Source organism: Delftia sp. DT-2, from assembly GCF_028401915.1.
Classification (GTDB): Bacteria; Pseudomonadota; Gammaproteobacteria; order Burkholderiales; family Burkholderiaceae_C; genus Comamonas; species Comamonas tsuruhatensis.
On record NZ_JAQOTI010000007.1, the window covers coordinates 283,517 to 398,455 of the forward strand.

The following is a 114,939-nucleotide window of genomic DNA, read 5'->3' on the forward strand; positions in this document are numbered from 1 at the left end:
TAGGCCACAGAGCACAGCAGCGAGTTGATGCGCTTGAGGTCGCTGATGAGGTCGATGTGCAGCGAGCTGGTCTCTATGCTGGAGACGGTGTTGTCGGACAGGCGGGCCAGGTGGGTGGCCGAGTAGGCCAGTTCCAGATCGCGAAAGCGCGCCTTTTCCTCCAGCAGCTTCTGGGCCTCGCGCACATTGCCATTGAGAAAGACGCTCATGGCCAGGCGCAGGTTGTCCAGCAGGTGGTGCAGCAGCTCGCGGATCTCCTGCGTGCCGGCCTCGGAAAACTGGCGGCCCTTCTTGATCTTCTTGTCCTCGATGTCCAGCAGCACGCGCTCGATGATGTCCCCGATCTGCTCCATGTTGATGGTGAAGCTGATGATTTCGGTCCAGCGCTGGCCCTCGCGTTCGTCGAGTTCGGCGCGCGAGATCTTGGTCATGTAGTACTTGATGGCCGAGTACAGGTCGTCCACCGTGCCTTCGAGTTCGCGCAGCTCCTGGGACAGCTTGAGGTCGTCGGTCTCCAGCACGCGCTGCATGCCGATCAGCATGGACTCGACCATGTCGGCCTGGTGCAGGGCCTCGCGCGCGGCGCAGGAAATGGCCAGCGACGGCGTGCTCAGCGCCGAGGGGTCCAGGTGGCGGGGCCGCAGCAGGCTGGTGGAACTGGCCTCGGGCTTGGGCAGCAGGGCCGTCACCCAGCGCGCCACGGTCTGCGTCAGGCCGATGAAGCACAGGCTGTTGAAGATGTTGAAGGCCAGGTGGAACAGCACGATGTTCTGGCCCTTGCCGTCGATCAGCGGCATCACATAGGTGGCCCACAGCCCCAGGAAGGGCGCCACGATGGCCACGCCCATGATCTTGAACAGCATGTTGCCGATGGTGACCTGGCGCACTTCCACGCTGGACTTGGCCGTGGTCAGCACGGCCACCAGGCCGCTGCCGATGTTGGCGCCCAGCGTCAGGCCCAGCGCCACTTCCATGGGAATCGCGCCCGAGCTGGCCATGGCCGCGATCAGCAGCACGATGGCCAGGCTGGAATAGGCCATCACGGCCAGCAGCGCACCCAGCAGCAGCTCCATGAAGATGTCGCTGGTGACAGAGGCCAGCAGGGTGCGCACGGCGGGGGCTTCCAGCAGCGGCTCGGTGGCATCGACCACCAGGCGCAGGGCCAGCAGCATCACGCCCAGGCCGATGAGCACGCGGCCTATGCGCCCGGCCGTGGTGTCCTGGCGCGTGATGAACAGCACCACGCCGACAAAGATGAACAGCGGCGACAGCCAGGACAGGTCGGTGGAGAACAGCACGGCCATCAGCGCCGTGCCCACGTCGGCGCCGCGCATCACGGCCAGCGCGGCCGGCAGCGAGATCAGGCCCTGGCCCACGAAGGCCGAGGTCATCAGCGAGGTCGCCGTGCTCGACTGCACCAGCGCAGTCACGCCCAGGCCGGACAGCGCGGCCGAGAAGCGGTTGCTCATGCTGTGGGCGAGCAGGTTGCGCAGGTTGGCGCCGAACACCCGCAGCACGCCGGTGCGGACCATGTGCGTGCCCCAGACCAGCAGGGCGATGGCGGCCAGTAGATTGAGTAAGTGCTTCATGTGCTGTGAGCGGAGAAGCGGACCAATATAACCCCGGTCCCGGCTTGCGCGCAGGAGAGTCGGCCGCATGAGCGCACAGTTTGGTGCGAAATAAGGAAAATTGTAGAAATAAAACGAATCGAAAAGAATTTCGGTTGACCCAAAACGCACTCAGGAAAACCCGAGGAAAACCCGCCGGCATGCAGCCGGTGGCCCCCTCAATGAAAAAGCCCCTCGCAAGAGGGGCTGGCGGCGGCGGCTCCGGTTGCGGCAGGGATCAGGCGCCCTTGGCCCGCCGTGCGCGCAGCACCTCGTCCAGGATCAGCAGGGCCGCGCCCACGCTGATGGCGATGTCGGCCGCATTGAAGGCCGGAAAGTGCGAACGGCCCCAGTAGAAGTCCAGGAAGTCCACCACGTAGCCGTGCTGCAGGCGGTCCACCACGTTGCCGATGGCACCGCCCAGGATGCTGGCCAGCGAGAAGCAAAACAGCTTCTGCCCCGGATGCTTGCGCAACTGCCAGACGATGAGCAGCGTGGCCGCCGCGCCGATGCCCACGAACAGCCAGCGCTGCCAGCCACCGGCTCCAGCCAGGAACGAGAAGGCCGCCCCCGTGTTGTGGGCCCGCACGATGTTGAAAAAGCCCGTGATCGGCGTCCAGTCGCCCAGCTGGTAGGCATCAAGGATCCACTGCTTGGTGAGCTGGTCGATGGCGATGATCGCCAGCGACCAGGCCAGCCAGGGCCAGATGCGGCGGCTGCGGGATTCGGGGACTGCGGCAAAGCTAGGGGTCATGGCAGCGCCTCGGTGGGATTACGCCTTGCGGCGCTCTTCGCCGGCACCGTGCAGGTTGCTGTCGCAACGGCCGCACAGGCTGGGGTGCTCGGGATTGATGCCCACGTCGGCACGGTAGTGCCAGCAGCGGTCGCACTTGGCATGGCTGCTGGGTGTGACGGCGGCCTGCAGCGTCTCGCCCGCCAGGGCCTCGGCGGCCGAGGTGATGAAGACGAACTTCAGGTCGTCGCCAAGGCTTTGCAGCAGGGCCAGGTCTTCGGGCTGCGCCGAGACACGGACTTCGGCCTGCAGCGAGGAGCCGACCCGGCCTTCGGTGCGCACGGCCTCGATGTCCTTGTTCACCACGTCGCGGATCTCGCGCAGGCGGGCCCACTTGGCCAGCAGGGCCTCGTCGCCGGCCGGCAGGTCGGTGTAGGTCTCCAGGAAGATGGACTCGCTGTCGCCGAAGACCTTCCAGGCCTCTTCGGCCGTGAAGGACAGGAAGGGCGCCATCCAGCGCAGCATGGCGTGCGTGATCTGGTGCAGCGCGGTCTGGGCGCTGCGGCGGGCCAGGCTCTTGGGCGCGCTGGTGTACAGGCGGTCCTTGAGCACGTCCAGGTAGAAGCCGCCCAGGTCTTCCGAGCAGAACAGCTGCAGCTTGGCCACCACGGGGTGGAATTCGTAGACCTTGTAGTGGGCCAGCAGCTCGGCCTGGAACTGGGCCGCGCGGGCCAGGGCCCAGCGGTCGATTTCCAGCAGATCTTCGGTGGCAACCGAGTCTTTCGCCGCGTCGAAGTCGCTGACGTTGGCCAGCAGGAAGCGCAGCGTGTTGCGGATGCGGCGGTAGGCGTCCACCACGCGGGCCAGGATCTTGTCGTCGATGCCCAGGTCGCCCGAGTAGTCGGTCGAGGCCACCCACAGGCGGATGATCTCGGCGCCCATCTTGTTGCTCACGTCCTGCGGGGCGACGGTGTTGCCCAGCGACTTGGACATCTTCTTGCCCTGGCCGTCCACGGTGAAGCCGTGGGTCAGCAGGCCGCGGTAGGGCGCGCGCCCGAAGATGGCCGAGGCCAGCAGCAGCGAAGAATGGAACCAGCCGCGGTGCTGGTCATGGCCTTCCAGGTAAAGGTCGGCCTCGGGGCCCTGGTCGTGGTGCATGTCGGCGTGCGTGCCGCGCATCACATGCCAGAAGGTGGAGCCGGAGTCGAACCAGACTTCGAGGATGTCGGTGCTCTTGGTGTAGTGCACGGCTTCCTCTGCGCCCAGGATGTCCTCGGCCGTCACGCGGCTCCAGGCCTCGATGCCGCCTTGCTCGACCATGGCGGCGGCCTGGTCGATGATCTCCATGGTGCGCGGATGCAGTTCGCCGCTGTCCTTGTGCAGGAAGAAGGGCAGGGGCACGCCCCAGCTGCGCTGGCGCGAGATGCACCAGTCGGGCCGGCCGGCGATCATGTCGCGCAGGCGGGTCTTGCCGTTCTCCGGGTAGAACTGGGTGTGCTCGATGGCTTCCAGCGCGATCTGGCGCAGCGTCTGCGCGGGCTTGTCACCGGGCTTGGTGAACACGCCCTCGCCCTCATCCATGCGGATGAACCACTGGGCGGCGGCGCGGTAGATCACCGGTGTCTTGTGGCGCCAGCAGTGCGGGTAGCTGTGGGTGATGGTCGTGGTATCCAGCAGGCGGTCGCCCAGCTTGAGCGCGTCGATGATGACGGGGACGGCCTTCCAGATGTGCTGGCCGCCGAACAGCGGCAGCTCGGGTGCGTAGACGCCGTTGCCCTGCACGGGGCTCAGGATGTCATCGCGCGTCATGCCGTTGTTCATGCAGCTGTTGAAGTCGTCCACGCCGTAGGCGGGGGCCGAGTGCACGATGCCGGTGCCGTCATCGGCCGTGGCGTAGTCGGCCAGGAACACGGGCGAGACGCGGTCAAAGCCCTTGTCCACGTGGGCCAGCGGGTGCTTGAACTGCAGGTGGTCCAGCTTCCTTCCCACGGCGGTGGCAAGGACCTGGCCTTCGAGCTTCCAGCGTGCCAGGCATTTGTCGACCAGGGCGGAGGCCACGATCAGCAGGCCGCGCTCGGTATCCACCAGGCTGTATTCCAGCTCGGGGTTGACGTTGAGCGCCTGGTTGGCAGGGATGGTCCAGGCCGTCGTCGTCCAGATGACGATGAAGGCGGGCTTGGCCAGCGAGGTCAGCCCGAAGGCGGCCGCCAGCCTGTCGGGCTCGGCCGTGGGGAACATCACGTCCAGCGTCTGGCTTTGCTTGTCGGCGTACTCGATCTCGAACTCGGCCAGCGAGGAGCCGCAGTCAAAGCACCAGTACACCGGCTTGAGGCCGCGGTAGACGAAGCCGCGCTCCATGACGCGCTTCAAGGCGCGCAGCTCGGCGGCCTCGTTGGCGTAGTTCATGGTCTTGTAGGGATGGTCCCAGTCGCCGAGCACGCCCAGGCGCTTGAAGTCCACCATCTGCTGGGCGATCTGCTCGGTGGCGAATGCACGGCTCTTGGCCTGCATCTCGTCGCGCGGCAGATTGCGGCCATGCAGCTTTTCGATGGCGTTCTCGATGGGCAGGCCGTGGCAGTCCCAGCCCGGCACGTACATGGCGTCGAAGCCCTCGAGCTGGCGGCTCTTGACGATCATGTCCTTGAGCGCCTTGTTCACCGCATGGCCGATGTGGATCTTGCCGTTGGCGTAGGGCGGGCCGTCGTGCAGGATGAACTTGGACGCACCGTGGCGCGCATCGCGCAGCTTCTTGTAGATGCCCTTGTCCTCCCATTCCTGGACCCAGCCCGGCTCGCGCTTGGGCAGATCGCCGCGCATGGGGAAGGGCGTGTCGGGCATGTTCAGCGTGGCGCGATAGCCCGCATTGGCGTTGGGAGAGACTTTCGAATCAGACATGGAGAACCTTGAAAGCAGGCCAGAGCCCGGACCGTCTGGTCCAGGCACGGGAAAAAGGGGAGGAAGCCTGGTGCGCACCCGCGCCCGGGCAGGTGACGGAGATCGTCAAATTCGGTCGCGCGTGGTCTGGCGACGGGTCTCGGTGTAGATGGGTGTGTGGATGGTGGCGAAGAACGCGCGCGCGTCATCGCAGTCCTTGGCGATGCCGGCGGTGAGGGCGTCGAGACTGTCGTACTTCAGCTCGTCGTGCAGTTTGTGCAGAAGTTCCACACGGATGATTTTACCGTAGGCCTCTTCGCCACCCGGCGCGCCGGGCCAATCGAGGCAGTGGGTTTCCAGCAGGACGCGCCCGCCGTTGACATCCGTCGGGTCCAGGGAAGGGCGCACACCGAGGTTGGCCACGCCGCGCAGAGGACGCTCATGCAGTCCGTGGACCAGTACCGCGAAGATGCCGCTGGCCGCGGGCTTCCAATGGTTGAAGCGCAGGTTCAGCGTTCGAAAGCCGTCGCCCGCGCCCTGGCGGCTTTCGGCCAGGCTGCGGCCCAGCTTGCGCCCGTGGACCACATGGCCGGAGATGGTGTAGGGATGACCCAGCAGCCGCGCCGCATCCTGCATGCGCCCCTCGGCCAGGGCGCAGCGCACATGGGTGCTGGACACGCGCAGGCCATGCACTTCGTAGCTGTTCATGCGGGCCACGTCAAAGCCCTGGCGCTGGCCTGCCGCGTCCAGCATGGCGTAGTCGCCCGCGCGCTGGGCGCCGAAGCGGAAATCGTCGCCGACCAGCACGTATTTCGCGCCCAGGCCGGCCACCAGCACCTCATCGATGAAGGCCTGGGGCGCCTGGCTGGCCAGCGCCCGGTTGAAGGGCAGCACCACGGTCTGGTCCACGCCGCAGCGCTGCAGCTCCGACAGCTTGTCGCGCAGCGTGCCTATGCGCGCCGGCGCGATCTCGGGCCGGCCCAGGGCCTGGGCGAAGTAGTCGCGCGGATGGGGCTCGAAGGTCAGCACGCAGGTGGGCACGCCACGCTGGGCAGCTTCAGCCGACAGCAGGGCCAGCATGGCCTGGTGACCCCGGTGAACACCATCGAAATTGCCGATGGTGACGGCGCAGGCCGGTTCTCGCCCTGGATGGTTGAAGCCTCGAAAAATCTTCATGGGACGCTTTGTTTTCAATAGCGGCTGGCACGCGCGCAGCCAGCGCAGGCTGTCAATCCGACACGGAAACAGAGTATATTGCCTCGATAAGGCCTGCCTTGCAGGCCCTGTGCACTGGCTGCATTCCCGTTCACCTTGGTGTCAGAGGAGGCGTGTCGTGAAGGTCTTGAAGCTGTCGGCCCAAGGGCTGCCCCAATCCTGGATTACGCTGGAGCAGGCGGCGCTGCATTACGCGGCGGACGATGTGCGCTGGGAGTCCGGCGGGGAAGTCGCCTGTTTCCGCGGTGGCCACAATGCCGTCACGGGCTGCCAGTCGGTCATCCACATCAACAGCATCATCGGCACGCGCGGTGCGCCCTCCATCAATCCGCACAGCCTGCAGCCGGGCCTGACCAACGGCAAGCTGTTCGCACGCGACCGCTGCATCTGTGCCTACTGCGGCCGGGTCTTCCACGAAAACGACCTCACGCGCGAACACATCGTGCCCATCTCCGCAGGTGGCGGCCATCACTGGATGAATCTGGTGACTGCCTGCCGTTCCTGCAACCACCGCAAGGGCGCCCGCACGCCTGAACAGGCGCGCATGCCCCTGCTCTACACGCCCTATGTACCCAGCCTTTGGGAAGACTTCATCCTGCGCAACCGGCGGATTCTGGCGGACCAGATGGAGTTTCTGCTGCTGCACGTGCCCAGAAGCTCGCGCTGGGCGCGCGATAGCCTTGTCGGGGACGGTGGTGCGCCCACGCACGAGGTGGCGTGGGCTTGATGAGAACTGTCAGGCAGCGGTCTTGGTTGCGGTCACGACGAAGCCCTGAACCGGTTGCCCGCCTTCCTGCCGCAGCACCAGTTCCTCGGTCGATACGCTGAAGCCCGCTTGCTTGCACAGTGCTTCGATATGGCTGCGCTTGTGGGCGTAGCGTTGGCTGTTTTGCAGCACCAGGTCGGGGCCGTCTTCTGGCGCAGTTTCGCAGGAGAAGATGAATTCGCCACCCGTCTTCAGAATGCGCGCCGCATTGGGGATGACCGTAGCTGCATCGCCAACGTAGATCAGTACATCGAGGCAGGTGATCACGTCATACTCGCTGTCCGGAGTGTCGCGCAGGGCATCCAGCAGGCTCACGTTGTGGAAACGGTCATAGATGCCATGCCGTGCCGCCTGTTCGATCATTTTCACGGAACTGTCCACGCCGATCAGGAAGCCCTGCATGGAGCCCAGACAGACACCCAGCAGGCCTGTGCCACAGCCCAGGTCCAGCAGGTTAAAGTCCTTTTCTGGATTGCGCGCGACCAACTGTTCTGCGACGCGTTTGGGCAGCTGGTAGCCGAGGCCACGCACCATGTGCATATCGTATTGCTCGGCCATTCCGTCGAACAAGGGCCTGTGCATCTCAACAGGCTGGTGGGCCGGGGTGTCGCCCCGGGCCAGGGCTGCGTAGTAGATCAGCGTGGCATCCTCGGGGGATCGTTCCTGCAGCATGCGGATGTCAGGCAGTGCCGCAGCAGGCTCGCCGCGTGCGATGCAGGCCTTGATTCGGCCAATGCGCAGTGACGGCTGCTCGGGCTGCTCCTGTACCAGGGCGTCCCAGATCTGCCCTGCCTCGGCGTGTTGCTGCAGGCTGCTCAGATCGTTGGCCAGATACTGGCGCAGCATGGTGTCGCCGGGAAATAGCTCCAAGCCTCTGCGCAGGTGCTCCACGGCCATTGCGGTATGACCGGCGCGGTGGGCGATGTCCACCACGCCTGCCAGTACCTGCGGATTTCCAGGCTCGATGCGCGCCACTTTCTCAGCCAGTTCCAGAGCAGAATCGAATTGGCTGCGACGAGCCCGATAGAGCGCGGTTTCCAGCAGGCCTGGTCCCCACATGGGCGCCAGTTCGAGGCAGCGTTCGAATGTCTCTTCGGCTTTGGCGTGATTGCCGGCTTTCTCCGCCATCAGCGCCGCCAACATGAAGACGCGTGCGTCGTTCGGCATCTGGCGCTGGGCCTTGTTCAGGGTCTGTGCGGCTTTCTTCAGATTGCCTTGCTCAATCTGTTGGCGGGCCGCTTCCAGATGCTTGCGATTGATGTCGACGGGGGTAGAGATAACGCTCATGGACAGAAAAATAGGTGTGCGCGGGCGCATGGGCCGGAGGTGGCTTGGAGCACGCGTTCCAAACAGGGATTGCGCCAGTGGCTAACTTTTCATTATCGTGGATTCTCCAGGGCGCCTTGTTTCAAGCTGCTGTCTGCAAGGTTTTGAACTGCGCAGCGGCAGCGGGATGCGGCGGCAGCGTGAGCGTGAAGCTCGTGCCGCCCTCCGGTGAAGGTGCCGCCTGTATGTCGCCGCCATGCAGTCGCGCAATGCGCCGGGCGACCCACAGGCCCAGGCCGAAGCCGCGGGCCTGGTCGGAGCGGTGGCCGCGCTCGAAGCGCTCGAATATGCGCAGCGCCAGCTCGGGCGCCAGGCCTGGGCCCTGATCGCTGACGGTGAGTTCCAGCTGACCACGGTCGTCGGTGCGCGCACGCACGGTGATTTCTCCGGCCTTGGCGTACTTCACGGCGTTGTCCACGAGGTTGGACAGTGCGATGCGGATGAGCGTGGAGTCGCACTCCCAGATGGCGGGCGCCTGCGCGCTGTCCAGGCGCAGACGGTGGCGGCGAGACCAGTGCACGAGCTGCGCGGCATCATCGACCAGCTCCATGACGGGAGCGCGGTGCAACTGCAGCCTGAAGGCGGGAGCGTCCAGGCGGTCGCTGATCAGGCAGTTGTCCACCAGGGCCGTGAGGCGTCTGCAGGCGCGCCGGATCTGGGCGGCGCGTTCGAGCTGGGAGTCGATGTCGGGGGAGGGAAAGGAAAGTTGCTCGGTGGCGGCACTGTCCACCACGGCCAGCGGCGTGCGGAACTCATGGTTGACCATGTTGAAGAACTGCCGCTGCTCCAGTCGCAGCGTGCGTTCGCTGTGCAGCGCCGCTTGCAGCGCGTTCTGCGCCCGCAGCAGCTCGGCCGTGCGCAGCCGCACGCGCTCTTCCAGCGCATGCTCGGATTTGGCCAGGGATTCGAGCAGTTGTGCCTGGCGTGCCATGGAGTCCCGGAATTTCTGGATCAGGCTGGCGCCGACGGCCACGGTGATCACGATGTTGACCAGCAAGGTGTTGAGCTGCCAGAAAACGCTGGTCTCTATGGTGGGCAGGCTGGCAAGGCCCACATAGGCTGCCGTCACATACAGTCCCATGAGCCCGTACATGGTGCTGGGAACGACCATCAGCACATGGACCAGGCTGGCACGATCGCGCAGCAGATTGCTCCATGCGACCACCGCAAACAGCGCGCTGATGGCCCAGGGCGCGCCGACCCCTATCCAGGCCCAGTCCTGGTAGCGGCCGAGCGGTATGCTTGGCAGGCACAGCAACGGGATGATTCCCAGGGCGACCAGGGCCCGGTCCATGCGCCGCCAGCGTGTGTCGCGGGTCAGCAGCTCGCGCATCTGCCAGGCCAGGGCGGCGGGAAGCATCAGGGTGCCAAGGCTGACGCACAGATGGCCCCAGTGCGCCAGATGGTCGGGCAGCCAGATCTGCAGGTAGCCCCGGTCGCTGGCGCCGTGTATCAGTACGGCGATGGCTGCCACGGCCATGGCGGCAAGTTTGCGCAACCGCAAGGCCAGGGCTGCCCCGATGATCAGCAGGGCCAGCATGAGGTTGATGCCCTGGTGGATGCCCGATGCCCATTCCACGGCCGAGAACTGCGTCATCAGACCGCTGCTGCGCCAGATCGTGGCGTCCAGCTGCATGGGGCTTGAGGTCTGCACGCGCAGGATGAAGGGCTGGTCCGTGTGCAGCGGAAACACGAGCTGGCGCACATGGACCCGTGGTTCGCCGGTTGCCGTATCGCCGCTGCTGCGCATGCGCCAGGCGCCGTCCATGTACTGGTACAGCGCGACCTGGTCCAGGTAGCTGGGCAGGATCTCCAGCCACAGAGGGTCATGCTCGGGGTCGATCTTCCCGGCCGCGATATAGGGAGCCTGCACCTTGAGCCAATACACATCGCGCGTGTAGCCCTTGTTCAGCGGTGTGTCGAGCGCGGTGAAGTCCGTATCGGGCAGGGCTGCCACCTGGTCGATGGTGAGGCTGCCCTGCGCATCGACAAGCGCCAGCATGGGCAGGTCCGTGCCCAGCTGCAGGCGCTTGGCTGGAAGGGACTGCCAGGCCGGACTGAGGATGAAGCAGACCACCAGCACCAGCGAAAATACCAGCCAGCCCGGCAGCGCCAGACGGTTCATGACACGCAGCAGGCTCAGGATACGCATGGCGAGGCGGGCTGTGTTGCAGCTGTGGCAAGGCCGCTGTCTTCGGGAATGCTGCAGGGCAGCGTCAGCATGAAGCAGGTGCCTCCGCCCGCAGCTGGCGTGACCTGCACATCGCCGCCATGCATCTGGGCCACGCGCCGGGCCACCCACAGGCCCAGGCCGAAGCCTCGGGTCTGGTCCGAGCGCTCTCCGCGCTCGTGCAGCTCGAAGATGCGCTGCGCCAACTCGGGCGCCAGGCCAGGGCCCTCGTCGCTGACGGTGAGCTCCAGCCGGCCCTGCCCGTCCAGGCGGGCACACACGGCGATTTCGCCGGCCTGGGCGTATTTCACGGCGTTGTCCACGAGGTTGGACAGGGCGATGCGCACCAGCGTGGGATCGCACTGCCAGGAGGCGGGGATGCCGGCAGTCTCCAGCCTCAGATGATGGCGGCGCGACCAGTGCACGAGCTGTACGGCATCGTCGATCAGGTCCGTCACCGGAACCCGGTCGAGCTGCAGCCGGAACGCAGGCGCGTCCAGGCGGTCGCTGACCAGGCAGTTGTCCACCAGGGCCGTGAGGCGCCTGCAGGCACGCCGGATCTGGGCGGCCCGCTCCAGTTGGGAGTCGATGTCGGTGGACGGAAAGGTCAACTGCTCCGTGGCCGCGCTGTCCACCACGGCCAGCGGCGTGCGGAATTCATGGTTGACCATGTTGAAGAACTGGCGCTGCTCCAGCCGCAGGGTGCGCTCGCCATGCAATGCGGCCTGCAGCGCGTTCTGTGCATGCAGCAGCTCGGCCGTGCGTGTGCGTACCCGGCCTTCGAGCGCGTGCTCGGAACGGGCCAGCGACTCCACCAGTTGCGCCTGCCTGTCCATGGAGTTCTGGAATTTCTCGACCAGGCTGGCGCCCACGGCAATGATGATGAGGATGTACAGCAGCAGCGATTCCAGTTGCCAGTACATGCCGGCTTCGATGTCGGAGGACACCAGCCCCGTGAACGCTGCAGCCACGTGGATGCCCATGACCGCATGCAGCGTGTAGGGAATCAGCACCAGCAGGTTGACGATGCTGGGGCCCTGGCGGAGCAGGTTCTTCCAGGCCACCAGAGCGCTCAGCATGCTGGCCATCCAGGGGACGCTGACTCCTAGCCAGGCCCATTGCGTGTAGTGCCCCATGGGAATGCTGAGCAAGGCCAGCAGCGGCGCCAAGGTCAGCAGCACCAGCATGCGGTCGATGCGACGCCAGATCGTGCCGCGCGTCAAGGTCTCGCGTGCCTGCCAGGCAAAGGCGGCAGGCAGCAGGAAGACGCCCACGCTCACCCAGATATCCGCATGCGGCGCCCAGGGCTCGGGCAGCCACAGCTGGGCATAGCCGCGCACATTGGCGTTGTGGGTCAGAACCACGAACGCCAGCAGCGTCATGGCCATCAGGCTGCGCATGCGAAGGGCCAGGGCTGCGCCGGCGATCAGCAAGGTCAGCACCAGGTTCACGCCCTGGTGCACCCCCGAGGCCCACTCCACGCTGGACAGCCAGGCCATCAGCCCCGTGCTGCGCCAGACCGTGGCGTACAGCTGCATGGCGCTGCTGGTCTCGATGCGCAGCACAAAGGGCTGGCCGGCGCGCAGTGGAAACACCAGCTGGCGCACATGGATGCGCTGGGCCATGGGCACCGTGTCACCGCTTTCGCGTGCCTGCCACAGGCCATTCGCCTGCTGGTAGAGCGTGACCCTGTCCAGATAGGTGGGCGTGATCTCCAGCCACAGCGGATCATTGCCGGCCAGCGCACTGGCGGGTGCGAGGGCAGGCATGGCAACCCTCACCCAGTAAGGCTGGCGGGTATAGCCCTCGTTCAGAGGCGTGCGCCGGGTTTCGAAGGCATCATCGGGCAGGGCCGCGACCTGTTCAATGGTCATGCTGCGGCCCGCATCGGCAAGCACCTGCATCGGCAGGTCCTTGCCCAGACGCAGTCCCTTGTCAGGGGGAGACATGGTTGCCGGGCTCAGCACGAAAAATGCGAGCAGCCCGAGCGATACCGTGATCCATGCAATAAAAGTAAATTTTTGTGTGTTTCTCTGAACTGTGAGCATTCGAGAGTGTTCGTGCATGGCGGCGGACGTTCACCCCAATGAAAATCCGCGCACCAATAGGCAAACATCATGCAGCAGACACTAGAGCCATCGATCGAGTTCACCGTCGCCGTCGTAGAGGACGACGAGGATATTCGTATCAATGTGTGTCGATTTTTAACAAAGTCTGGCCTGCATGCCTGGGGCACGGATTCTGCAGAAGACTTCTACATAAAGCTACTGCGCGAAAAGGCAGATCTGGTCGTCGTCGACCTGGGTCTGCCCGGCGAGGACGGGTTGAGCCTGGTCAAGCGCCTGGCCGAGCAGGAGATCCCCGTGGTGGTGCTCACGGCACGCGGCGATCTGGACAGCCGCATTGCCGGCCTCAATGCCGGCGCGCTGCAGTACTTCGTCAAGCCCACCGACATGAACGAGCTGGTGGCCGGCATCCGCTCCCAGCTTCGCCGCAACACCGGTCAGCCGGGCAGGGCGTCCGCCCCATTCCTGACCTGGCGCCTTGACCCCCTGTCGGCCTGCATGGTCGCACCCAACCACCAGATCATTGCCCTGACCAGCCGCGAGCTGGAATTGCTCGGCTGCCTGATGGCAACCCCCGGGACCATGGTGTCCAAGCAGACCCTGATCGAGGCCATGGGCTATGCCGATGTGGATGACGGTTTTCATCGCATTGAATCGCAGCTGACGCGGCTTCGCCGCAAGACCCTGGATATCTCCGGGCTGGCCCTGCCGGTGAGGGCCGTGTTCGGTCGAGGGCTGGTGTTCGTGCCTTAGGCGCCTTTTTCTTCTCCATTTCAGCTTTTTGAACCGCTGCCGTCCGGGCATGCGGAAGGGATTCGTTCGCCCATTTTTTTGCTGCAAAAGCGCGTGCGCGTGATTGGGCGGCTTGGTGCTGGCGGTGTGCGCAGGCGGGCGGCGTGGGCCGTCGGAGTTTTCAACCGTGATCAAACACACATGAAGAGAGGAATGGTATGGCGAGACAGAGTTTGCATATCCGGCCCACAGGGCCGCGCATGAAGGCCTGGAGGCAGGCCAGAAGTCTGGTTGCAGCCGGCACCCTGGCAATGGTGAGTGCAGTTGCGCAGGCGGCATTTCTGAATGGGGACTTCGAGGCAGGGGACCTGACTGGCTGGACCCCCCAGGCCTGGACCAACAATGGCACCCAGGCCAATCCGAAGCGCTTGAGCGAGTTGCGCCTGCAGCCACCTGGCACCAAGTCCCATCTGGTCGAAATCGCCAGCGGCTCGGAAGGCGCTGCAGACGAAGTCCTGTTCCGGGGTGACGCCGGCCAGTCCGCCCTCAAACTGACTTTGGCAGGCTCCCACTCTGCCCGCATCAACCTCAAGGCGAACAGCGCCACCCCAGCCAGCAACGTGATACCTCGGTCCAGCAAGGTCACGGGGGGACTCGCCGGCTGGACCCAGCAGGTCAATACGGCAAGTTCCATCACCCAGGAAGTGACGCTGACTGCAGATGACATCGACCAGGACGGCAAGATCCACATCCGATTTGTCGCGGCGCCCGTGCTTGAGTACGCCAGCAATCACGGAGGCGAGGATCGCCCCTACTTTGCCATCTCGCTGGTCAAGACCTATGACGCCCAGACCTCCACGGATCTGACGGGCTCACCCCAGGAGTTGTTCTTCAAATACCACTACGGCGGCGAGCCGGGAGCACCCTGGAAGGCCTTTACCGACAAGGGCGGTGCCATCCAGAACTATACCGACCCCCAGGCCTACGATGTCGCTCCTGGCAATGCCTACCTGCGGGTAGGCGACAAGGTCAGGCTGCAGGCCGTGGCCTCGGCCTGCAGTGCCGGTGGCCACGCAGGCCATCTGTACGTTGACAACTTCGGCACGACCCTGCCCAAGACCCTGTGGATCAGCGCGTCCGGGCCTGTCAGCGCGCCCAAGGCGGACGGCACGGAGATCACCTACACCTATACCTATACGAACAACGGCAGCACCCCGGTGAACAACGTGAAGGTCACGCCCGCCATGCCCGTGGGCACGGATGCGGGCATCAGTCCGACCACGTTCGTGTCGCTGGCCGGCGACGGCGGCGCTTGCACGGCCCCGGCCGTGGGCAGTTCAGATCCTGCACAGTGCGACTTTGGGACCCTGGCTCCCGGGCAGTCGGGCACGTTCACGATGACCGTGAAGGTTCCTGCGGGCACGCCGTCAGACCAGATCAACAACGGCAACTACACCATCGGAGGCGACCTGACCTCGACCCTGCTCGGTGCCATGGTGCAGACCCAATTGCTGGCTCCCGCGGCGAGCAGCGACATGGTGCCTGATGTCTCCGGACTCCCGCCCACCGCCGTGGTCGGCGTCCCCTACACCGGCAGCTTCTCCTGCAAGAACGATGGTGCAGCCAGCGCAGGCCAGGCCATCTGCGATGCCTCCGGTCTGCCCCCTGGCGTGACGGCAGGCCAATGCACGATAGACGGCGCGGCCTGGATGCAGCCCGCCGTGGTGCCTGCGGGCAAGACGGTGGTCTGCCAGGTCTCCGGCACACCGACGGGTCCAGGCGGCAGCTCGACGGTCACGGTGACCACGGGCGGCGACAACGATCTGACCCCGGGCAACAACACGGCCACGTCGAACATCGCGGTCACCACAACGCCGGACATGCAGATCAATCTGAGCGGACTGCCCTCCACCTCGCCGCTGAACATTCCTTATAGCGGCAGCTTCACCTGCAGCAACCAGGGCCTGGCCAACGCCGTGAGCGGCACCTCCTGCGCCGTCACCGGCCTGCCGGCTGGCGTGACGCAAGGCGCATGCTCCATCAGCCCCGGCAATGCCGCGTGGGTGGCGGGCAATGCGGTGCCGGTGGGAGCCACGGTCACCTGCCAGGTGAGCGGTACGCCCACAGCCGCAGGTTCGTCCACGGTCACGGGCACCACGGGCGCAACGGATGATTCGAATGCGGCAAACAACACCGCGACCATGAATGTGTCCACCGTTGCAGTGCCCGACATGGGCGTCGATCTGAGCGGCCTGCCGACCGCGTTCACTGCCGGCACGCCCTACAGCGGCAGTTTTGTCTGCAAGAACCAGGGCTCGGCCGATGCATCGGCAGGGACCTCGTGCGCAGTCACGGGACTGCCGCCTGGCGTCAGCCAGGGCGCTTGCCGCATCAGCCCCTCCAATGCAGCCTGGTCCGCAGGGGATGCCGTGCCTGCGGGCGCCAGCGTGACCTGCACGGTCAGCGGAACGCCCAGCTCCGTGGGGGCGGTGGCACTGACGGGCAGCACCGGTGCGACCGGAGATGCCAACCCGGCCAACAACACGGCTTCCCGCGCGGTGGCCGTGGCCGTATCGCCCGCCTCCATCCCCACCCTCTCCGAATGGGGCCTGATCCTGATGTCCGGCTTGATGGGCATCATGGGCTGGGGCATGGTGCGCCGCCGCCGCTTCAACGCGCTGTGACCGGCAACCGGTCGTGACGCAGGGCGCCCTTCGGGGCGCCTTTTTTTTGGTTCGGAGCATGGCCGCAGCCCATTGACATGCTCAATATGTGATCGAATAAGGGTTTATACCTATCATTCGCCCCATGATCGTCCGTGATCGCCCCGCCGGCCTCAGGCTGTTTCTGATTTTGCGGGGCTCGGTGCTCCAGCGCATCCAGGTCACGCTGCTCGTGAACATCGTGTTTGCCGCCATCATCACCCTGGTGCACGGCAATCTCTTCGACGTGAAGATCACGGTGACGCCCATCCCCTTCACGCTGATCGGCCTGCCGCTGGCCATCTTCCTGGGCTTTCGCAACAACACCGCCTACGACCGCTACTGGGAAGGGCGCAAGCTCTGGGGAGAGATGGTGATCTGCGCGCGCACGCTGGCGCGCCAGTGCCAGAGCCTGATTGCGCTGGACACGGTGCCCGATCCCCGGCGCCGCGACAGCGACGTGCGCGTGCGCATGGTGCACCGGGCTGTTGCCTTCGCGCATTCGCTGCGGTCCCAGCTGCGGGGCCTGCACGACGATGCCGAAGCCGGCCGCTGGCTCGTGGACAGGGAATGGCGCCAAATCCAGGCCCTGCCGCTGGAGCAGCGCTGCGACGCACTGATGATGTCCATGGGGCATGACCTGGCGCAGTGTGTGCGCCGTGGCGAGATGGAACCCTGCCTGGCCGCGTCCATGGACAAGACCTTCACACGCATGACGGCCGCTGCCGCCTCGTGCGAGCGCATACGCAACACGCCCATGCCGTTCTCGTATGCGCTGCTGCTGCACCGCACGGCCTATATGTACTGCTTTCTGCTGCCGTTCGGCCTGGTGGACACGACCGGGTTCATGACGCCTTTCGTCGTGGCCATCGTGGCCTACACCTTCTATGGGCTCGACGCCCTTGGCGATGAACTCGAAGAGCCCTTTGGCCTGGAGAGCAACGACCTGCCGCTGGACACCATCTGCCGCTCCATCGAGATCAGCCTGGGCCGCACGCTGGGCGAGACGGATCTGCCCGCGCCGCTCAGGCCCGAGGGCTACAGGCTGACCTGAGGCGGCGGGCAAGCATGGGAAAAAGCAAAGGCCCATGAAAAGCCCATGAAAAAGCCCCGCAGTTTCCTGCGGGGCCTGGTGGTCTGAAGCGGGACCCGAGGCTCAGGCAAACACGCCGGCCGTGTCCTGCATCTTCCCGGACACGATGCCCAGATGGTGCAGCGTGTCCCCGCCCGTCATCTCCATCTGCGTCAGGCGCTTGAAGTAGTGGCTGCCTGCGTACTCGTCGGTCACGCCGATGCCGCCGTGCAGCTGCACCGACTGCTGGCCCACATAGCGCAGCGACTGGCCCAGCTGGACCTTGGCGCGCGCGATGGCCACGTGGCGCTCCGCCTCGGGCGTGTTCATCTTGAGGCTGGCGTAGTAGCTCATGGAGCGGGCCAGCTCCAGCTGCATCTTCATGTCCGCCACGCGGTGGCGCAGGGCCTGGAAGCTGGCGATCACCGTGTTGAACTGCTTGCGCTGGTTCATGTACTCGGTGGTGAGCTTCAGTGTCTGCTCCATGGCGCCCACGCCTTCGGCGCACAGGGCGGCGTTGGCCACGTCCTGGGCCAGTGTCAGGGCGGCCAGGCCATCGGTCGTCACCAGCGTGGCGGGGGCCGCCTGGCAGCGCAGCTCGGCGGCGCGGCTGCCATCCTGGGTCCGGTAGCCCTGGGTGCTGACGCCGCTGGCGCCGCGCTCCACCAGGAAGAGGGCGATCTTGCCGTCCAGCTGGGCCGGCACCAGGAAGGCATCGGCCGCGTCGCCTGCGGGCACCACGCTCTTGGTGGCATCCACCGTGTAGCCGCTGCCGCTCTTGCCGGCCGTGGCCGCGCAGACGTCGAGCCGGTAACGGGCCTGGCGCTCCTGGTGTGCCAGCACGACCAGGGCCTCGCCGCTGGCCACGCGCGGCAGCCACTGGCCGGCCACGGTGGCGTCGGCATGCTGGCCGAGCACGCTGGATGCCACGAAGGCCTGTGCCAACGGCTCCATCACCAGGCCGCGGCCCAGCTCTTCCATCACCACCATCACGTCGGTGGCGCTCTGGCCCAGGCCGCCGTGCTCCTCGGGCACGGTCAGTGCCGTCAGGCCCAGTTCGGCCAGCTCGCCCCAGGCCTCGCGCGAGAAGCCGCCCGCCTCGACGATGGAGCGGCGGCGCTCGAAGGTGTAGCCCTTGTCCACCCAGCGGCGCACCGCGTCGCGCAGTTGCTGCTGGTCATCCGAAAAATCAAAGTCCATTTTCTGTCTCCCGAAGCTGATCGAAGCGCGTCCGGCGCACTTCTGGGGTCAGCGAAACTCCAGCCAAAATCAGCCCAGCACCGTCTGAGCGACGATGTTTCTCTGGACCTCGTTGGAGCCGCCGTAGATCGTCGTCTTGCGCATGTTGAAATAGGTCGACGCCAGCGGCGCGTTGTCCGCCACGCCGCCGGGGAAGTCGCCCTGCCAGCCGGCTTCCATGGCTTCTTCGATGAAGGGCAGGCTGAAGGGGCCTGCGGCCAGCATCATCAGCTCGGAGTAGCGCTGCTGGATTTCACTGCCCTTGATCTTGAGCAGGCCGGCGATGTCCAGCGGGTTCTTGCCCGATTTCTCGGCCGACAGCACGCGCAGCACCAGCATCTCCAGCGCCACCACGTCGACTTCGAGCTTGGCGATCTCGTCGCGGAAACGCTGGTCCTCATAGACGCCTTCGGCCTTGGCGATGCGCTTGAGGCGTTCCAGCTCGCGCTTGGCGCGGTTCACGTCGGCGATGTTGGTACGCTCGTGGCTGAGCAGGTGCTTGGCGTAGGTCCAGCCCTTGTTCTCCTCGCCGATCAGGTTCTCGGCCGGCACTTCCACATTGTCGAAGAAGACCTCGTTGACCTCGCACTCGCCGTCCAGCAGCTTGATCGGGCGCACGGTCACGCCAGGGCTCTTCATGTCCACCAGCAGGAAGCTGATGCCGGTCTGGGGCTTGCCCTCGTTGCTGGTGCGCACCAGGCAGAAGATCCATTCGCCGTACTGGCCCAGCGTGGTCCAGGTCTTCTGGCCGTTGACGATGTACTTGTCGCCCACGCGCTCGGCGCGGGTCTTGACGCTGGCCAGGTCCGAGCCCGAGCCCGGCTCCGAGTAGCCCTGGCTCCACCACACTTCGCCGCTGGCAATGCCGGGCAGAAAGCGCTGCTGCTGCTCGGGCGTGCCGTAGGCCATGATCACGGGCGCCACCATCACGGGGCCGAAGGGAATGATGCGCGGCGCGCAGGCCAGGGCACATTCCTCCTCGAACAGGTGCTTTTGCACGGCGTTCCAGCCGGGTCCGCCGAACTGCTTGGGCCAGCCGTAGCCCAGCCAGCCTTTCTTGCCAAGAATCTTGGCCCAGTTCTGCAGGTCGTCGCGCGTCAGGCGCAGCGAATGGCGCACCTTGTGCGCGATGTCCTGGGGCAGGTTGGCCCGCACCCAGGCGCGGACTTCCTCGCGAAAGGACTGTTCTTCAGGGGTAAATGCCAGGTCCATGGACTGTGTCTCCTTCAATCCCGGCTTTTGTAGCACGCGCGTTCTTTTTTGAACTGTCCAGGGCGTGACAACCTATGGCAATCCCTGATGGCTTCACGGCCGCCGGATATCAGGCAGGCTGATCGGGTTCTTCCAGACCCAGCTGGGCGTAGACATGTGCCAGACGTGCCTGCAGCTGGCGTACCTGGGCTTCCAGATCGACCACGCGCTGGGCCAGGGCATCGCCGCGTGCGCCTGCTGCCGCAGGGGCCGAGGCGATCGCGTTCACGTCCACGGGGCCGCACAGCAGATGGGCCCAGCGTTGTTCGCGTGCGCCGGGCGCGCGGGGCAGCAGGACGACCAGCGGGCCGCCTTTTTCCTCGCTGCGCTCGCGCAGCTCTTCCAGGAAGGCTTCGACCGAGGAGATGTCGGCAAAGCGGTGCCAGCGCTCGGAGTTGATGCGCAGCTCGCCAGCCGTCTGCGGGCCGCGCAGCATCAGCAGGGACAGCAGCACGGCGCTCTGGTCGGGCACACCCACGCCGCGCGGGAAGTTGTGTTCCCAGCGCGTGGCGCGTGCGCTGCTGATCTGCACGGACATGGTGCGCAGGCGCAGGCTGTCCAGCGCTTCCTGGGCTTCGCCCTCGCTGACTTCCATCACCGGATCGCGGCTGCTTTTCTGGTTGCAGCCCGTCACCAGTGCGTTGAGCGTGAGCGGGTAGCTGTCGGGCACGGTACGCGCCTTCTCCATCAGGGTGGCCAGCACGCGGGCTTCGACGGCGGTCAAGGGGGTGGAGCGGGGATCGAATGGCATGGGTCTGAGGGCAAGAGGTGACAAGGCCCGGCAGGGCCATGGGCCTTGCCGGGGCTGGCGCAGGCCGCGCGGCCCGCGGTGCGACAATCGCCGCCCATGAAAAATATCGTGATCCTGATCTCGGGCGGCGGCTCGAACATGGCTGCCATTGTGCGTGCTTCGCAGCAACAGGACTGGGCGCGGCGTTATGGCGCCCGCGTGGCCGCCGTGGTCAGCAACAAGGCCGAGGCTTCGGGCCTGGTTTTCGCGCGCGAGCAGGGCATTGCCACCGAGGTGCTGGACCACCGCCCGTTCCCCAGTCGCGAGGCCTTCGACGCCGAGCTGGCCCAGGTGATCGACCGGCACGCGCCCGCGCTGGTCGTGCTTGCCGGCTTCATGCGCATCCTCACGCCGGGCTTCGTTGCGCATTACGAAGGTCGCATGATCAACATCCACCCCTCGCTGCTGCCCGCCTTCACGGGCCTGCACACGCACCAGCGGGCCATCGATGCAGGCTGCCGCTTCGCCGGCTGCACCGTGCACCGCGTGACGGCCGAGCTGGATGTGGGCCCCATCCTGGAGCAGGCCGTGGTGCCCGTGCTGCCCGGCGACACGGCCCAGGCACTGGCCGCGCGCGTGCTGGTGCAGGAGCACATCATCTACCCGCGCGCCGTGGCGCAGTTGATGCGGGGCTAGGGTCTGCTCACAGGCCTTCGCTCTGAAAGGCCTGCTGCTCCACTTCGGGGCAGCGTGCAAAGCGGGGCTGCTCCACGCCGTTGATGACCACGGTTTCGTTGAACATGGCGGCCGGCCGCACCCACAGGCCGCGCTCGCCGTAGAGCGCGCGGTACAGGGTCATGGACTCGCGCGTTTCGCTGTGGCGCACGGTGGCAAGCACCTCGTAGGGAGCGCCCTTGTAGTGGCGGTACAGGCCCGGGGGCGTGGCAATCAGAGGGGGCAGGTCGTCATCGGTCATGGGGCGCCATGGTAGCCGTGCCAGCCCGGCGTTGCTCCGGGTTCCGACCTGCGCCCCTCTCGGATTTGCAAGGCAGTGGGACAATCGCGGCCATGCATCCCAAACAGCTTCTCGACGCCTGCGCCGAACTGGTCAAGCGCACCCTGACTTTCGAACACCCGGCCGACGCCGTGGTGTCACGCTTTTTCCGTGAAAACCGCAACCTGGGCCCGCGCGAGCGCGCTGCGCTGGCCGAGACCGCCTACACCGTGCTGCGCAAGAAGCTGCTTTTTGAGAGCCTGGCGCGTTCTGGCAGCGGCTCGCGTGAGCGCAGGCTGGCCATTTTGGGCTTTGCCCACAGCCAGGAGGCACTGGCCCGCGTGGCTGGCAAGACCGAGCAAGGTGTCAAGGACGCACGCAGCTTCGTGCGCGCCGCGCTGTCGCCGCAGGAGCTGCAATGGCTGGACGCCTGCGAGGCCGTGCGTCCCGACGAACTGATGGAGCCGCACCGCCACAACCTTCCCGAATGGCTGGTCGCGCCGCTACAGCAGCAACTGGGCGATGACTTCTGGGCCTTTGCCCAGAGCATGGAACAGGCCGCGCCGCTGGATCTGCGCGTCAATGCGCTGAACGCCAAGCGTGCCGATGTGCAAAAGGAACTGGCCGATGCCGGCATCGCCGCCGAAGCCACGCCTTACTCGCCCTGGGGCCTGCGTGTGCAGGGCAAGCCGGCGCTGGCCCGGATGGACGCTTTCACGCGCGGTGCCATCGAGGTGCAGGACGAAGGCTCGCAACTGCTGGCGCTGATGCTCGATGCCAAGCGCGGCGAAATGGTGGTCGATTTTTGTGCAGGCGCAGGCGGCAAGACCCTGGCCATTGGTGCTTCGATGCGCAGCACGGGGCGTCTGTACGCCTTCGATGTCTCGGGCCACCGGCTCGAGGCCCTGAAGCCGCGCCTGGCGCGCTCGGGCCTGTCGAACGTGCACCCCGCGGCCATCGCCCACGAGCGCGACGACCGCGTCAAGCGCCTGGCCGGAAAGATCGACCGCGTGCTGGTCGATGCGCCCTGCTCGGGCCTGGGCACGCTGCGCCGCAACCCCGACCTCAAGTGGCGCCAGTCGGCCAAGGCCATTGAGGAGCTCACGCAAAAGCAGGCGGCCATCCTGGCCAGTGCTGCGCGGCTGGTCAAGCCGGGCGGGCGCCTGGTCTATGCCACCTGTTCGGTCCTGCCCCAGGAAAACGAAGCCATCGCCGACGCCTTTGCATCGGAGCACTCTGACTTCGTGGCCATGGATGCCGGAGAACTTCTGGCCCAGCTCAAGGTGGAGCGGGGCGATGTGCTGTGCAGCGGCGGCGAGACCGGCACGCAGTACCTGCGCCTGTGGCCCCAGCGCCATGAGACGGACGGGTTTTTCGCCGCCGTTTGGACCCGGAAGCCGTAACTTGCAGACGCAATAAGCTGTAAATCGCGGGAGATTGCCGAACGCCTTCACGGGGGGCTCGCCTAAAATTGAGGCATCGGTGCCACTGGGCGCCGGCTTTGGCAAAGGCTTGGGTCATGTCTGTGGATTTCGCGTCGGTTTGGAATATTGCCCTGGACTGGATGGCCCATGGCCTGTGGCAGCTGTCGTGGTGGCAGCTGCTGCTGTATGCCCTGGTCACCACCCACGTCACGATTGCGGGCGTCACCATCTTCCTTCACCGCTGCCAGGCCCATCGTTCGCTGGACCTGGGGCCGGTGCCCTCGCATTTCTTCCGGTTCTGGTTGTGGTTGGGCACGGGCATGGTCACCAAGGAGTGGGTGGCCATCCACCGCAAGCACCACGCCAAGTGCGAAACCGAGGACGATCCCCACAGCCCGCAAACGCGCGGGCTGGATACCGTGATGCGCCAGGGCGCGGAGCTGTACCGCGAAGAGGCCAAGAACGCCGAGACGCTCAGGAAGTTCGGCCACGGCACGCCCGACGACTGGATCGAGCGCCATCTCTACAGCCGGCATTCGATCTGGGGTCCTTCTCTGATGCTGGTCATCAACGTGCTGCTGTTCGGCGCCATCGGACTGACCATCTGGGCCGTGCAGATGGCCTGGATTCCGTTCTGGGCTGCCGGCGTGGTCAACGGCCTGGGCCATTTCTGGGGCTATCGCAACTTCGAGGCCCAGGACGCCAGCACCAACCTCGTGCCCTGGGGCCTGGTCATCGGCGGTGAGGAACTGCATAACAACCACCACACCTATCCGACCTCGGCCAAGTTCTCGGTCAAGCGCTATGAGTTCGATGTGGGCTGGGCCTACATCCGGGCGATGCAGGCGGTCGGCTGGGCCAAGGTCAAGAAAACGCCGCCCAGGCTGGTCATGGGCGCCATCAAGCCTGTGGCCGACGAAAAGACGCTGGAGGCCGTGATCGCCAACCGCTACGAGGTCATGGCTCGCTATGCGCGCGGCGTGCGTGCCGCCGTGCAGTTCGAACTCGATGCGCTCAAGCAGCGCAAGGCGCAGCAGGCCGACCTGTCCTTGCTCAGGACGGCGCGCCGCTGGCTGCACCGCGATGCCGACAAGGTGCCCGCCCAGGCGCAGGACCAGCTGGCCCAGGCGCGCGCCGCCCATCCCGTGCTGGACCAGATGCTGGTCATGCGCGAGGAGCTGCGCCAGCTGTGGCTCAACACCTCGCTGTCGCGCGAGCAGCTGACGGCCCATCTGCAGGCCTGGTGCCATCGCGCCGAGGCCAGCGGCATTGCCGCGCTCAAGGAGTTCTCGGTCAAGCTGCGCGCTGCCCACGCCTGAAGCTGCGAAGCCAGCCGGCAAGCGTCCATTCCCGGGGCCGCATCTTCTCTTCGGAGGCGATGCGGCTTTTTGCTGCGGGGTTCGGCTGCAGTTCCAGACCTGCCGTGGCCTGGGACACGGAGCGGACTCTTATCCGCAGGTCCGCGCCTGCGCGCCAGCCCTGGCCCGGCTGCAGCCTGAGGGTCAGCCCCGGCGCTGCATCGGCCCAGGCCTGCTGCGGGACGCTGATTTCCAGGCTGCCCTGGCGGCAGAACAGCTCGCAGCCCTCCTGCATGGACAGATACAGGTCGTTTCCGGGGGCGAGATGGCGCAGTTCGAAAGAGCGGGTGTGGGCATTGTGCATGGGTCGGTGTCCTGTAGTTCCAGGCCCCAAGCGTAGGCATTCGGCCCTCTTTGGCACAGGCACAGCCTATGGTTTGTTGCGCCGCAGCAGTGCAGGCAGTCCATGTTCTGTTCTGCTGCATGACCTGATGATCTGTATCTGTTGCGTAACAGCGCTTTGAGACAAGATCTCGGTCAAGCACTTCCATCCCCAGCCGTTTTCCATCCTGCCCATGACCGCCGCAAGCGCCGCCCCCACCCTGTACCGCCGCCTGGCGGCCGACTACAGCCTGGCCATGGAGATGGGCACGCTCAAGGCGGGCGAGCGCATGCCTTCCGTGCGCGAACTGATGCGCCGCCACGAGGTCAGCCTGTCCACGGCGCTGCAGACGCTGCGGCATCTGGAGGATCTGGGCCAGCTCGAGGCCCGCCCGCGCGTGGGCTACTTCGTTCGCGATGCCCGGCCTGCAGGGCTGGCGCCTGCCAGCGAACCGGATCTGAGCCAGCCCGTGCAGCCGTTGCCACAACAGCACTTTGCGGGCATCAATGAGCACATCTCGCTCATGCTGGAGCGCGGCCGCCAGGCCGATGTGCAGGTGGACCTGGGCGGTGCCACGCCGCCGCCGGAACTGTTCGATCGCGGCTACCTGAACCAGGCGGCTGCCCGGCTGCTGCGCGAGCAGCCCGACCTGTTGGTGCTGGGGCGTTCCATGATGGGCAGCCACCCTGATTTCCAGCGGGCCATGGCGCGGCGCGCGCTGGCGGCGGGCATCCATGTCGCACCGGCCGATGTGCTGGCGACCACGGGCAATTCCGAGGCCGTGAGCCTGGCGCTGGCCGCCGTGGCCTCGCCCGGCGACGTGGTGGCCGTGGAGTCGCCGACCTATTACGGCCTGCTGCAGGTGGTGGAGTCGCTGCAGATGCAGGCGCTGGAGATTCCCTGCAGCCCGCGCACCGGCCTGTCCCTCGAGGCACTGGAGCTGGCCCTGCAGACCCAGCCCCGGCTGAAGGCCGTGGTGGTCGTGCCCGAGCTGCAGATGCCGCTGGGCACGCGCATTCCCGATGAACACAAGGCCAGACTGGTCGAGCTGTGCGCCGCCCACGGCGTGGCGCTGATCGAGGACGACTCCTACGGCCTGTTCGTGGAAAGCAGCCAGCCCGTGCGCCCCATCAAGGCCTGGGACCGCCTGCCGGGACATGTGATCTATTGCGAGGCCTTCAACAAGAGCATGGCGCCAGGCCTGCGCCAGGGCTGGATGAACGCCGGCCAGTGGCATGGCCGTGTGCAGATGCTCAAGTTCGCGCGCAGCCGGGGGACCCAGACCCTGGCCCAGTTGCTGGCGGCCGCCTGCGTGGGCTCGCCCGCGCATCTGCGCAATCTGCAGCGCCTGAAGCAGCAGCTGCGGCGCCAGCGCGAGGGCATGGCGCAGCTGGTGGCGCGCTTTTTCCCGTTGGGAACGCGGCTGAGCCTGCCGCCCGGCGGGCTCAGCCTGTGGCTGGAGCTTCCGGCTGGCGTGTCCACGTCCGCGCTGTTCACGCAGGCGCTGGCGCGCGGCATACGCACGGCGCCGGGCAGCATGTTCTCCAACTCGGGCCGCTACGAGCACTGCATGCGCCTGGGCTGCACCCTGCCCGTGGATGGCGTGGTCGAGCAGGCCTGCCGCGATCTCGGCGCCATGGCCTGCGCGCAGCTGGGCCAGCCCGCGCGCCACGGGTGAGGGACGCAAAAAAACCGCCGGGCTTGCGCCGGGCGGTTTCTTTGTCGGTACCAGGGACAGGCTGAATTACTTCAGCTTGATTTCCTTGTACGTGACGTGCTTGCGAGCCTTGGGATCAAACTTCATGATCGCCATCTTCTCGGGCATTGTCTTCTTGTTCTTGGTCGTGGTGTAGAAGTGGCCGGTTCCTGCAGTGGATTCCAGCTTGATCTTTTCGCGTCCGCCTTTAGCAGCCATGGTGTTTCTCCTTGAGGGATTTAGGCTTGGCCACGGGCACGCAGGTCTGCGAGCACGGAGTCGATACCGTTCTTGTCGATCAGGCGCAGAGCAGCGCTGGAAACGCGCAGGCGCACCCAACGGTTTTCGCTCTCAACCCAGAAACGGCGGTATTGCAGGTTGGGCAGGAAACGACGCTTGGTCTTGTTGTTGGCGTGGGAAACGTTGTTTCCCACCATGGGCTTCTTGCCCGTTACTTCACATACGCGTGCCATGAGGACACTCCGATAGTTGTACAGCCGCCGACGCTGATGCCCTGCATTTGCTGCAGGGCCTGCCGGCAACCTCACCTCGCCATAAAGGGTGGCGGTAACCCCATCGCTGAAAGTGTTCTGGCCATGCAAGCAAGGCGCGCTTCAAATTCAGCAAAGCCACGGATTATAGCGTCTTCATGAGAAAAGCCCCTGGGCCAGCCAATCACGGCGGCAGCCAGGGGCTTTTGCCGCCCTGCACGAGGGCAGGGCGGGCGGGATGGCCTCCCGCTTATTCCTGCTCGAGGAAGCGCTGGGCGTCCAGCGCGGCCATGCAGCCCGTGCCGGCGCTGGTGATGGCCTGGCGGTAGACATGGTCCTGCACGTCGCCGGCCGCGAACACGCCGGGCACGCTGGTCTGGGTGGCGAAGCCCTTGAGGCCGCCCTGGGTGATGATGTAGCCGGTCTCGTCCATCTCCAGGTGGCCCTTGAAGATCTCGGTGTTGGGCGCGTGGCCGATGGCGATGAAGCAGCCCTGCAGCTGGATGTCCTCGGCATGGCCATCCTGGGTGCTCTTGATGCGGATGCCGGTCACGCCGGACTGGTCGCCCAGCACCTCGTCGAGCACGAAGTGGGTCTTGAGTTCGATCTTGCCGGCACGGACCTTGTCCATGAGCTTGTCCACGAGGATGGGCTCGGCCTTGAACTTGTCGCGGCGGTGCACCAGGGTGACCTTGCTGGCGATGTTGGACAGGTACAGGGCTTCCTCGACGGCGGTGTTGCCGCCGCCGACCACGCACACGGGCTGCTCGCGGTAGAAGAAACCGTCGCAGGTGGCGCAGCCCGAGACGCCGCGGCCCATGAAGGCCTCTTCGGAGGGCAGGCCCAGGTACTTGGCCGAGGCGCCCGTGGCAATGATCAGGCTGTCGCAGGTGTAGGTGCCCGAGTCGCCGGTCAGCGTGAACGGACGCTTGGAGAAATCGACGCTGTGGATGTGGTCGAACACCACCTGGGTCTTGAAGCGCTCTGCGTGCTCCAGGAAGCGCTGCATCAGTTCGGGGCCCTGTACGCCGTTCACGTCCGCAGGCCAGTTGTCCACTTCCGTCGTCGTCATCAGCTGGCCACCTTGGGCCATGCCGGTCACCAGCAGCGGGTTGAGGTTGGCGCGCGCGGCGTAGATGGCGGCCGTGTAGCCGGCAGGGCCGGAGCCGAGGATCAGGACTTTGGCGTGTTGCGTAGAAGACATGGATGCAGTTCTTGAAAAAGGCGCACGCCGGCAGTCGGCGTGCAGAAAAAAGATACATCGGGCACAGCCATGGAGTATCGCTCCGCAGCCGGGTTCCCGTTGCCATGCGGATCAATGGCCCGGATTGTCAAAAATGATCGACATGGCGCCGTCATGCAGCGGCGTCATGTTCTGTTGCAAGTGCTTGCATTACGCTAGCAGGCCGTCCTGGCTGTTTTTGCGGCCAGCCCGAGGGGGCTGGGGTAAGCTCCCGCCTGCGTATGACCTACTCATTGAACGCTCTGAACGCTTCCACATCCGCCAAGGGCAAATCCAAGTCTGCGGCGCGCCCCGGCATGGTGGCGCGCTTCGGTCATGAAATGCTGCTGTTGGCGGGGCTGCTGGCCCTGGTGTTCTGGCTTGCCTCCATGCTCAGCTACTCGCCCCAGGATCCAGCGTGGTCCACCTCCGGGGCGGGACACGCGCGCCTGGTCGCCAACTGGATGGGCCGCGTCGGAGCCTGGCTGGCCGACGCCTGCTATTTCGGCTTCGGCATGTCGGTCTGGTGGCTGGTGCTGGCCTCGGTGCAGACCTGGATGTCTTCCTTCGCCCGCTGGCTGCGGGGCGGCGTGCCCCGCGATGGCGTGCAACTGCCGCCGCTGTGGCGCCGGCGCCTGCGTTTCTGGGGTGGCCTGCTGCTGCTGCTGGGCGCAAGCTGCGCGCTGGAATGGACGCGGCTGTACCGCTTCGAGAGCGTGCTGCCAGGCCCTGCCGGCGGCGTCTTTGGCTACATGCTGGGCTACCACAGCCTGCAATGGCTGGGCTTCATGGGTTCGGGCCTGATCGGCATCTGCGTGGCCGTGATCGGCCTGGCCATGGTGTTCCGCTTTTCCTGGGGGCATCTGGCCGAATCCATGGGCGCACGCCTGGATGGATGGGTGCATTTCCTCTTCGCGCGCCGCGAGAAGGCCCGGGACGAGGCCGCAGGCCGCCGTGCCGCGCGCGAGCGCGAAGAGGTGTTGCAGGAAGAGCGCACGGAAAGCGCCGTGCAGCACCCGCAGCCCGTGCAGATCATCGAGCCCGTGCTGCAGGAGGCGGCGGCCCCCAGCGTGCGCGTGGTCAAGGAGCGCCAGAAGCCGCTGTTCTCCGAATTGCCCGACAGCAAGCTGCCCCAGGTGGACCTGCTCGATGCGGCGCAGCAGCGCCAGGAAAGCGTCTCGCCCGAGACGCTGGAGATGACCAGCCGGCTGATCGAAAAGCGCCTCAAGGACTTTGGCGTGGAAGTGCATGTGGTGGCCGCCATGCCCGGCCCCGTGATCACGCGCTACGAGATCGAACCGGCCACGGGTGTCAAGGGCTCGCAGATCGTGAACCTGGCCAAGGATCTGGCGCGCTCGCTGTCCCTGGTGTCCATCCGCGTGATCGAGACGATCCCCGGCAAGAACTTCATGGCACTGGAGCTGCCCAATGCCAAGCGCCAGTCCATCCGCCTGTCCGAGGTGCTGGGCTCGCAGGTCTACCACGATGCCAAGAGCATGCTGACCATGGGCCTGGGCAAGGACATCGTGGGCAACCCGGTGGTGGCCGATCTGGCCAAGATGCCGCACGTGCTGGTCGCCGGCACCACGGGTTCGGGCAAGTCGGTGGGGATCAACGCCATGATCCTGTCGCTGCTGTACAAGGCCGAGGCCCGCGATGTGCGCCTGCTGATGATCGACCCCAAGATGCTGGAAATGTCGGTCTACGAAGGCATTCCTCACCTGCTGTGCCCCGTGGTCACCGACATGAAGCAGGCCGCCAATGGCCTGAACTGGTGCGTGGCCGAGATGGAGCGCCGCTACAAGCTCATGAGCAAGCTGGGCGTGCGCAATCTGGCGGGCTACAACACCAAGATCGACGAGGCCAAGGCGCGCGAGGAATCTATTCCCAACCCCTTCAGCCTCACGCCCGAGGAGCCCGAGCCGCTGCAGCGCCTGCCGCACATCGTCATCGTCATCGACGAGCTGGCCGACCTGATGATGGTGGTCGGCAAGAAGATCGAGGAGCTGATCGCGCGCCTGGCCCAGAAGGCCCGCGCGGCCGGCATCCACCTGATCCTGGCCACCCAGCGCCCCAGCGTGGACGTGATCACCGGCCTGATCAAGGCCAACATTCCCACGCGCATCGCCTTCCAGGTCAGCAGCAAGATCGACAGCCGCACCGTGCTCGACCAGATGGGTGCCGAGTCCCTGCTGGGCATGGGCGACATGCTCTACATGGCCAGCGGCACGGGCCTGCCCGTGCGCGTGCACGGCGCCTTTGTGTCCGACGAGGAAGTGCACCGCGTCGTGGGCTACCTCAAGGAGCAGGGCGAGGCCGACTATATCGAGGGTGTGCTCGAAGGCGGCACGGCCGAGGGCGACAGCGAGTTCGGCGCGGAGTCCGGCGACGGTGGCAACGGCGAGAAGGATCCCATGTACGACCAGGCCGTGGAAGTGGTGCTCAAGGACCGCAAGGCCAGCATCTCGTATGTGCAGCGCAAGCTCAGGATTGGTTACAACCGCTCGGCCCGCCTGCTGGAAGATATGGAAAAGGCGGGCCTGGTCAGCGGTCTCACGGCCAGCGGGCAGCGCGAAGTGCTGGTGCCGGCGCGCGCCGGGGAATGAGCCCGCATTTCGCAATCATGGAGAAAGAATGAAACGTCTGTTGACTGCAGTTGTGATCGCGGCAAGCGCGACGGCCTCGTGGGCCGATGGCCTCAAGAGCCTGGAAGCCTTCATGAAGAATTCCCAGGCCGGCCGCGCCGAATTCACCCAGGCCGTCACGGCCCCGTCCAAGGATGGCCAGCCGCCGCGCACCAAGAACTCCAGCGGCCAATTCGAATTCCAGCGTCCCGGCAAGTTCAGGTTCGTCTACACCAAGCCGTTCGAGCAGACCATCGTGGCCGACGGCAAGACGCTGTGGCTCTATGACGCCGACCTCAACCAGGTCACGCAGCGCGCGCAGGCCCAGGCCCTGGGCAGCACGCCTGCCGCCATCCTGGCGTCGGCCAGCGATCTCAAGGCGTTGAGCGCCGATTTCGATCTGCAGTCCGCGCCCGAGCAGGATGGCCTGCAATGGGTCCAGGCCAGCCCCAAGGACAGGAACGGCCAGCTCAAGAGCGTGCGCGTGGGCTTTGCAGCCGATGGGCAGCTTTCGGCGCTGGACATCCTCGACAGCTTTGGCCAGCGTTCGCTGATCCGCTTCAGCAAGCTGCAGACCCAGGCATCCCTGCCGGCCTCGACCTTCGAGTTCAAGGTGCCTGCGGGCGCCGACGTGCTCAAGCAGTAATCCACCGCTGCACAGGGCGGCCCTTCAAGAACCTCACACGCTGCGGTGCGCAGTTTGTGAGGTTTTGTAATGGTTTTGCCTAATATCGTCGAGACAATGGCGGCCTGCGGCCAGCGACTGTTTCTACGTCCCTTCGAGGACATGCTGGCCGGCTCTCGCATGTCTTTATGAACCTCAGTCGCAAGTTGCCGCTCGCCATTGCCATGGCGCTGCTATTCACCCTGGCCGCCGGATTCTTCGGCCTCTGGTCGGCCCATCAATCCCTTGGCGTCTTTCACGGCGACGTACAGCGCCACATGGCCGCAGAGCGCCTTGCCGCAGAAGTGGAAGGCCACTTCAAGACCCAGGTCCAGGAATGGAAGAACGTGCTGCTGCGCGGCTCGGACAACGCGCTGCGCGAGCGGCACTGGAAGGGCTTTCTGTCCGATGAGCGCGCCGTGCAGGACAAGACCACCGCCTTGCTGGCCCTGGTGGAAGACACCGCCCTGCGCGAGATGGCCCAGCGCTTTGTGGCACAGCACCGCAAGATGGCCGAGGGCTATCGCGTGGGCCTGGACAAGTTCGAGGCCACGGGCTTCGACCCCTCCGTGGGCGACATGGCCGTGCGCGGCGTGGACCGCGAGCCGGCCGAGCTGCTGTCCCGGCTCAAGGCCGGCATCGCTGCCCAGAGCAAGTCCGTGGCCGATGATGCCTACAGCAGCGGCAGGCGCGCCACGGAATTGAGCCTGGCGCTGATGCTGGTGGCGGCCGTGGCCGGCGTGGCCATTGGCTGGCTCATCACCCGCGCCGTGGTGGCACCGCTGCGCAGCGCGGTCCGGCTGGCCGAGAACGTGGCCCGTGGCCATCTGACCAATGCCATAGCGAGCGGCGGCCGCGACGAGCTGGGCCAGCTGCTGCGGGCGCTGGGCGCCATGCAGGAACAGCTGCGCAGCATCGTCGTGGAAGTGCGCGGCAATGCGGAGCAGGTGGCATCCGCCAGCTCGCAGATCGCAGCGGGCAACAGCGACCTGGCCCAGCGCACCGAGCAGCAGGCGTCGGCCCTGCAGATGACGGCATCGTCCATGGACCAGCTCGACTCCACCGTGCGCGGCAATGCCGATCACGCAGAGAAGGCCAACCTGCTGGCTTCGTCCGCCAGCGACATTGCCACGCGCGGCGGCGATGCCATCTCGGCCGTCGTGGGCACCATGCGCAGCATCCAGGATGCGTCCGAACGCGTGGTCAGCATCATCGAGGTGATCGACGGCATTGCCTTCCAGACCAACATTCTTGCGCTCAACGCGGCCGTGGAGGCCGCACGGGCCGGCGAGCAGGGCCGGGGCTTTGCGGTGGTGGCCGCCGAGGTGCGCACGCTGGCCCAGCGCAGCTCGGGTGCGGCGCGGGAGATCCGCGACCTGATCCAGGCCAACGCCCAGCGCGTGGCCCTGGGCGCCCAGGAGGTGGACAGTGCGGGCGCGACCATGGCCTCGGTGCAGGAGGCGATTGCCAAGGTCTCGCGCATGATCGGCGCCATCAGCCATTCCAGCGGCGAACAGAGCGCGGGCGTGAGCCATGTCAACAGCGCCATCGTCCGCATCGAGGAAGGCACCCAGCAGAACGCCGCGCTGGTGGAGCAGACCAGTTCGGCCGCCGAGAGCCTGCGCAAGCAGGCCCATCAGCTGGTCGAACTCATGTCAAGGTTCAGGACGGCTTGAACGCGGCGGCGGGCGCAGGGCGCAGCCGGTCGTGGAGGGCGGCCAGCACCAGGGTCGCGGCCACGGGCAGGGCCCAGCCCATGCCGTTGCCCGGCAGGCTGTTCAGGAACGCGGGCAGCCAGTCCTGCCAGCCGGCAGCCCTGGCTGCATCGATGAGACCAAACAACAGGGCCACGGCCAGCACCGGTGCGAACACCCGCTGCGCATTGCGCCACAGGCCAGACAGCAGGCTCAGCACCACCAGGGCGATGGCCAGCGGGTAGATGCCCACGAGCACGGGTCCGGATACGGCGATCAATTGGGCCAGGCCCTGGTTGGACACCAGAATGCAGGCCAGGCCGATGGCCACCACCACTGCACGGTAGGGCAGGCGCAGCATTTGGCTGAAGTAGGCGCCGCAGGCACTGACCAGGCCCACGGCCGTGGTCAGGCAGGCCAGGGAGATCACCACGGCCAGCAGCAGGCTGCCGATGGGGCCGAAGGTGTGATCCACATAGCGCGTGAGGATGAGCACGCCGGTCTGTGCCTGCGGGGCGATGGACTGGCTGGTGGCGCCCAGATGGATCAGCGACAGATACACCATGCCCAGCCCGACGGCGGCGATCACGCCCGCGACGATGGCGTAGCGCGTCTGCAGGCCGGTATCGGAGATGCCGCGGTCACGGATGGCGTTGACGATGACGATGCCGAAGGCCAGCGCCCCCAGCGCGTCCATGGTCTGGTAGCCCTCCAGGAAACCTTCAGTCAGCGGCGACACCAGGTAGTCGCCACTGGCCCTGGTGGCCTCCCCGGCCGGCAGCAGCACGGCGGCGGCGCCCAGCACCACCAGCGCCAGGATCAACACGGGCGTGATCAGCTTGCCGATGTTGTCGATCAGCTTGCCCGGGAACAGGGACAGGCCCATGACCAGGGCGAAGTACACGGCAGAGTAGATGAACAGGGCTGTGCTGCTGTGGCCCATGAAGGGCGCAAAGCCCATCTCGAACGACACCGTCGCCGTGCGCGGCGTGGCGAACAGCGGCCCCAGGATGAGATAGATCAGCAGGCCCAGCACCATTCCGGCCTTGCGGCCCACGGGCGAGGTCAGTGCGTCCATGCCGCCGCCCACGCGCGCCAGTGCGACCACCGTGAGCAGGGGCAGGCCCACGCCCGTCAGCAGGAAGCCGGTGGCCGCGGCAGCCGCGTGCTCGCCGGCGCCCTGGCCGACCATGGGCGGAAAGATGATGTTGCCCGCGCCGAGGAACAGCGCAAAGGTCATGAAGCCTAGGGCGATCAGGTCCCTGGTCTTGAGTGTTTGCATGGATGCAGAAATGAAAAGGCCCCGCATTGCCGCATGGCAGGCGGTTCCGTAAACGGAGGGAGGCGCGGGGTTGGAAGGCTGCGATGACGCAGGCCCGAAGGTCGCGTGCGGATCGCGCGGCCGGCTCCGCAAAGGGCAGCATTTTAGGGCTGCGGCCCGAAGCAGGTGTGAAATGTCAGTGATTGCTCTTGATGGGGTGCATGCAAACAATCCATGTCGTTTCAGTGACATGCCTGGAGGCGATGGCCATATTCCCGTCTGAAGATCAGGAGTTTCAGTCCACGGCCGACATCAGGCATCAAGGCCTGGCGCACCTGCGCCAGCCATGGCGTGGACAATGGCGCCATGGTTCTGCAACTGCATCTGTTCCCTTTGGCGAAGAATCCGCAACACGGGCTGCCGCACCTCGCGTGCGGGGAGCGGCCTTCGAGAGAGCTGCCCCATGGCTGATCTGTTCACCCAGGAGCCCTCCGCACCACTGGCCGAAGCCCTGCGGCCCAAGACCCTGGACGAGGTCGTGGGCCAGTCCCACCTGCTGGGCGAAGGCAAGCCGCTGCGCCTGGCCTTCCAGTCGGGCAAGCCGCATTCCATGATCTTCTGGGGGCCACCCGGCGTGGGCAAGACCACGCTGGCCCGGCTCACGGCCACGGCCTTCAAGTGCGAGTTCATTGCGCTGTCTGCGGTGTTCTCCGGGGTCAAGGACATCCGTGCGGCCATGGAGCAGGCGCAGCAGAACCTGGCCATGGGCCGGCACACCATCCTCTTCGTGGACGAGATCCACCGCTTCAACAAATCCCAGCAGGATGCGCTGCTGCCCTATGCGGAAAGCGGCCTGGTGACCTTCATCGGCGCCACCACGGAGAATCCGTCCTTCGAGGTGAACTCGGCCCTGCTGTCGCGCGCACAGGTCTATGTGCTGCAGTCCCTGACCGACGAAGAGCTCAGGCAGCTGCTGCAGCGTGCGCAGGAAAAGGCCCTGGGCGGCCTGCAGTTCGACGACCTGGCGCGGGACACCATCATCGGCTATGCCGATGGCGACGCCCGGCGGTTCCTGAACCTGCTGGAGCAATGCCAGACGGCGGCGGGCGCTGCAGGCGTCACCCGGATCGATGCCGAATTCGTGCAGAACGCGCTGACCCTGAATGCCAGGCGCTTCGACAAGGGGGGCGACAACTTCTACGACCAGATCTCGGCCCTGCACAAGTCCGTGCGCGGCTCCCATCCGGATGCAGCGCTCTACTGGCTCACCCGCATGCTCGACGGCGGCGCCGATGCGCGCTACCTGTCGCGGCGCATCGTGCGCATGGCCTGGGAAGACATAGGCCTGGCCGATCCGCGCGCCATGCAGATCGCCAACGATGCGGCCCTGACCTACGAGCGCCTGGGCAGCCCTGAAGGCGAGCTGGCCCTGGGCCAGGCCGTCATCTATCTGGCCATGGCTCCCAAGAGCAACGCCGGCTACAACGCCTACAACAAGGCCCGGGCCTTCGTGAAGCAGGACAGGAGCCGCGAGGTGCCCGTGCACCTGCGCAACGCGCCCACCAAGCTCATGAAGGAGCTGGGCTACGGCCATAAATACCGCTACGCGCACGACGAGCCCAACGCCTACGCGGCCGGCGAGACCTATCTGCCCGAGGGCATTGCGGAGCCGGGCTGGTACCAGCCCGTGCCACGGGGCCTGGAGATCAAGATCGGCGAGAAGCTGGCCGTGCTGCGCAAGTGGGATGAAGAGGCTGGCGGCGGCGGCGCATAGCCGAATCCCGTGAGAGCAGGCCGGGGCTGGAGCCAGGGCTAGGCGCCCGGGCCGGGCTCCACCGTCACATCCCGCGCGTGCAAGGGAGCGTGGCAGTGCGAGCAGACGATCAGGGGATCGAACGTGTGGCCGCACACCGAATGCCGGTGCAGCAGGGGCCGGCCTTCCTCGCCGGACATGTGCACATCGCCCCAGTGCACGATGGCCATGACCACGGGATGCAGGTCCAGTCCCTTGGACGTGAGGCGGTACTCGTGCCGCACCGGCGCCTCCTGGTAGGCCACCTTCTTGAGCACGCCGGCCTCGACCAGCCTGGCCAGCCTGTCCGACAGCATGGGGCGTGAAATGCCCAGGCGCCCCAGGAATTCATCGAAGCGGCGCACTCCCAGAAAGCAGTCGCGCAGCACCAGCAGCGTCCAGCGGTCACCGATGACCGAGACCGTGCGTGCGATGGAGCAGCGCTCCTCTTCCAGTTCGTTCCATTTCATTGGGCAGTTCCCCGCTTGACGGGTTCAGATTTTAAACCTACTGTGCATAAAGTTCAAAAAATGAACTTACTTCTTCATCCACGGAGATTCCATGACCGACAAGAAAGCCATCCTCGTCATCGGTGCCGGTGACGCCACGGGCGGGGCGATTGCCCGGCGCTTTGCGCGCGAAGGCTATATCGCCTGCGTCACCCGCCGCGATGCCGACAAACTCCAGCCGCTGGTCGAGCAGATCCGCGCCGCAGGGGGTGAAGCCCATGGTTTTGGCAGCGACGCGCGCAAGGAAGAGGAAATGGTGGCCCTGGTGCAGAAGATCGAGGCCGAGATCGCACCCATCGAGGTCGCCGTCTTCAACATCGGCGCCAATGTGCGCTTCGGCATCACCGAAACCACGGCGCGCGTCTACTTCAAGGTCTGGGAGATGGCCTGCTTCGCCGGCTTTCTGATGGGGCGGGAGGCGGCCAGGGTGATGCTGCCGCGCGGCCGGGGCACCATCATCTTCACGGGCGCCACGGCCAGCTTGCGCGGGCGCGAGGGCTTTGCCGCGTTTGCCGGTGCCAAGCACGGCCTGCGCGCCCTGGCGCAGAGCATGGCGCGCGAACTCTGGCCCAAGGGCATCCATGTGGCCCATCCCGTGATCGACGGCGCCATAGACACCGAATTCATCCGCAGCAATTTCCCCGAGCGCTATGCCCTCAAGGAGCAGGGCGGCATCCTCAATCCCGAGCACATTGCCGACCTCTACTGGCAACTGCACCAGCAGCCGCGCGACGCCTGGACGCACGAGACCGAGATCCGTCCCTGGATGGAGCCGTGGTGAGCCGCCTTGCCTTATCGCATCGTCACTTCCTCCCACTCCCGCAGGCCACGCCATGAACACCAAGGTGCAATTTCTCTTCGACTTCGGCAGCCCCAACGCCTATCTCTGCCACCAGGTCATTCCCCGGATCGAGGCGCGCAGCGGCATCCGCTTCGAATATGTGCCTGTCCTGCTGGGAGGCCTGTTCAAGCTGGCCAACAACCGCTCCCCGGCCGAGGCCAATGCCGACATTCCCAACAAGCGCGCCTATGAGGCGCTGGAGCTGCAGCGCTTCGTGCACAGGCACAGCCTCACGCGCTTCCGGATGAATCCTCACTTTCCCGTGAACACCCTGCAGATCATGCGTGGGGCCGTGGCCGCCCAGGACATGGGCTGCTTCGAGCGCTATGTCGATGCGGTGTTCTCCAGCATGTGGGAGAAGGGCTGCAAGATGGACGATGCCCAGGTGATCGGCACCGAGCTGTCCGGGGCGGGTCTGGACGCCCCAGCCCTGATTGCCGCAAGCCAGACGCCAGAAGTCAAGGCCCGGCTGCTGGCAAATACCGAGCAGGCCTTCCACCGTGGCGCTTTCGGAGCGCCCACCTTTTTTGTTGGCGACGAGATCTATTTCGGCAAGGACCGCCTGCGCGATGTGGAGGAAGAAGCGCTGCGGGCCTGAAGCCAGCCTCAGGCCGACCGTCCGTCGTAGCGCGTGATGCGCAAGGCTTCGGCATCCACGCCTTCCAGGCAGCGCACGTTGACGGCCGCCATGTGCCGGCCCTTGGGATCGGTGGCTTCGCCGAAAGGGTGGATGCCGCAGGTCGGGCAGAAGCGGTGCTGGATCAGATGCCGGTGGAAGGTGTAGGAGCGCATCTGCTCCTCGGGCGTGCTCAGCTGCAGCTGTTCGCGGGGCACGAACCACATGAGGGCGCCCTTGCGCGCGCAGATGGAGCAGTTGCAGGCCATGACCTGGGTGAGTTCGCCTTCCACATCGAAAGCGATGCCGCCGCAGTGGCAGCTGCCGTGGTATTTCATCGGGGTTCTCCGTGGCCACCGCTTGCTGGCGGCACTGTCGTTGATGGTAGGAGTTCATGCTGGCTGCGGCAAATTGCTGCAGTGCTACATAAGAGCGCGTGGCTTGTAAAGCCTCGGGAAACCCCGCTGCAACAAGGCGTTGCAGGCCACCGGGGGGTGCCTAGAATCGCCCATCCCCTGCGGCTTCCTGATCACAAGCCGGGATGCGGCAGGAGAGCTTCCACCACCATGGCATTGCTGGCTCCGTTCGTTTGGATGCGAGGCACGCTGAATGTCTCCATCCTGAGCAAAAGGGGAGAGCGCATATGGACATACTGCTTCAGCAGGTCATCAACGGATTGGTCCTGGGCAGCATGTATGCCCTGATCGCCCTGGGCTACACCATGGTGTACGGCATCATCCAGCTCATCAACTTCGCCCATGGCGAGGTGCTCATGGTCGGGGCGCTGACCAGCTGGAGCTGCATAGGCCTGATGCAGGAGGCCATGCCGGGCGCACCGGGCTGGCTGATCCTGCTGCTGGCGACGGTGATCGCCTGCGTGGTGGCCGCCGCACTGAATTTCGTGATCGAGAAAGTGGCCTACCGGCGCCTGCGCAGCAGCCCGCGCCTGGCGCCCCTGATCACGGCCATCGGCGTCTCGCTGCTGCTGCAGACGCTGGCCATGATCATCTGGAAGCCCAACTACAAGGCCTATCCCACGCTGCTGCCGAGCACGCCCTTCGAGATCGGCACGGCGGTGATCACGCCCACCCAGATCCTGGTGCTGGTGGTCACGGCGATTGCGCTGGCTGCGCTGACCTACCTGGTCAACTACACCAAGCTCGGGCGCGCCATGCGGGCCACGGCCGAGAATCCGCGCGTGGCGGCCTTGATGGGTGTCAAGCCTGACATGGTGATCTCTGCCACCTTCATCATCGGCGCCGTGCTGGCGGCCATCGCGGGCATCATGTACGCCTCCAACTACGGCACGGCCCACCACACCATGGGCTTTCTGCCGGGGCTCAAGGCCTTCACGGCGGCCGTGTTCGGCGGCATCGGCAACCTGGCGGGCGCCGTGGTCGGCGCCATGCTGCTGGGGCTGATCGAGTCCATTGGCTCGGGCTACATCGGTGATCTCACGGGCGGCGTGCTGGGCAGCCACTACACCGACATCTTCGCCTTCATCGTGCTCATCATCATCCTGACGCTGCGCCCCTCGGGCCTGCTGGGTGAGCGTGTGGCCGACCGCGCCTGAGGAGAGACGCATGAACAGCAAGAAGACCGTGCAATGGATTCTGGGCGGCCTGGCGCTGATGGTGCTGCCGCTGGTGCTGCAGTACTTCGGCAATGCCTGGGTGCGCATCGCCGACCTGGCGCTGCTCTATGTGCTGCTGGCACTGGGCCTGAACGTGGTGGTGGGCTATGCAGGCCTGCTGGACCTGGGCTACGTGGCGTTCTACGCCGTGGGCGCCTACATGTTTGCGCTGATGGCCTCGCCGCATCTGGCGGAGACCTTCGAGGGCTTTGCCGCCATGTTCCCGGACGGGCTGCATACCTCCATCTGGCTGGTGATACCGCTGGCGGCGCTGCTGGCGGGCATCACGGGAATACTGCTGGGCATCCCGGTGCTCAAGCTGCGCGGAGACTACCTGGCCATCGTCACGCTGGGCTTCGGCGAGATCATCCGCATCTTCATGAACAACCTGGACCAGCCGGTCAACATCACCAACGGCCCCAAGGGCATAGGCCAGATCGACTCGGTCAAGATTCTGGGGCTGGACCTGGCCAAGCGCCAGGAGATCTTCGGCTACGACATCAGCTCGGTCACGCTGTACTACTACCTGTTCCTCTTCCTGGTGCTGGTCAGCATCGTGATCTGCTGGCGCCTGCAGGACTCGCGCATAGGCCGCGCCTGGATGGCCATCCGCGAGGACGAGATCGCCGCCAAAGCCATGGGCATCAACACGCGCAACATGAAGCTGCTGGCCTTCGGCATGGGCGCTTCCTTCGGTGGTGTCTCGGGCGCCATGTTCGCGGCCTTCCAGGGCTTCGTCTCTCCCGAGTCGTTCAGCCTCATGGAGTCCATCATGATCGTGGCCATGGTGGTGCTCGGCGGCCTGGGCCATCTGCCCGGCGTGATCCTGGGTGCGGTGCTGCTGTCGGCCCTGCCCGAGGTGCTGCGCTATGTGGCCGGTCCCCTGCAGCAGATGACCGATGGGCGGCTCGATGCCTCCATCCTGCGCCAGCTGCTGATCGCGCTGGCCATGATCGTCATCATGCTGATGCGTCCGCGCGGCCTGTGGCCGTCGCCCGAGCATGGCAAGAACCTGCCGCACCAGTCCTGAGCATGGAGAAACCGCAGATGGCGAATACGGCAGACAACAGCTCCAGCGCTCCGGTGCTCAGGGTTTCGGGCATTTCCAAACGCTTCGGCGGGCTGCAGGCGCTGTCCGATGTGGGCATGACCATTGGCCGGGGCCAGGTCTACGGACTGATCGGACCCAATGGCGCGGGCAAGACCACCTTCTTCAACGTGATCACGGGCCTGTACACGCCCGACAGCGGCAGTTTCGAGCTGGCCGGCAAGGCCTACGAGCCCACGGCCGTGCACAAGGTGGCCAAGGCCGGCATTGCGCGCACCTTCCAGAACATCCGGCTGTTTGCCGAGATGACGGCGCTGGAGAACGTGATGGTCGGGCGCCATGTGCGCACGCACTCGGGCCTGATCGGCGCGGTGCTGCGCACGCGCGGCTTCAAGGCCGAGGAGGCCGCCATCCGCGCGCGCGCCCGTGAATTGCTGGACTACGTGGGCATCTCCAAGTACGCGGACTTCAAGGCCCGCACGCTGAGCTACGGCGACCAGCGGCGCCTGGAGATCGCGCGGGCCCTGGCCACCGACCCGCAGCTGATCGCGCTGGACGAGCCTGCCGCCGGCATGAATGCCACCGAGAAAGTGCAGCTGCGCGAGCTGATCGACCGCATCCGCCGCGACCAGCGCACCATCTTGCTGATCGAGCACGACGTGAAGCTGGTCATGGGCCTGTGCGACCGCGTCACCGTGCTCGACTATGGCAAGCCCATTGCCGAAGGCACGCCGGCCGAGGTGCAGAAGAACGACAAGGTGATCGAAGCCTATCTGGGCACGGGAGGACACTGAACCATGGGCGAGCAAGAGCAAGACAAGGGCGTGTCCCCTCCGGTGCTGCTGAAGGTCGAGGGCCTGAAGGTGGCCTATGGCGGCATTCAGGCCGTCAAGGGTGTGGACTTCGAGGTGCGCCAGGGCGAGCTGGTCTCGCTGATCGGCTCCAACGGTGCGGGCAAGACCACGACCATGAAGGCCGTCACGCGCAGCCTGCAGATGGCGGACGGCGACGTGCACTACCTGGGCCGCAGCATCCGCAACGTGGGCGCCTGGGATCTGGTGGCCCAGGGCCTGGTCATGGTGCCGGAGGGGCGCGGCGTGTTCGCGCGCATGACCATCACCGAGAACCTGCTCATGGGCGCCTACACGCGCAACGACAAGGCCGGCATTGCCGCCGACATCGAGCGCATGTTCGGCATCTTCCCGCGTCTGAAGGAGCGCCGCGACCAGCTGGCCGGCACCATGTCGGGTGGCGAGCAGCAGATGCTGGCCATGGCGCGCGCGCTGATGAGCCAGCCCAAGGTGCTGCTGCTGGACGAGCCCTCCATGGGCCTGTCGCCCATCATGGTGGACAAGATCTTCGAGGTGGTGAGCGACGTGCACGGCCTGGGCGTGACCCTTGTGCTGGTCGAGCAAAATGCCAGCCGTGCGCTGGCGCTGGCCGATCGCGGCTATGTGATGGAGTCCGGCCTGATCACCATGACGGGACCCGGCCAGACCCTGCTCAGCGACCCGCGCGTGCGGGCTGCCTATCTGGGCGAGTGAGCGCCACGGCTGCCGTGAGCGCGGGGATGGATGGAATGCCCCGTGCCACTGACGGGATATGGCAAAAATATGACGATTTGATGAAGATTCATCAAGCGTCGATCGGTGCGAGACTTTGCGTATTTGTGCGATGGAATGGGTTATTCGAGGAAATTCGCGCAAAAAGGCAATTTTTGGAAAGAAATCGAAAATCGGCCCTGCCCAGTGCCGGACGCGATAATTTGGGTTTCCCCGCGTCGGGCTGCACATCACATGAACTGGCTCCAACACATCCCCGTCGGGCTGCAGACCGTGGTCCTGCTGGCCATGAGCAATGTCTTCATGACCTTCGCCTGGTATGGCCACCTGAAGAACCACGCCTCGTCGCCCTGGTACGTGGCAGCCCTTGTCAGCTGGGGCATCGCGCTGTTCGAGTACCTGCTGCAGGTGCCCGCCAACCGCATAGGCCACACGCAGTTCAGCGTGGCGCAGCTCAAGATCATCCAGGAGGTGATCACGCTGGCGGTGTTCGCGCCCTTTGCCGTGCTCTACCTGAACCAGCCGCTCAAATGGGACTTCCTCTGGGCCGGGCTGTGCATGGTGGGCGCGGTGTACTTTATTTTTCGCAGCGGCTGACAGGGCGGCGCGCCGGCGCGCAAAAACGCGCCTGGGACTCAAGAGTACACTTCGCCCCGTTCAAGCCGGGAAGCCATGCCAAGCATCCGCAATGTGACGCAGTGAGTCGCCTGGTTCCCCCTGTTTCCCGGTAAGGAGCATTCATGCTTTTTGGCAAGTTATTGCCGCGCGAAGGCAATTTTTTCGAGATGTTCAACCAGCATGCCGATCGCATCGTCGAAGCCGCGCATGCCTTCTCGCAGCTTGTCGCCAACTACAACGATCCTCATCTTCGCGAGAAGTACAACGAGGACGTGAACAACGCCGAGCGTGCCGCAGACCGCGTGACGCACGACGTCACCAAGGCGCTGCACAAGACCTTCATCACGCCGCTGGACCGCGAGCACATCCACTCGCTGATCAACACCATGGACGACGTGGCCGACCTGATCCAGGACTCGGCCGAGACCATGGCGCTGTACGACGTGCGCCACATGACGGAAGAGATCACGCGCCTGACGGACCTGTGCGTGCGCTGCTGCGAGCGGCTGCGCGATGCGGTCAAGCTGCTGTCGCGCATCTCCGATCCCTCGGTGGTGGACGCGGCGATGAAGACCTGCGAGGAAATCGACCGCCTCGAATCGGACGCCGACCGCGTGATGCGCTCGGCCATGAGCAAGCTGTTCCGCGAAGAGCCCGATGTGCGCGAAGTCATCAAGCTCAAGGCCATCTACGAGCTGCTGGAGACGGTGACCGACCGCTGCGAGGACGTGGCCAACCTGATCGAGGGCATCGTCCTCGAGAATTCCTGAGCCCTCGCGGAGTCGTTTCTCTATGGAATCCGTACAAGCGGCCCTGTGGGTCGTGATCCTGCTGGTGGTGCTGGCCCTGCTGTTCGACTTCATGAACGGCTTCCACGATGCTGCCAACTCGATCGCCACCGTGGTCTCCACGGGCGTGCTCAAGCCCACGCAGGCCGTGGCCTTCGCGGCCTTCTTCAACGTGGTGGCGGTCTTTGTCTTTCACCTGAGCGTGGCAGCCACCGTGGGCAAGGGGATCGTGCAGCCCGGCATCGTCGACACGCATGTGGTCTTCGGTGCCCTGGTCGGTGCCATTGCCTGGAACGTGATCACCTGGCACTACGGCATCCCCAGCAGTTCCTCGCATGCGCTGATCGGCGGCATCGTGGGCGCGGTGATGGCCAAGGCCGGCGCAGGCGCACTGATTGCCAGCGGCATCGGGAAGACCGTGGCCTTCATCTTCGTCTCGCCGCTGCTGGGCTACCTGCTAGGCTCGCTGATGATGGTGCTGGTGGCCTGGGTCTGCCGGCGCGCCGCGCCCAACAGGGTGGACCGCTGGTTCCGCAGGCTGCAGCTGGTCTCCGCCGGTGCCTATAGCCTGGGCCACGGCGGCAATGACGCGCAAAAGACCATCGGCATCATCTGGCTGCTGCTGATCGCCACCGGCTATGCCAATGCCGGCGACGCCGAGCCGCCGCTGTGGACCATCGTCAGCTGCTACCTGGCCATCGGCCTGGGAACCATGTTCGGCGGCTGGCGCATCGTCAAGACCATGGGTCAGAAGATCACCAAGCTCAAGCCCGTGGGCGGCTTCTGCGCCGAAAGCGGTGGTGCACTGACGCTGTTCTTTGCAACCTTCCTGGGCGTGCCGGTCTCGACCACGCACACCATCACCGGCGCCATCGTCGGCGTGGGCTCCACCCAGCGCGCCAGCGCCGTGCGCTGGGGCGTGGCAGGCAACATCGTCTGGGCCTGGGTGCTGACGATCCCTGCCAGCGCCTTCGTGGCATCGATTGCCTACTGGATCAGCCTGCAGCTGTATTGAGCCGGGGCTGCTGCCGCCAAAAAGAAAGACCGCTCATGGCGGTCTTTCTTTTTTCGGGGGAGGCGTTGGCTGCGCCTCACTGCGAAATCTTGCGCGCCTCCTCCACCTGGTGCTCGAAGTAGTGCTGGAAACTGTAGGCAATGCTGGCCATGAGCACGGCGGCGCCCAGCATCAGCGACAGCGCAATGGCAAAGATGGTTGACCAGCCCGTGCGTCCGGCCTGCGCCTGCACGTCAATGCCGGGGTTGTGGCGCCGGTTCCAGGCTTCGGTATCGGTCAGCCCGTAGAGGATGGCGCGCAGCGCGCAGCCGGCGATGGTGAAGCCCAGCAGCGGAATCAGCAGCCAGCTGAGCTGGTCGTCCTGTCCCAGTTGCTGCACGCGTTCGATGCCGTACACGCCCAGCGCCGTGGGCACGGGCAGCAGCCAGCCCAGCCAGTCGCCGAGCCCATGCAGGTAAAAGCGATGCAGCCCCAGCGGCCCGCCCACAAAGGCCAGCCAGGCGGCCAGTGTCTTGTTCCTGGGGCGGGGAGCCCGGTCGGCGCCGGTGGTCTGGGGCAGGGGCGTGCTGGGTCGGTTCATGCGCCCATTATTCGGGCGAACTGCGGTCGCCGTCTCCCAGGGTCTTCTCCATGAGCACGATGTCCAGCCAGCGGCCGAACTTCCATCCCATGGAGCGCAGCGTGCCCGCAGGGGTGAAGCCTGCAGCGCGGTGCACCCCGATGGAGCCGGCATTGGCCGAGTCGCCGATCACCGCCAGCAGCTTGCGCACGCCGGCCGCCTCGCAGTCGTGCGACAGCGCATCGATCAACAGGCGGCCCACGCCCTGGCCGCGTGCCGCGTCATGCACATAGATGGAATCCTCGGCAGAAAAACGATAGGCCGGGCGCGGCTTGAACCAGTTGGCGTAGGCAAAGCCCAGCACCTGGCCCTGTGCGTCCACGGCGACCAGATAGGGCAGGCCCTTGGCCAGCACATCCGCGCGGCGCGTGGCCATGTCGGCTTCGGAAGGGGGATCGGTCTCGAACGTTCCTGTGCCATGCAGCACGTGGTGGCGGTAGATGGCGGTGATGGCAGCGAGATCGCTGTACTGGCTTGGGCGGATGGTAGGCATGAGAAAAGAAGTTCGATATAATCGCTGGTTTTACGGCGTGTCGCTGGCCGGGTGGCCATGTCGCGTGTCTCAAACGCCGCAAAACTCTGTGCAGCCATTTATTGTGTGTTAATTACGTGGTGGCTGCGCCACCCGAAGGAAAATCATGGTCGTCATTCGACTCTCTCGCGGCGGTTCCAAGGCCCGTCCGTTCTACAACATCGTTGCTGCTGACAAGCGCGTTCGCCGCGATGGTTCGTTCATCGAACGTCTGGGCTTCTACAACCCCAACGCCCGTGGTGGCGAAGAGGGTCTGCGCGTTGCTCTGGACCGCGTGAACTACTGGAAGGGCGTTGGCGCGCAGGCTTCCGAGACCGCAGAGCGCCTGATCAAGCAGGCCACCCAGAAGACTGCTGCCTAAATCAGCACCCCTTCTGAAATCGGGTTCCGTTGGCTTGTCTGACGGGGCCCGTTTTTGTTTTCCCCCTCCGGATCGCCTTGCACCGATCTGCATTGACCGTCCACCTACTGCCTACCGACTGCCATGAGCCACATGCCTGAACTCGAAGCCAGCGTCCTGCCTGCCGATGCCGTGGAGGTCGGGCGCATCGCCGATGCCTGGGGCATCAAGGGCTGGTTCAAGGTGGCGGCCTTCAGTTCCGACCCCGAGGCCCTGTTCACGGCCAAGCAGTGGTATCTGCAGCCCGCCGAAAAAGGCGCCCGGCAGTTCACCGGAACCGTGCTGCTGCCGGTCAAGCAGGCGCGCGTGCACTCCGACTCCGTCGTCGCCACCTCGCCCGCCGTGAACGACCGCAACGCTGCCGAGGCCCTGCGCGGTGCGCGCATCTTCGTGGCGCGCAGCGATTTTCCGCAGCCCGAGGATGGCGAGTATTACTGGGTCGACCTGCTGGGCCTGTCCGTGGTCAACCGCGAAGGCGTGGCCCTGGGCATCGTCCGAGACCTGCTGTCCACCGGCCCGCAGACCGTGCTGGTGCTGGCCTATGAAGAGGATGGTAAGGAGCGCGAGCGCATGATTCCCTTTGTCGACGCCTATGTGGACAAGGTGGATCTGCCGGGCAAGACCATCGTTGCCGACTGGCAGCCCGACTACTGATCGCCGACATCCATGCGCTTCGACATCCTCACGCTGTTTCCCGAGCTGTTCACGCCGTTTCTCGAAAGCGGCGTGACGCGCCGGGCCTATGCCTCGGGCCAGGTCGGCGTGCACCTGTGGAATCCGCGCGACCATGCCCAGGGCAGCTACCGGCGCGTGGACGACCGGCCCTTCGGCGGCGGGCCGGGCATGGTGATGATGGCCGAGCCGCTGCAGCGCTGCCTGGAGGCGGCGCAGCAGGCGCGCCGCGACGCGGGCGAGACCGAGCCGGCGCCGGTGGTGCTGTTTTCGCCGATAGGCACGACGCTGCGCCACTGCGTGGTCGCCGACTGGGCGCAGGGGCAGGGTGCCATCTTGCTGTGCGGCCGCTACGAGGGGTTGGACCAGCGCTTCATCGATGCCCATGTCACGCACCAGCTGAGCCTGGGCGACTTCGTGCTCTCCGGTGGCGAGATTGCTGCCATGGCCTTGCTCGATGCCGTGGCCCGGTTGCAGCCCGGCGTGCTCAACGACGAGGGCAGCTTCCAGCAGGACAGCTTCAATCCCGCGCTCGACGGCCTGCTCGATTGCCCACACTACACGCGCCCCGAAGTCTGGGAAGGGCGCGAAGTGCCGGCGCCGCTGTTGTCTGGGCACCACGCGCAGATCGAGCGCTGGCGCCGCGACCAGCGCCTGTCCATCACGGCCAGGCACCGGCCCGAGCTGATAGAGCAGGCGCGCGCCCAGGGCCTGCTCAATGCCAAGGACGAGGGGTTTTTGGCAAAAAACGCCGCCGGGCTATAATCCGCGATTCTTCGATCCTCTATCCGGCCGCTGCTACGAACAAAGCAGCCATGGCGCCAATCCCGGCGCTTGCCAATCCTGGCGCGGACAAGATCGATTGGATGTTGACCATGAATCTGATCCAGACCCTCGAGCAAGAGGAAATCGCCCGTCTGAACAAGACCATCCCCCAGTTCGCCCCCGGTGACACCGTCATCGTGAGCGTGAACGTGGTCGAAGGCAGCCGCAAGCGCGTGCAGGCCTACGAAGGCGTCGTGATCGCCAAGCGCAACCGTGGCCTGAACAGCGGCTTCACCGTGCGCAAGATCTCCAGTGGTGAAGGCGTGGAGCGTACGTTCCAGACCTACTCGCCCCTGATCGCCGGCATCGAAGTCAAGCGTCGCGGTGATGTGCGTCGTGCCAAGCTGTACTACCTGCGCGAGCGCAGCGGCAAGTCGGCACGCATCAAGGAAAAGCTGCCGTCGCGTGTCAAGGTTTCTGCCGAAGCCTGAGCACCTGCGTCACAGCTGGAAAGCCGCTACAGTCGCCTGTAGCGGCTTTTTTGTTGCCCGGTCGTTTCTCACCACATTCCTTCATTCGTGTCCTCTCTGCCCGATACCGCCATACCCGTGCCGACCGGCGGCCCGACGCCAGCGGCCGTCGCCTCGGTCGCCGACCCGCGCATGGCGCAACTGGTGGGCAGGGACAGCCACCTGCCCGCCGTGCCTCTGGAGGCCCGCGCGCCGGATGCCCTGCGCCAGCGCTTTGCGCGGCCGCCCCGCTGGGCTCCCGAGGTGGTGCGCGAGAAACGCTTCAGTGATCGCCAGCCCACCGATGCCGCCGTGCTCGTGCCCATCGTGCTGCGCTCCGAGCCCACGGTGCTGCTGACCGAACGCACGGCCCATCTGTCCACCCATTCAGGCCAGGTGGCCTTTCCGGGTGGCAAGCGCGATCCTGAGGATGTGTCTGCCCAGGCCACGGCCCTGCGCGAGGCGCAGGAGGAAGTCGGGCTTGCTGCCGGCGATGTGGAAGTGTTGGGCACCCTGCCCATCTACACCACGGGCACGGCCTTTCTGATCACGCCGGTGGTGGCCCTGGTCGATCCCCGGGCGCGCCTGCATCCCAATCCCTACGAGGTGGCGGACGTGTTCGAGGTGCCGCTGTCCTTTTTGCTCGATCCTGCCAACCATGAGCGCCACGCCATGGTCTGGAACGGCGTGCCGCGCGAATGGTTTGCCATGCCCTACCAGGATGGAGACCGCCAGCGCTACATCTGGGGCGCCACGGCCGGCATGCTGCGCAATCTTTACCGATTCCTGTCGGCCTGATGCCCGGATGGGGTGCCGTGCCACCCCGGGGTCACGGGCCTGCCCGCATGCGCCAGTATGATGGCCGGATGAGTTTCTTTGCCATTCTGATCGCCTTGCTGATCGAGCAGGCGCGCCCCCTGACGCCGGCCAACCTGGTGCACACAGGCTACAGGGCCTGGACGGTTTCGGTGCGCCGCAACTTCGATGCCGGCCAGGCGCACCACGGCTGGCTGGCCTGGACCGTGGCGGTGGCGCTGCCCTGCGTGCTGGTGACAGGCATCTATCTGCTGCTGCTGTGGGGCGTGGGCTGGCCGCTGGCCATGCTCTGGAATGTGGCCGTGCTCTACGTCACGCTGGGCTTTCGCCAGTTCAGCCACCACTTCACGCGCATCCGCGATGCGCTGGATGCAGGTGACGAGTACGCGGCGCGCGAAGCCCTCGCCCACTGGCAGCAGGTGGACGCCAGCGAAGTGCCCCGCAGCGAGGTGGTGCGCCATGTGATCGAGTACTCGGTGCTGGCGGCGCATCGCCATGTGTTTGGCGTGCTGTTCTGGTTCTCTGCACTGGCGGCGCTGGGCCTGGGTCCGCTGGGTGCCGTGTTCTACCGCATGACCGAGCACCTGTCGCGCTCCTGGTCGCGCAAGGGCCTGCTGGGTGGCAGCCAGGTCAGTGTCCAGTTGCAGCACGCCTCACGGTTGGCCTGGACCGTGATCGACTGGCTGCCCGCACGGCTGACGGCTCTTTCCTTTGCCGTGGTCGGCAGTTTCGAGGAGGCCATCGAGGGCTGGCGCTTCCATGCCCAGCGCTTTCCCAACGACAACGACGGCGTGATCCTGGCCGCCACCTCGGGCGCCATCAACGTGCGCCTGGGCGGCGAGGCACTCAAGCGCCGCGAGGGCATCTCGGTGACCCGGGACGACGGCGAGGAGATCGACCTCGACGTGGACAGCGAAGCCACGCCGGGCCGTGAGCCCGAGATCGGCCACCTGCGCAGCGTGGTCGGCCTGGTCTGGCGCTCGGTCGTGGTCTGGCTGCTGCTGCTGGCGCTGCTGTCGCTGGCGCGCCTGTTGGGCTGAGTGCGGAGCCTGCGGGCGAGTCCTGGATGACGCCCCTTTGGAGGCGTCGTTTCCTCCCTCCCGGAGCGGCCCGGTGGCGTTTGGGGGAGGCTCAATACTTCGTGGCCTGACTCAACTCATCAAACAGCTCGGCATAGATGCAGTACCGGTTGGCACTGATGTCATGGTCGGCGTCCATGCCGTGTTCCTCATCCTCCACGCGCGGCATGACCGCGCATCCGGGCTCGTGCAGGTGGGTGCAGTTGTAGAACTTGCATTCCTGCGCATGGGCGCCGATGTCGGGCATGCAGCGGGGCAGGTCGGTGGGTTCGATGTGGCGCAGGCCGAACTCCTGGAAGCCCGGCGAGTCGATCAGGGCTGTCGTGCGCTCCTCGTCCATCCAGTACCAGCTGGTCGTGGTGGTCGTGTGCTTGCCGGAGTTCAGTGCCTGCGAGATCTCGTTGGTGGCCGCGCGTGCGCCGGGGACCAGCAGGTTGATCAGGGTGCTCTTTCCCGAGCCGGAAGGGCCCAGCACCAGCGTGGCCTTGCCCTTGAGGTGCTTCATCAGCAGCTGCCGATCGGCCTCGCCCTCATTGGCCAGCGACAGCGACAGCACCTCGTAGTGCGGCTTTTCCTGGCCCAGGTACATCTCGCGATAAGGCTCCAGGCGCTCCCAGGCGTCGGCAAAGGGCTCGGCCAGGTCACGCTTGTTGAGGGCAATCAGGGGCTTGATGTGGGTGGCTTCGGCAGTGATCAGGGCGCGGGCCAGCTGGCTTTCGGAGAAGACCGGCTCGGCGGCGATCAGGATCAGCACCTGGTCGATGTTGGCTGCAAAGGACTTGGTGCGTATCTCGTCCTGCCGGTAGAACAGGTTGCGCCGCTCCAGCACCTTTTCTATGGTGCCTTCCTCCCCCTGGCCTGGGGGCGGAAGTTGCCAGCGCACGCGGTCGCCCACCACGGTCTGGCTCTTCTTGCCGCGCGGGTGGCAGATGTGGCGCGAGCCGTCTTCGGTCTCGACCACGCAATGGCGGCCATGGCTGGAGACGACCAGGCCTTCGTGCAGTGCGGAGCGCTCAGCCATGGGTCAGCGGGGTGCGATTCATGGGCGCGTCAGCAACGCATCGATGCGGCGTGCGCATTCGATGTCGGTGGACGAGATGCCGTTCACGTCATGCGTGTTCAGGCGTACACCGCAGCGGCCGTAGCTGACGGTCAGGTCGGGATGGTGGTCCTGCTGGTGGGCGATCAGGGCCAGCGCATTCACGAAGGCCATGGTCTCGTAGTAGTTGGCGAAGGCGTAGCTCTTGGCGATGGCATCGCCATCGAGCTGCCAGCCCGGCAGGGCGGCCAGTGCGGTGTGCAGTTCGTCGGAAGTCAGCGCGCGGCGCTGCTGGTTGGACCAGTCCTGTTGTTGCAAGCGTTGTGTGCTCATGGTGAGTGCGTATGGTTCAGGTCGGAGAGGGCATGCGCGCCAGCCGGGCGAGGGCGGGCGGATGCGAGTAGTAAAAGCTCACGTACCAGGGATCGGGCGTGAGCGTTGAAGCATTGTCCTCGTACAGCTTGAGCAGTGCCGAGGCCAGGTGGGCGCCGCTGGCCTGTTGCATGGCGTAGGCATCGGCTTCGAACTCGTCGCGGCGCGACAGGGCCGAGAACAGTGGGGTGACAAAGAAGCTGAACACCGGCACGGCCAGCAGGAACAGCAGCAGCGCCACGGCCTCGTTGCCGGCGCCGATGCCGCTGTGTCCCAGCGCAAGGTCCAGACCCGGACGGACGCCCAGGCCCAGGTAGAACCACAGCTGCTGCGACAGCCAGCCCAGCAGCGCAAAGCCCGCCAGGCTGGCGGCAAACATCAGCAGCATGCGCTTGAGGATGTGGCGGTGCTTGAAATGGCCCAGCTCATGCGCGAGCACGGCCTCCACCTCGTCGGCGTCCAGCTGCTTGAGCAAGGTGTCGAAGAACACCACGCGCTTGGAGTGGCCGAAGCCCGTGAAATAGGCATTGGCATGTGCCGAGCGGCGGCTGCCGTCCATCACGAACAGGCCCTTGGCCGTGAAGCCGCAGCGCTGCATCAGTGCGCTCACGCGCTCCTTGAGCGGGCCGTCCTCCAGTGGATCGAACTTGTTGAACAGCGGTGCGATGAAGGTCGGGAAGATCCACATCAGCAGCAGGTTGAAGCCCGTCCAGACGGCCCATGCCCAGAGCCACCACAGGTCGCCGGCCGAACCCATGAGCCACAGGATCAGTGCCGCAATCGGAAGGCCGATGGCTGCGCCCATGGCCGTGGACTTGGCGGCATCGGCCAGCCACAGCCGCAGCGTCATCTGGTTGAAGCCGAAGCGCTGCTCCAGCACAAAGGTCTGGTAGAGCGACAGCGGCAGCTCCACCAGGCCGGAGATCAGAGCAAAGCTGGCCAGCAGCGCCAATTGCTGCCACAGGCCGGCGCCCATCCATTCCAGCAACTGCTGGTTGAGTGCATCCAGCCCGCCCAGCAGCGTCCATGCGAGCAGCACCACGGCGCCCAGCGTCATGTCGATCAGGGCAGCGCGTGCCTTCGCCAGTGTGTAGTCGGCGGCCTTCTGGTGGGCGGCCAGGCTGATGCGCTGCGCAAAGGCCTCGGGCACCTGCGCTCTGTGGCCTGCCACATGGCGCACCTGGCGCGAGGCCAGCCAGGCGCGCAGCAGCCACTGGGCCAGCACGGCTGCGGCAAACAGCAGGGAAAGCGTCGATGAAAAATCGGGGTTGAAGACCATGTGGCCGCAGTGTAGGCGACAATTTGGGCCATGTCCGAAGCCTCCAGCGCCTGCATTCCCGTCCCCGCCGAATCCGGCACGCCCGTCACCCTGAGCAAATCCGACCTCAATCTCGTCTGGCTCGACTGCGAGATGACCGGGCTGCAGCCCGACACCGATCGCATCATCGAGATCGCCGTGGTCGTCACCAGCCCGGACCTTGCCACGCGCATCGAGGGTCCTGTGTTCGCCATCCATCAAAGCGATGCCCTGCTCGACGGCATGGACGCCTGGAACAAGGGCACGCACGGCAGGAGCGGCCTGATCGAGCGCGTCAAGGCATCGACCACCACCGAGGCCGATGCGGAAGCCGCGCTGATCAAGTTCCTGGCGCAGTACGTTCCCAAGGGCAAGGCGCCGCTGTGCGGCAACAGCATTGGCCAGGACCGGCGCTTCATGGAGCGCTACATGCCCAAGCTCAACGACTTCTTTCACTACCGCAACGTTGATGTCAGCACCCTCAAGGAACTGGCCAGGCGCTGGAAGCCCGATGCCTACGCATCCTTCAAGAAGGCCCAGCGCCACACGGCGCTGGCCGATGTGCATGAATCCATCGATGAGCTGGCGCACTATCGCGCACGCCTGCTGAGCGTCTAGCGCCCGGAGCCGGGGCCCTCCGGCCATTTTTGTGCAGGGGGCTTGCGGGAAAACCCCAGGAGTGCGACAATCTACAGCTTGCCTCCATCAACAAGGGGCAATTTGCACATCTCCATCACACAAGGGCTCCTGCGCTGTGTGTCTGAGGTCGATGTCCACAGACCATCCATGAAGGCTTTCATGGATGGCGGGACCATCGGTTTCGGACCAGCCGAAAACGCCCATCCGCCCTTTTGCGAAGGGCCGGTCAAGTCTGACGGTGGATGTTGACCCAACCGTCGAGAAAAGCGTGGCAGATCGCTGACTGCGCGTGCTTTTCGTTAGAGCCATTCATGAACGACATCTCTCAAGAGCAGGGCATCATTGCCGCTGCCGATTCCTCTTTTGCTTGCGCTGCCCAAGCCTCTTCCGTGCTGGACGCCGCCGTTGCCGGTGCCGAGCAGGCCGCCGAGTCGCAGGCCGCTGCTGAAACCGTCGAGGGCGCCGAAGCCGCTCAGGCAGCTCCCGAACTCCCCAACGCCTTCGTCGAGCTGGGCCTGGCTGAAGAGCTGGTCCGCGCCGTTGCCGATCTGGGCTACACCCAGCCCACGGCCGTGCAGGCGCAAGCCATTCCCCTGGCCATGGGCAGTGGTGATCAGGCCTTCATCGACCTGATGGTTTCCAGCCAGACCGGCTCGGGCAAGACCGCCGCCTTCCTGCTGCCCGTGCTGCACACGCTGATCCAGCAAAAGGCTGACGAGGAAGCCGCCATCCGCGCCGAATATGACCGCCAGTGCGCCGAGGCCACTGCCAGCGGCCAGCCCACGCCCAAGCGCAACAAGCGCAAGGACCCCACCAATCCCCGCAACTTCAAGGCGGCCGTTCCCGGCGCCCTGATCCTGTGCCCCACGCGCGAGCTGGCTCAGCAGGTGGCGCATGACGCCATCGAACTGGTCAAGCACTGCCGTGGCATCCGCATTGCCAACGTGGTGGGCGGCATGCCCTACCAGCTGCAGATTGCCAAGCTGCAGAACGCCAACCTCGTGGTGGCCACGCCTGGCCGTCTGCTGGACCTGCAGCGCTCGATGCAGATCAAGCTCGACCAGGTGCAGTTCCTGGTGGTCGACGAGGCCGACCGCATGCTGGACCTGGGCTTCTCGGACGATCTGGCCGAAGTCAACGACCTGACGGCCCAGCGCAAGCAGACCATGATGTTCAGCGCCACCTTCGCGCCCCGCATCCAGCAGCTGGCCATGCGCGTGATGCATGACGGCGGATCGGGCGTGAAGAAGGTCACCATCGACACGCCCCAGGAAAAGCACGCCAACATCAAGCAAGTGCTGTTCTGGGCCGACAACTCCCAGCACAAGCGCAAGCTGCTGGACCACTGGCTGCGCGACACCACCATCAACCAGGCCATCGTCTTCGCATCGACCCAGGTCGAGTGCGACGGCCTGGCCAACGACCTGCAGCAGGACGGCTTCTCGGCCGTGGCGCTGCACGGCGCCCTGAGCCAGGGCCTGCGCAACCGCCGCCTGATGGCGCTGCGCAGCGGCCAGGTGCAGGTGCTGGTGGCGACCGATGTGGCGGCACGCGGCATTGACGTGCCCTCCATCACCCACGTCTTCAACTACGGCCTGCCCATGAAGGCCGAGGACTACACCCACCGCATCGGCCGCACGGGTCGTGCCGGTCGCGAAGGCGTGGCCGTGACGTTCGCGGAATTCCGTGACCGCCGCCGCATTTTCGATATCGAAGGCTACAGCCGTCAGCAATTCAAGGCCGAGGTGATTCCTGGTCTCGAGCCTGCACAGCGCGCACCCAGCAGCAACGAAGGCCGTGGCGGCCGTCGTGGCGGCGGCTTTGAAGGCCGTGGTGGTGATCGCCGAGGCTCCGCCGGCGGTGGTCGTGGTGGTTTCGGTGGCGACCGCGGCTTCGGCGGTGGTGACCGCGAGCGCAGCTTTGGTGATCGCGGTGGCGACCGTGGCTTCGGCCCCCGCCGTGATTCGGAAGGCTATGGCCGCAAGGCCGGCTTCGGCAGCTTCGGTGGCGGCCAGCGTGAAGGCGGCTTCGGCCAGGGTCAGCGCGAAGGCGGCTTTGGCCAGGGCCAGCGCGAAGGCGGCTACAGCCAGGCTCCGCGTGAAGGCGGCTTTGGCCGTGGCGGCGAAGGCCGTGGCTTCGGCGGCGACCGTGGCGCTGCGCGCGGCGGCGACCGTCGTGAGGGTGCTCCCCGCGATGGCGGCCACCGCGATGGCGGCTTCCGTGGTGCATCCGGTGAGTCGCGTGGCTTCGGCGGTGAATCCCGCGGCGGCTTCGGCGGTGGTGAGCGCCGTCCGGCCTTTGGCAAGAGCGCTCCCAAGCCTTACTCGCCCCAGGGCGGCGATCGCAAGCGCGCCGTGCGCTGATCGATTCCGGCTTTGCATGCAGACCGGCCCTTCGGGGCCGGTTTTTTTTGGGCAATCCGCCTGCCTGCCTGGCGCTGCCTGTGTTCGTGGCGCAGAACCTGCTGTCTGGCGGGCTCTGCGACTGCCATAATCGCGGCGCGGAGGTGCCCTGTGGAGTCTTTGATCGCGTCCAGTGTGGATTTTGAGCACATGTTCGAACTGGCCCCCGTCTCGTTATGGCTGGAGGACTACAGCGCGCTCAAGCGCCTGCTCGACCAGTGGCGAGCACAGGGCGTGACCGATCTGCAGGCGCATTTTTCTGCCCATCCGCAGGCACTGCAGCAGTGCAGTGCCGCGCTCAGGGTGGTTCGCGTCAACCAGCGCACGCTGGACCTGTTCGGCGCCGCGGACCAGCAGACCTTTCTCGACAGCCTGGGCCAGGTGTTCCGTGACGACATGCATGCCGGCCTGGCCTGCGAGCTGCAGGAGCTTTGGAAGGGCTCGCCGACTTTTGCCAACCGCACCGCCAACTACACGCTGGACGGGCGCCGGCTGGACGTGCAGATCCGTGGCCGCATCCTGCCCGGCCATGAGGAGCTTTGGGACTGCGTGCTGGTGTCGCTGGAGGACGTGACGGCCGAGATGCGCAGCACGCGGCAGCTGCACCGCAGCGAGCAGTACTCGCGCGACCTGTTCGAGTACTCGCCCGTGTCGCTGTGGGTCGAGGACTTCAGCTCCATCAAGCGCCTGCTCGACGATGTGCGCGCCCAGGGCATCAGCGATTTCGCCACCTTCCTCAAGGTGCATCCGGAATTCATCTCGCGCTGCATGCAGGAGATTCGCGTCATCGACGTGAACCGCCAGACGCTGCGCATGTTCGGTGCCACCGACAAGCTGCAGCTGCTGAGCCGGCTGGGCCGCATCTTCCGCGATGAAATGATCGACTCCTTTGCCGATCAACTCCAGGACCTGTGGAACGGCAAGCTCGTGCAGCACCGCGAAGTGGTGAACTACGCGCTGTCGGGCGACACGCTGCACATCCACATGCAGCTGGCCGTGCTGGACGGCCATGCGGACGACTGGGGGCTGGTGCTGCTGTCCCTGGTGGATATCACGGCACGCAAGAAGGCCGAGGCCTATCTGGAATACCTGGGCAAGCACGACGTGCTCACCCAACTGCGCAACCGCGCCTTCTATATCGAGGAATTGAACCGCCTGGCGCGCAAGGGGCCGTGGCCGCTGGCCGTGATCGCCATCGACATGAATGGTCTCAAGGAGGCCAATGACGAGCATGGCCATGCCGCAGGCGACGACATGCTTCGCCGCGTGGGCGAAGTGCTGACCAAGGCCGTGGATGCGCCCGCTTGTGCGGCACGCGTGGGCGGCGACGAATTCATGGTGCTGCTGCCAGCCTCGGACGAGCGCGGCGCCGAAGCCGTCAAAGAGCGCATCCTGTCCCTGCTGGAGCTCAACAACCAGTTCTATCCGGGTCAGCTGGTCAGCCTGTCCATGGGCGTGGCCTGTTGCAACGAGGGCAGCCAGCTGGAGGCCACCGTGTCACGCGCGGACCAGGCCATGTATGCCGAAAAGGCGCGCTACTACAAGGAAAAAATGCTGGACCGCCGCGCGGGCCGGGCATAGACGCCCGGGATCCCGGGAGCAGTGGCCTTCAGGCCTCCGAGGCATGCCGCCCGATTTCGGGCCAGCGGTGATGCAGGTAGATCCACGACGCCAGCCCGATCAGCATCATGCTGATCGAGCCCAGGGCCAGCAGCACCGTCGAATGCATCACCAGAGGCGCCAGCACGCCGGCCACGATGCCATTGGCCGTGGAGCCCACCACGGCCTGCAGCGATGAGGCCAGGCCGCGCCGCTCGGGATGGATGTCCAGCACCAGCAAGGTCACGACGGGCACCATCATGGCCCAGCCGAAGGCGAACACACCCACGGGAATCAACGCCCAGCTCACATGGGCAGGCCAGATCAGGTTGGCAACCAGGTTGACGATGGACACCACGAACATGATCACGAAGCCGTGGCGGATCTGGTGCTTGGGTGGAATGCGCCCGGCCAGCCGGCCGCTCACCCAGGCGCCGCCCATGATGCCCGAGATCGAAATCACGAAGAACCAGAAGAACTGCTGCGGCTGCAGGTGCAGCAGGTCGCCCAGGAAGGCGGGGGCCGACAGCACGTACAAAAACATGCCGTTGAACGGCACGCCGCTGGCAAAGGCCAGCAGCACAAAGCGCGGATCGCTGCACAGCGCCTTGTAGCCCTGCATCAGTGGCTTGAACCGGAAGGGCTGGCGCTGCGCCTGCGGCAGAGACTCGGGCAGAAAGCGCCAGTTGATGCTCCACAGCAGCACGCCCACCAGCGTCAGGAACCAGAATACGGCCGCCCAGCCCAGGTGCACGAACAGCCAGCCGCCCAGCACCGGCGCCAGCGCCGGGGCAATGCCGAAGAAGATGGTGATCTGGGCCATCACGCGCTGGGCCTGGGCAGGCGGAAACAGGTCGCGCACCACGGCGCGCGACACCACGATGCCGGCGCCCGTGGACAGGCCCTGCAGCGCCCGGAACAGCACCAGTTGCGTGATGTTCTGCGACAGCGCGCAGCCTGCCGAGGCCAGCGTGAACACGGCCAGTCCCCATAGCACCACGGGGCGGCGGCCAAAGCTGTCGGCCATGGCGCCATGGAAAAGGTTCATGAAGGCAAAGCCGAACAGATAGGCCGACAGCGTCTGCTGCATCTGCAGCGGCGTGGCGTTCAAGGCCTGGGCGATGCCCGAGAAGGCCGGGATGTAGGTATCGATCGAGAACGGCCCCAGCATGCCCAGGATGGCAAGCAGGACGGCCAGGGCCCAGCGCGGGCCCTGCCAGAGCGGGGAAACATTTTGTGGCATGCAGGCGAGGCGGTTGTGCGCTGCAGGCGGGCCACAGGCGCAGAAGAGGGCCGCACACTCATGCGTCTGCGGCAGGGTGACACTGTAGCGGCTTGGCTGGAATCCGGTGTGACGGATGGCTTGGCGAATGACCTGGGCGATGGAATGAGTTGATAGTTTGTATCTAAATTATATAAATATCGATAAAATTTATCTTTTTCGCCCGCATGCACAGGTCCGCCGTCGGGTGGATGGCATGGTTCTGGGCGCTTTCGCCAAGGATCTTTCATGACTGTTTCTCGCCGCACGTTGATATCAGGCCTGGCTCCGGCCGCGTTGCAGCTGACCGCCGGCGCGGCCTGGTCCAAGGGCCACCGGCTGCAGCTGTCGGCGGCCTATGGCGATGGCATCTTCCACACGCAGAACCTGCGCAATTTCGCGGCACGCGTGGGTGCCGACACCCGGCAGTCGCTGGAGATCGAGGTGGTGTCCGGCTCGGCGCTCAAGCCCATGGCGCAGGTGCTGCCTGCGCTCAAGCGCAATGACCTCCAGTTCGGCGAAGTGCTCATGTCGTCCTGTGCGGATATCCACCCGCTGCTGGCCATGGACTCGCTGCCTTTCATGGTGCGTGGCTTTGACGAGGCCGCGCGCCTGTGGCAGTTGACCCGCCCCGTGCTGCAGGAGTTCTTGCTGGCCCAGCAGGGCGCGCGCCTGCTGTTTGCCGTGCCCTGGCCGGCGCAGGGTCTCCTGAGTCGGCGCCCGGTCCACAGCATCGCGGATCTCAAGGGCCTCAGGCTGCGTGTGCAAAGCGATGCGACCAAGCGGTTGGCCGAGCTCTGGGGGGCGCAGCCGGTGGTGATTGCCGCAGGCGATCTGGGTGCCGTCGTGGAGCAAGGTGGCATCGATGCCATGATTACCTCCAGCGCCACGGGCGCCGACATCCAGGCCTGGAAGGCCATGAAGGTGTTTCTGGATATCAAGGCCTGGATTCCCAAGAACATGCTTTGCGTCAGCGAACTTGCCTGGAGGGGCTTCACCGAGCCCGAGCGCCAGGCCATCGGCCGCGCTGCCGAGTCGGCTGAAAAAGAGGGCTGGGCGCTGGCCCAGCAGGCCGATGAGCTGGGCAAGAAGATCCTTGCCGATAACAAGGTGTCCGTGGCCGCGCCGTCGGCGGATCTGCGCCACATGCTGGATTTGGTGGGCGAGCGCTTTGGTCGCGAGTGGGTGGCCAAGGCCGGCAGCAGCAATATGTCGGTGCTGATGGAGTACAACAAGAAAAGGCACTGAGCGCCGGTGCGCTGAGTGCCTTTTTCGGGGTGTTGGTGGTGGGCCCTGAGTGATTCGAACACTCGACCAACGGATTAAGAGTCCGCTGCTCTACCAGCTGAGCTAAGAGCCCCACGTATTTCTGCGTGGCTGCCTGAAGAGATCAGGCAAAGGAATTTTTGGTGGGCCCTGAGTGATTCGAACACTCGACCAACGGATTAAGAGTCCGCTGCTCTACCAGCTGAGCTAAGAGCCCCACGTATTTCTGCGTGGCTGCCTGAAGAGATCAGGAAAAGGAATTTTTGGTGGGCCCTGAGTGATTCGAACACTCGACCAACGGATTAAGAGTCCGCTGCTCTACCAGCTGAGCTAAGAGCCCCAAAAACAAGTCTGCGCTGCAAACGAGACCGCAATTATGCGGCATTTTTGGCGTGCTTGCAGGAAGACACGCCAATTTTTTGGTTCATGGCGCGATCTCGGCGTGCGCGGCCTGCGTGACGTCGGGAACGCAGGCACAAAAAAAGGCGGCCGAAGCCGCCTTGCCTTGGTGTCTGCGCTTACATCAGCAGATGTTCGCCTGCGTTGTCACCGCCCAGGATCACGTAGTTGACCTTGCGGATGTCCATCAGCTTCTTGCCGCCCGAGTAGCTGATGGAGCTTTGCACATCCTGCTCCATCTCGATCAGGGTGTCGGCCAGAAGTCCCTTGACGGGTTCGAGGATGCGCTTGCCTTCGACGTGCTTGTACTCGCCCTTGTTGAAGTCCGAGGCCGAGCCGTAGTACTCCTTGAAGCGCTGGCCGTTTTCCTCGACCGTCTGGCCCGGCGATTCCTCATGGCCCGCGAACAGCGAGCCGATCATCACCATGGTGGCGCCAAAGCGCACGCTCTTGGCGATGTCGCCGTGGCTGCGGATGCCGCCGTCGGCAATGATGGGCTTGGTGGCCACGCGCGCGCACCACTTGAGCGCCGACAGCTGCCAGCCGCCCGTGCCGAAGCCCGTCTTGAGCTTGGTGATGCAGACCTTGCCGGGGCCGATGCCGACCTTGGTCGCGTCGGCGCCCCAGTTCTCCAGGTCGATCACGGCTTCGGGCGTGCCCACGTTGCCGGCGATCACGAAGGACTTGGGCAGCTTTTCCTTGAGGTAGCCGATCATGTTCTTCACGCTGTCGGCATGGCCGTGGGCGATGTCGATGGTGATGTATTCAGGGCACAGGCCTTCGGCGACGAAGCGGTCCACGGTGTCGTAGTCGGGCTTCTTGACGCCCAGCGAGATGGAGGCGAAGCAGCCCTTGCCCTGCATCTCGCGCACGAACTGCACGTTGTCCAGGTCAAAGCGGTGCATCACGTAGAAGTAGCCGTTGCGGGCCAGCCAGGTGCAGATGCTTTCATCCACCACCGTCTTCATGTTGGCCGGCACGGCCGGGATGCGGAAGGACCGACCGCCCAGCTCCACGCTGGCATCACACTCCGAGCGGCTTTCCACGCGGCACTTGCGCGGCAGCAGCAGGATGTTGTCGTAGTCGAAGATTTCCATTTGATTCCAAGCTCCATGAAAGGTCGCGGCAGGAACATCCCTCCGCGATGGGGCGCTTGGCTTGGAGGCCGGTCTTGCGGGCGGCGCGGGCGGGCCGCGTCGCCAGGGCGGCTGTGGCCCGGGCACAAAAAACCGGACCGCAAGAAACTTGGGCCCGGTGATTGATTCTATACGTTGCCGGCGGCGGGCCCGGGCGCCCTGTCGATATAGCGGTTATAGCAATGGCGTTATGGACCGGGAAGATGCGCTGCATGTGTCGAATGCGGGAAATGCAGCATGGCTTACCCCGCAGGCCGGGGCGCTTCCTACAATGCCGGGATGTTCCCGATCGATCTGCTCGACGGCGCCTCCGGTGCCGCACCCGCCTCCAACTCCCCTTTGCTGGCCAACCTCAACGAGGAGCAGCTCGCTGCCGTCACGCTGCCGGCCGGCCATGCGCTGATCCTGGCCGGCGCCGGCTCGGGCAAGACGCGGGTGCTGACCACGCGCATCGCCTGGCTGCTGCAGACGGGCCAGGCCACGCCGGGCTCCATCCTGGCCGTGACCTTCACCAACAAGGCGGCCAAGGAAATGCTGGCGCGCCTGTCGACCATGCTGCCCTACAACGTGCGCGGCATGTGGATAGGCACCTTCCACGGCCTGTGCAACCGGCTGCTGCGTGCCCACCACCAGGCGGCAGGGCTGTCGTCCACCTTCCAGATCCTGGACACGCAGGACCAGCTGTCGGCCGTCAAGCGCCTGTGCAAGCAGTTCAACGTGGACGACGAGCGCTTCCCGCCCAAGCAGCTGCAGTACTTCATTGCCGGCTGCAAGGAAGAGGGCATGCGCCCCGGCGACGTGGTGGCCAATGACCCGGACACGCGCAAGAAGGTCGAGATCTACCAGCTCTACGAGGAGCAGTGCCAGCGCGAAGGCGTGGTCGATTTCGGCGAGCTGATGCTGCGCTCCTTCGAGCTGCTGCGCGACGATGCCGCGCTGCGCGCCCACTACCAGCGGCGCTTTCGCCACATCATGGTCGACGAGTTCCAGGACACGAACAAGCTGCAATACCAGTGGCTCAAGCAATTGGCGGGCGACGTGGTGGATGGCCGCCTGCAGGCCCTGGGCAGCGTGATCGCCGTGGGCGACGACGACCAGAGCATCTACGCCTTTCGCGGTGCGCGCGTGGGCAACATGCAGGACTTCGTGCGCGAGTTCGATGTGCGCCAGCAGATCAAGCTGGAGCAGAACTACCGCTCCTACAGCAACATCCTGGACTGCGCCAACGCGCTCATCAGCCACAACAGCCAGCGCCTGGGCAAGAACCTGCGCACCACCCAGGGCCCGGGCGAGCCCGTGCGCATCTACGAGGCGCCCACCGACATGGCCGAGGCGCAGTGGATGGTCGAGGAAATCCAGCAGCTCGTGAAAAAGGACGGCTGGCAGCGCCAGGAAATCGCCGTGCTCTACCGCAGCAATGCGCAAAGCCGGGTGATCGAATCGCAGCTGTTCAATGCCGCCATTCCCTACCGCGTGTACGGCGGGCTGCGCTTTTTCGAGCGCGCCGAAATCAAGCATGCGCTGGCCTACCTGCGCCTGCTTGAGAACCCGCACGACGACACCAGCTTTTTGCGCGTGGTGAACTTCCCACCGCGCGGCATCGGCGCGCGCAGCGTGGAGACGCTGCAGGACGCGGCGCGCAGCGCGGGCTGCTCGCTGCACGATGCCGTCTCGGCGGTGCCGGGCGCGCCGGGCGCCAAGCTCGCAGGCTTTGTCGCCAAGATCGACGTGCTGCGCGAGCAGACCCAGGGCCGCACGCTGCGCGAGATCATCGAGGCCATCGAGGAAGAAAGCGGCCTGCTCGAGCACTACCGCAACGAAAAGGAAGGCGCCGACCGCATCGAGAACCTGCAGGAACTCGTGAACGCGGCCGAGAGCTTTGTCACCCAGGAAGGCTTTGGCCGCGATGCCGTGGCCCTGCCGCTGGACGAGCACGACGGCGCCAGGGCGCTGACGCAAAGCCCGGCCAGCCAGGGCCTGGACCCTGCGCTGCCGCTGCTGGACACGCCGCTCACGCCGCCGGCCGGCACCGTGGCCGGCATGGTCGATGCCGATACCGGCGAGACCCTGTCGCCGCTGGCCGCCTTCCTGACGCACGCGGCGCTGGAGGCTGGCGACAACCAGGCCCAGGCAGGCCAGGACGCCGTGCAGCTGATGACCGTGCATGCCTCCAAGGGCCTGGAGTTCGACGCCGTCTTCATCGGCGGCGTGGAAGAGGGCCTGTTCCCGCACGAGAACGCCATGATGGACCGGGGCGGCCTGGAGGAAGAACGCCGCCTGGCCTATGTGGCCATCACCCGCGCGCGCAAGCGCCTGTACCTGAGCCATTCGCAGACGCGCATGCTGCACGGGCAGACGCGCTACAACGTCAAGAGCCGCTTCTTCGACGAGCTGCCTGAAGAGGCGCTCAAGTGGATCACCCCCAAGCAGGGCGGCTTTGGCAGCTACGCGCCCCGCCCCGGTGGCGGCGGTGGCGGCTATGGCTCACGCGATCGCGGCGGCTTCGGCAGCAAGGCCGAAGGCTGGCGCAGCGAGGTCTTCGCCAGCCCGCCCGTGCCGCCGCAAAAGGCCGACCCGGGCCACGGCCTGCGCGTGGGCCTGAACGTGTTCCACAACAAGTTCGGCGAAGGCAAGGTGCTGGCCCTGGAAGGCACGGGCGACGACGCGCGTGCCCAGGTCAGCTTTGGGCGCCACGGCACGAAGTGGCTGGCGCTGTCCATTGCCAAGCTCACGGTCGTGGAGTGAGGGCCGGGCCGCCGCGCCCGGCGCTCAGGGCTTGACTTCGAAGCTCAGCGTGGTGGTGTGGCGCACGTCGGTGTACTTCTTGCCGTCCAGCGTGACCGAGCCGTTGTCCACGCGCGCCGTCACCTCCAGCACGTACAGGCCCGGGAAGTAGGGCTTGAAGCTCACCGTGCCGTCCTGCGATGGCGTGAGCGTGCGGTACCAGCCCTCGCTGGTCTGCACATTGACCTGGCTGGCCGCGACCTTGCGGCCCTTGAACACCAGCTGGAACGTATCGCCGCCCGCCGTGGTGGGCACCAGCTCCAGGTCGTTCACGGCCTTGGTGTCGTTGCGGCCGAAACGGGCCTGGTAATAGGTCAGCACGCCATTGGCGCCGGGGCGCGTGGCGGCGATGCGCACATCGCCCTGGCCTGCGTCCGCGGTGAAATGATTGGCCTCGGCCTTCAGGGGAAGGCTCTTGCCGTCGGGCAGGACCTGCTTGGCGTCCTCCAGGGCCGGCAGCTGTTGCAGCGGCTTGCGCAGTTCTCCGGCATAGGCCCGGGCCTGTCCTGCGTCCTGCTGCAGCCAGAGATAGTCGGCATGTGCAGCCGGCGCCGCCAGGGTGGCAGCGGCCGCCAGCCATGCGGAGGCCGTGCTGCGAAGGATGCGGGAAGCTGGGGTCATGGAGTCTCTCCTGTGGTGTGGCTCTGCGTGCGCCTGCCGGGCCTTGAGGGGCGTGATCCGGCGGGGCTGAAGATGGTGCGATGGCGGGCTAGCGACGCTGCAATGCATCAGAAATTATAGCGAGCAGGTGAGAATGACTCTTGTTTTGCACGCTAAGAGTCGGGTTCATGACATCCATGCAGTTGCGGCGCAGGCATGCAAAAAGGCCATGGAAATCCATGGCCTTCTTGTTGTGGCGCCACGCGCCGCAGGGCGGCGGTCAGGCCGACAGCTTGGGCTGGGAAGCGGTGCCGGTCAGGTAGCCGACGGCGGCGCCGAACTTGCCGCGATAGTTGGTGCTGATCAGCGGGTCCAGCGTGGACTTGACCACGTTGTGGATGCTGCCCCAGTCACCGGCGTGCTGGAAGTTGCTCATGATGTAGGTCCAGCCGTTGATCTCGTCCACGGCGTGCAGGCCCGTGGATTCGCCGCCTGCGGGAATCGACATCAGGCGCGACAGCTGCTTGGTGTCGATGTTGTAGGCCCACAGGAAGTTGTTCACGTGCTGGCCGCTGTCCTCGCCGATGAACAGGGTGCGCATCTTCTCCGAGAACTTGAGGTTGTCGGGGTTGCAGATCTTGTTCGGGTTGCCGGTGTTGCCCAGCGCGTCGGCGCTGATGTCCTCGCCGGCCAGCAGGGCCTTGGTGTCCACGGGCATCCACTCGCTGTTGATGGCGGCGCCGGCCGTGTCCTTCTGGCCACCGCGCAGGTTCAGTGCCATCACGGCGCCGGCCTTGAGCTGCTTGGGGATGGACACGCCATTGCCTGCCACGTTCAGCGCATCGCCGGCCACCATGGACTTTTCGCAGTTCTGCAGGGCCGAGTAGGCCACCTTGTCCTTGGCGTTGACGGTCGTGCCTTCCATCTTGGTGAAGCCCATGCTCGCGCCCTTGAAGGCGGCGTAGCGGTGGGTTTCCAGGAAGGCGGCAGCCTTTTCCATGCCGGGGTTGATCTTGATCCACTCCACCTTGCCGTTGGCGGTGATCTTGGTGTAGCTGGCGTCGCCCGGATCGGTCTTGGCCACGGTCATGATGTCCGTGGGCTTGAGCGTGTTGGCCAGCTGCTCGATCTCGGCGCTGGTGGCTGAGCCCAGTTTGATCCAGGTCAGCGCGGCGGCGCTGCCCGATGCGGGGTCGATGGAGAAGCCTGCACCCACCTTGGCCACGTACAGCGAACCCGAGGACAGGTCCTTTTCCTTGTCGGCCACGAAGACGAAGTAGCCGCTGTTGGTGGCGTCGTCGCCCATCAGCGCCGTGCGCTGGTCGGGCATGACCTGGACCAGCTCGTGCGAGATGCGGCCCATGCAGAAATGCTTCTTGATGCTGGCCGTGCCGTCCACGTTGACCGTCACTTCGGGCATGTGGCCGTAGTGGTAGGGGTTGGCCTTGGTCTGGTCGCCATACAGGTTCTGGCTGAAGGCCTGCAACTGCGCATTGCCGGTGGCGAAGGCGTCGGGCTCGTACTCTTCGCTGGACAGATGGGTGCCCCAGGGCGACAGGTTGGCGCCGCAGGTGATCCACAGGCCGTGCACCTTGGAGGTGTCCACGTTGTGGTACTTGACCAGGCTGAGCTTGCCCGTGGTCTGGTCCTGGTCCAGCGTCAGCACGGCGATGGGCGAGGGCAGCTTGCCGTACATGTCGGTCTTGCCATCCTGCGCCCAGGTCGTGTATTCGAACTGCACCACGGCGAACACGGGCTTGCCCTTGACGCCATCCACCTTGGCATTGGGCACGGTCAGCAGCGAGGTGCCGTCGGGCGCATCGGAGAAGAAGTGGCGCTCGCTGCCGGCCACGGTGCGGTCGATGATCTTGTTGTTGTTGATGTCGTAGTAGCCGCCGGCCAGGATCTTGCCGCCCTTGCCGTCCGGCACTTCGTCGCCGGTGACGAAGAAGGGCTGGTAGCCCAGGTCGAAGCTCTGCTCGCTGTTGTCGCTGTACTGCACCTTGAGCTGCGAGGCCACGGTCATCCGGGCCATGGCCTGGGGGTTGGCCAGCGTGGGCGCGGCCATGGAGGTGAAGCTGGCCGCCACATAGTTCTTCGCGGGACCGTCATCGCCACCGCCGCAGGCGGTCAGCAGGCCGGCGGCGGACACGGCGGAGCCGAGCGGCAGCAGGGGGGCGCCGGTCAGGAATTGCAGCGCCTTGCGGCGGGAGAGCATCGTGGATTGGGACATGGGGCTTCCGTTGTGGGGTTGTCTGCATCAACCCATCGGGGGCGGGATGGGCCGGGATGCCGCTGCGCACTCGCTGGCTATGCATCCGCACGGCATGCTAGGCAGGCACTGTGACAAAGCGATGGCATCCGTATGACACAACAGTGACTGCGTCATGTGGACGCCCGGGTGGCCGCTGGCACGACAGAGAAACGGCAAAGAAAAAGCCCCTCGAAAGGGGCCTGGTGATCTGGTGCCGTGCAGGCGTCAGCCGGACAGTCCGGGCGGCTGCGGCGGTTCGGTGCCGATGGCGTCGCTGCCATCGCTTTCATCGGGCGCCGCAAAGCAGTCACGGAAGGTGAAGACGATGGAGGTGAAGAACATGGCGGCCAGCAGCATGGCCGTGGCAATCATCAGGCCGTTGGCAATGCCGCCCAGCACCTGGGCCAGCACGGCCGAGATCAGTGCCATCACGATGCCGGCCACGATGAACACGCCCATCCAGCTCAGGCCGAAGACCACCAGTGCGCCGATGTTGCGCACGCACGCCACCAGGCTGAAGAACACGGCCTTGACCGGCGGTACGTTGTGCCAGTGCACCAGGCCCGGCGCGTGCCAGAACAGCAGGGACAGCGGCAGGTACAGGCCCATGCTCAGCCACATGGCGGCCTGGAAGTCGGGCGACTCGGCGATCTCGCGCGTCAGCGGTTCGCCGCCCAGGTAGACGTTGGCGAACTGGCCATCGTCCACCAGCATGGACAGGCCCATGATCAGCAAGAAGCCTGCCGCATACATGGCGCCCAGCGTGAGCATGGAATTCAGGCGCTGGCGCCCGGTGCGAAAGGCCACCAGCAGCAGGGCCGGCGTGGGCGCGCGCCCGTGCGAGGCTTCGGCCGCCGCCACCATCATGGCCAGCGATGTGGCCGGCAGCAGGCCCAGCGCGATCACGGGGCCTATCAGCGGCAGCACCGTGACCAGCGACATGGCCGCCATCGACAGAAAGAACAGTGCCGCCAGCGCCAGCGGCTGCTGGCGGAAGGTGCGGATGCCCTGCTGCACCCATTGCAGGCCGGTACGGGCGGGAACGATGAGAAGTTTCATGGGGTGAGGAAGTCGGGGCGCCTGGATGGGGCATGGCCTCTGGCATGGGCCGCGCCGCTGGCGCCCGAACGGGGACTGTACCCGAGGAAGCGCGGCCCGTGGACCGCAAAGCCCTCCGGCAGCCGCGTCGTGGCCGGCCTGGGACGTCAGTCCAGCGCCACGGGGCGGGCCAGGCGCTGGCGCAGCACGCGCTCGAAATGCGTGGGATCGTGGGGAACGAGCATGGAGGCCTCGCGCGGCAGGTGGAAATCCCACAGGCGGGAGATCCAAAAGCGCAGCGCGCCCGCGCGCAGCATGGGGTTGAACAGTTCTCGCTCGGCGGCGGTCAGGGGGCGCACGGACTGGTAGGCATCGATCATGGCCTTGGCCTTGGCGGCGTCATGGGCGCCTGTGGCGTGTTCGATGCACCAGTCGTTGAGGCACACCGCCAGGTCGAACAGCCAGCTGTCCACGCCTGCGAAGTAGAAATCGAAGAAGCCGGTCAGGCGCTCGCCATCGAACATCACGTTGTCGCGGAACAGGTCGGCATGCACGGGGCCGCGCGGCAGCGCCGCATAGGCGGGCGAGGCGGCCACATGGTTCTGGAAGGCCAGTTCGGAGCGCAGCAGGTCGGCGGTGGGTGCGTCGATGTGCGGGATCACCGTGGGCACGGTCTCGTTCCACCAGGGCAGGCCGCGCAGATTGGGCTGCTGGCGATCGTAGTCTCGGCCGGCCAGGTGCATGCGCGCCAGCATCTCGCCCACGGCGGCGCAGTGTGCGGGCTGGGGGGTCAGCTCGCTCCTGCCGGGCAGGCGGTTGACGATGGAGGCGGGCTTGCCGCACACGCGCAGCAGGATGTCGCCGCTGCGTGTCTCGGCCTGCGGGTCGGGCACGGGAATGCCGGCCTGCGCCAGATGCTTCATCAGGTACAGGTAGAAGGGCAGTTGCTCGGCCGTCAGGCGCTCGAACAGCGTCAGCACCCACTCGCCCTGCTCGGTGGTGAGAAAGTAGTTGGTGTTCTCTATGCCGCCCTGGATGCCGCGCAGCTCCTTGAAGGAACCCAGGGACATGCGGCGCAGCAGCTCGCGCGCATCTTTGTCGGAGACTTCGGTGAAAACGGCCATGTTTGCATTGCCGGCCAGCGCGGCTCGGCGGAAATCGTTGTCGTCAGATATGGAAAGAGGGCAGCGCCGTCAGGTGCTGCCCCCTGGGATGCCGCCGGGCCCGGGGCCCGGACAGTCCGGTGAGGATCAGAACTTCTTGAGGTTCCAGACGCGCGTGCCGTTGGTGCCGTCGCCATCGCCGCGGTTGCGGGAGGAGCGGGCGCCGTCGTTGGACTGCACCTCATAGGAGGGCATGTCGCCGACCTTGGGCTGCACGGTGATGCTTCGGGTCTGGCCGCCCACGCGCAGTTCGTCAACGCGGCTGCCTTCGTCTTCCACATGGATGCGTTCCACGCGCTGGTTGCTTCGGTCGCGGGCCTCGGGCCTGGCCGTGTCCGGCGCGGTCTGCCCGGCGGTCGCCGCCGCGGGGGCGGTGGAGGCAGCCGGGGCAGGCGTGGGGTTCTGGGCCAGCACGGGGCTGGCGGCCAGGCTCAGGAGGATGAGAAGTGGAGCGGCGCGCATGGGCTCCATTGTAGGTCTTGCGGCGGGCCCTGTCCCGCCCTGTCCCCCTGCCGGCGCGTGCACAATCGGCGCATGAGCAATTCCAAGACCCTGGTGCTGATCGACGGCTCCAGCTACCTCTACCGCGCCTACCACGCCATGCCGGATCTGCGCGCCGAGCCCGGCAACCCGGAAAGCCCCGCCACGGGCGCCATCCGCGGCATGATCAACATGCTCCAGGCGATCCGCAAGGAAGTGGCGGCCGACTACGCGGTCTGCGTGTTCGACGCCAGCGGCCCCACCTTCCGCGATGCGCTCTATCCCGAATACAAGGCGCACCGCTCGCCCATGCCCGACGATCTGCGCTCGCAGATCGAGCCCATCCACGAAGTGGTCCGCCTGATGGGCTGGCCCGTGCTGGCCATCCAGGGCGTGGAGGCCGACGACGTGATCGGCACCCTGGCCAAGACGGCCGCCGCCCAGGGCGTGAACGTGGTCATCTCCAGTGGAGACAAGGACCTGTCCCAGCTGGTGGATCCCCACATCATGGTGATGGACACCATGAGCGGCAAGCGCCGCGACGTGGCCGGCGTGACGGCCGAGTTCGGCGTGCCGCCTGCGCAGATGATCGACTACCAGGCGCTGGTCGGCGATGCCGTGGACAACGTGCCCGGCGTTGCCAAGGTCGGCCCCAAGACGGCCGTCAAGTGGCTGGCCGAGCACGGCTCGCTCGACGGCCTGATTGCTGCGGCCGACGGCATCAAGGGCGTGGCTGGCCAGAACCTGCGCGATGCCATCGCCTCGGGCCAGCTGGCGCTGAGCCGCCAGCTGGTCACCATGAAGACCGACTGCGACCTGAGCGCCGAAGTGCCCACCCTGCCCGTGCTCGACGCGCTGGCGCCGCGCGAGCCGGATACCGCGCCGCTGCGCGAGTTCTATGAGCGCTACGGCTTCAAGGGGCTGGCGCGCATGCTCGGCGGTGCCGCGCCCGAGCCCGATGCGCTGCAAGCCGTCAAGGCCGGCCGCAAGCCAGCGGCCAAGCCGCGTGCCGACCAGTCCACGGGCGACATGTTTGCCCAGGAGCAGGCCGAATCCGACGACGCCACCACCGAGGCCGAGGCCGTCCAGCAGCGCCCGCTGGACTATGACGTGGTGCTGACCTGGGAAGCGTTCGACCAGTGGCTGGCCAAGATCAACGCCGCCGAACTCACGGCCCTGGATACCGAAACCACCTCGCTGGACGAGATGCGTGCCGAGATCGTGGGCATCTCGCTGAGCGTGGAGCCCGGCGCCGCTGCCTACATCCCCCTGCGCCATGCCGGTCCCGACGCGCCCGAGCAACTGCCGGCCAACGAAGTGCTGCAGCGCCTCAAGCCCTGGCTGGAGGATGCGGCCCGGCCCAAGCTGGGCCAGCACGTCAAGTACGACCGCCATGTCTTTGCCAATGCCGGCATCGAGGTGCACGGCTATGTGCACGACACCATGCTGCAAAGCTATGTGCTGGAAGTGCACCGCCCGCACGGCCTGGCCAGCCTGGCGCTGCGCCACACCAACCGCACGGGCATCAGCTATGAAGACCTGTGCGGCAAGGGCGCCCACCAGATCCCGTTCGCCCAGGTGCCCGTGGACAAGGCTGCCGCCTACGCCTGCGAGGATGCGGACCAGACCCTGGACGTGCACCGCGTGCTGTGGCCGCAGCTGCAGGCGCACGACGGCCTGCGCGGCATCTACGAGCTGGAGATCGCCACCAGCGAGGCCCTGTTCCGCATAGAGCGCAACGGCGTGCTCATCGATGCCGCCACGCTGGCCAGGCAGAGCAACGATCTGGGCCAGCGCATCGTGCAGCTGGAGCAGGAGGCCTACGACATCGCGGGCCAGCCCTTCAACCTGGCCAGCCCCAAGCAGCTGGGCGAGATCTTCTTCGACAAGCTGGGCATGCCCGTGGTCAAGAAGACGGCCACCGGCGCACGCAGCACCGATGAAGAGGTGCTGGAGAAGCTGGCCGAGGACTATCCGCTGCCCGCCAAGCTGCTGGAGCACCGCAGCCTGTCCAAGCTCAAGGGCACCTATACCGACAAGCTGGCCCAGCTGGCGCTGCCGCGCACGGGCCGGGTGCACACGCACTACGCCCAGGCCGTGGCCGTGACGGGGCGCCTGTCCAGCAACGACCCCAACCTGCAGAACATCCCCATCCGCACGCCCGAAGGCCGGCGCGTGCGCGAGGCCTTCATTGCCGCGCCCGGCCATGTGATCGCCAGCGCCGACTACTCGCAGATCGAGCTGCGCATCATGGCCCACCTGTCGGGCGACGAGTCGCTGCTGCGCGCCTTCCACGAAGGCCGCGACGTGCACCGGGCCACGGCATCGGAAGTCTTCAACGTGGAGCTGGAGCAGGTCAGCAGCGAGCAGCGCCGCTATGCCAAGGTCATCAACTTCGGGCTGATCTACGGCATGAGCAGCTTTGGCCTGGCCAAGAACCTGGGCATAGAGACCAAGGCTGCTGCCGCCTACATCGACCGCTATTTCCAGCGCTATCCAGGCGTCAAGCGCTACATGGACGAGACGGTGGAATTCGCGCGCGACCACGGCTACGTGGAAACCGTCTTCGGCCGCCGCCTGTACCTGGTGGACATCAACGGCGGCAGCGGCCCGCGCAAGAAGGCGGCCGAGCGCCAGGCCATCAACGCGCCCATGCAGGGCACGGCGGCCGACCTGATCAAGAAGGCCATGGTGGCGGTGCAGGCCGAGCTCGATGCCAGGCAGTCCGAGGTCCGCGTCATCATGCAGGTGCACGACGAACTGGTGTTCGAGCTGCCCGAAGGCGAGTCGGACTGGGTGCGCACCGAGATCCCGCGCCTGATGGCCGGCGTGGCGGAACTGAAAGTTCCCTTGCTCGCCGAAGTGGGCGTCGGCCCCAACTGGGACAAGGCACATTGAGCTTCACGCGCGCATCGTAGACTTGGCCGGTTCTCAACCACCACCAAGGAGAGATGCATGCGTGACGATCAGCAGCAAGACCTGAAGGCCCTGGTTCCGGGGCGCAGCAGCGAAGAGGGGCCCACGCGGCGCCTGGCATTGCAGACGGCCCTGGGCCTGGGCTATGCCGCAGCGGCCACGCCGCTGATGGCGCAGACCGCCATCTCCACGCCGGCCGACGGCCTGACGGCCGGCGAGGTGCATTTCACCGTGAACGGCTTCAAGGTGCCGGCCTACCGCGCCGCGCCCGCCGGCAAGAAGAATGTGCCCGTGGTGCTGGTGATCTCCGAGATCTTCGGCGTGCACGAATACATTGCCGACACCTGCCGCCGCCTGGCGCGTGCCGGCTACCTGGCCATCGCCCCCGATCTGTATGCGCGCCAGGGCGATCCCAAGACCTATACCGAGATCGCCAAGCTCATGAGCGAGCTGGTCTCTAAGGTGCCCGACGAACAGGTCATGGCCGACCTGGACGGCGCCGTGCAATGGGCGGGCACGCAAGGCGGCGATACGGCGCGCGTGGCCATCACGGGCTTTTGCTGGGGCGGGCGCATCACCTGGCTGTATGCGGCCCATGGCCCGGTCAAGGCCGGCGTGGCCTGGTACGGCCGGCTGGAAGGCGCCAAGACCGCGCTGCAGCCACGCCATCCGCTGGAGCTGGTCTCCAGCCTCAAGGCGCCGGTGCTGGGCCTGTATGGCGGGCAGGACACGGGCATTCCGCTGGAATCCGTGGAGCGCATGCGCGAGGCGCTCAAGCAGGGCTCGGCAGCGGCCAAGGCCTCGGAGTTCGTGATCTACCCGGAGGCGCCACACGCCTTCCATGCCGACTACCGGCCCAGCTACCGCGAGCAGGCTGCGCGCGACGGTTGGCAGAAAATGCTGGCCTGGTTCAATAAGCATGGGGTGACCCCCTGAGCGGCTGCGCCGCTTCCCCCTCTCTCGCTTCGCGGGAGGGGGCGTCCGGGCAACCGGCGACACCCTCGGTGCGGGGCGGCGCGGCCGGCCTAGGCCCTTCCTCGGTGTCCCTGGTGTGAGGACGCGCCAGTTTTTAAGGTATTGCTGACTAGCTTTCAACTTTATTCGCGCAGGGGGGCTTGACAGCTTCTGTAGGCTGAAACCGAGGGCACCCGACACCGTGGCCTGCTTCCTTCATGGGATCGCAGGCCACGGCTGCGATGGGGCCGGTCTTTCTGCGAGAATTCGCGGGTTTCGCCTGCAAGGGCATACGGTTGAAGCACAAATCGCTATGACATTGGTAGCAATCATTCTGGCCACCCTGGCCGCCGGTATTGGCAGCGTCTGGGTGGCCGCGTTGTTGATGGGGCTGGGAGGCAACCGCTCGCCGGGCATGATGCCGCAGCGGCTGTTGAGCCTGGCGGCGGGCGCGCTGCTGGCCACGGCCTTCATGCACCTCTTGCCCGAAGCCTTCGAGAGCGAGGCCGGCGCGCACGACCTGTTCGTCACGCTGCTGGTGGGCCTGGTGTTCTTTTTCCTGCTGTCCAAGGCCGAGCTGTGGCACCACGGGCATGAGCACGGCGCGCCGCCGGCCCATGAGCACGATCACCACGAGCATCACGATCACCAGGGCCACGCCCATGACCATTCCCATGGCCACCATCATGGCCACCGCCACGGCGGCTGGGCGGTGCTGACCGGCGACAGCGTGCACTGCTTCGGCGATGGCGTGCTGATCGCCTCCGCCTTCATGGCCGACATGCGCCTGGGGCTGATCGCGGCGGTGTCGGTGCTGGCCCACGAGGTGCCACACCACATGGGTGACATCGTGGTGCTGCGCCAGTCCAGCTCCAACCGGCGCGTGGCCCTGATCAAGGTGTCCATGGCCGGGGCCGTGACCACGCTGGGCGGCATTGGCGGCTATTTCCTGGTCGGCCAGCTGCAGGAGCTGCTGCCGTACTTCCTGGCCGTGGCCTCCAGCAGCTTCATCTACGTGGCGCTGGCCGACCTGATTCCCCAGCTGCAAAAGCGCCTGAGCGCGCGCGAGACCGTGGCCCAGGTGGGCTGGCTGATGCTGGGCATCGTGCTGGTCACCGTGGTCAGCCGCGCGGCCCACGCGCACTGAGCGGGCGGCGTTTCAGGCTATCCCGCACCGGCCTGCACGGGCGTGCTGCCCAGCAGGTCGGCATAGTCCACGGCGTACTTGATGAAGGCCGCATGGCCGTCGATGCGCAGCTTGCGGCGCAGGTGCAGCCGGTGGGTTTCCACGGTACGCACCGAGGTGCCCATCAGTGCCGCAATCTCCTTGTTGGAGCGGCCCTCGGAGATCCACTGCAGCACGCTGGCCTCGCGCGGCGTGAGGGCGCGCCGGGGGCCGGCACCGGCGCCGTCGTCCTCGGCCACGGGCTGCAGGCCGGGGCTGAAATACAGGCCGCCGGCGTAGACCCGGTCTATGGCCTCGATGAGCTGCTGCGCCGGCGCATCCTTGAGCACATAGCCGCGCGCGCCCAGTGCCACGGCGCGCCGCACGTATTCGGGGTCCTCGTGCATGGACAGCACCAGCACGCGCACCAGGGGGAACTGATCGCGGAACAGCGCGGCCAGGTCGATGCCGCTGGCGCCCGGCATGCGGATGTCGGTCACCACCAGGTCGGGCGACAGCTCGCGCGCCAGCGGCACGGCCTGGTCCATGCTGGCGGCCTCGCCCACGACACGGATATGGTCGGTGGCCTGCAGGCGCATGGACACGCCGTCGCGCACAAGAGGGTGGTCGTCCACCAGGAGGATGCGGATCATGGGGTTCATGCAGCGGCCTGTGGGAGTTCGAATTCCGGTGAGGGAGACAGCGGCATGCCGCCGCTGCGGTAGAGCACGGCGACCAGCCGGGTGCCCCGGGCGCCCGAGCTGATGCTCAGATGGCCGCCCAGGCCCTCGATGCGCTCGCGCATGTTGCGCAGGCCGATGCCGCCCTGGCGGTCGCGCTGCACGCGGCGCATGTCGAAGCCCTGGCCGTCGTCGCTGACCTGCAGCACCACGCGGCGGCGTTGAAAGTGCAGGCTGACGTCGATGCGCGTGGCCTGCGCATGGTTTTGCGCATTCGTCACGGCCTCCTGGGCCACGCGGAACAGGGCCGTGGCGTGGCTGGGCGGCAGAAAGCGGGTCTCGCCCCGGCAGCCGAACTGCATGCGCAGGCCGTCCTCGGCCTGCATCTGCTGGCTCATCAGTGCCAGGGCCGGGGCCAGGCCCAGGTCGTCCAGCAGGGCGGGGCGCAGGCCGTGGGAGACGCGCCGTATCTCCACCAGCGCGTGGTTGAGCTGCTCCAGTCCCTGGTCCACCATGCGCTGGGCCGTGGCCGGGTCCTGTGCGGCCAGGCGCCTGAGCTGGGCCTGGGCCGTCTCCAGCAGGAACTTGGACGAGACCAGCACCTGGACCACGCCGTCATGCAGGTCGCGCGCCACGCGCGTGCGTTCTTCCTCCTGCGAATGCACCACGCGCTGGGCCAGGCGCTGCAGCTTGGTGCTGGACACGCGGTGGTCGCTGAGATTGAACGCCAGCCCCGCCACGCCGATGAGCACGATGCACAGCGCCGCAATGCCGAAGATGCGCCAGCGCGTGGCCGCGATATTGGCCTGGGCGCTTTCGTCGATCTGGCGCAGCGCCTGCTCCACATCGTCCAGGTACAGGCCCGTGCCCAGCGACCAGCCCCATTCGGGGACCGTGGCCACGTAGGCGAGCTTGGCCTCGGTACGCAGCGAGGACGGCTTTTGCCACTGGTAGCGCACCAGGCCGCCGCCGCTGCGCGCGGCATCCAGGATGATCCTGGCGGGCCCTGCGCCGCCCGGGCTGTTGGGATCGCACAGGTCCACGCCCGACAGGCCCATCTGCCGCGCATCCAGCAGCACGTTGCCGTGTTCGTCGTAGACAAAGAAGTAGCCGTCCTCGCCGAACTGCATGCGCGCCAGCGTATCCAGCGCCTGGCGCCGCTGCACGGATGGCTCCTCGCCGCTGGACTGGATGCGTGCCAGCGCCGTGGTCGCCAGCTGCACGTAGTGCCGCAGCTCGGTCTCCTTGCTGTGCAGGTAGGCGGTCTCGACCAGCTCTCGTTCCTGGCGGGCCAGCTCCAGTGTCTGGTGTTGCACGGTCACCGCGACCAGGCCCAGGGCCAGCGCGATGGCGGCAATCGACAGAAGCGCAAGTTTCAGCGGAAGTTGCATGGGAGCCTGTGTGGGGTGCACCGACGATCTTTTCCGCCCAGTGCACGGACCTTGTCAACAGGGCTTGCGCGCATGGCGCCGGGGCCCGGCAGCGGACCTTGAATGGCGGGCGTCGTATCTGCCAATAGCCTGTGCGCGCTGCATATCCACGCGCGCAGGAAAAGGAATTTGAATATCCCAAGGAAAATGCCATGGATAATATATTTCGCGCACGAAAGAATATCCCATTGACATAGGGAATCCGATATGCATTTTCTTGGTGCGTTGTCCCCTTTTTGGGGTCTTGAATAATGGTTTTGCCGTATTGTGGTGCGCCGTCCCTCATCTGTCTGACATGCCTGGCTACGGTTGAGCAGGTTCCGTGCCAAGCCGTTGTTTCAGAAGAGAGTTATCCTGCTGCGTAGCACTGCGCAAGCGGTCCTGCGTAGTGGTGCGTAGGGGAAAATTCATTATCGAATGCTCCAGATCCCTGCCTAGAATTTCTCCGTGAAATCACTGATTCGAATCATTTTGTGTCAATGATTCATGTCGCCTTCGATGACCCAATTAAATGGTGACGAAGTGTTTCCGGGGCGCCGTTGCAGTAATGCGCGGCACGGCAGTGGCAGTTTGTATTCTTGTTTCAGAAAGGCAATACCATGGATATTCGATCGAACCTGCGGCGCGTGGCGCTGGCATGCGGTGTGGCGGCGGCGGTAGCGACGCTGGCGGGCTGCGCCGCGCCCCACAAGCGCGAGGTGCTGTCCACCACGCAGATCTATCCGGCCATCGGCCCGTATTCGCAGATGGTGGCGCATGGCAACACGATCTACTTCTCGGGCGTGCTGCCGCTGAACGCGCAGGGCACGGCCATCCAGGGCACGACCATCGAGGAGCAGACGCGCGCCGTGCTGGACCACATCGGCGCCAAGCTCAAGTCCCAGGGACTGGGCTATGAGGATGTGCTGTCCACCTCGGTCTTCATGAAGGACCTCAACGAGTTCGCCGCCATGAACAAGGTCTATGGCGAGTACTTCAAGACCGGCGCCCCCGCTCGGGCCACGGTGGAGGTGGCGCGCCTGCCGCGCGATGTGAAGATCGAAATCTCGGCCATCGTCGGCCGCCGCTGACCGCTTGCGCAACGACAGGAGGACCGCATGAACGCACGACACCCCCAGATCGCGGCCGAGCAGGCCGCATCCCTGACCGCCACTGCGGCCGCCGGCGAATCCGGCTATCCCGCGCGCTGGACTTCCAAGCGCCGCGACTTCCTGCGCATGCTGGGCTACGGCACCGGCGCAGCCACGCTGGGCCCACTGCTGGCTGCCTGCGGCAGCGGCAATGCCCAGACCTCGGCCGCTGCGCTGCGCGAGCAGCTCATGCGTGACGAGGCCTTCTGGACCGACGTGCAGAGCATGTTCATCCTCAAGCCCGAGAAGACCTACATGAACATCGGCACGGCGGGCTCCATGCCCAAGCTGGTGCTCGATGTGTTCGATACCGAAAACCGCAAGAAGGCCGCCGACTCGGGCAACGGCTACAGCAACCTGCTGGACCTGCGCAAGCAGGTGGCGCCGGGCTTTGGCGTGGATGCCGACGAACTGGCCTTCTCGGCCAACACCTCCTCGGGCATGTGCCACGCCATCCTGGGCATCGACTGGCAGCGTGGCGACGTGGTGGTGACCACCAACCACGAGCACGGCGGCGGCGACACGCCGCTGAAGATCGCCCAGGACCGCTACGGCATCGAGGTCTCGCGCATTGCGCTGCCCGTGGGCAACAACCAGACGGCCGCCACCTACGTGAACCTGTTCGACGAGCGCATCCGCGCGCTCAAGGCCCAGGGCAAGCGCGTGCGCGCCATGATGTGGTCCTCTCCCACCTACAAGACCGGCACCATGCTGCCCATTGCCGACCTGATGGGCGTGGTCAAGGCGCACGGCCTGATCAGCATCGTGGACGGCGCCCACCTGCCGGGCATGATGGCCTACAACTATGCGGAGCTGGGCATGGACTTCATGTCGGGCGCGGGCCACAAGTGGCAGTGCGGCCCGGGCTCCACGGGCATCCTCATCATCCGCAACAAGATCCGCGCCTCCAACCCGCTGCCCCTGCCCAAGTGGTACCCGGTGCACACCAGCGCCTACCCGGCGCTGGAGCGCACGACCACGGCCAAGGAGACCTACGACATCGCCGCCTCGGTCACCTCCTGCGGCAGCGTGCACACGCCCATGTTCATGGCGCTGGCCCAGGCCTGCGCGCAGTGGGACAGCATCGGTCGCAAGAAGATCGAGACCTATGACCTGACGCTGTCGTCCTACCTCAAGGAAAAGATCGTCGAGCGCTGGGGCGTGGACTCGCTGTACTCGCCCAAGGACGATCCCAAGCTGCTGTCGGCGCTGACCTGCTTCAACCCGTTCCAGAACAAGGACGACGTGATGAACGGGACCAAGTCCTCGACCTTCGTGGCGCGCATGCTCAGCGACTATCCGCAGGGCTTCGTGATCCGCAACTCCAACTTCCCCGTGATCGGCGCGGCGGCAGACCACTACGGCGTGCGCGTGTCCACGCACCTGTGGCATGACGCGCGGGACATCGATCTGCTGGTGGATGCGATGTGGGATCTGTCTAGAAAAATGTAGCCCCCTGAGGCGCTGCGCGCCTTCCCCCCGAGGGGGACGACACCCTCGCTGCGGGGCGGCCCTTGCTCGGTGTCCCTCGCGTTGGGCCATGCTTGTGTTGCGGGCGTGCTTTCTGACGCGGGGGGCTGTCTTGGGCCGGGCTCCTTGAGCCCTGCGCCTCAGCCGGGCTGTCCTTCGTCGCGGATGGCGGCGCGGACCTGGGGGAGCTGGCGGCGCGAGACCATGAGCAGTTCGGGGATGCCGTGCAGGCGCAGGGCCCAGCCTTCGCCTTCGGTGGGGTCGTCGTGGCGCTCCAGGCTGCGCAGGGCGCTGCGTGCCACGAGGGCGTTGCGGTGCACGCGCAGCAGGTGGTCAGCGTGGCGGGCCTCCAGGTCGGCCAGGGCGCCGTCGAGGATGTAGCTGCGGCCCACGGTGCGCACGGTCACGTATTTCTGTTCGGCCTTGAGGTAGAGCACCTCCGACAGGGGCAGGCGCACGGTGGCGCCCCGGTCCTGTATCAGCAGCACGGGGCCGCCGTCGCGTTCGGCCGTCTGGTGCGCGGCCGTGCGCGCGGCCTTGGCCAGGGCCTGCTGCAGGCGTTCGCGGCGCACGGGCTTGGTCAGGTAGTCGGCAGCATCCAGGTCGAAGGCCTCGACCGCGTGGCCGGCATGGGCGGTGACGAAGACCACGGCAGGCGGCAGCGGCAGGCGGCGCAGCATATGGGCCAGGGCCAGGCCGTCCTGGCCGGGCATGTGGATGTCCAGCAGTGCCAGCTCCACGGGGCGCGGGCCCGGTGCCTGCAGCACGGCCATGGCCTGGCGGGCGTCCGCCGCCTCGCTGACCTGGTGCGGGCCGCTGCCCGTGCATGCCTGCACGTCGGCCAGCAGGGTGCGCAGCCGCGCGCGGGCCAGGGCTTCGTCGTCAACGATCAGGATGTGCATGGTGCTTCTTCTTCGATAAAGCCTTCGTGGGTTGGCTGGCAGGCGGTGCCAGCGGCAGGCTGATGCGCACCACGAAATGCCCGTTGAGCGTGCGCGCCGTGAGGTGGGCCTGCAGGTCGTGCAGCAGCGACAGCCGGGCGCGCACATTGGCCAGCGCAATGCCGTTGCCGCGCGTGCCGGCTGCGCTGGCGGAATCGATCTCGGAGGGCAGGGTGTTGGTGATGCGCACCTCCACCAGATCGCCACGGCGCTCGGTGCGCACCTGCAGCTTGCCGCCGCGTGCGCTGGGCTCCACGCCATGGCGTATGGCGTTTTCCACCAGCGGCTGCAGCAGCAGCGGCGGCAGCAGGGCGCCGTGGGCGGCAGGGTCCAGTTGCCAGCGCACCTGCAGCCGTTCGCCAAAGCGCACCTGCTCGATGGCCAGGTAGCGCTGGGCCAGCTCGATCTCCTCGGCCAGCGTGGTCGTGCTGTGCGGCTCGGCCAGCGCATAGCGGAACAGGTCGCTGAGGTCCTCCAGCAGGGCCTCGGCCTTGGCGGGCTCGGCGCGCACCAGGGCGATGGCGCTGTTGAGCGTGTTGAACAGGAAATGCGGGCGTATGCGCGACTGCAGCTCGGCCAGCCGCGCCTGCGTGTCGGCGGGTGCGTGGCCGCGTGCGCGCAGCACCAGGGCTGCGACCAGCAGGGCTGCCAGCAGTCCGCCGGACACGGCGCTGGCCAGCCAGGGGGCGCTGGTGCCGCCGGCCAGGTGCAGCATGGCGCAGGCATACAGCCCGGCCGCCATGCCCAGCAGCACGCCGGCCGCGTACTGGCCGGAGGCGGGCAGCCGCTGCAGCGGGTGCTTGAGCAGGCAGGCGGCCACCAGCCAGACCAGCGTGCCGGGCAGGCAGGCGCCGGTCAGCAGGGCCATGCCCTGCAGCCACTGCAGGGGCGAGTCGGCGCCGAACATCGAGGCCGTTGCCACCACGGCCTGCACAAACAGCACGGCGCGCAGCACCACGCCTACGTTGCAGGCGTCAAAGACCAGCGCCGCGGGCAGGGGCGGGGGGGCAGTGGTGGGGGTCGGCTGGGTCGGCAAGGGGCGGCAGGTAGTGTTTCGGCGGGTGGGGTTCGCGCCGCATGCCCGGATTATGGTCATGCCGGGCGGGCCTGCACAGCGGTCACACCGCCCATGCACACCCATGCACGCCCATGCAGGCCCGTGTAGGCCCCTGCACGGGCGTGGCGCCGCCCAGGTCGATAGAATCTTCGCTTCCTGCCTGCGCCGGGGGGCGATGCCGCCCGCCGCCTGCGCTGCCTGCACAGCCCCATCGAAGATCGCGTCCTCACATGTCTGCCAATCAACCAACGTCCGCCTCGCACAACCAGCTCGATACCAAGGCCCAGGCCTGGTCCGCTCTCTTCGAAGAGCCGATGAGCGATCTGGTCAAGCGCTATACCTCCAGCGTGTTCTTCGACAAGCGCCTGTGGCAGGCCGACATCACGGGCAGCCTGGCGCATGCCGAGATGCTGGCGGCCCAGGGCATCATCGCCGCCGCCGACCATGAAGCCATCCGCAAGGGCATGGCGCAGATCACGCAGGAGATCGAGTCCGGCCAGTTCGAGTGGAAGCTCGACCTGGAAGACGTGCACCTGAACATCGAGGCCCGCCTGACCCAGCTGGTCGGCGACGCCGGCAAGCGCCTGCACACGGGCCGCAGCCGCAACGACCAAGTGGCCACCGACGTGCGCCTGTGGCTGCGCGGCGAGATCGACCTCATCGAAGGCCTGCTGGGCGAGCTGCAGCTGTCCCTGGTCGAAGTGGCCGAGAAGAACGTGGACGTGATCCTGCCCGGCTTCACCCACCTGCAGGTGGCCCAGCCCGTGAGCTTTGCCCACCACCTGCTGGCCTATGTGGAAATGTTCAAGCGCGACGCCGAGCGCATGCTGGACCTGCGCCGCCGCGTCAACGTGCTGCCGCTGGGCAGCGCCGCCCTGGCCGGCACCACCTACCCGCTGGACCGCGAGCGCGTGGCCCGCACCCTGGGCATGGAAGGCGTCTGCCAGAACTCGCTGGACGGCGTCAGCGACCGCGACTTCGCCATCGAATTCACCTCGGCCGCCAGCCTGTGCATGGTGCACGTGAGCCGCCTGTCCGAAGAGCTGATCATCTGGATGAGCCAGAACTTCGGCTTCATCCGCATCGCCGACCGCTTCACCACGGGCTCGTCGATCATGCCGCAGAAGAAGAACCCCGACGTGCCCGAACTGGCGCGCGGCAAGACCGGCCGCGTGGTCGGCCACCTGATGGGCCTGATCACCCTGATGAAGGGCCAGCCCCTGGCCTACAACAAGGACAACCAGGAAGACAAGGAGCCGCTGTTCGACACGGTGGACACCCTGAAGGACACGCTGCGCATCTTCGCCGAGATGATCGGCGGCCAGGCCGACCCGGCCACGGGCGGCAAGAAGGGCGGCATCACCGTCAACGCCGAAGCCATGCGCGCCGCCGCGCTCAAGGGCTACGCCACGGCCACCGACCTGGCCGACTACCTGGTCAAGAAGGGCCTGCCCTTCCGCGACGCGCACGAGACCGTGGCCCATGCCGTCAAGCTGGCCTCGCAAAAGGGCGTGGACCTGACCGAGCTGCCGCTGGCCGAACTGCAGGCCTTCAACCCCGGCATCGAGGCCGATGTCTTCGAGGCGCTCAGCCTGGAAGGCTCGCTCAATGCGCGCAACACCCTGGGCGGCACGGCGCCGGCCCAGGTGCGCAAGCAGCTGGCAGGCCACCAGGCGCGCTTGAACGCACGCCTGAACGCACGCCTGGGCTGATCCCCCCGTTCGCCGGAGCCACGCCATGACATCCTCCCGCCGCCAACTGCTGACCGGCGCGCTGCGCGCCGCCGGCGCAGTGACTGCCGTTGCCGCCTCGTCGGCCCTGGCTCCGCTGGCCTGGGCACAGCCCGGGCAGGCCATCCGCATCCTGGTGGGCTTTCCGCCGGGCGGCGGCACGGATGCCATCGCACGCCTGCTGGCCGACCGGCTCAAGGACGTGCTGGGCACCACGGTGCTGGTGGACAACCGCCCCGGCGCGGGCGGCCAGATCGCGGCGCAGCAGCTCAAGGCGGCTGCGGCCGATGGCCACACGCTGTTCCTCACGCATGACCACACCATCTCCATCCTGCCCCAGGTGGTGAAGAAGCCGGGCTTCGACTCGGCCCATGACTTCGTTCCCGTGGCCGGCTTTGCCACCTTCGTGAACGCGCTGGCGGTCTCCGCCAGCACGCCGGCGCGCAACCTCGCCGAGTATGTGGAGTGGGTGCGCCAGGGCGCAAAGCGCGGCAGCATAGGCATACCCGCGCCCGCGTCCACGCCGGAATTCCTGGTCAGGCTGCTGGGCGAGCACTACAGGCTGGACTTGGTGGCCGCGCCCTACCGGGGCAGCGCGCCCATGCTGGCCGACATGCTGGGCAACCAGATCCCGGCCGGCATCGCCTCGGTGCAGGACTTCATGGAAAACCACAAGGCCGGCAAGCTGCGCGTGATCGGCGTGCTGGGCACGCGCCGCCAGGCCACCATGCCCGAAGTGCCCACGCTGGCCGAGCAGGGCGTCAAGGGCTTCGAGGACACGCCCTACTACGGCATCTACGCGCCGCGCGGCACGCCCCAGGCCTTCATCGACCGCTTCTCCGCCGCCGTGGCCACCGTGCTCAAGCAGCCCGATGTGCACGAGCAGCTCACCGCCCTGGGCCTGACCGTGGGCCACATGCCGCCCGCCCAGCTGGCCGAGCGCGAGCAGGCCTATACCCAGGTCTGGAAACGCATCATCCAGACCAGCGGCTTCCAGCCGCAGTAAGACAGGCGGACTGCGGGGCGACAGCCTCCGCGGCCGGCAGGCGCTGTGAACCGGCAAGCGCTGTGTCTTGGTGCTGCCATCGCCGGGGTTGGCAGCGCGGCGTGTGGCGCGAATCCTTGTGATCAGACATATATGACGCCCTTGTGCGCCGATGTCTTACAGATGGATACACCGCAGACCCGGTTCCGGGCACCCGCAGCAGGGCCTGCAGCGGATGCGGCCCGGTATCATCCCGCGCAGTGGTTTTCAGCCGCAGCGGATGCGGCCCTGCATTCGGCGCATGCGGGCGGCGGGCATCTGCCTCGTTGCAGCCCTTGCCGCCGAGCCCTGCCTGCAGCGCAGGGTTTTTCATTTGCGGCCCGTGCACCGTGCACGGCGCGCGCCGCAGCGCTGAAAGCCTGCTCATTCCAAGAAAACACCGGGCCATCTGAGCCCGACAGAAGGGATTGCCATGGGGGTGCTTCGCACGACAGCGATCAAGGGGTTCCAGAGTCCGCCGGCGCACGGCCGGCCCTGGGGCCGGTGGGGTTTGGGCCTGCTGCTGGGATCGGCGGCGCTGGCGGCGCAGGCCGTGGGCGTGCGCCAGTTCAGCCCGCAGGGAGAGGTGGCCAAGGTCGAGCAGGTGGTGGTGCAGTTCGATGGCACGGCCGTGCGCTTTGGCGACCCCAAGGCCGCCGCGCCGGTCACGCTCAGCTGCAGCGATGCGGCGGCCACCCAGGGCACGGGCCGCTGGAACAGCGACCGCGAATGGGTGTTCGACTTCAAGCAGGCCCTGCCGCCCGGCGTGCGCTGCACGGCCCAGCTGGTGGCCGGCTACAAGTCGCCTGCGGGCACGGCCGTGACGGGCGCTGCCAGCTACCAGTTCCAGACCGGCGGCCCGGCCGTGCTGGACATGGCACCCGACACCTATGAACAGATCGACGAGGAGCAGTACTTCGCGCTGCGCCTGTCGGGCCCGGCCACCGTGCAAAGCCTGCAGCAGCACATGTGGTGCACGGCCGAAGGCGTGGGCGAGCGCATTCCCGTGCGCCTGATCGAAGGCAAGGAGCGCGACGAGCTGCTCAAGCACCGCGGCTGGGACAAGGCCGCTGCCAAGAACCCGCTGCAGTACGCCACGCTGGCCTGCAACCGCCGCCTGACGGCGGGCACGACCATGAAGCTGGTCTTCGGCGCCGGCATTGCCACGCCCAACGGCGTGGCCAGCCGCCAGGACAAGCGCTTCGAGTACCGCGTGCGCGAGCCCTTCGCCGCCGAGTTCAGCTGCGAGCGCGAGAACGCCCAGGCCGCCTGCCTGCCGATCCGCCCCATGCGCCTGAACTTCAATGCCCCCGTGCCGCGCAAGCTGGCCGAGGGCATTCGCCTGAGCAGCGGCGCCTCCAAGGTGGCGCCCGTGATTGACGGCGAATACGGCGAAAAGCTCAGCGAGGATTCGCTGGTGCAGAACCTGAGCTTCCCGGCCACCATGCAGGCCCAGGCGCGCTACACGGTGGAGCTGCCTCCGCAGTTCAAGGACGCGGCAGGCCGCAGCCTGAGCAATGCCGACATGTTCCCGCTGCAGGTGGCCACGGGCGCGCTGCCGCCGCTGGCCAAGTTCGCGGCCTCGCCCTTCGGCATCGTCGAGCGCTACGCCGAAGGCCCGGACGGCCCGGCCCTGCTGCCCGTGACGCTGCGCAATGTGGAGTCCGAGCTGGCCACCAGGTCCCTGGATGCCAGCCGCGTGAGCACCAAGCAGCCCGGCAGCGATGCCGAGATCATCGCCTGGATGCGCCGCGTGGCGGACTACGAGTCCTCCGACATGGACCGCAAGCGCGCCTCGCGCGACATCAAGGGCCCGCTGCCGCCCGTGATCGACAACGAAAACCGCGACTATGTGCAGACGCGCATGCTGTCGCTGCTGGCCGGCCAGGGCGACGTCAAGACGCTGGAACTGCCCAAGCCCGTCAAGGGCGATCCGCGCCCATTCGAGGTGGTGGGCATTCCGCTCACGCCGGGCTTTCATGTGGTCGAGATCGCCTCGCCGCTGCTGGGGCAGTCGCTGCTCGACGAGCGCTACGGCTCGGCGCGCAGCATGTATGTGCGCACCTCGGCCCTGGTGACCAACCTTTCCGTGCACTTCAAGCTCGGCCGCGAGAACGCGGCCGCCTGGGTCACCACGCTGGACAAGGGCCAGGCCGTGGCCAATGCCAGGGTCCAGGTCTCCGACTGCAATGGCAAGGTGCTGACCTCGGCCACCACCGATGCCAGCGGCGTGGCCCGCCTGGACGGCCTGTCGCCCGAGCCGCCCCAGTGCACGGGCGGTGTCGGCTACCGCTCGCCGGCCTACTTCGTCAGCGCACGCGCCCAGGGCAAGGACGGCCAGCAGGAGCTGGCCTTCACCTGGACCGACTGGCAGCGCGGCATCGAGTCCTGGCGCTTCAACGTGCCCACCAGCCGCAGCGCCCAGCGCGACGAGGTGGCCCACACCATCTTCGACCGCACGCTGCTGCGCGCCGGCGAGACCGTGTCCATGAAGCACCTGATGCGCACCCAGACCGGCATCGGCCAGGGGCAGGGCGGCTTTGCGCTGCCCGAGCAGCGGCCCACGCAACTGGTCATCACCCATGAAGGCAGCGGCCAGCAGTACACGCAGCCGCTGCAGTGGCGTTCCACGGGCACGGGCGGTCTGAGTGCGGAAAACAGCTTCTCCGTGCCCAAGGGCGCCAAGCTGGGTTCGTATTCGGTGGAGCTGCGCGGCGAGGGCAACGGCTCGCGCGGGCGCAACAACCGCTTCGGCACGGGCAGCTTCCGTGTCGAGGAATTCCGCCTGCCCGTGCTCGAAGGCCGTGTGGGACCCGAAGGCAAGCAGGCCCTGGTCGGCGTCTCCAGCCTGCCGGTGCAGGTGCAGGTGAACTACGTCTCCGGCGGCCCGGCCGCCAACCTGCCGGTGCGCGTGTCCGCCCTGGTGCGTTCCACCTGGATGGACCGCAGCGACTGGCAGGGCTTCAGCTTCTCGGCACCGCGCAGCGCCCAGGACACGGGCCAGAGCGATGACGAGGAGGCCACGGCCTCCCAGGACAGCAAGGTGGTGGCCGACAAGCTGCCCGTGACGCTGGACCGTGAAGGACTGGGCAAGCTCAAGATCGAGAACCTGCCCAAGCTGCGCGAGCCGCGCGAGCTGCTGATCGAGGCCACCTATGCCGACCCCAATGGCGAGGTGCAGACCCTGCGCAGCACGCAGATGCTGTGGCCCGCGGCCATCGTGGCCGGCGTGCGCGCCGAAAGCTGGATCACCACGGGCCGCAAGCTGCAGTTCCAGGCGCTGGCCCTGGGCGTGGACGGCAAGCCCCAGGCCGGCGTGCCGGTCAAGGTCGAGGCCATCTCCCGCGTCACCACCAGCAGCCGCAAGCGCCTGGTGGGGGGCTTCTACAGCTACGACAACCAGACCACGCTCCAATCCATGGGCACGGTGTGCACGGGCAACAGCGATGCCCAGGGCATGGTGCAGTGCGAGGCCCAGCTGTCGCAGCCCGGCGAGGTCGAGCTGATCGTCACCGCCTCCGACAAGGACGGCCGGCCCGCCCAGGCCGCCTCCAGCGTCTGGGTCACGCGCCAGGGCGAACTGTGGTTCGGCGGCGAGGACCATGACCGCATGGACGTGCTGCCCGAAAAGCGCAGCTACGAGCCCGGCGAGACCGCGCGCTTCCAGGTGCGCATGCCCTTCCGCTATGCGACGGCCCTGGTCGCCGTGGAACGCGAAGGCATCGTCAGCACCCAGGTCATGCAGCTCAATGGCCAGAACCCCACCGTGGAGCTGAAGGTCCAGCCCGACTGGGGGCCCAACGTCTACGTGAGCGTGCTGGCCCTGCGCGGGCGGCTGCGCGAGGTGCCCTGGTACAGCTTCTTCACCTGGGGCTTCAAGGCGCCGCGCGAGTGGTGGAATGCCTTCTGGCACGAGGGCAAGGAGTACATCGCGCCCACGGCCCTGGTCGATCTGTCCAAGCCCGCCTACCGCCTGGGCATGGCCGAGATCCGCGTGGGCACCAAGGCCCATCGCATCGACGTCAAGGTCACGGCCGACCAGGCCAGCTACCAGGTGCGCGGCACCGCCAAGGTCACCATCAGCGCCACGCTGCCCGACGGCAAGCCCGCCGCTGGCGCCGAGGTGGCGCTGGCGGTCGTGGACCAGGCCCTGCTGGAGCTCATGCCCAACACCAGCTGGCAGCTGGCCGACGCCATGCTGCGCCGCCGCGAGTGGGGCGTGCAGACCTCGACCGCGCAGATGGAGGTGATCGGCAGGCGCCACTACGGCCGCAAGGCCGTGGCCGCTGGCGGCGGCGGTGGCCGCAGCCAGACGCGCGAGCTGTTCGAGACGCTGCTGCTGTGGAATCCGAGCGTGGTGCTGGACGCCCAGGGCAAGGCCCAGGTCAGCGTGCCGCTCAACGACTCGCTGACCACCTTCCAGGTGGTGGCGGTGGCCGACCATGGCGTGTCGATGTTCGGCACGGGCCAGGCGCCCATCCGCACGGCCCAGGACCTGCAGATCATCAGCGGCCTGCCGCCGCTGGTGCGCGAGGAGGACCAGTTCCGTGCCATGGTCACGCTGCGCAACACCTCGGCCAAGGCCATGAAGGTGCAGGTCACGCCGCGCGCCACGCTGCTGGAGCTGGCAGCGCAGACCGTGGAGATTCCCGCGGGCGAGGCGCGCGAGGTGGGCTGGAACGTCACCGCCCCGGCCCAGCTGGGCCAGACCCGCGCCGAGTCGCTGATCTGGGAGATCGAGGCCCGTGACACCGCAGGTGGCGACAAGCCCGCCAGCGACAGGCTGAAAGTCAGCCAGCGCATCATCCCGGCCGTGCCGCTGACGGTGCAGCAGGGCACGCTGATGCAGGTCGATGGCAGCATCAACCTGCCCGTGCAGCTGCCGGCCGACGCGCTGGCCGGCCGCGGCGGCCTGCGCATGTCGCTGGCGCCCAAGCTGGCCGAAGGCCTGCCGGGCGTGCGCGACTGGTGGGCGCGCTATCCCTACAGCTGCCTGGAGCAGGTCACCAGCAAGGCCGTGGGCATGAGCGACGCCACGCTGTGGCAGTCCACCATGGGCCAGCTGCCCAGCTACCTGGACAGCGACGGCCTGGCCAGCTACTTCCCGCTGGCCGGCGACGGCTCGGGCCGTGCGGCCCGCGGCAGCGATACGCTGACGGCCCACCTGCTCAACCTCTCGGCACTGGCGCAGGGCGTGGACAAGCGCTTCGTGCTGCCGGCGGCCGAGCGCGAGCGCATGGAAAACGGCCTGATCGCCTTCGTCGAAGGCCGCATCCAGCGCAGCTTCTGGAGCCCGCGCAAGGACCTGGACATGCGCAAGCTGGCCGCCATCCAGGCGCTGGCGCTGACGGGCCGCGCCAATCCGCGCATGCTCGACAGCATCACCATCGCGCCCAACGACTGGCCCACGCATGCCGTCATCGACTGGGTGGCCCTGCTCAAGCACATGCGCGAGCTGCCCCAGCGCGAACAGCAGCTGGCCCAGGCCCAGCAGATCCTGCGCGCCCGCCTGAGCTACCAGGGCACGCGCGTGGCCTTCAGCAACGAGCAGGACGACCAGTGGTGGTGGCTGATGCAGGGCCCCGAGGTCAACCTGGCCCGCCTGATGCTGGTCAACATGGACGACCCGACGTGGAAGGAAGAGCTGCCGCGCCTGGCCAACGGCTTCATCTCGCGCCAGAGCAACGGTGCCTGGGGCACAACCACGGCCAACCTGTGGGGGGCGCTGGCACTGCAGCGCTTCTCGCAGCAGTTCGAGGCCACGCCCGTGACGGGCGCCACCCAGGCGGCTTTGGGTGCGTCCCAGGCCCGCGTGGAGTGGAGCCAGGTCACGCGCATGCGCGCCAGCGACACCGAGGGCGCAGCCCACCAGGCGTCCAGCTTCGGCGCGACCACGGTGGTCGGCGGCCTGCGCAACAACACCATGTTCCTGCCCTGGAGCGCGGTGGGTGATGCCCGCAAGGGCCAGCTGACGGTGACCCAGCAGGGCACCGGCAAGCCCTGGCTCACGCTGCAGTCGGTAGCGGCTGTGCAGCTGAAGGCGCCGTTCAGCGCCGGCTACACCGTCACGCGCACGGTCAAGCCCGTGGAGCAGGCCGACAAGAGCCTGCCCGCAGGCCAGTACTCGCGCGGCGACGTGCTGCGCGTCACGCTGGAGGTGCAGGCCCGCACCGACATGACCTGGGTGGCCATCACCGACCCCGTGCCCACGGGCGCCACCATCCTGGGCGGCGGTCTGGGGCGCGACTCGGAGATCGCCTCGGGCGGCGAGCGCGCAGAAGGCGCGGGCTGGCTGGCTTATGAAGAGCGCAGCTTCGAGGCCTACCGCGCCTACTACCAGTACCTGCCCAAGGGCAATACGCGCGTGGAGTACACCGTGCGGCTGAACAATGCCGGCGACTTCGCGCTGCCGCCCACGCGGGTGGAGGCGCTGTATGCGCCCGAGATGTTCGGCGAGGTTCCCAACGCCCGCATCAAGGTGGGCGACAAGCGCTGATGCAGCGTTGATGGCGCCCTGACAAGGGGGCGGCCCTGCGGCCTATGATGGCTGCAGGACCGCCCCCTTTTTCATCACCCTTCGCTCCATGGCACAAGTCATCCTCTCCCCGGTTCCCGCAGGCAGTGCCCTGCAGGACCGCCTCAAGACCGCCTATTTCCACGACAGCTACCAGCTGCAATTGCCGGACGACGGCAGCAGCCCCATGGCGCTGTACCTGCGCTGCGTGGGCCGCACGCCGGGCTGGATCGACTTTCTGATGCGCCTGCGCAACCGCGTGGTGGCGCCCTTCGGCATCAAGGACCTGGGCACGCTCAGCGGCGTGGACGCGCAGCGCGCCGCATCCAGCTACCGCGTAGGCGACCGCGCCGGCATCTTCCGCATCCATGCGCTGAGCGACAGCGAAGTGGTGCTGGGCGACAGCGACCGGCACCTGGACGTGCAGGTCTCCCTCATGCGGCTGCCCGGCCCCGAGGGCGCGCCGTCCGCCACCTTCACCGCCGCCATGTCCACCGTGGTCCATGTGCACAATGCCCTGGGCCGTATCTACATGCTGGGCGTGGCGCCGGCCCACCGCGTCATCGCCCCGGCCGTGGTGGCCAAGCTGGCCGGCTGACCTGGCCTGAAGGCATCACGTCAGCAAAACGGAAGCCTTCAGGGCCTGCGTCCGACGCGGGCAGACGCGAAGAGTCACGATACTTGCGGCCTTTGCCCGGCGGACATACCCCGAGCAGGGAACGCGGCCCGCCCCACAAGGGCAAGGCCGCCACCATTGCGAATCGGTTCCCGGGCACACCATTGATCACAAGAGAGAGAGGGTCTATGCCAGACATGAACACCGATCCCCGCACGGCGCCACCGGCGGCTCCGCCACCGGATGCGCCGCAGGCGGCCACGCCATCGCCTGCAGAGCCTGCACCGCGCATCACGTTCTCGGGCCCCGTCGTCATTCCTTCCCTGCTGGTGCTGGGCCTGCTGCTGCTGTACTGCGGCTTCATGCCCGACAGTGCCGACCGGCTGTTCTCCAGCGCCCAGGCCTGGGTGGTGGGGCACATGGACTGGTTCTATGCCGTCTCGGTCACGCTGTTCCTGGTCTTTCTGATCTTCGTCGCGTCCAGCCGTTTCGGTGATATCCGCCTGGGTCCCGATGATGCGGAGCCCGAGTTCAGCTTCATCTCCTGGACCGCCATGCTGTTCGCCGCCGGCATGGGCATCGGCCTGATGTACTTCGGCGTGGGCGAGCCGCTGCAGCATTTCCTCAAGCCGCCCACGGCCGTGCCTTCCACGCCGGCCGCCGCACGCGAGGCCCTGCAGTCCACCTTCTTCCACTGGGGCTTCCATGCCTGGGCCGTCTACGGGACCATGGGCCTGGTGCTGGCCTACTTCGGCTTTCGCTACAACCTGCCGCTGACCATGCGCTCGGGCCTGTACCCGCTGCTGGGCAAGCGCATCAACGGCCCCATCGGCCACAGCGTGGATGCCTTCGCGCTGGTGGGCACCATCGCGGGTATCGCCACCACGCTGGGCTACGGCGCGCTGCAGCTGGCCGCCGGCCTGCACACCCTCACGGGCTGGGATACCTCTGCGGCGGCTTTCCGCATCGCGGTCATCGTCATCGTGGTCTGCCTGGCCGGGCTGTCTGCCGTCTCGGGCCTGGACAAAGGGGTGCGGCGCCTGAGCGAGTTCAACCTCATGCTGGCCTTCATCCTGCTGGCCTTCGTCATCGTCGCCGGGCCCACGGTCTTCCTGTTCGAGGCGCTGAGCGAGAACATCGGCAACTACGTGTCTGGCCTGGTGCAGCTGTCGTTCCGCACCTTTGCCTACGAGCCGCCCAGCCAGGAAGGCTGGTTCGGCGGCTGGACCATCCTCTACTGGGCCTGGTGGATCTCCTGGTCGCCCTTCGTGGGCATGTTCATCGCACGCATCTCGCGCGGGCGCACCATCCGCCAGTTCGTGACCGGCGTGCTGCTGGTGCCCACGGCCTTCAACCTGCTGTGGATGACGGCCTTCGGCAACAGCGCCATCTGGATAGACACCCACGTGGCCATGGGCGCGTTGGGGCAGACGGCCTCGAACGTGGATGCGCTGCTGTTCCGCTTCTTCGAGTACCTGCCCTGGTTCAAGCCCGTGGCCTGGCTCACCATCGTGCTCATCGCGGTGTTCTTCGTCACCTCGGCGGACTCCGGGGCCTTCGTGGTGGACAACATCGCCTCGCGCGGCCATGCGCGTTCGCCGGTCTGGCAGCGGCTGTTCTGGGCTGCCGTGCTGGGCGCGACAGCCATGGTGCTGATGCTGGCCGGCGGCCTCAAGGCGCTGCAGGCCATGACCCTGGTGGCGGCCCTGCCGGTGGCCGTCATCATGCTGGCGCTGTGCTACGGGCTGTGGCGCGGCCTGCTGGCCGACCGCGCGCACTTCTCGCCCGACCTGGCTCCGGCCACCAGCTTCTGGAGCGGCCAGCACTGGCGCAAGCGCCTGGAGCAGATCGTGCACCAGCCCTCGCGCGCCGATGTGCGCAGGTTCCTGGCCGGCGTGGTGCTGCCGGCCATGAACGAGGTGGCAGCCGAAATGCACAAGCGCGGCGTCGAGGCGGTGGTCACCGAGGACCTGGACGGCGAGGGCGCCGTGCGCCTGACCGTGCCCGATCCCTCGCTGCGCGACTTCGTCTACGGCGTGCGCGCCACGCGCCGCACGGTGCCTACCTTCCTGGTGAGCGAGGCGGCCAGCGAGCAGGAGCGGCGCCATGTCTACGAGCCCATCACGTTCTTCGAGGACGGTCGCCTGGGCCACGACATCCAGTACCTGCGCAGCGAGGAAGTCATCGCCGACATCCTGCGCCACTACGAGCGCTACCTGTCGCTGAGCGCCGACCAGCGCACGCATCTGCTGAACCGGGCTCCGGGTCACAGCTGAGCCGTGCTGCGCAGCGCCGCCGTCGCGGCACCCCGGGCCTTTGGGTAAACACCGGGGTGCCAGCCGGCGGCCGCCTGCGGATACTGGGCGCTGCCATGCAGTTCGAATACTCCACCCATTCGCAGGAGCCACGCCATCGTTTCGACTACTGGCACGAGGTGGTCTGCCGCCACTGCATCCCGGCCGACAGCCACCGCGCGCAGGGGGATGGTGCAGGTCCCGGCGGCTTCGGGGCCACGCTGTCCGTGCGGTCCCTGGGACTGCTGGAGATCAGTGCCATGTCGGCGCCCAGCCACCGCTGGGTGCGCAACGCAGCCCACCTGCGCCTGCATGCCCGCGACGAGCTGTGGCTGGGCTATCTGCTCCAGGGCCAGGCCGAGGTGCGCCAGGGCGGGCAAGTGGCCCGGCTGAGTGCGGGCAATCTGGTGCTTTATGACGCTGCGCAGCCTTTCGAATTCTCGGTGGCGCCCCGCGATATCCTGCTGATGCGCATTCCGCGCAGCGAATTGTTGAATCGCTTTGCCCGTGCACCCTTGCACGCGGGCCGGGCGCTGCATGGCCATGCCCCGGCCGTGGCGCCGCTGCGGGCCATGCTCGGCGAGGCCATGGCCATGCCGCCTGCGCCGCACGGTGATGCCTTGGCGCAGCGCTTCGGCATGGCGCTGCTCGACGTGCTGGCCCTGGCGCTGGAGATGCAGGAAATGGCCGTGCAACCCCGCGCGGAAAGGGACTTGCATGGCCGCATCCAGGCGTTCATCCAGGACAACCTGGGCTCGCCCGAGCTGTCGCTGCAATGGCTGGCGCAGCAGCACAACGTCTCGCCCCGTACCGTGACGCGGGCCTTCGCGCGGCACAACCAGACGCCCATGGGCCTGGTATGGCAGCTGAGGTTGCAGGCCAGCCGCCAGGCCCTGCTGCAGGGGCGCTGCTCCAGCGTGACCGAGGCGGCCTTCGCGCATGGATTCTCCGATGCGGCGCACTTCAGCCGAGCCTTTCGCAAGGCGTTCGGCTGCACGCCCCGCAGCCTGCTGGCCGCCTGAGCAAGGTCGCTGACCCTCCCGAACAAGCGTGCGTGCCGCCGGCTCCCTAGCATGGGCCTGCCGTGCGTCCCGTGCGGCTTTTCCAGTGCAACAACGGTGGCGCCCCGGAGCCGGGCGCCGGGAGACATGCCATGAACGACAGCGAACTGCACCATCTCGAACTGCTGGAGGTGGGGCGCGAGATCCAGTCCCGCCGCATTTCCTCTGAAGAGGTGACCCGCCACATGCTGGCGCGCATCGAGGCCGTGGACGCGCGGCTGCACAGCTACGTGACGGTGATGGCGCAGCAGGCGCTGGAGGACGCCCGCCGCGCCGACGCCGAGATCGCGCAGGGCCGCTGCCGCGGTGCGCTGCACGGCGTGCCGCTGGCGCTCAAGGACCTGCTGTGGACCCGGGGCGTCCCCACCACGCATGGAATGACGCTGCACCGCGACCATCGCCCCACGGAAGATGCCACCGTGGTGCGCAGGCTGCGCGAGGCCGGCGCCGTCATCCTGGGCAAGCTGCAGCAGACCGAAGGCGCCTTCGCCGACCACCATCCCGAGATCACTGCCCCCGTCAACCCCTGGGGCGCCCAGCTATGGCCCGGGGCCTCGTCCAGCGGCTCGGGCGTGGCCACGGCGGCGGGGCTGTGCTTCGGATCGCTGGGCACGGACACCGGGGGTTCCATCCGCTTTCCATCGGCCGCCAACGGCATCACGGGGCTCAAGCCCACCTGGGGCAGGGTGAGCCGCCACGGCGCCTTCGAATTGGCCGCGTCCCTGGACCACATAGGCCCGATGGCGCGCAGTGCCGCCGATGCCGCAGCCATGCTCGCGGCCATCGCCGGGGCGGACCCGCTGGACCCTACGGCCAGCCAGTGCAGCGTGCCCGACTATCTGGCCATGATGACGCGCGGATTCTCCGGCCTGCGCCTGGGCATGGACCGGCAATGGGCACTGGACGGCGTGGATGCCCCCTCCCGCCAGGCGGTGGAGCAGGCCCTGGCGGTGGCGCAACGCCTGGGGGCCAGCGTGCAGGAGGTCCGCTTTCCCGATGCCACCCAGGCGGTGGAGGACTGGCCGGCGCTGTGCGCGGCGGAGACCGCCGTGGCGCACGGCGCCACGTTCCCTGCACGGCGCGAGGCCTATGGCCCCGGGCTCGCCGGGCTGATCGACCTGGGGCTGGGCCTGTCCGCCACCGACTACCAGCGGCTGCTGCTGCGCCGCGCGGACTTCACGGGCCGGGTACGCGCACTCTTCGCGCAGGTGGACCTGCTGCTGGTCCCCGCCACGGCCTTTGCGGCCCCCACGCTGCAGCGCATGGCGCATTTCGGCTCCGATGCCGAGCTGTTCTCGGGCATGCTGCGCTACACCTGCCCGTTCGACCTGACGGGCAGCCCCACGATCACGCTGCCCGGCGGACGCACTCCCGATGGCGCGCCCGTGGCCTTCCAGTTCGTGGCCCCCGACTTCCGCGAAGACCTGCTGGTGCGCGCGGGCTGGGCGTTCCAGCAGGCCACGGACTGGCACAGACGGCACCCTGCTGCCTGAGCTGCCTGAGCTGCCTGAGCTGCCTGAGCCGCCAGTCCGGTGGCGCGACACGGGCCTGTCACACAGCCTTCCTAGACTGGCGTGATGTCCTTGATCGAGATGGAAGGTGTTGCCAAGTCCTGGGGCGGCACCACGGCACTGCAGGCGCTGGATCTGCGCATTGAACCCGGATCCTTTTGCGTGCTGCTCGGTCCCTCGGGCTGCGGCAAGTCCACCACGCTGCGCATCATCGCGGGCCTGGAAAGCGCCACCTCGGGCCGTGTGCGCATCGATGGGCAGGACGTCACCCAACTGCCGCCCGCACGGCGCGGCATTGCCATGGTGTTCCAGAACTACGCGCTGTTCCCGCACCTGACGGTGGCGCAGAACATCGGCTTCGGCCTGTCCGTGCGCAAGGTCCCGGCGGCCGAGGCGCGCCGGCGCATCGACGAGGCCGCCGCGCTGCTGGGCCTGGACGCGCTGCTGGCGCGCCGGCCCGGCCAGCTGTCGGGCGGCCAGCAGCAGCGCGTGGCGCTGGGCCGCGCCCTGGTGGCCCGCGCCCGGGTCTGCCTGATGGATGAGCCGCTGTCCAACCTCGACGCCCAGCTGCGCCAGGAAATGCGCACCGAGCTGCGCGAGCTGCAGCGGCGCCTGGGCCTGACCGTGGTCTATGTCACGCACGACCAGGCTGAGGCCATGGGCATGGCCGACCAGGTGGTGTTGCTCAGCCAGGGGCGCGTGGAGCAGTGCGCCGAGCCCCAGGAGATCTACCGCCGGCCCGCCACCACCTTTGCCGCGCGCTTCATCGGCACGCCGGCCATGAACATCGCACGCCTCGACGGCCTGCACATCGCGGGCAGCCATGCCAGCGCCGCGCCCGCCGGCCTGCAGCAGCCGGGCCAGGCGCGCTGGCTGGGCGTCAGGCCCGAGGACATGCGCCTGTCGCTCCATGGCGATGTCGGCAGCGGCCCCGTGGTGGCTGCCGACATCGAGAGCCTCGAATACCTGGGCGCCGACCTGGTGCTGCGCTGCCGCGTGGGCAGCGAACAACTGATGGTGCGCACCGCTGGCAGCCAGCTCGGCGGCCTGCAGCCGGGCCAGCTCGTGGGCCTGCGCTGGGCGCGCGAGGCCACGCATTTCTTTGACGAACAGGGGCGGCGCTGCACGGCCTGAGGCCGTGGCACCGCTCCTATCTTCCTCCGCAGTTCCACCGTTTCAGCCGTTCCGGCTTTCGCACCCGAAGCACCTTCCAGGAGAGTCCGCCATGCAACGCCATGCCTTCCTCAAAACCCTCGCAGCCGCTGCCGCCCTGGCCGCCACGGGCCTGCTGCACACCGCCAGCGCACAGACGCCGCTGGAGGTGCCGTTCTACTTTCCCGTGGCCGTGGGCGGCCCCATCACCAAGGTGATCGACGGCTATGCGGCCGAGTTCAACAAGGCCCATCCGCAGTACCGGATCACGCCCGTCTATGCGGGTACCTACCAGGAGACCATCGTCAAGGCGCTGACGGCCCACAAGTCGGGCAAGCCGCCGGCCACCTCGGTGCTGCTGTCCACCGACATGTTCACGCTGATCGACGAGGACGCCATCGCCCCCATCGACGACTTCGTGAAGACCGATGCCGACCGGGCCTGGCTCAAAGGCTTCTACCCGGCCTTCATGGCCAACAGCCAGGCGGGCGGCAAGACCTGGGGCGTGCCCTTCCAGCGTTCCACCGTGGTCATGTACTACAACAAGGAAGCCTTCAAGGAAGCCGGCCTGGACCCGAACAAGGCGCCGCAGAACTGGAAGGAACTCAAGGAAGCCGCCCACAGGCTGACGAAGAAGGACGCCAGCGGCAAGGTCGTGCAGTACGGCATCCAGATCCCGTCCACCGGCTTTGCCTACTGGATGCTGCAGACCCTGACCACGCCCAATGACGTGCTGCTGGCCAACGAGGCCGGCACCCAGGTCACGCTGGACAGCCCCAAGGTAGTGGAGGCGCTGGACTACTGGGTGGGCCTGGTCAAGGAAGGCGTGCACCCGGCCGGCGTGGTGGAGTGGGGCACGACGCCCAAGGACTTCATGGAAAAGAAGGCCGCCATCATCGTCACCACCACGGGCAACCTGACCAATATCCGTGCCAATGCCAAATTCGACTTCGGCGTGGGCCAGATCGCAGGCAATGTGCGCAAGGGCTCGCCCACGGGCGGGGGCAACTTCTACCTGTTCAAGAAGGCGCCCAGGGAGCAGCAGGAGGCGGCCTTCCAGTTCATGAAGTGGGTCACCCAGCCCCCGCTGGCCGCGCAGTGGAGCATGGACAGCGGCTACGTGGCCGTCTCGCCCGCCGCCTATGACACGCCCGCGCTCAAGAAGTACGGCCAGGACTTCCCGCAGGCCCTGGTGGCGCGCGACCAGCTGCCCGTGTCGGTGGCCGAGTTCTCCACGCATGAGAACCAGCGCGTGACCAAGGTGCTCAACGACGCCGTGCAGGCCGCCCTCAACGGCAGCAAGACCTCGGCCCAGGCCCTGCAGGATGCGCAAAGGGAGGCCGACCGCATCCTGCGCCGCTACAAGTGATGGCGCAGTGCCGCTGACCGCATGAGCTCCGCCCCCGCCTCCCTTGTCCGCGGCCGCCAGGCCGTCCATGCCTGGCTGATGCTGCTGCCGGCGCTGGTGCTGCTGGTGGCGTTCACGCACTGGCCGGCCGTGGCCACGCTGATCGACAGCCTGCATGCCACGCCGCGCGGCGGCCAGCCGGGGCCGTGGGTGGGGCTGGAGAACTACGCCGTCATGGTGGACGACCCGGTGTTCTGGCAGGCCGTGCGCAACAACCTGTGGTTTGCGGCGGCCACGATTCCGCTGTCCATGGCGCTGGCGCTGGCCATGGCGCTGTGGGTCAACGAGAGGCTGGCCGGCCGCGCCTTCGTGCGCATGGCGTATTTCACGCCCACGGTGCTGCCCATGATTGCCGTGGCCAACATCTGGCTGTTCTTCTACACGCCGCAGTACGGGCTGCTGGAGCAGCTGCGCGGCGCAGTGGGCCTTCCCGCGCACAACTGGCTGGGCGACCCGTCCACGGCGCTGGCCTGCGTGACCGTGGTGGCGGTGTGGAAGGAGGCGGGCTTTTTCATGATCTTCTACCTGGCCGCGCTGCAGACGCTCAACCCCAGCCTCAGGGAAGCTGCGGCCATCGAAGGCGCCTCGCGCTGGTACTTCCTGCGCCGCGTGCAGTGGCCGCTGCTGATGCCGACCACGCTGTTCGTGCTGGTCAACGCGGTGATCAATGCCTTCCGCCTGGTGGACCATCTCTTCATCCTCACGCGCGGCGGGCCGGACAACGCCTCCACGCTGCTGCTCTACCACCTGTACGAAGTGGGCTTCAAGTTCTGGGACACGGGCTATGCGGCGGCCATCACCGTGGTGCTGGTCGTGGTGCTGGCGGCTGTGGCGCTGCTGCAGTTCTTCGTGCTCGACAAGAAGGTGCACTACCAATGAGCGCCGCACCCATTGCCCCGCGCCATGCGCCGCCCGCGCTGTACGGCGCCACCTGGCTGGACACGCTGGCTGCCTGGCTGCTGGCCCTGCTGTGGATATTGCCGCTGGCCTATGCGTTCTGGACGGCCTTCCATCCGCCCGAATACTCGGCACGCTTCGACCTGGCCGCGCCCTGGACGCTGGAGAACTTTCGCCGTGCCTGGCAGGCCGCGCCCTTTGCGCGCTATTTCCTGAACACGGCCGTGCTGGTGGCCATGATCCTGGCGGCCCAGCTGGTGCTGGGCACGCTGGCGGCCTATGCCTTTGCACGCTACCGCTTTCGCGGCCAGGGCCTGGCCTTTGCGCTGGTGCTGGTGCAGCTGATGATCATGCCGGACATCCTGCTGGTGGCGAACTACCAGACCGTGTCGCGACTGGGCGCCGTCGATACGCTGCTGGGCATAGGCCTGCCGTACTTCGCATCGGCCTTTGCGATCTTTTTGCTGCGCCAGACCTTCCTGGGCATTCCCCGGGAACTGGACGAGGCCGCGCGGGTGGAGGGTGCCAGCACCCTGCAGATCCTGTGGCGCGTCTACGTGCCGCTGGCGCGGCCCGTGTACCTGGCGTTTGCGCTGGTGTCGGTGAGCTTTCACTGGAACAACTTCCTGTGGCCGCTGATCATCACCAACAGCGTGCAGGCACGGCCGCTTACCGTGGGGCTGCAGGTGTTCTCCAGCGTGGAGTCTGGCGTGGAGTGGGCCACCATCACGGCCGCCACGCTGATGAGTTCGGGCCCGCTGCTGGTGGCCTTCGTGCTGTTCCAGCGCCAGTTCGTGCAGAGCTTCATGCGTGCGGGAATCAAGTGACGGCGGTGCTAAAGTCACTCTTCCCTGCTTTCAATGCCGAGGTTCACCATGTCCGGACCCGCTAGCGCCGGCCTGTTCATCTACGCCAAGCAGCCCGACAGGCTGGCGCTGTTCTACATGGAGGTGCTGGCCATGCGCATGCTGCACCACACGAGCGAGCTCATGGTGCTGCAGTCGCCGGACCTGCAACTGGTGCTGCACGCCATTCCCGAGGCGATTGCGCGGCACATCACCATCACCGAGCCACCCCAGCCGCGCGAGAACGTGGCCATCAAGTTCTTTGCCACCGTGAAAAGCTTTGCGGCCGTGCGCCCCCTGGTCATCGCCCATGGCGGCCAGCTGTGGGAGCAGTCCTGGCTGGGCCCGGGCTTTCGCGTGTGCAACGCCATGGACCCCGAAGGCAACCTGTTCCAGCTGCGCGAGCCGCTGTCCGCATGATGCAGATCCTCACCTGGAACACCCAATGGTGCCTGGGCCTGGACGGCCGCATGGACCCGGAGCGCATCGTGGCGCATGCGCTGTCCATGGCCGATATCGACGTGCTGTGCCTGCAGGAAATCGCCATCCACTATCCGGGCCTGCAGGGCGCGCCCGGCGACCAGGTGGAGCAGATCCGCCAGGCCCTTCCCGAAGGCTGGAAGGTCTTCTTCGGCGCGGCCGTGGACGAATTCACGGCCGTGGGCCGGCAGCGCTTCGGCAACCTGGTGGCCACGCGCCTGCCTGCTCTGCAGGTGGCCCACCACCGCCTGCCGTATCCGCACGATGGCGGCGTGCGCAGCATGCCGCGCTGCTGCACGGCAGTGACCGTGATGGATGCCGCACTGGGCCCCGTGCGCGTGATGAGCACCCACCTCGAATATTTCTCGCGCCGCCAGCGCATGGCCCAGGCGCTGGCGCTGCGTTTCCTGCAGATCGAGGCCCTGGGCCAGGCCGAGGCGCCGCCCCAGCCCGCCAGCGACGGCTCGCCCCAGCAGACCAAGCCGCACACGCCGCATGCCGTGCTCTGCGGCGACTTCAACTTCGAGCCGCACGAGGACGAATACGCCGGCCTGTCCGCCCCCTGGGCGGCCGGCGAGCAGGGCGCCCTGAGCGCAGGCCAATGGCACAACAGCTGGAGCGTGCTGCACCCGGACCAGCCCCAGCCGCCCACCTTCCGGTTGTTCGACCGCCAGTGGGGCCCCGAGCCCGGCGCCTGCGATTTCGCCTGGGTCAGCGACAGCCTGCGCGGCCATGTGCGTGGCTGGGCCGTTGACAGCGACACAAGGCTCTCGGACCACCAGCCCGTGCTGCTGCAGCTGGATTGATCCAGGTCAGGGTCCGCCGCCAAGCCGGCCTCGGCCTACAGACAGGGTGGCGGGCCTGCTCCAAGGTCATGGGGACTGTTTTGAAGGAGCATCCATGAGCCCCAATCCGCTGTCCACGATTCTTCACCGCACCTGGTGGGTGCTGCTGCTGCGCGGCCTGGTCGCCATCGCCTTCGGCGTGCTGACCTGGGCCCAGCCGGCGGTATCGCTGGCGGCGCTGGTGCTGACCTTCGGCGCCTTCACCTTTGTCGATGGTTTGCTGGGCGTGTATTCGGCCATCCAGGGGCGCGACCAGATGCGCCATTGGTGGGTGCTGCTGCTGTGGGGCCTGGCCGGCGTGGTGGTGGGCGTGCTCACCGTGGTCGCGCCCGGCGTCACGGCGCTGGTGATGACGCTGTACATCGGCGCCTGGGCCCTGGTCACGGGCCTGCTGCAGATCGTGGCCGCCGTGCGACTGCGCAAGGAGATCACGGGCGAGTGGCTGCTGATCCTGGGCGGCGTGCTGTCCGTGCTGTTCGGCGCCTTCGTGCTGGCCCAGCCGGGCGCGGGCATGATGGCCATGCTCTGGGTGCTGGCCACGTATGCGGTGGTCTTCGGCGTGCTCATGGTGCTGCTGTCCTTCAAGCTCAAGAAGGGCATACGCCATTCTTCCTGAGCCGCTGGTGCAAAGGCGGACAATGCCGGCTCCATGATCGAATCCCGGCGACCTTCTCCCTTCATGCGTCTTCCCCGCGCGGCCCTGGCGGCCGCGCTGCTGTTCGCGGCGGCCGGTGCCGCTCAGGCGCTGCCCAGCTTTTCCGAGGTCCGCGAAGGCCACCGCTCCTCCGAGACCGAACTGCTCTCGCGCGAGGGCGAGGTGCTGCAGCGCCAGCGCACCGACGCCAGCGTGCGCCGTGGCGACTGGGTGGCCCTGGCCGACATCTCGCCCGCGCTGCGCACGGCCCTGGTGCTCAGCGAGGACAAGCGCTTCTATGAGCACAGCGGCGTGGACTGGGCCGCCGTGTCCTCCGCCGCCTGGGGCAACCTCTGGAACCAGCGCACGCGCGGCGCCAGCACCATCACCATGCAGTTGGCGGGGCTGCTCGACGGTGACTGGCGCCAGGGCCCGGGCGGGCGCAGCGTGGTGCAGAAACTGGGCCAGACCGTGTCGGCCCAGGTGCTGGACCGGCGCTGGCGCAAGGACCAGATCCTGGAGGCCTACCTGAACCTGGTGCCCTTCCGGGGCGAGATCGTGGGCATCGATGCGCTGTCGCGCACCCTGTTCGGCAAGGCCGCGCACGGGCTGGACGCGCGCGAGGCCGCCATTGCCGCCGCCCTGGTGCGTGCCCCCAACGCCTCGCCCGAGCGCGTGGGCCGGCGCGCCTGCGGCGTGCTGCAGTCGCTGGCGCCCGAGGATGCGGCGGCGCGCGACTGCACGGCCATGGAACTGCTCACCGCCAGCGTGCTGCTGCGCCGGCAATGGGCGGCCAGCGAAGGCCAGGCCCCCCACCTGGCGCGCCGCCTGCTGGCCGAGCCGCAGTCCAAAGGCCAGGCGCGCGTGCGATCCACGCTGAGCGCGCCCGTGCAGCGCTTTGCCGTGCAAAGCCTGCAGCAGCAGTTGCGCGAGCTGCAGGGCCGCAACGTGGAGGACGGCGCCATCGTCGTGCTGGACAACGCCACGGGCGAGGTGCTGGCCTGGGTGGGCTCGTCGGGCGAATTGAGCCAGGCGGCCGAGGTGGATGGCGTCACGGCCATGCGCCAGCCCGGCTCCACGCTCAAGCCCTTTCTCTACGCCCAGGCCATTGCCGAGCGGCGGCTGACGGCGGCCTCGCTGATCGAGGATTCATCGGCCCACATTCCCACGCAGAACGGGCTCTACATCCCGCAGAACTACGACCGGCGCTTCAAGGGCTGGGTCTCGGCGCGCACGGCGCTGGCGTCGTCGCTCAACGTGCCGGCTGTGCGCACCCTGGTCATGGTCACGCCCGATGCCTTCTTCTCGCAACTGCAGCGCCTGGGCCTGCCGCTGCGCGAAAGCGGCGGCTACCACGGCTTCAGCCTGGCGCTGGGCAGTGCCGAGGTGCCGCTGCTGCAGCTCACCAACGCCTACCGCGCCCTGGCCAACGGCGGGCAGCTGACGCCCGTGCGCTGGGCGGCGCAGCCCCCGGGTGCCGGGACCGCAGCGCAAAAGCCGGCTGCGCCCGTGCAGGCCATCGACGCACGCGCGGCCTTCATCGTGGGCGACATCCTGTCCGATCCCATGGCGCGCGCGCCCACCTTCGGCACGGACAGCGTGCTGGCCACGCGCTTCTGGTCGGCCGTCAAGACCGGCACCAGCAAGGACATGCGCGACAACTGGGCCGTGGGCTGGTCGCAGCGCTACACCGTGGGCGTGTGGGTGGGCAATGCGCGCGGCGAGGCCATGCACTCGGTCAGCGGCACCAGCGGCGCGGCACCTGTCTGGGCCGCCGTGATGGGCTTCCTGCATGCCCGCACACCCAGCCGCGCGCCCAAGGCGCCGGCGGGCGTGCTGCAGCAGGCCGTGCGCTTCGGCCCCGATGCGTCGGGCCTGCCGCTGGAGAGCGCGCGCAGCGAATGGTTCGTGGCAGGCACGCAGCAGAGCCTGTTCGCCATGGCGGGCAGCGGCCTGCCTGCCGCATCCGCATCAACACGCGGGACTTCGGCCGCCTCGCCCGTGCGCATTGCGCGCCCGGCCAACGGCACCATCCTCGCGCTGGACCCCGACATTCCGCCAGACCGCCAGCGCGTGCAGCTGTCGGCCCGCCCCGCAGGCACGGCCGCCACGCAGGAATGGCAGGACGCCAGCCTGCGCTGGCGCATGGTCAGTGCTGCCGCGCCCGGCGCGGCCGAGCCGCCGCCCAAGGAGATCGGCCGGGGTGCTGCCGCCGCCTGGATGCCCTGGCCCGGCCGCCACCGGCTGGAACTGGTCGATGCCAAGGGGCAGGTGCTGGACAGCGTGCAGGTGGAGGTGCGCGGCGCCGGCGTGGTGGCTTCGCGCGCGGGCGGGCGCTGAACGCCGCAGTGCGGCCACAGGGCAGCCTCAGGGCAGCATCAGGGCCGAGCCCGCACGAAGCGCTGCTCGGTCACGGTCTCGCCCCATTGCTGGCCCGGCCATTCCTCGGCCAGGGTGAAGCCTGACGATTCGTAGAGCCGGCGTGCCGCATCCAGGCCGCTGAACGTCCACAGCTGGGTGGCCTCGAAGGCCTGCTGGTCGCAGAACGCCAGGGCCTGCTGCAGCAGCTGGCGCCCCGTGCCGGCGCCGCGCAGGCCGTCGTCCAGGATGAACCAGCGCAGGTGCGCCTGGCGGTCCTCGGGGTGCTTGGCCAGGTCCTCGCCATCGATGGCCACGGAGCCCACGACGCGGTCGCCGTCCAGCGCCGTCCACAGCTGGTTGCAGGGTTTGTCCAGCCGGCTAGCGAACTCGGCCAGGCCGCTGGCCACGCGGCTTTCGAAGAAGACGCCGAAACCTGCGTGGCGTGCATAGAAGCGCGCATGCATTTCCACGATGCGGCCGATGCAGCCGGGCCGGTATCCGGGCAGGACCTGTATCTGCGCGGGTGCGGGCAGGGGCTCCTCCTGCCGATGCGCCTGCAGTGCCTGAGCGTAGAGGGCCAGCCCGCGCGACACCGCCTGTTGTTGCGGCGGCTGCATGCGGTCCAGCGCGGCCGTCACCTGCTGGCGCCCGAAGGCCTCGATGGCGGCCAGCGTGCGCCGGCCCTTGGCGGTGAGGGCCAGCCGCTTGACGCGGCCGTCCTCGCCATCGGCGGTTTCCTTCAGCTCGCCGGCCTCCACCAGCTTGCGCACCATGCGGCTGACGCTGGATTTCTCCAGCCCCAGCGCCTGGGCCAGCTGCGAGGCCGCCATGGACCCCTGCGCGCCGATCTCCAGGATGGCGTGCACGGCCGAGGGCGGATAGTCCGTGGCCGCCAGCGTGGCCTGCATGAAGCCCAGCTCGCGCACCATCAGGCGCGAGGCGGCGCGGATGTCGTCCACCAGGGAAAGATCGTGCTGCGGCATGGGTGCTCCTTGGGGCCGTGCAGGGTTTGAATATGGTTGCATGGTACAACCATAAATGCCGCTGCGCATCTGTTGATGCAGCGATGCATACCCCAGGCGCAAAAAAGCCGCCCGGCGCATGCGGGCGGCTGGGGCCTGGCGCAGATGCGCAAGGCTCAATTGACCATCAGGCGGAACGGCCAGACATAGGCCTGCAGCGTCACGAAGATGCCCATCAGGCAGGCCAGGGCGACGGAGTGGAAGAACACGTAGCGCAGGATGTCGCCCTCATGGTTGAACCAGCGCGTGGCGGTGGAGGCGACGACGATGGACTGCGCATCGATCATCTTGCCCATCACGCCACCCGAGCTGTTGGCCGCGCCCATGAGGTTGGGCGACAGGCCCAGCTGCTCGGCCGCCACCTTCTGCATGCCGCCGAACAGCACGTTCGATGCCGTGTCCGAACCCGTGAGCGCCACGCCCAGCCAGCCCATCAGCGTGCCGAAGAAGGGGTAGAACACGCCGGTGTTGGCGAAGGCCAGGCCCAGCGTGGTGTCGGTGCCCGAGTAGCGCGTCAGCGTGCCCAGCGCCAGCATCAGCACGATGGTGATGAGCGAATAACGCACCAGCCAGAGGGTGCGCACGAACTGGCTGACCAGTTGCACGGGGTTGTACTTCATGACCAGGCCGCCCACGATGGCCGACAGCAGGATGCCCGTGCCCGTGGCCGACAGCAGGTTCAGCGTGTAGATGGCGCCTTCCTTGGTGGGCTGGCGCACCACGGGCGGCACCTTCTCGACCATGTTGTGCAGGCCTTCCATGGGAAAGGCCGGTGCGAACAGGCCATTGAGCGCCGCCTTGACCGAGGGCAGGCCCCAGATGAAGACGAAGACCGTGAGGATGGCCCAGGGCGTCCAGGCGCGGATCACGTCGGCGCGCGGGTGCTGGGTCACGGCGCGGGGCGCCTGGGCCTCGCCGCCGCTGCTCTCATGGCCCTTGAGCGAGGTCGAGCGCCAGATGGTCCTGGGCTGCCATATGCGCAGGAAGCCGACCGTGCAGACCATGGAGACGATGGCCGCGATGATGTCCACCAGCTCGGGTCCGATGAAGTTGGACACCAGGTACTGCGGAATGGCGAAGGACACGCCGGTCACCAAAATGATGGGCCAGATCTCCATCATGGCCTTGCGCCCGGCAAAGGCCCAGATCAGCCAGAACGGCACCAGCACCGAGAAGAACGGCAGCTGGCGGCCGACCATGGCCGTGACCTCCATCAGGTCGTAGCCATGGACCTTGGCCAGCGTGATCACCGGCGTGCCCAGCGCGCCGAAGGCCACGGGCGCGGTATTGGCGATCAGCGACAGGCCCGAGGCGGCCAGCGGCGAAAAGCCCAGGCCGATGAGGATGGCCGCCGTCACGGCCACGGGCGTGCCGAAGCCGGCCGCGCCCTCGAAGAAGGCGCCGAAGGCGAAGGCGATCAGCAGCAGCTGGATGCGCCTGTCCTCGGTGATGCCGGCAATGGAGTCCTGCAGGATCTTGAAGCTGCCGTTCTTCTCGGTCAGCTGGTGCAGGAAGATGATGTTCAGAACGATCCAGCCGATGGGCAGCAGCCCGGTGAAGCCGCCGAACAGCGCCGCGCGCCCGGCCATGCCGGCCGGCATGTTGTAGACGAAGACCGCGATCACCAGCGCGGCAACCAGCCCGGCGCCGGCCGCCAGATGGGCCTTCATGTGCAAAAAGCCCAGTCCCACCAGCATGACCACGACCGGAATGGCCGCAAGCAGTGTGGACAGCCACATGTTGGAAAGAGGGTCGTAGACCTGTTGCCAAACCATAGGAGCTTCTCCTGAAGAGTTTTTAGGATGTTGTGCGGGGCGGATCGTTACTCCCATGGCGGTTTGGCGCACTAGCGTTAGCCCTGGGTTGGGCTGCGAGAGAGAAAATTTCAATCGGCGCACAAATCACTTCAAACCCGAACGGGTGGCCGGAGCCCGCGCACGGCACTACCATGCTCGGCAGTCCCGCGGCATGCGGGTTCCAGAAAGCCAGAAAACGTGTCCACCGACCTTTCCAAAATCACCTGCATCGAAGACCTGCGCGTCGTGGCCCAGCGCCGCGTGCCGCGCATGTTCTATGACTACGCCGATTCGGGTTCCTACACCCAGGGCACCTACCGCGCCAACGAGGACGACTTCCACCGGATCAAGCTGCGCCAGCGCGTGGCCGTGAACATGGAGGGGTGCAGCACGCGCACCACCATGATCGGCGAGCAGGTCGCCATGCCCGTGGCCATCGCGCCCACGGGCCTGACCGGCATGCAGCATGCCGACGGCGAGATCCTGGGCGCGCGCGCGGCCAAGGCCTTCGGCATTCCGTTCACGCTGTCCACCATGAGCATCTGCTCCATCGAGGACATTGCCGAGCACACGGGCCGCCATCCGTTCTGGTTCCAGCTCTATGTGATGCGCGACCGCCGGTTCATGGAGCGCCTGATCGAGCGTGCCCGCGCGGCCAACTGCTCGGCCCTGGTGCTGACGCTGGACCTGCAGATCCTGGGCCAGCGCCACAAGGACATCAAGAACGGCCTGTCCACGCCACCGAAGCCCACGCTGCGCAACCTGGCCAACCTGGCGACCAAACCGCACTGGTGCCTGGGCATGCTGGGCACCAAGCGCCGCACCTTCGGCAACATCGTCGGACATGTGGATGGCGTGGCCGACATGAGTTCGCTGTCGTCGTGGACCGCCAGCCAGTTCGATCCCAGCCTGAACTGGGGCGACGTGGAGCGCATCAAGAAGCTCTGGGGCGGCAAGCTCATCCTCAAGGGCATCATGGACGCCGAGGACGCGCGCCTGGCGGCCGACAGCGGCGCCGACGCGCTCGTCGTCAGCAACCACGGCGGGCGCCAGCTCGACGGCGCACCCTCGTCCATCGAGGCGCTGCCGGGCATTGCCGAGGCGGCGGGCAAGGACATCGAGGTCTGGATGGACGGCGGCATCCGCAGCGGGCAGGACGTGCTCAAGGCGCGTGCCCTGGGCGCCCAGGGCACCATGATCGGCCGCAGCTTCCTCTACGGCCTGGGTGCCTACGGCGAGCATGGCGTGACGCGCGCCCTGCAGATCATCCAGAAGGAGCTGGAGACCACCATGGCCTTCTGCGGGCACACGCAGATCGATACCGTGGACCGCAGCATCCTGCTGCCCGGAACCTATCCGGGCGCCGTGCGCTGAACCGGCAAAAGCTGCACGAGAAAAGGACCGCCTCGGCGGTCCTTTTTTCCTTTCAGGCTGCGCCTCAGGCTTGGGCAGGTACGCGCCGGCTTTCCGGCTGCGCCGCCACCAGCCGGCCCGCCGCATGCAGTACGGCCAGGATGGACGCGGTCACGATGTTGGCATGGCGCCCCGCGCCGAAGCGCGTGCCCGCCACGCCGGGCAGGGCGGCCTCGACGATGGCCAGCGCCGTGGCGCCGGCGCCCTGGCCCAGGCTGCGCTCCTCGTAGTGGTCTATGCGCAGCGCCACGCCCAGGTGCTGGCCGATGGCAGCGGCCACGGCGTCGATGGGACCGCTGCCCTCGCCATGCAGCTGCATTCGAAGCCCGTCCGTCCGCACCACTTCCAGCGCAATGCCCTGGCCCTTGGCGCTGTCGAACAGATGGTGGCTGTGGTAGCGCCAGGGATGCTGCCGGGGTGCGAGGTAGGTGGACTCGAACAGCTCCCACAGGTCTTCACTGGCCAGCTCGGCCTCGCTGGCGTCGGCCTGGCGCTGCACCACGGCGCTGAATTCCACCTGCATGCGCCGGGGCATGGTCACGCCATGGTCGCGCTGCAGCAGGAAGGCGATGCCGCCCTTGCCCGACTGGCTGTTGACGCGCACGATGCTGTCGTAGGTGCGGCCCAGGTCCTGCGGGTCGATGGGCAGGTAGGGGACGCGCCAGGGCGCATCGGGCCGTTGCGCCGCAAAGCCCTTGGCGATGGCGTCCTGGTGCGAGCCCGAGAACGCCGTGAACACCAGGTCGCCCACATAGGGGTGGCGCGGGTGGATGGGCAGGGCCGTGCATTCCTCCGCAATGCGCGCCACGGCCGCGATGTCCGAGAAGTCCAGACCCGGCGCGATGCCCTGCGTGTACAGGTTGAGCGCCAGCGTCACCACATCGAGGTTGCCGCTGCGCTCGCCATTGCCGAACAGGCAGCCTTCCACGCGCTGGGCGCCGGCCAGCAGCGCCTGCTCGGCGCAGGCCACGCCCGTGCCCCGGTCGTTGTGCGGGTGCACGGACAGCACGATGTGCTCGCGCCGCTCCAGGCGGCGGTGCATCCACTCGATCTGGTCGGCGAAGACATTGGCCGTGCTCACCTCCACCGTGGTCGGCAGGTTGATGATCATGGGCCGCCCGGGGCCTGCATCCCAGGCGCGGATGGCCGCGTTGCACACGGCCAGCGATACCTCCAGCTCGGCCATGCAGAAGGTCTCGGGCGAGTACTGCAGCACCCATTCGGTCTCGGGGTGGGCATCGGTCAGTTCGCGCAGCAGGGCGATGTGCCGCTCCACCATGGCGATGATCTCGGGCACCTGCATGCCGAAGACGATCTCGCGCCAGGCCGGTGCCACGGCGTTGTAGAAGTGCACGATGGCGCGCCGCGCGCCGGCCACGCTGTCCACAGTGGCGCGGATCAGGTCCTCGCGCAGCTGGGTGATGACCATGGGCGTCACATCGGCGGGGATCAGCCCTTCGTCGATCAGGTGGCGCACGATGGCGTAGTCGGTCTGCGAGGCAGAGGGAAAGCCCACCTCGATCTCCTTGAAGCCTATGCGCACCAGCTCGTGGAACAGGCGCAGCTTGCGCTCGCGGTTCATGGGCTCGAACAGGGCCTGGTTGCCGTCGCGCAGGTCGGTGGACAGCCACACGGGCGCCTGGCTCAGCTGGCGCGAAGGCCATTGGCGGTCGGGCAGGTCGACGGCGGGGAAGGGAAGGTATCTGGACGCGGGATTCTTCAGCATGCGGGCCTCGCAGGAAACGCTGGGTATGCAGCCACCGGATCGGCCGGCAGCCCCGCTCTCCTGGCTTCCCGGTGTGGGGAAGCTGCGCCAGGCCGGGATCAGGGAGAGTCGGTGCGAAATGCGGCGCCTGCGCAGGCGCCCGGACCCCGGCCATGGGCCAGGGATGGTAGGGAGGGCGAGGGCAGGCGGTGCATGGTGCGATGGCGGTGAATCACAGGGAACGGGTGCCAGTTTGCGGGCAGGGCATTTGTCTGTCTTTATAGAATTTCTCATTTTCTCCATGGATCTGGACAAACATGCGCACTGCCGCCGACCTTCCCGCCGTGCCCTGTGGCCATGCCGGCCTGCCTGAGCTGCAGGCTGCCGCGCCCTTGCCCGTCACGGGCGTGGCCGGTGACTATCCGGCCGGGATGGAAGTGCAGGAGCACTCCCACGAATGCTGCCAACTGCTCTATGCCGTGCAGGGCGTGCTGGAGGTGCGCGCGCGCAGCGGGCGCTGGGTGGTGCCGCCCACGCGCGGCGTCTGGCTGTGCTCGGGCGTGCCGCACAGCCTGCGCATGCGTGGTGCCGTGCAGGTGCGCAGCCTGTTCGTGGATGCCCAGGCGGCGCAGGGGCTGCCGGTGGCGGACTGCGTGATCGAGGTCTCGCCGCTATTGCGCGAGCTGATCAGCGAGGTCGCGCGCTGGCCGGCGGCGCCGCAGCGCGGACAGGATGAAACGAGAGACCGGCTGGTCGTCGAACTGCTGCTGCAGGAATTGCGCCAGCCGCCTGTCGTGCCATTTCACCTGCCCTGGCCGCAGGATGCGCGCATGGCGGCTGTCTGCCGCGCGCTGGCCGAAGGCGGCCAGGCCGTGGGCCAGGGCGGTGAACGGGCTGAAAACCTGGCCGCCACGGCCGCCGACTGGGCCGCACGGCTGGCCATGGGCGAGAAGACTTTCCACCGCCATTTCCTGCAGGCCACCGGCCTGAGTTTCGGCCGCTGGCGGCAGCGCGCGCGGCTGCTGTCGTCCATGCAGGCCCTGCTGGCCGGCCGGCCCATCGTGCAGGTGGCGCTGGAGGCCGGCTATGAAAGCCACAGCGCCTATTCGCTGGCCTTCAGGCGCCAGTTCGGCATGCCGCCCTCGGCCTTCGGGGCAGGGGGCGGGCAGCCGTAGCGGCACCGGTGGCGGCGGATCAGGAAGCCTTCCAGATGATGTAGTCGGCCTGGTACTGCACCACCTGCTTTTGGCCCAGCGTGGAGCTGTTGCAGGCCATGGCCGGCGCCACGCCGCCGCGCGTGGCCACGCGCTGGATATAGGTCACGCCCTGCATGGCGCCCATGCCGGTGGCAGGTTCGGCCTTGACCAGTTGCAGGGGGATGTTGCCTGCGCTGGACGGAGCCACCGCGACCTGGGTGGCCGTGACCTTGGAGCCGTCCTGGTGCGCCCAGGTGGCGGGCGGGCCGAAGTAGCGGCCGATGACGCGGCCCTGGCGGTCCGTCAGGCGGGCATCGGGGCCGACGAAGGCCCACTCCTGCTCCATCGCCTGATCCTTCTTGGCGCGGCACTCGTAGGTGATCTGGCCGATGCCGACGGTTTCCATGGCGACCTTGTGGCCTGCGGGCACCTGCACGGCGGCCGGCAGGCCGGACTGGGAATAGCTCTTGCTCATGTCCATGGAGGAGCAGGCGCCAAGCGTCAGTGCGGCCATGGTGGCCAGGCCGAGGGGGAGGATGTAGCTCATGAGGTTCTCCAGGTCGAGGGGTTGAGGGATGTCGCCTTGGACCGCTGTCCGGGGCGCGACACACGGAATACGCAGCATGGGTGAGGTTGGATTCACCTGGGTGCAAAAAAAATTTATCCGCATCCGGTTCGCAATGTGCTGCGTATTGACCAGTGAGAGCCGGCGCAGGCCGGCAGACCGGTACCAGACCCCCTGCAGGCCACCGATATGACCCCTGCAGCCGATTGAAGGACACGACAAGCCCCCCGGGGCGGCAACGCAACAGTGCGGGCCACGGGGCCGCCCGCTCGCCCACAATGCGTGCATGGGCACCACACCAACCGACCAAGAGCTGATGGACCTTCTGGACCGCATCGCAGCGCAGGACGAGCCCGCGCTCCGCAGCCTGTACGAGGCCACCTCGTCCCGGCTGTACGGGCTTGCGCTGCGCATCCTGCGGCACAAGGACTGGGCCGAAGACGTGCTGCAGGACAGCTACCTGCACATCTGGCGCAGCGCCTCGGGCTACCGGGGCTCGCTGAGCCCGCCGCTGGCCTGGATGGGCCTGGTGGTGCGCAGCAGGGCGCTGGACTTCCTGCGCCGGCGCCGCGCCGAACGCCTGCACCTGAACGAGGAGTTCGATGAGGCGCAACTGGCGGCCCAAGGCGGCGGGAGCGATGAAAGCCAGGGCCCGCTGCAACTGGCCGAGGCCAGCGAGCAGGCGGTGGCGCTGTACCAGTGCCTGGAGCGGCTGGAAGGCCGCCAGCGCGAGGTGGTCAGCCTGGCCTACCTGCGTGACCTCAGCCACGGCGAACTGGCCGGCCAGCTGCAGTTGCCGCTGGGCACGGTCAAAACCTGGATCCGGCGCGGCCTGGAGCAGTTGCGCCGCTGCCTCTCGCGCCATGCGTGATGCAGATGACATGCTCTGAGCGGCCCAAGGATTTGCCATGAATATTTCCCGACACCCCGAACTGCTGGACCGGCTGGCCGCCGCATACGCCCTGGGCACGCTGCGCGGTGCGGCACGCCGCCGCTTCGAGCAACTGGCCCGTGACCAGGCCCCGGTGCGCGCCGCCGCCCTGCTGTGGCAGGGCCGCTGGTCGGCCCTGTCCGAAATGCAGGCTCCCGTGCGCCCCGACGATGCGGTCTGGGTCCGCATCGACAACCTGCTGCAGGCCGAAAAGGCCCGCGCCGCCCAGCCGCACCGGCGGCGCGCCGTTGATGGGCAAGGCCTGGACGAACGCGCGAAATCCGGCGTGGGCCGTGCCCTGGCCTGGTGGCGCGGCGCGGCCCTGCTGGGCGCCTGCGCCACCGTGGCGGCCGTGGCCGTGGGGCTGTGGTCGCACCAGGACCTGCGCCAAAGCGGTGAGCGCCAGCTGGCCGTGCTGCGCAACCAGCTGCAGGCCGCCCAGGTCGCGCTGCAGGCAACGCCCCAGATCCAGTACGTGGCCGTGCTGGCCGACGACAAGGCCGATGCCTCCATGCTCGTGACCTTCGACCCCGGCAAGAACAGCCTGGTGCTGCAGCGCGTGGGCGACTTCCACGAGGCCGCAGACAAATCGCTGCAGTTGTGGGCCCTGCCGCCCCAGGGCGGCCCGCAATCGCTGGGCGTGCTGGGACGCGACAAGCTCGTGAAGCTGACTGCAGCGGCCGCCGAAGTCCAGGGCGTGCCTGCCCTGGCCATCAGCCTGGAGCCCAAGGGCGGCGTGCCCAGCCAGACCGGGCCCACGGGACCGGTGCTGTTCAAGGGCGCGCTGATCCGGCGCGACCTGTAGCGCGCCGCGCAGGCCCGCTCGCCATTGGCGACGGCCGTGCTGCTGCACAACGCAGCCTGCTTGCCCTGGCCAGAGCGGGGCGCGCGTGCAGCGTTGGCTGGCCGGCCTCTGTTTCGCTGCCGGGCGCGGCAGCCTTCTCCAAGTGCGTGCGCCTGGTGCCCGACCGGCGGCTATGCTGGCCGGCACTCAGTCGCCCGCGCCATGCCGGCGGTGCCTTCCCTTTTTTGCCGACATGCTTTCTTCCCTCCAAGACCTGACCTGGCTGTGGGTGCCCGTGGTGCTGTTCGCCGCAGCCGCCCAGACTGTGCGCAATACGGCCCAGCGCTCGCTGACCTCCGAACTCGGCACCCTGCCGGCCACCCTGGTGCGCTTTCTCTACGGCCTGCCGTTTGCCGGCATCTACCTGCTGGCGCTGTACCTGGGAGGGGACGGGGCCTGGGCGCTGCCCCGGTTCTCCTGGGCCTACCTGGGCTGGATCGCGCTGGGCGCCTTCTTCCAGGTAGCGGCCACGGCGGCCTTGCTGCTGGCCATGAAGGAGCGCAACTTCGCCGTGGCCGTCACCCTGTCCAAGACCGAGGTGCTGCAGGTCGCCCTGTTCGCAGGCCTCTTCCTGCA

General features: G+C 67.0%; 95 protein-coding genes and 3 tRNA genes (2 of these 98 only partly in view). 57 read left to right on the top strand and 41 right to left on the bottom strand.

Going from position 1 to position 114,939, the window contains the following annotated elements:
• The 4 genes from PO605_RS14705 to PO605_RS14720 all read right to left on the bottom strand — a co-directional run.
• Window positions 1-1,589 carry the 5' portion of a Na/Pi cotransporter family protein gene (locus PO605_RS14705; RefSeq protein ID WP_016445743.1) on the bottom strand. Its footprint begins 76 nt before the window's first position, so the window shows 1,589 of its 1,665 coding nt (coding positions 1-1,589); its start codon is at window positions 1,587-1,589; its stop codon lies off the left edge, out of view.
• A 256-nt stretch (window positions 1,590-1,845) separates the two neighbouring features.
• On the bottom strand, window positions 1,846-2,361 hold the full coding sequence (gene lspA / locus PO605_RS14710) for a signal peptidase II (RefSeq protein WP_016445744.1): 516 nt from the start codon (window positions 2,359-2,361) through the stop codon (window positions 1,846-1,848).
• Window positions 2,362-2,379: 18 nt separating this feature from the next.
• A complete protein-coding gene (gene ileS, locus PO605_RS14715; protein ID WP_047472764.1) occupies window positions 2,380-5,235 on the bottom strand; it encodes an isoleucine--tRNA ligase in 2,856 nt (951 codons plus the stop codon).
• 105 nt (window positions 5,236-5,340) lie between these two features.
• A complete protein-coding gene (locus tag PO605_RS14720) occupies window positions 5,341-6,390 on the bottom strand; it encodes a bifunctional riboflavin kinase/FAD synthetase (RefSeq protein WP_034399628.1) in 1,050 nt (349 codons plus the stop codon).
• A 157-nt stretch (window positions 6,391-6,547) separates the two neighbouring features.
• Between PO605_RS14720 and PO605_RS14725 the strand changes: the two genes are divergently transcribed.
• Window positions 6,548-7,156 (top strand): HNH endonuclease, encoded by a 609-nt coding sequence (locus PO605_RS14725; RefSeq protein WP_016445747.1) that lies wholly within the window; start codon window positions 6,548-6,550, stop codon window positions 7,154-7,156.
• A gap of 9 nt (window positions 7,157-7,165) precedes the next feature.
• Here the strand turns inward: PO605_RS14725 and PO605_RS14730 are convergent, their stop codons facing one another.
• The 3 genes from PO605_RS14730 to PO605_RS14740 form a co-directional block, all read right to left on the bottom strand.
• Complete coding sequence (locus tag PO605_RS14730) at window positions 7,166-8,512, bottom strand: methyltransferase domain-containing protein (RefSeq protein ID WP_047472763.1); 1,347 nt, start codon at window positions 8,510-8,512, stop codon at window positions 7,166-7,168.
• A 91-nt stretch (window positions 8,513-8,603) separates the two neighbouring features.
• Window positions 8,604-10,673 carry a sensor histidine kinase gene (locus PO605_RS14735; protein ID WP_047472762.1) on the bottom strand — a complete coding sequence of 690 codons (2,070 nt, stop codon included), beginning with the start codon at window positions 10,671-10,673 and terminating at the stop codon, window positions 8,604-8,606.
• A complete protein-coding gene (locus tag PO605_RS14740) occupies window positions 10,661-12,640 on the bottom strand; it encodes a sensor histidine kinase (protein WP_047472761.1) in 1,980 nt (659 codons plus the stop codon). The genes PO605_RS14735 and PO605_RS14740 overlap by 13 nt, the downstream gene beginning before the upstream one ends.
• Before the next feature lie 168 nt (window positions 12,641-12,808).
• On the opposite strand from PO605_RS14740, the gene PO605_RS14745 reads away from it, so the two are divergent.
• The 3 genes from PO605_RS14745 (at window position 12,809) to PO605_RS14755 (ending at window position 17,245) form a co-directional block, all read left to right on the top strand.
• Window positions 12,809-13,510: a response regulator transcription factor gene (locus tag PO605_RS14745; protein WP_016445751.1), complete on the top strand. Its 702-nt coding sequence runs from the start codon at window positions 12,809-12,811 to the stop codon at window positions 13,508-13,510.
• A 407-nt stretch (window positions 13,511-13,917) separates the two neighbouring features.
• The gene (locus PO605_RS14750; protein WP_231574455.1) at window positions 13,918-16,173 is read left to right on the top strand and encodes an IPTL-CTERM sorting domain-containing protein; all 2,256 of its coding nucleotides are present in this window, start codon (window positions 13,918-13,920) and stop codon (window positions 16,171-16,173) included.
• Between the two features lie 124 nt (window positions 16,174-16,297).
• Window positions 16,298-17,245 carry a bestrophin family protein gene (locus tag PO605_RS14755; protein ID WP_016445753.1) on the top strand — a complete coding sequence of 316 codons (948 nt, stop codon included), beginning with the start codon at window positions 16,298-16,300 and terminating at the stop codon, window positions 17,243-17,245.
• Window positions 17,246-17,347: 102 nt separating this feature from the next.
• Here the strand turns inward: PO605_RS14755 and PO605_RS14760 are convergent, their stop codons facing one another.
• From PO605_RS14760 to PO605_RS14770, 3 genes are all read right to left on the bottom strand, one after another.
• Window positions 17,348-18,463 carry an acyl-CoA dehydrogenase family protein gene (locus PO605_RS14760; RefSeq protein ID WP_047472758.1) on the bottom strand — a complete coding sequence of 372 codons (1,116 nt, stop codon included), beginning with the start codon at window positions 18,461-18,463 and terminating at the stop codon, window positions 17,348-17,350.
• A gap of 69 nt (window positions 18,464-18,532) precedes the next feature.
• Window positions 18,533-19,714: an acyl-CoA dehydrogenase family protein gene (locus PO605_RS14765; RefSeq protein ID WP_017405188.1), complete on the bottom strand. Its 1,182-nt coding sequence runs from the start codon at window positions 19,712-19,714 to the stop codon at window positions 18,533-18,535.
• Between the two features lie 109 nt (window positions 19,715-19,823).
• Window positions 19,824-20,504, bottom strand: coding sequence for a YceH family protein (locus tag PO605_RS14770; protein ID WP_016445756.1), 681 nt, complete (start codon window positions 20,502-20,504; stop codon window positions 19,824-19,826).
• 96 nt (window positions 20,505-20,600) lie between these two features.
• Between PO605_RS14770 and purN the strand changes: the two genes are divergently transcribed.
• Entirely contained in the window at window positions 20,601-21,179 is a 579-nt protein-coding gene (purN, locus tag PO605_RS14775; RefSeq protein ID WP_016445757.1) for a phosphoribosylglycinamide formyltransferase, read from the top strand.
• Between the two features lie 7 nt (window positions 21,180-21,186).
• On the opposite strand, the gene PO605_RS14780 is transcribed toward purN, so the two are convergent.
• Window positions 21,187-21,459, bottom strand: a complete 273-nt coding sequence (locus PO605_RS14780; protein WP_016445758.1) for a DUF1653 domain-containing protein — start codon at window positions 21,457-21,459, stop codon at window positions 21,187-21,189.
• Window positions 21,460-21,551: 92 nt separating this feature from the next.
• On the opposite strand from PO605_RS14780, the gene PO605_RS14785 reads away from it, so the two are divergent.
• Both PO605_RS14785 and PO605_RS14790 read left to right on the top strand, forming a co-directional pair.
• A complete protein-coding gene (locus tag PO605_RS14785) occupies window positions 21,552-22,880 on the top strand; it encodes an RsmB/NOP family class I SAM-dependent RNA methyltransferase (protein WP_047472756.1) in 1,329 nt (442 codons plus the stop codon).
• Between the two features lie 116 nt (window positions 22,881-22,996).
• A complete protein-coding gene (locus PO605_RS14790; RefSeq protein ID WP_016451099.1) occupies window positions 22,997-24,220 on the top strand; it encodes a DesA family fatty acid desaturase in 1,224 nt (407 codons plus the stop codon).
• Here PO605_RS14790 and PO605_RS14795 read toward each other — a convergent pair.
• Window positions 24,195-24,563 (bottom strand): hypothetical protein, encoded by a 369-nt coding sequence (locus PO605_RS14795; protein ID WP_016445761.1) that lies wholly within the window; start codon window positions 24,561-24,563, stop codon window positions 24,195-24,197. The genes PO605_RS14790 and PO605_RS14795 overlap by 26 nt on opposite strands.
• A gap of 211 nt (window positions 24,564-24,774) precedes the next feature.
• Here PO605_RS14795 and PO605_RS14800 point away from each other — a divergent pair, with 211 nt between their 5' ends.
• Window positions 24,775-26,259: an aminotransferase-like domain-containing protein gene (locus tag PO605_RS14800; RefSeq protein ID WP_016451100.1), complete on the top strand. Its 1,485-nt coding sequence runs from the start codon at window positions 24,775-24,777 to the stop codon at window positions 26,257-26,259.
• 66 nt (window positions 26,260-26,325) lie between these two features.
• Here PO605_RS14800 and rpmG read toward each other — a convergent pair whose 3' ends face one another.
• From rpmG to trxB, 3 genes are all read right to left on the bottom strand, one after another.
• On the bottom strand, window positions 26,326-26,496 hold the full coding sequence (gene rpmG, locus PO605_RS14805) for a 50S ribosomal protein L33 (protein ID WP_012207164.1): 171 nt from the start codon (window positions 26,494-26,496) through the stop codon (window positions 26,326-26,328).
• A 20-nt stretch (window positions 26,497-26,516) separates the two neighbouring features.
• Window positions 26,517-26,750: a 50S ribosomal protein L28 gene (rpmB, locus tag PO605_RS14810; protein WP_012207163.1), complete on the bottom strand. Its 234-nt coding sequence runs from the start codon at window positions 26,748-26,750 to the stop codon at window positions 26,517-26,519.
• Window positions 26,751-27,018: 268 nt separating this feature from the next.
• The gene (gene trxB / locus PO605_RS14815; RefSeq protein WP_016445763.1) at window positions 27,019-27,972 is read right to left on the bottom strand and encodes a thioredoxin-disulfide reductase; all 954 of its coding nucleotides are present in this window, start codon (window positions 27,970-27,972) and stop codon (window positions 27,019-27,021) included.
• A 260-nt stretch (window positions 27,973-28,232) separates the two neighbouring features.
• Between trxB and PO605_RS14820 the strand changes: the two genes are divergently transcribed.
• The 3 genes from PO605_RS14820 (at window position 28,233) to PO605_RS14830 (ending at window position 32,954) form a co-directional block, all read left to right on the top strand.
• Window positions 28,233-30,596: a DNA translocase FtsK gene (locus PO605_RS14820; protein WP_016445764.1), complete on the top strand. Its 2,364-nt coding sequence runs from the start codon at window positions 28,233-28,235 to the stop codon at window positions 30,594-30,596.
• A gap of 28 nt (window positions 30,597-30,624) precedes the next feature.
• Window positions 30,625-31,260 carry an outer membrane lipoprotein chaperone LolA gene (gene lolA, locus PO605_RS14825; protein ID WP_047217411.1) on the top strand — a complete coding sequence of 212 codons (636 nt, stop codon included), beginning with the start codon at window positions 30,625-30,627 and terminating at the stop codon, window positions 31,258-31,260.
• 167 nt (window positions 31,261-31,427) lie between these two features.
• A complete protein-coding gene (locus PO605_RS14830) occupies window positions 31,428-32,954 on the top strand; it encodes a methyl-accepting chemotaxis protein (protein WP_017405194.1) in 1,527 nt (508 codons plus the stop codon).
• Here PO605_RS14830 and brnQ read toward each other — a convergent pair.
• Window positions 32,941-34,254 carry a branched-chain amino acid transport system II carrier protein gene (gene brnQ / locus PO605_RS14835; protein WP_016451105.1) on the bottom strand — a complete coding sequence of 438 codons (1,314 nt, stop codon included), beginning with the start codon at window positions 34,252-34,254 and terminating at the stop codon, window positions 32,941-32,943. The genes PO605_RS14830 and brnQ overlap by 14 nt on opposite strands.
• 442 nt (window positions 34,255-34,696) lie before the next feature.
• Here brnQ and PO605_RS14840 point away from each other — a divergent pair, with 442 nt between their 5' ends.
• Window positions 34,697-36,007, top strand: a complete 1,311-nt coding sequence (locus PO605_RS14840; protein WP_047472755.1) for a replication-associated recombination protein A — start codon at window positions 34,697-34,699, stop codon at window positions 36,005-36,007.
• A gap of 38 nt (window positions 36,008-36,045) precedes the next feature.
• Here PO605_RS14840 and PO605_RS14845 read toward each other — a convergent pair whose 3' ends face one another.
• On the bottom strand, window positions 36,046-36,495 hold the full coding sequence (locus tag PO605_RS14845; RefSeq protein WP_016445769.1) for a winged helix-turn-helix transcriptional regulator: 450 nt from the start codon (window positions 36,493-36,495) through the stop codon (window positions 36,046-36,048).
• A 91-nt stretch (window positions 36,496-36,586) separates the two neighbouring features.
• Here PO605_RS14845 and PO605_RS14850 point away from each other — a divergent pair, with 91 nt between their 5' ends.
• Both PO605_RS14850 and PO605_RS14855 read left to right on the top strand, forming a co-directional pair.
• On the top strand, window positions 36,587-37,315 hold the full coding sequence (locus PO605_RS14850; protein ID WP_016445770.1) for an SDR family oxidoreductase: 729 nt from the start codon (window positions 36,587-36,589) through the stop codon (window positions 37,313-37,315).
• A gap of 52 nt (window positions 37,316-37,367) precedes the next feature.
• Entirely contained in the window at window positions 37,368-37,973 is a 606-nt protein-coding gene (locus PO605_RS14855; protein ID WP_047472754.1) for a 2-hydroxychromene-2-carboxylate isomerase, read from the top strand.
• A gap of 8 nt (window positions 37,974-37,981) precedes the next feature.
• On the opposite strand, the gene PO605_RS14860 is transcribed toward PO605_RS14855, so the two are convergent.
• Entirely contained in the window at window positions 37,982-38,329 is a 348-nt protein-coding gene (locus PO605_RS14860) for a GFA family protein (RefSeq protein ID WP_016445772.1), read from the bottom strand.
• A gap of 305 nt (window positions 38,330-38,634) precedes the next feature.
• Here PO605_RS14860 and PO605_RS14865 point away from each other — a divergent pair, with 305 nt between their 5' ends.
• The 7 genes from PO605_RS14865 to PO605_RS14895 all read left to right on the top strand — a co-directional run bounded on the left by PO605_RS14865 (window position 38,635) and on the right by PO605_RS14895 (window position 44,655).
• Window positions 38,635-39,564, top strand: coding sequence for a branched-chain amino acid ABC transporter permease (locus PO605_RS14865; protein ID WP_016445773.1), 930 nt, complete (start codon window positions 38,635-38,637; stop codon window positions 39,562-39,564).
• A 10-nt stretch (window positions 39,565-39,574) separates the two neighbouring features.
• Complete coding sequence (locus tag PO605_RS14870; protein WP_013800924.1) at window positions 39,575-40,654, top strand: ABC transporter permease subunit; 1,080 nt, start codon at window positions 39,575-39,577, stop codon at window positions 40,652-40,654.
• A gap of 17 nt (window positions 40,655-40,671) precedes the next feature.
• Entirely contained in the window at window positions 40,672-41,466 is a 795-nt protein-coding gene (locus PO605_RS14875) for an ABC transporter ATP-binding protein (protein ID WP_016445775.1), read from the top strand.
• A gap of 3 nt (window positions 41,467-41,469) precedes the next feature.
• Entirely contained in the window at window positions 41,470-42,216 is a 747-nt protein-coding gene (locus PO605_RS14880) for an ABC transporter ATP-binding protein (protein ID WP_047472753.1), read from the top strand.
• Window positions 42,217-42,468: 252 nt separating this feature from the next.
• Window positions 42,469-42,831 carry a DMT family protein gene (locus tag PO605_RS14885; RefSeq protein ID WP_016445777.1) on the top strand — a complete coding sequence of 121 codons (363 nt, stop codon included), beginning with the start codon at window positions 42,469-42,471 and terminating at the stop codon, window positions 42,829-42,831.
• A gap of 143 nt (window positions 42,832-42,974) precedes the next feature.
• Window positions 42,975-43,622, top strand: a complete 648-nt coding sequence (locus tag PO605_RS14890; protein ID WP_016445778.1) for a DUF47 domain-containing protein — start codon at window positions 42,975-42,977, stop codon at window positions 43,620-43,622.
• Window positions 43,623-43,644: 22 nt separating this feature from the next.
• Window positions 43,645-44,655 (top strand): inorganic phosphate transporter, encoded by a 1,011-nt coding sequence (locus tag PO605_RS14895; protein WP_016445779.1) that lies wholly within the window; start codon window positions 43,645-43,647, stop codon window positions 44,653-44,655.
• A gap of 76 nt (window positions 44,656-44,731) precedes the next feature.
• On the opposite strand, the gene PO605_RS14900 is transcribed toward PO605_RS14895, so the two are convergent.
• Window positions 44,732-45,235, bottom strand: coding sequence for an NINE protein (locus tag PO605_RS14900; protein WP_016445780.1), 504 nt, complete (start codon window positions 45,233-45,235; stop codon window positions 44,732-44,734).
• 7 nt (window positions 45,236-45,242) lie between these two features.
• Window positions 45,243-45,767: a GNAT family N-acetyltransferase gene (locus PO605_RS14905; protein WP_047472751.1), complete on the bottom strand. Its 525-nt coding sequence runs from the start codon at window positions 45,765-45,767 to the stop codon at window positions 45,243-45,245.
• Between the two features lie 145 nt (window positions 45,768-45,912).
• Here PO605_RS14905 and rpsP point away from each other — a divergent pair, with 145 nt between their 5' ends.
• From rpsP to PO605_RS14935, 6 genes are all read left to right on the top strand, one after another.
• Window positions 45,913-46,167 carry a 30S ribosomal protein S16 gene (gene rpsP, locus PO605_RS14910; protein WP_012207143.1) on the top strand — a complete coding sequence of 85 codons (255 nt, stop codon included), beginning with the start codon at window positions 45,913-45,915 and terminating at the stop codon, window positions 46,165-46,167.
• A gap of 123 nt (window positions 46,168-46,290) precedes the next feature.
• Window positions 46,291-46,860 (top strand): ribosome maturation factor RimM, encoded by a 570-nt coding sequence (rimM, locus tag PO605_RS14915; RefSeq protein ID WP_016445782.1) that lies wholly within the window; start codon window positions 46,291-46,293, stop codon window positions 46,858-46,860.
• A 12-nt stretch (window positions 46,861-46,872) separates the two neighbouring features.
• Window positions 46,873-47,643 carry a tRNA (guanosine(37)-N1)-methyltransferase TrmD gene (trmD, locus tag PO605_RS14920; protein ID WP_272206573.1) on the top strand — a complete coding sequence of 257 codons (771 nt, stop codon included), beginning with the start codon at window positions 46,873-46,875 and terminating at the stop codon, window positions 47,641-47,643.
• Window positions 47,644-47,753: 110 nt separating this feature from the next.
• A complete protein-coding gene (gene rplS / locus PO605_RS14925) occupies window positions 47,754-48,134 on the top strand; it encodes a 50S ribosomal protein L19 (protein ID WP_016445784.1) in 381 nt (126 codons plus the stop codon).
• An 87-nt stretch (window positions 48,135-48,221) separates the two neighbouring features.
• On the top strand, window positions 48,222-48,950 hold the full coding sequence (locus PO605_RS14930) for a CoA pyrophosphatase (protein WP_016445785.1): 729 nt from the start codon (window positions 48,222-48,224) through the stop codon (window positions 48,948-48,950).
• 68 nt (window positions 48,951-49,018) lie between these two features.
• Window positions 49,019-50,008, top strand: coding sequence for a CobD/CbiB family protein (locus PO605_RS14935; RefSeq protein WP_272206574.1), 990 nt, complete (start codon window positions 49,019-49,021; stop codon window positions 50,006-50,008).
• Window positions 50,009-50,099: 91 nt separating this feature from the next.
• On the opposite strand, the gene rsgA is transcribed toward PO605_RS14935, so the two are convergent.
• The 3 genes from rsgA to PO605_RS14950 are packed head-to-tail and all read right to left on the bottom strand — an operon-like array spanning window position 50,100 to window position 52,737.
• Window positions 50,100-51,068: a ribosome small subunit-dependent GTPase A gene (gene rsgA / locus PO605_RS14940; protein ID WP_016445787.1), complete on the bottom strand. Its 969-nt coding sequence runs from the start codon at window positions 51,066-51,068 to the stop codon at window positions 50,100-50,102.
• A gap of 18 nt (window positions 51,069-51,086) precedes the next feature.
• A complete protein-coding gene (locus PO605_RS14945) occupies window positions 51,087-51,419 on the bottom strand; it encodes a 4a-hydroxytetrahydrobiopterin dehydratase (protein WP_047472749.1) in 333 nt (110 codons plus the stop codon).
• A 16-nt stretch (window positions 51,420-51,435) separates the two neighbouring features.
• Window positions 51,436-52,737 (bottom strand): M48 family metallopeptidase, encoded by a 1,302-nt coding sequence (locus tag PO605_RS14950; protein WP_047472748.1) that lies wholly within the window; start codon window positions 52,735-52,737, stop codon window positions 51,436-51,438.
• Between the two features lie 30 nt (window positions 52,738-52,767).
• Between PO605_RS14950 and orn the strand changes: the two genes are divergently transcribed.
• The 3 genes from orn (at window position 52,768) to PO605_RS14965 (ending at window position 57,377) form a co-directional block, all read left to right on the top strand.
• A complete protein-coding gene (gene orn, locus PO605_RS14955; protein WP_016445790.1) occupies window positions 52,768-53,373 on the top strand; it encodes an oligoribonuclease in 606 nt (201 codons plus the stop codon).
• Between the two features lie 332 nt (window positions 53,374-53,705).
• On the top strand, window positions 53,706-55,757 hold the full coding sequence (locus PO605_RS14960) for a DEAD/DEAH box helicase (RefSeq protein WP_047326592.1): 2,052 nt from the start codon (window positions 53,706-53,708) through the stop codon (window positions 55,755-55,757).
• A 150-nt stretch (window positions 55,758-55,907) separates the two neighbouring features.
• Entirely contained in the window at window positions 55,908-57,377 is a 1,470-nt protein-coding gene (locus PO605_RS14965) for a sensor domain-containing diguanylate cyclase (RefSeq protein WP_016451114.1), read from the top strand.
• Window positions 57,378-57,405: 28 nt separating this feature from the next.
• Here PO605_RS14965 and PO605_RS14970 read toward each other — a convergent pair whose 3' ends face one another.
• Window positions 57,406-58,638 carry a multidrug effflux MFS transporter gene (locus PO605_RS14970; RefSeq protein WP_016445793.1) on the bottom strand — a complete coding sequence of 411 codons (1,233 nt, stop codon included), beginning with the start codon at window positions 58,636-58,638 and terminating at the stop codon, window positions 57,406-57,408.
• Window positions 58,639-58,905: 267 nt separating this feature from the next.
• On the opposite strand from PO605_RS14970, the gene PO605_RS14975 reads away from it, so the two are divergent.
• Entirely contained in the window at window positions 58,906-59,904 is a 999-nt protein-coding gene (locus PO605_RS14975) for a TRAP transporter substrate-binding protein (RefSeq protein ID WP_016451115.1), read from the top strand.
• 36 nt (window positions 59,905-59,940) lie between these two features.
• On the opposite strand, the gene PO605_RS14980 is transcribed toward PO605_RS14975, so the two are convergent.
• The 4 genes from PO605_RS14980 to PO605_RS14995 form a co-directional block, all read right to left on the bottom strand.
• Window positions 59,941-60,016 (bottom strand) — tRNA-Lys (locus PO605_RS14980).
• 47 nt (window positions 60,017-60,063) lie between these two features.
• Window positions 60,064-60,139: transfer RNA gene (locus PO605_RS14985), tRNA-Lys, on the bottom strand.
• A 47-nt stretch (window positions 60,140-60,186) separates the two neighbouring features.
• Window positions 60,187-60,262, bottom strand: a tRNA-Lys gene (locus PO605_RS14990).
• A gap of 178 nt (window positions 60,263-60,440) precedes the next feature.
• Window positions 60,441-61,418, bottom strand: coding sequence for a GMP reductase (locus PO605_RS14995; RefSeq protein WP_016445795.1), 978 nt, complete (start codon window positions 61,416-61,418; stop codon window positions 60,441-60,443).
• 318 nt (window positions 61,419-61,736) lie between these two features.
• Between PO605_RS14995 and PO605_RS15000 the strand changes: the two genes are divergently transcribed.
• The gene (locus PO605_RS15000) at window positions 61,737-64,202 is read left to right on the top strand and encodes a UvrD-helicase domain-containing protein (protein ID WP_047472639.1); all 2,466 of its coding nucleotides are present in this window, start codon (window positions 61,737-61,739) and stop codon (window positions 64,200-64,202) included.
• A 24-nt stretch (window positions 64,203-64,226) separates the two neighbouring features.
• On the opposite strand, the gene PO605_RS15005 is transcribed toward PO605_RS15000, so the two are convergent.
• From PO605_RS15005 to PO605_RS15025, 5 genes are all read right to left on the bottom strand, one after another.
• Window positions 64,227-64,862 (bottom strand): hypothetical protein, encoded by a 636-nt coding sequence (locus PO605_RS15005; protein WP_047326593.1) that lies wholly within the window; start codon window positions 64,860-64,862, stop codon window positions 64,227-64,229.
• Window positions 64,863-65,121: 259 nt separating this feature from the next.
• Window positions 65,122-67,074, bottom strand: a complete 1,953-nt coding sequence (locus PO605_RS15010) for a PhoX family protein (RefSeq protein ID WP_272206575.1) — start codon at window positions 67,072-67,074, stop codon at window positions 65,122-65,124.
• A gap of 246 nt (window positions 67,075-67,320) precedes the next feature.
• Window positions 67,321-68,154, bottom strand: coding sequence for a BPSS1780 family membrane protein (locus tag PO605_RS15015; RefSeq protein ID WP_016445799.1), 834 nt, complete (start codon window positions 68,152-68,154; stop codon window positions 67,321-67,323).
• A gap of 146 nt (window positions 68,155-68,300) precedes the next feature.
• Window positions 68,301-69,257: a homoserine kinase gene (locus tag PO605_RS15020; protein WP_016445800.1), complete on the bottom strand. Its 957-nt coding sequence runs from the start codon at window positions 69,255-69,257 to the stop codon at window positions 68,301-68,303.
• Window positions 69,258-69,383: 126 nt separating this feature from the next.
• Window positions 69,384-69,758 (bottom strand): hypothetical protein, encoded by a 375-nt coding sequence (locus PO605_RS15025; protein ID WP_016451118.1) that lies wholly within the window; start codon window positions 69,756-69,758, stop codon window positions 69,384-69,386.
• Between the two features lie 72 nt (window positions 69,759-69,830).
• Here PO605_RS15025 and polA point away from each other — a divergent pair, with 72 nt between their 5' ends.
• The 3 genes from polA (at window position 69,831) to PO605_RS15040 (ending at window position 74,793) form a co-directional block, all read left to right on the top strand.
• Entirely contained in the window at window positions 69,831-72,674 is a 2,844-nt protein-coding gene (gene polA, locus PO605_RS15030) for a DNA polymerase I (protein ID WP_272206576.1), read from the top strand.
• A gap of 57 nt (window positions 72,675-72,731) precedes the next feature.
• Window positions 72,732-73,628 (top strand): dienelactone hydrolase family protein, encoded by an 897-nt coding sequence (locus tag PO605_RS15035; protein WP_016451120.1) that lies wholly within the window; start codon window positions 72,732-72,734, stop codon window positions 73,626-73,628.
• Between the two features lie 331 nt (window positions 73,629-73,959).
• Window positions 73,960-74,793 (top strand): ZIP family metal transporter, encoded by an 834-nt coding sequence (locus PO605_RS15040; protein ID WP_016445804.1) that lies wholly within the window; start codon window positions 73,960-73,962, stop codon window positions 74,791-74,793.
• Between the two features lie 17 nt (window positions 74,794-74,810).
• On the opposite strand, the gene PO605_RS15045 is transcribed toward PO605_RS15040, so the two are convergent.
• Both PO605_RS15045 and PO605_RS15050 read right to left on the bottom strand, forming a co-directional pair.
• Window positions 74,811-75,473: a response regulator gene (locus PO605_RS15045; protein WP_047472883.1), complete on the bottom strand. Its 663-nt coding sequence runs from the start codon at window positions 75,471-75,473 to the stop codon at window positions 74,811-74,813.
• Complete coding sequence (locus PO605_RS15050; RefSeq protein WP_016445806.1) at window positions 75,470-76,882, bottom strand: cache domain-containing protein; 1,413 nt, start codon at window positions 76,880-76,882, stop codon at window positions 75,470-75,472. Before PO605_RS15050 ends, PO605_RS15045 begins: the two co-directional genes overlap by 4 nt.
• A gap of 638 nt (window positions 76,883-77,520) precedes the next feature.
• On the opposite strand from PO605_RS15050, the gene PO605_RS15055 reads away from it, so the two are divergent.
• On the top strand, window positions 77,521-77,991 hold the full coding sequence (locus tag PO605_RS15055; protein WP_016445807.1) for a Rid family detoxifying hydrolase: 471 nt from the start codon (window positions 77,521-77,523) through the stop codon (window positions 77,989-77,991).
• Window positions 77,992-78,018: 27 nt separating this feature from the next.
• Window positions 78,019-79,503: an aminotransferase class V-fold PLP-dependent enzyme gene (locus PO605_RS15060; protein WP_047472882.1), complete on the top strand. Its 1,485-nt coding sequence runs from the start codon at window positions 78,019-78,021 to the stop codon at window positions 79,501-79,503.
• Between the two features lie 158 nt (window positions 79,504-79,661).
• On the opposite strand, the gene PO605_RS15065 is transcribed toward PO605_RS15060, so the two are convergent.
• Window positions 79,662-80,423, bottom strand: a complete 762-nt coding sequence (locus PO605_RS15065) for a LytR/AlgR family response regulator transcription factor (protein WP_047326600.1) — start codon at window positions 80,421-80,423, stop codon at window positions 79,662-79,664.
• Window positions 80,404-81,558 (bottom strand): sensor histidine kinase, encoded by a 1,155-nt coding sequence (locus tag PO605_RS15070; RefSeq protein ID WP_026062438.1) that lies wholly within the window; start codon window positions 81,556-81,558, stop codon window positions 80,404-80,406. Before PO605_RS15070 ends, PO605_RS15065 begins: the two co-directional genes overlap by 20 nt.
• 191 nt (window positions 81,559-81,749) lie before the next feature.
• Between PO605_RS15070 and argH the strand changes: the two genes are divergently transcribed.
• The 15 genes from argH (at window position 81,750) to pbpC (ending at window position 104,870) form a co-directional block, all read left to right on the top strand.
• Complete coding sequence (gene argH, locus PO605_RS15075; RefSeq protein ID WP_016445811.1) at window positions 81,750-83,231, top strand: argininosuccinate lyase; 1,482 nt, start codon at window positions 81,750-81,752, stop codon at window positions 83,229-83,231.
• Window positions 83,232-83,256: 25 nt separating this feature from the next.
• Window positions 83,257-84,255 carry a Bug family tripartite tricarboxylate transporter substrate binding protein gene (locus PO605_RS15080; RefSeq protein WP_047473957.1) on the top strand — a complete coding sequence of 333 codons (999 nt, stop codon included), beginning with the start codon at window positions 83,257-83,259 and terminating at the stop codon, window positions 84,253-84,255.
• A 451-nt stretch (window positions 84,256-84,706) separates the two neighbouring features.
• Window positions 84,707-90,769 (top strand): alpha-2-macroglobulin family protein, encoded by a 6,063-nt coding sequence (locus PO605_RS15085; protein WP_272206577.1) that lies wholly within the window; start codon window positions 84,707-84,709, stop codon window positions 90,767-90,769.
• Between the two features lie 88 nt (window positions 90,770-90,857).
• The gene (locus PO605_RS15090; RefSeq protein WP_047473083.1) at window positions 90,858-91,385 is read left to right on the top strand and encodes a DUF2867 domain-containing protein; all 528 of its coding nucleotides are present in this window, start codon (window positions 90,858-90,860) and stop codon (window positions 91,383-91,385) included.
• A 206-nt stretch (window positions 91,386-91,591) separates the two neighbouring features.
• Window positions 91,592-93,679, top strand: coding sequence for a BCCT family transporter (locus PO605_RS15095; RefSeq protein ID WP_047473084.1), 2,088 nt, complete (start codon window positions 91,592-91,594; stop codon window positions 93,677-93,679).
• 95 nt (window positions 93,680-93,774) lie between these two features.
• On the top strand, window positions 93,775-94,719 hold the full coding sequence (locus tag PO605_RS15100) for a helix-turn-helix domain-containing protein (RefSeq protein WP_047473087.1): 945 nt from the start codon (window positions 93,775-93,777) through the stop codon (window positions 94,717-94,719).
• Window positions 94,720-94,850: 131 nt separating this feature from the next.
• Window positions 94,851-96,251: an amidase gene (locus PO605_RS15105; protein WP_272206578.1), complete on the top strand. Its 1,401-nt coding sequence runs from the start codon at window positions 94,851-94,853 to the stop codon at window positions 96,249-96,251.
• Window positions 96,252-96,335: 84 nt separating this feature from the next.
• Window positions 96,336-97,403 (top strand): ABC transporter ATP-binding protein, encoded by a 1,068-nt coding sequence (locus PO605_RS15110; protein WP_272206579.1) that lies wholly within the window; start codon window positions 96,336-96,338, stop codon window positions 97,401-97,403.
• Window positions 97,404-97,494: 91 nt separating this feature from the next.
• Complete coding sequence (locus PO605_RS15115) at window positions 97,495-98,790, top strand: ABC transporter substrate-binding protein (protein WP_017404195.1); 1,296 nt, start codon at window positions 97,495-97,497, stop codon at window positions 98,788-98,790.
• Window positions 98,791-98,811: 21 nt separating this feature from the next.
• Entirely contained in the window at window positions 98,812-99,708 is an 897-nt protein-coding gene (locus tag PO605_RS15120; protein ID WP_047473985.1) for a carbohydrate ABC transporter permease, read from the top strand.
• On the top strand, window positions 99,705-100,553 hold the full coding sequence (locus PO605_RS15125) for a carbohydrate ABC transporter permease (protein WP_047473986.1): 849 nt from the start codon (window positions 99,705-99,707) through the stop codon (window positions 100,551-100,553). The genes PO605_RS15120 and PO605_RS15125 overlap by 4 nt, the downstream gene beginning before the upstream one ends.
• Before the next feature lie 48 nt (window positions 100,554-100,601).
• Window positions 100,602-100,991 carry a glyoxalase/bleomycin resistance/dioxygenase family protein gene (locus PO605_RS15130; RefSeq protein WP_016447842.1) on the top strand — a complete coding sequence of 130 codons (390 nt, stop codon included), beginning with the start codon at window positions 100,602-100,604 and terminating at the stop codon, window positions 100,989-100,991.
• Window positions 100,988-101,857, top strand: a complete 870-nt coding sequence (locus PO605_RS15135) for an endonuclease/exonuclease/phosphatase family protein (protein WP_047473987.1) — start codon at window positions 100,988-100,990, stop codon at window positions 101,855-101,857. The genes PO605_RS15130 and PO605_RS15135 overlap by 4 nt, the downstream gene beginning before the upstream one ends.
• Before the next feature lie 94 nt (window positions 101,858-101,951).
• Entirely contained in the window at window positions 101,952-102,512 is a 561-nt protein-coding gene (locus PO605_RS15140; RefSeq protein WP_012207099.1) for an HdeD family acid-resistance protein, read from the top strand.
• 33 nt (window positions 102,513-102,545) lie between these two features.
• Window positions 102,546-104,870, top strand: coding sequence for a penicillin-binding protein 1C (gene pbpC / locus PO605_RS15145; protein ID WP_442874717.1), 2,325 nt, complete (start codon window positions 102,546-102,548; stop codon window positions 104,868-104,870).
• Between the two features lie 38 nt (window positions 104,871-104,908).
• Here pbpC and PO605_RS15150 read toward each other — a convergent pair whose 3' ends face one another.
• Entirely contained in the window at window positions 104,909-105,874 is a 966-nt protein-coding gene (locus tag PO605_RS15150) for a bifunctional helix-turn-helix transcriptional regulator/GNAT family N-acetyltransferase (RefSeq protein ID WP_047469248.1), read from the bottom strand.
• Window positions 105,875-106,029: 155 nt separating this feature from the next.
• A complete protein-coding gene (locus PO605_RS15155; protein ID WP_016447838.1) occupies window positions 106,030-107,688 on the bottom strand; it encodes an L-lactate permease in 1,659 nt (552 codons plus the stop codon).
• Window positions 107,689-107,907: 219 nt separating this feature from the next.
• Between PO605_RS15155 and PO605_RS15160 the strand changes: the two genes are divergently transcribed.
• A complete protein-coding gene (locus PO605_RS15160; RefSeq protein WP_047469252.1) occupies window positions 107,908-109,083 on the top strand; it encodes an alpha-hydroxy acid oxidase in 1,176 nt (391 codons plus the stop codon).
• A 64-nt stretch (window positions 109,084-109,147) separates the two neighbouring features.
• On the opposite strand, the gene PO605_RS15165 is transcribed toward PO605_RS15160, so the two are convergent.
• A complete protein-coding gene (locus PO605_RS15165) occupies window positions 109,148-110,848 on the bottom strand; it encodes a 2-isopropylmalate synthase (protein ID WP_272206581.1) in 1,701 nt (566 codons plus the stop codon).
• A 296-nt stretch (window positions 110,849-111,144) separates the two neighbouring features.
• Between PO605_RS15165 and PO605_RS15170 the strand changes: the two genes are divergently transcribed.
• Window positions 111,145-112,002, top strand: coding sequence for an AraC family transcriptional regulator (locus PO605_RS15170; RefSeq protein WP_047469320.1), 858 nt, complete (start codon window positions 111,145-111,147; stop codon window positions 112,000-112,002).
• Window positions 112,003-112,021: 19 nt separating this feature from the next.
• Here PO605_RS15170 and PO605_RS15175 read toward each other — a convergent pair whose 3' ends face one another.
• The gene (locus PO605_RS15175; RefSeq protein ID WP_016447834.1) at window positions 112,022-112,570 is read right to left on the bottom strand and encodes a DUF3455 domain-containing protein; all 549 of its coding nucleotides are present in this window, start codon (window positions 112,568-112,570) and stop codon (window positions 112,022-112,024) included.
• A gap of 304 nt (window positions 112,571-112,874) precedes the next feature.
• Here PO605_RS15175 and PO605_RS15180 point away from each other — a divergent pair, with 304 nt between their 5' ends.
• The 3 genes from PO605_RS15180 to PO605_RS15190 all read left to right on the top strand — a co-directional run.
• On the top strand, window positions 112,875-113,459 hold the full coding sequence (locus PO605_RS15180) for an RNA polymerase sigma factor (RefSeq protein WP_047469322.1): 585 nt from the start codon (window positions 112,875-112,877) through the stop codon (window positions 113,457-113,459).
• Between the two features lie 37 nt (window positions 113,460-113,496).
• Window positions 113,497-114,324 (top strand): anti-sigma factor, encoded by an 828-nt coding sequence (locus tag PO605_RS15185; RefSeq protein WP_016451141.1) that lies wholly within the window; start codon window positions 113,497-113,499, stop codon window positions 114,322-114,324.
• Between the two features lie 232 nt (window positions 114,325-114,556).
• A protein-coding gene (locus PO605_RS15190; RefSeq protein WP_047469329.1) for a DMT family transporter crosses the window boundary here: on the top strand, window positions 114,557-114,939 show its 5' portion. 556 nt of this gene lie beyond the right edge of the window; 383 of the gene's 939 nt are visible here — the first part of the coding sequence; it begins with the start codon at window positions 114,557-114,559; the stop codon falls past the right edge of the window.

Coding starts and splice junctions, on each gene's coding strand:
- PO605_RS15015 (WP_016445799.1), bottom strand. CDS start 68,154: ATGAAACTTCTCATCGTTCCCGCCCGTACCGGCCTGCAATGGGTGCAG.
- PO605_RS14780 (WP_016445758.1), bottom strand. CDS start 21,459: ATGACCGATGACGACCTGCCCCCTCTGATTGCCACGCCCCCGGGCCTG.
- PO605_RS15130 (WP_016447842.1), top strand. CDS start 100,602: ATGTCCGGACCCGCTAGCGCCGGCCTGTTCATCTACGCCAAGCAGCCC.
- PO605_RS14895 (WP_016445779.1), top strand. CDS start 43,645: ATGGAATCCGTACAAGCGGCCCTGTGGGTCGTGATCCTGCTGGTGGTG.
- PO605_RS14845 (WP_016445769.1), bottom strand. CDS start 36,495: ATGAAATGGAACGAACTGGAAGAGGAGCGCTGCTCCATCGCACGCACG.
- PO605_RS14720 (WP_034399628.1), bottom strand. CDS start 6,390: ATGAAGATTTTTCGAGGCTTCAACCATCCAGGGCGAGAACCGGCCTGC.
- PO605_RS14795 (WP_016445761.1), bottom strand. CDS start 24,563: ATGCACAATGCCCACACCCGCTCTTTCGAACTGCGCCATCTCGCCCCC.
- PO605_RS15025 (WP_016451118.1), bottom strand. CDS start 69,758: ATGCGCGCCGCTCCACTTCTCATCCTCCTGAGCCTGGCCGCCAGCCCC.
- PO605_RS14790 (WP_016451099.1), top strand. CDS start 22,997: ATGTCTGTGGATTTCGCGTCGGTTTGGAATATTGCCCTGGACTGGATG.
- PO605_RS14820 (WP_016445764.1), top strand. CDS start 28,233: ATGACCTACTCATTGAACGCTCTGAACGCTTCCACATCCGCCAAGGGC.
- brnQ (WP_016451105.1), bottom strand. CDS start 34,254: ATGCAAACACTCAAGACCAGGGACCTGATCGCCCTAGGCTTCATGACC.
- PO605_RS15110 (WP_272206579.1), top strand. CDS start 96,336: ATGTCCTTGATCGAGATGGAAGGTGTTGCCAAGTCCTGGGGCGGCACC.
- PO605_RS15140 (WP_012207099.1), top strand. CDS start 101,952: ATGAGCCCCAATCCGCTGTCCACGATTCTTCACCGCACCTGGTGGGTG.
- PO605_RS15180 (WP_047469322.1), top strand. CDS start 112,875: ATGGGCACCACACCAACCGACCAAGAGCTGATGGACCTTCTGGACCGC.
- PO605_RS14755 (WP_016445753.1), top strand. CDS start 16,298: ATGATCGTCCGTGATCGCCCCGCCGGCCTCAGGCTGTTTCTGATTTTG.
- PO605_RS15055 (WP_016445807.1), top strand. CDS start 77,521: ATGGATATTCGATCGAACCTGCGGCGCGTGGCGCTGGCATGCGGTGTG.
- PO605_RS15035 (WP_016451120.1), top strand. CDS start 72,732: ATGCGTGACGATCAGCAGCAAGACCTGAAGGCCCTGGTTCCGGGGCGC.
- lspA (WP_016445744.1), bottom strand. CDS start 2,361: ATGACCCCTAGCTTTGCCGCAGTCCCCGAATCCCGCAGCCGCCGCATC.
- rpmB (WP_012207163.1), bottom strand. CDS start 26,750: ATGGCACGCGTATGTGAAGTAACGGGCAAGAAGCCCATGGTGGGAAAC.
- PO605_RS15080 (WP_047473957.1), top strand. CDS start 83,257: ATGACATCCTCCCGCCGCCAACTGCTGACCGGCGCGCTGCGCGCCGCC.
- PO605_RS15095 (WP_047473084.1), top strand. CDS start 91,592: ATGCCAGACATGAACACCGATCCCCGCACGGCGCCACCGGCGGCTCCG.
- PO605_RS15045 (WP_047472883.1), bottom strand. CDS start 75,473: ATGAACCCCATGATCCGCATCCTCCTGGTGGACGACCACCCTCTTGTG.
- PO605_RS14870 (WP_013800924.1), top strand. CDS start 39,575: ATGAACAGCAAGAAGACCGTGCAATGGATTCTGGGCGGCCTGGCGCTG.
- rpmG (WP_012207164.1), bottom strand. CDS start 26,496: ATGGCTGCTAAAGGCGGACGCGAAAAGATCAAGCTGGAATCCACTGCA.
- PO605_RS14830 (WP_017405194.1), top strand. CDS start 31,428: ATGAACCTCAGTCGCAAGTTGCCGCTCGCCATTGCCATGGCGCTGCTA.
- argH (WP_016445811.1), top strand. CDS start 81,750: ATGTCTGCCAATCAACCAACGTCCGCCTCGCACAACCAGCTCGATACC.
- PO605_RS14865 (WP_016445773.1), top strand. CDS start 38,635: ATGGACATACTGCTTCAGCAGGTCATCAACGGATTGGTCCTGGGCAGC.
- PO605_RS14745 (WP_016445751.1), top strand. CDS start 12,809: ATGCAGCAGACACTAGAGCCATCGATCGAGTTCACCGTCGCCGTCGTA.
- PO605_RS14765 (WP_017405188.1), bottom strand. CDS start 19,714: ATGGACCTGGCATTTACCCCTGAAGAACAGTCCTTTCGCGAGGAAGTC.
- PO605_RS14950 (WP_047472748.1), bottom strand. CDS start 52,737: ATGGTCTTCAACCCCGATTTTTCATCGACGCTTTCCCTGCTGTTTGCC.
- PO605_RS15105 (WP_272206578.1), top strand. CDS start 94,851: ATGAACGACAGCGAACTGCACCATCTCGAACTGCTGGAGGTGGGGCGC.
- PO605_RS14800 (WP_016451100.1), top strand. CDS start 24,775: ATGACCGCCGCAAGCGCCGCCCCCACCCTGTACCGCCGCCTGGCGGCC.
- PO605_RS15060 (WP_047472882.1), top strand. CDS start 78,019: ATGAACGCACGACACCCCCAGATCGCGGCCGAGCAGGCCGCATCCCTG.
- rpsP (WP_012207143.1), top strand. CDS start 45,913: ATGGTCGTCATTCGACTCTCTCGCGGCGGTTCCAAGGCCCGTCCGTTC.
- trmD (WP_272206573.1), top strand. CDS start 46,873: ATGCGCTTCGACATCCTCACGCTGTTTCCCGAGCTGTTCACGCCGTTT.
- lolA (WP_047217411.1), top strand. CDS start 30,625: ATGAAACGTCTGTTGACTGCAGTTGTGATCGCGGCAAGCGCGACGGCC.
- PO605_RS14880 (WP_047472753.1), top strand. CDS start 41,470: ATGGGCGAGCAAGAGCAAGACAAGGGCGTGTCCCCTCCGGTGCTGCTG.
- PO605_RS14905 (WP_047472751.1), bottom strand. CDS start 45,767: ATGCCTACCATCCGCCCAAGCCAGTACAGCGATCTCGCTGCCATCACC.
- rplS (WP_016445784.1), top strand. CDS start 47,754: ATGAATCTGATCCAGACCCTCGAGCAAGAGGAAATCGCCCGTCTGAAC.
- PO605_RS15005 (WP_047326593.1), bottom strand. CDS start 64,862: ATGACCCCAGCTTCCCGCATCCTTCGCAGCACGGCCTCCGCATGGCTG.
- PO605_RS15165 (WP_272206581.1), bottom strand. CDS start 110,848: ATGCTGAAGAATCCCGCGTCCAGATACCTTCCCTTCCCCGCCGTCGAC.
- PO605_RS15070 (WP_026062438.1), bottom strand. CDS start 81,558: ATGACCATAATCCGGGCATGCGGCGCGAACCCCACCCGCCGAAACACT.
- ileS (WP_047472764.1), bottom strand. CDS start 5,235: ATGTCTGATTCGAAAGTCTCTCCCAACGCCAATGCGGGCTATCGCGCC.
- rimM (WP_016445782.1), top strand. CDS start 46,291: ATGAGCCACATGCCTGAACTCGAAGCCAGCGTCCTGCCTGCCGATGCC.
- trxB (WP_016445763.1), bottom strand. CDS start 27,972: ATGTCTTCTACGCAACACGCCAAAGTCCTGATCCTCGGCTCCGGCCCT.
- PO605_RS15040 (WP_016445804.1), top strand. CDS start 73,960: ATGACATTGGTAGCAATCATTCTGGCCACCCTGGCCGCCGGTATTGGC.
- PO605_RS14730 (WP_047472763.1), bottom strand. CDS start 8,512: ATGCGCCCGCGCACACCTATTTTTCTGTCCATGAGCGTTATCTCTACC.
- PO605_RS14840 (WP_047472755.1), top strand. CDS start 34,697: ATGGCTGATCTGTTCACCCAGGAGCCCTCCGCACCACTGGCCGAAGCC.
- PO605_RS15085 (WP_272206577.1), top strand. CDS start 84,707: ATGGGGGTGCTTCGCACGACAGCGATCAAGGGGTTCCAGAGTCCGCCG.
- PO605_RS14855 (WP_047472754.1), top strand. CDS start 37,368: ATGAACACCAAGGTGCAATTTCTCTTCGACTTCGGCAGCCCCAACGCC.
- PO605_RS15175 (WP_016447834.1), bottom strand. CDS start 112,570: ATGAGCTACATCCTCCCCCTCGGCCTGGCCACCATGGCCGCACTGACG.
- PO605_RS15120 (WP_047473985.1), top strand. CDS start 98,812: ATGAGCTCCGCCCCCGCCTCCCTTGTCCGCGGCCGCCAGGCCGTCCAT.
- PO605_RS14970 (WP_016445793.1), bottom strand. CDS start 58,638: ATGCCACAAAATGTTTCCCCGCTCTGGCAGGGCCCGCGCTGGGCCCTG.
- PO605_RS14975 (WP_016451115.1), top strand. CDS start 58,906: ATGACTGTTTCTCGCCGCACGTTGATATCAGGCCTGGCTCCGGCCGCG.
- PO605_RS14860 (WP_016445772.1), bottom strand. CDS start 38,329: ATGAAATACCACGGCAGCTGCCACTGCGGCGGCATCGCTTTCGATGTG.
- PO605_RS14960 (WP_047326592.1), top strand. CDS start 53,706: ATGAACGACATCTCTCAAGAGCAGGGCATCATTGCCGCTGCCGATTCC.
- PO605_RS15150 (WP_047469248.1), bottom strand. CDS start 105,874: ATGCCGCAGCACGATCTTTCCCTGGTGGACGACATCCGCGCCGCCTCG.
- PO605_RS14885 (WP_016445777.1), top strand. CDS start 42,469: ATGAACTGGCTCCAACACATCCCCGTCGGGCTGCAGACCGTGGTCCTG.
- PO605_RS14740 (WP_047472761.1), bottom strand. CDS start 12,640: ATGTCTCCCCCTGACAAGGGACTGCGTCTGGGCAAGGACCTGCCGATG.
- PO605_RS15135 (WP_047473987.1), top strand. CDS start 100,988: ATGATGCAGATCCTCACCTGGAACACCCAATGGTGCCTGGGCCTGGAC.
- orn (WP_016445790.1), top strand. CDS start 52,768: ATGTCCGAAGCCTCCAGCGCCTGCATTCCCGTCCCCGCCGAATCCGGC.
- PO605_RS15065 (WP_047326600.1), bottom strand. CDS start 80,423: ATGCACATCCTGATCGTTGACGACGAAGCCCTGGCCCGCGCGCGGCTG.
- PO605_RS14760 (WP_047472758.1), bottom strand. CDS start 18,463: ATGGACTTTGATTTTTCGGATGACCAGCAGCAACTGCGCGACGCGGTG.
- PO605_RS15100 (WP_047473087.1), top strand. CDS start 93,775: ATGCAGTTCGAATACTCCACCCATTCGCAGGAGCCACGCCATCGTTTC.
- PO605_RS15050 (WP_016445806.1), bottom strand. CDS start 76,882: ATGCAACTTCCGCTGAAACTTGCGCTTCTGTCGATTGCCGCCATCGCG.
- PO605_RS14945 (WP_047472749.1), bottom strand. CDS start 51,419: ATGAGCACACAACGCTTGCAACAACAGGACTGGTCCAACCAGCAGCGC.
- PO605_RS14995 (WP_016445795.1), bottom strand. CDS start 61,418: ATGGAAATCTTCGACTACGACAACATCCTGCTGCTGCCGCGCAAGTGC.
- PO605_RS15185 (WP_016451141.1), top strand. CDS start 113,497: ATGAATATTTCCCGACACCCCGAACTGCTGGACCGGCTGGCCGCCGCA.
- PO605_RS15125 (WP_047473986.1), top strand. CDS start 99,705: ATGAGCGCCGCACCCATTGCCCCGCGCCATGCGCCGCCCGCGCTGTAC.
- PO605_RS14890 (WP_016445778.1), top strand. CDS start 42,975: ATGCTTTTTGGCAAGTTATTGCCGCGCGAAGGCAATTTTTTCGAGATG.
- PO605_RS15010 (WP_272206575.1), bottom strand. CDS start 67,074: ATGTCCCAATCCACGATGCTCTCCCGCCGCAAGGCGCTGCAATTCCTG.
- rsgA (WP_016445787.1), bottom strand. CDS start 51,068: ATGGCTGAGCGCTCCGCACTGCACGAAGGCCTGGTCGTCTCCAGCCAT.
- PO605_RS14770 (WP_016445756.1), bottom strand. CDS start 20,504: ATGCCATTCGATCCCCGCTCCACCCCCTTGACCGCCGTCGAAGCCCGC.
- PO605_RS14875 (WP_016445775.1), top strand. CDS start 40,672: ATGGCGAATACGGCAGACAACAGCTCCAGCGCTCCGGTGCTCAGGGTT.
- PO605_RS14785 (WP_047472756.1), top strand. CDS start 21,552: ATGCATCCCAAACAGCTTCTCGACGCCTGCGCCGAACTGGTCAAGCGC.
- polA (WP_272206576.1), top strand. CDS start 69,831: ATGAGCAATTCCAAGACCCTGGTGCTGATCGACGGCTCCAGCTACCTC.
- PO605_RS14735 (WP_047472762.1), bottom strand. CDS start 10,673: ATGCGTATCCTGAGCCTGCTGCGTGTCATGAACCGTCTGGCGCTGCCG.
- PO605_RS15155 (WP_016447838.1), bottom strand. CDS start 107,688: ATGGTTTGGCAACAGGTCTACGACCCTCTTTCCAACATGTGGCTGTCC.
- purN (WP_016445757.1), top strand. CDS start 20,601: ATGAAAAATATCGTGATCCTGATCTCGGGCGGCGGCTCGAACATGGCT.
- PO605_RS15170 (WP_047469320.1), top strand. CDS start 111,145: ATGCGCACTGCCGCCGACCTTCCCGCCGTGCCCTGTGGCCATGCCGGC.
- PO605_RS15090 (WP_047473083.1), top strand. CDS start 90,858: ATGGCACAAGTCATCCTCTCCCCGGTTCCCGCAGGCAGTGCCCTGCAG.
- PO605_RS15115 (WP_017404195.1), top strand. CDS start 97,495: ATGCAACGCCATGCCTTCCTCAAAACCCTCGCAGCCGCTGCCGCCCTG.
- PO605_RS14935 (WP_272206574.1), top strand. CDS start 49,019: ATGAGTTTCTTTGCCATTCTGATCGCCTTGCTGATCGAGCAGGCGCGC.
- PO605_RS15000 (WP_047472639.1), top strand. CDS start 61,737: ATGTTCCCGATCGATCTGCTCGACGGCGCCTCCGGTGCCGCACCCGCC.
- PO605_RS15020 (WP_016445800.1), bottom strand. CDS start 69,257: ATGGCCGTTTTCACCGAAGTCTCCGACAAAGATGCGCGCGAGCTGCTG.
- pbpC (WP_442874717.1), top strand. CDS start 102,546: ATGATCGAATCCCGGCGACCTTCTCCCTTCATGCGTCTTCCCCGCGCG.
- PO605_RS14900 (WP_016445780.1), bottom strand. CDS start 45,235: ATGAACCGACCCAGCACGCCCCTGCCCCAGACCACCGGCGCCGACCGG.
- PO605_RS14850 (WP_016445770.1), top strand. CDS start 36,587: ATGACCGACAAGAAAGCCATCCTCGTCATCGGTGCCGGTGACGCCACG.